This is a genomic window from Cyanobacteria bacterium FACHB-DQ100 (assembly GCA_014695195.1).
Taxonomy (GTDB): Bacteria; Cyanobacteriota; Cyanobacteriia; order Leptolyngbyales; family Leptolyngbyaceae; genus Leptolyngbya.
Window position 1 is genome coordinate 57,672 of sequence record JACJNW010000028.1, and the last position, 115,343, is coordinate 173,014.

100 protein-coding genes (2 of these 100 cut by a window edge) are annotated in these 115,343 nt (G+C 49.0%); 40 read left to right on the forward strand and 60 right to left on the reverse strand.

The features are described 5' to 3' along the window. Positions 1–155, forward strand: partial view of a YajQ family cyclic di-GMP-binding protein gene (locus tag H6F51_11520; GenBank protein MBD1823105.1) — the end only. 337 nt of this gene lie to the left of the window's left edge; 155 of the gene's 492 nt are visible here — the last part of the coding sequence; the start codon falls outside the window, past its left edge; it ends in the stop codon at positions 153–155. A gap of 240 nt (positions 156–395) precedes the next feature. Here H6F51_11520 and H6F51_11525 read toward each other — a convergent pair whose 3' ends face one another. The 3 genes from H6F51_11525 to H6F51_11535 all read right to left on the reverse strand — a co-directional run bounded on the left by H6F51_11525 (position 396) and on the right by H6F51_11535 (position 2,758). Next, positions 396–1,595, reverse strand: coding sequence for a sensor histidine kinase (locus H6F51_11525; GenBank protein ID MBD1823106.1), 1,200 nt, complete (start codon positions 1,593–1,595; stop codon positions 396–398). A gap of 72 nt (positions 1,596–1,667) precedes the next feature. Further along, entirely contained in the window at positions 1,668–2,318 is a 651-nt protein-coding gene (locus tag H6F51_11530) for a hypothetical protein (protein ID MBD1823107.1), read from the reverse strand. Positions 2,319–2,440: 122 nt separating this feature from the next. Further along, the gene (locus H6F51_11535; protein ID MBD1823108.1) at positions 2,441–2,758 is read right to left on the reverse strand and encodes a hypothetical protein; all 318 of its coding nucleotides are present in this window, start codon (positions 2,756–2,758) and stop codon (positions 2,441–2,443) included. Positions 2,759–2,975: 217 nt separating this feature from the next. On the opposite strand from H6F51_11535, the gene H6F51_11540 reads away from it, so the two are divergent. Next, a complete protein-coding gene (locus H6F51_11540; GenBank protein ID MBD1823109.1) occupies positions 2,976–4,274 on the forward strand; it encodes an efflux RND transporter periplasmic adaptor subunit in 1,299 nt (432 codons plus the stop codon). A 4-nt stretch (positions 4,275–4,278) separates the two neighbouring features. After that, on the forward strand, positions 4,279–7,590 hold the full coding sequence (locus tag H6F51_11545) for an efflux RND transporter permease subunit (protein MBD1823110.1): 3,312 nt from the start codon (positions 4,279–4,281) through the stop codon (positions 7,588–7,590). 105 nt (positions 7,591–7,695) lie between these two features. On the opposite strand, the gene H6F51_11550 is transcribed toward H6F51_11545, so the two are convergent. The 5 genes from H6F51_11550 to H6F51_11570 all read right to left on the reverse strand — a co-directional run bounded on the left by H6F51_11550 (position 7,696) and on the right by H6F51_11570 (position 10,392). Continuing rightward, on the reverse strand, positions 7,696–8,442 hold the full coding sequence (locus tag H6F51_11550) for an MBL fold metallo-hydrolase (protein ID MBD1823111.1): 747 nt from the start codon (positions 8,440–8,442) through the stop codon (positions 7,696–7,698). 23 nt (positions 8,443–8,465) lie between these two features. Next, a complete protein-coding gene (locus tag H6F51_11555; protein MBD1823112.1) occupies positions 8,466–9,062 on the reverse strand; it encodes an aminodeoxychorismate/anthranilate synthase component II in 597 nt (198 codons plus the stop codon). A gap of 33 nt (positions 9,063–9,095) precedes the next feature. Next, positions 9,096–9,554, reverse strand: coding sequence for a diacylglycerol kinase family protein (locus tag H6F51_11560; protein MBD1823113.1), 459 nt, complete (start codon positions 9,552–9,554; stop codon positions 9,096–9,098). Positions 9,555–9,721: 167 nt separating this feature from the next. Further along, a complete protein-coding gene (ybeY, locus tag H6F51_11565; GenBank protein ID MBD1823114.1) occupies positions 9,722–10,216 on the reverse strand; it encodes an rRNA maturation RNase YbeY in 495 nt (164 codons plus the stop codon). Continuing rightward, on the reverse strand, positions 10,216–10,392 hold the full coding sequence (locus tag H6F51_11570; GenBank protein MBD1823115.1) for a DUF3285 domain-containing protein: 177 nt from the start codon (positions 10,390–10,392) through the stop codon (positions 10,216–10,218). The genes ybeY and H6F51_11570 overlap by 1 nt, the downstream gene beginning before the upstream one ends. Before the next feature lie 97 nt (positions 10,393–10,489). Between H6F51_11570 and scpB the strand changes: the two genes are divergently transcribed. Together scpB and H6F51_11580 are read left to right on the forward strand one after the other, a co-directional pair. Further along, positions 10,490–11,020, forward strand: a complete 531-nt coding sequence (gene scpB, locus H6F51_11575) for an SMC-Scp complex subunit ScpB (GenBank protein MBD1823116.1) — start codon at positions 10,490–10,492, stop codon at positions 11,018–11,020. A 348-nt stretch (positions 11,021–11,368) separates the two neighbouring features. Beyond that, positions 11,369–11,923, forward strand: coding sequence for a hypothetical protein (locus tag H6F51_11580; GenBank protein MBD1823117.1), 555 nt, complete (start codon positions 11,369–11,371; stop codon positions 11,921–11,923). Positions 11,924–12,212: 289 nt separating this feature from the next. On the opposite strand, the gene H6F51_11585 is transcribed toward H6F51_11580, so the two are convergent. Continuing rightward, entirely contained in the window at positions 12,213–13,823 is a 1,611-nt protein-coding gene (locus tag H6F51_11585; GenBank protein MBD1823118.1) for a 2-isopropylmalate synthase, read from the reverse strand. A gap of 148 nt (positions 13,824–13,971) precedes the next feature. Further along, positions 13,972–14,490 carry an NYN domain-containing protein gene (locus tag H6F51_11590; GenBank protein ID MBD1823119.1) on the reverse strand — a complete coding sequence of 173 codons (519 nt, stop codon included), beginning with the start codon at positions 14,488–14,490 and terminating at the stop codon, positions 13,972–13,974. 560 nt (positions 14,491–15,050) lie between these two features. Between H6F51_11590 and H6F51_11595 the strand changes: the two genes are divergently transcribed. Next, positions 15,051–17,522 (forward strand): CHASE2 domain-containing protein, encoded by a 2,472-nt coding sequence (locus tag H6F51_11595; protein MBD1823120.1) that lies wholly within the window; start codon positions 15,051–15,053, stop codon positions 17,520–17,522. Between the two features lie 20 nt (positions 17,523–17,542). Here the strand turns inward: H6F51_11595 and H6F51_11600 are convergent, their stop codons facing one another. Then, complete coding sequence (locus H6F51_11600; protein ID MBD1823121.1) at positions 17,543–18,034, reverse strand: hypothetical protein; 492 nt, start codon at positions 18,032–18,034, stop codon at positions 17,543–17,545. A gap of 133 nt (positions 18,035–18,167) precedes the next feature. On the opposite strand from H6F51_11600, the gene H6F51_11605 reads away from it, so the two are divergent. Together H6F51_11605 and hpnH are read left to right on the forward strand one after the other, a co-directional pair. Continuing rightward, the gene (locus H6F51_11605; protein ID MBD1823122.1) at positions 18,168–19,160 is read left to right on the forward strand and encodes an NAD-dependent epimerase/dehydratase family protein; all 993 of its coding nucleotides are present in this window, start codon (positions 18,168–18,170) and stop codon (positions 19,158–19,160) included. A 2-nt stretch (positions 19,161–19,162) separates the two neighbouring features. After that, on the forward strand, positions 19,163–20,176 hold the full coding sequence (gene hpnH / locus H6F51_11610; GenBank protein MBD1823123.1) for an adenosyl-hopene transferase HpnH: 1,014 nt from the start codon (positions 19,163–19,165) through the stop codon (positions 20,174–20,176). A gap of 116 nt (positions 20,177–20,292) precedes the next feature. Here hpnH and H6F51_11615 read toward each other — a convergent pair whose 3' ends face one another. The 9 genes from H6F51_11615 to H6F51_11655 form a co-directional block, all read right to left on the reverse strand. After that, entirely contained in the window at positions 20,293–22,188 is a 1,896-nt protein-coding gene (locus tag H6F51_11615; protein ID MBD1823124.1) for a response regulator, read from the reverse strand. Positions 22,189–22,190: 2 nt separating this feature from the next. Continuing rightward, on the reverse strand, positions 22,191–22,634 hold the full coding sequence (locus H6F51_11620) for a response regulator (protein ID MBD1823125.1): 444 nt from the start codon (positions 22,632–22,634) through the stop codon (positions 22,191–22,193). Positions 22,635–22,649: 15 nt separating this feature from the next. Continuing rightward, positions 22,650–24,680, reverse strand: coding sequence for a response regulator (locus H6F51_11625; protein MBD1823126.1), 2,031 nt, complete (start codon positions 24,678–24,680; stop codon positions 22,650–22,652). A gap of 3 nt (positions 24,681–24,683) precedes the next feature. Next, positions 24,684–30,521, reverse strand: a complete 5,838-nt coding sequence (locus H6F51_11630; GenBank protein MBD1823127.1) for an AAA family ATPase — start codon at positions 30,519–30,521, stop codon at positions 24,684–24,686. 104 nt (positions 30,522–30,625) lie between these two features. After that, positions 30,626–31,882, reverse strand: a complete 1,257-nt coding sequence (locus tag H6F51_11635) for a response regulator (protein ID MBD1823128.1) — start codon at positions 31,880–31,882, stop codon at positions 30,626–30,628. Between the two features lie 7 nt (positions 31,883–31,889). Then, a complete protein-coding gene (locus H6F51_11640) occupies positions 31,890–34,613 on the reverse strand; it encodes a response regulator (GenBank protein MBD1823129.1) in 2,724 nt (907 codons plus the stop codon). A 129-nt stretch (positions 34,614–34,742) separates the two neighbouring features. Then, positions 34,743–36,209, reverse strand: coding sequence for a glycerol kinase GlpK (gene glpK, locus H6F51_11645; GenBank protein ID MBD1823130.1), 1,467 nt, complete (start codon positions 36,207–36,209; stop codon positions 34,743–34,745). A 102-nt stretch (positions 36,210–36,311) separates the two neighbouring features. Continuing rightward, positions 36,312–36,761, reverse strand: a complete 450-nt coding sequence (locus H6F51_11650) for a YlqD family protein (protein MBD1823131.1) — start codon at positions 36,759–36,761, stop codon at positions 36,312–36,314. A gap of 99 nt (positions 36,762–36,860) precedes the next feature. After that, a complete protein-coding gene (locus H6F51_11655) occupies positions 36,861–38,762 on the reverse strand; it encodes an AMP-binding protein (protein MBD1823132.1) in 1,902 nt (633 codons plus the stop codon). Positions 38,763–38,958: 196 nt separating this feature from the next. Between H6F51_11655 and H6F51_11660 the strand changes: the two genes are divergently transcribed. Then, complete coding sequence (locus H6F51_11660) at positions 38,959–39,243, forward strand: DUF427 domain-containing protein (GenBank protein ID MBD1823133.1); 285 nt, start codon at positions 38,959–38,961, stop codon at positions 39,241–39,243. On the opposite strand, the gene H6F51_11665 is transcribed toward H6F51_11660, so the two are convergent. From H6F51_11665 to H6F51_11675, 3 genes are all read right to left on the reverse strand, one after another. Continuing rightward, complete coding sequence (locus tag H6F51_11665) at positions 39,244–39,846, reverse strand: Uma2 family endonuclease (protein MBD1823134.1); 603 nt, start codon at positions 39,844–39,846, stop codon at positions 39,244–39,246. It lies immediately after the preceding gene. Positions 39,847–39,877: 31 nt separating this feature from the next. Beyond that, on the reverse strand, positions 39,878–40,489 hold the full coding sequence (locus H6F51_11670; protein ID MBD1823135.1) for a hypothetical protein: 612 nt from the start codon (positions 40,487–40,489) through the stop codon (positions 39,878–39,880). 284 nt (positions 40,490–40,773) lie between these two features. Next, complete coding sequence (locus tag H6F51_11675) at positions 40,774–42,138, reverse strand: glycoside hydrolase 100 family protein (GenBank protein ID MBD1823136.1); 1,365 nt, start codon at positions 42,136–42,138, stop codon at positions 40,774–40,776. Between H6F51_11675 and H6F51_11680 the strand changes: the two genes are divergently transcribed. Further along, on the forward strand, positions 42,131–42,268 hold the full coding sequence (locus H6F51_11680; protein ID MBD1823137.1) for a hypothetical protein: 138 nt from the start codon (positions 42,131–42,133) through the stop codon (positions 42,266–42,268). The genes H6F51_11675 and H6F51_11680 overlap by 8 nt on opposite strands. A gap of 59 nt (positions 42,269–42,327) precedes the next feature. Here H6F51_11680 and H6F51_11685 read toward each other — a convergent pair whose 3' ends face one another. Continuing rightward, positions 42,328–42,777, reverse strand: a complete 450-nt coding sequence (locus tag H6F51_11685) for a DUF393 domain-containing protein (protein MBD1823138.1) — start codon at positions 42,775–42,777, stop codon at positions 42,328–42,330. Between the two features lie 172 nt (positions 42,778–42,949). Here H6F51_11685 and H6F51_11690 point away from each other — a divergent pair, with 172 nt between their 5' ends. Further along, positions 42,950–43,822: a DMT family transporter gene (locus H6F51_11690; protein MBD1823139.1), complete on the forward strand. Its 873-nt coding sequence runs from the start codon at positions 42,950–42,952 to the stop codon at positions 43,820–43,822. On the opposite strand, the gene H6F51_11695 is transcribed toward H6F51_11690, so the two are convergent. Beyond that, the gene (locus H6F51_11695; GenBank protein MBD1823140.1) at positions 43,823–44,359 is read right to left on the reverse strand and encodes a hypothetical protein; all 537 of its coding nucleotides are present in this window, start codon (positions 44,357–44,359) and stop codon (positions 43,823–43,825) included. Further along, positions 44,356–45,189: a 16S rRNA (cytidine(1402)-2'-O)-methyltransferase gene (gene rsmI / locus H6F51_11700; GenBank protein ID MBD1823141.1), complete on the reverse strand. Its 834-nt coding sequence runs from the start codon at positions 45,187–45,189 to the stop codon at positions 44,356–44,358. Before rsmI ends, H6F51_11695 begins: the two co-directional genes overlap by 4 nt. Positions 45,190–45,199: 10 nt before the next feature. On the opposite strand from rsmI, the gene H6F51_11705 reads away from it, so the two are divergent. The 3 genes from H6F51_11705 to H6F51_11715 all read left to right on the forward strand — a co-directional run bounded on the left by H6F51_11705 (position 45,200) and on the right by H6F51_11715 (position 48,071). Beyond that, on the forward strand, positions 45,200–46,060 hold the full coding sequence (locus tag H6F51_11705; protein MBD1823142.1) for a sugar kinase: 861 nt from the start codon (positions 45,200–45,202) through the stop codon (positions 46,058–46,060). Further along, positions 46,047–46,916, forward strand: coding sequence for a 3'(2'),5'-bisphosphate nucleotidase CysQ (locus H6F51_11710; GenBank protein ID MBD1823143.1), 870 nt, complete (start codon positions 46,047–46,049; stop codon positions 46,914–46,916). The genes H6F51_11705 and H6F51_11710 overlap by 14 nt, the downstream gene beginning before the upstream one ends. Before the next feature lie 213 nt (positions 46,917–47,129). Continuing rightward, positions 47,130–48,071: a peptidoglycan DD-metalloendopeptidase family protein gene (locus tag H6F51_11715; GenBank protein ID MBD1823144.1), complete on the forward strand. Its 942-nt coding sequence runs from the start codon at positions 47,130–47,132 to the stop codon at positions 48,069–48,071. A 95-nt stretch (positions 48,072–48,166) separates the two neighbouring features. Here the strand turns inward: H6F51_11715 and H6F51_11720 are convergent, their stop codons facing one another. The 5 genes from H6F51_11720 to H6F51_11740 form a co-directional block, all read right to left on the reverse strand. After that, positions 48,167–49,150: a hypothetical protein gene (locus H6F51_11720; GenBank protein MBD1823145.1), complete on the reverse strand. Its 984-nt coding sequence runs from the start codon at positions 49,148–49,150 to the stop codon at positions 48,167–48,169. Between the two features lie 338 nt (positions 49,151–49,488). Further along, on the reverse strand, positions 49,489–50,136 hold the full coding sequence (locus tag H6F51_11725) for a class I SAM-dependent methyltransferase (protein MBD1823146.1): 648 nt from the start codon (positions 50,134–50,136) through the stop codon (positions 49,489–49,491). A gap of 167 nt (positions 50,137–50,303) precedes the next feature. Continuing rightward, positions 50,304–50,546 carry a hypothetical protein gene (locus H6F51_11730; protein ID MBD1823147.1) on the reverse strand — a complete coding sequence of 81 codons (243 nt, stop codon included), beginning with the start codon at positions 50,544–50,546 and terminating at the stop codon, positions 50,304–50,306. After that, positions 50,530–50,889, reverse strand: a complete 360-nt coding sequence (locus tag H6F51_11735; GenBank protein MBD1823148.1) for a hypothetical protein — start codon at positions 50,887–50,889, stop codon at positions 50,530–50,532. The genes H6F51_11730 and H6F51_11735 overlap by 17 nt, the downstream gene beginning before the upstream one ends. A 4-nt stretch (positions 50,890–50,893) precedes the next feature. Beyond that, positions 50,894–51,931 carry an FAD-dependent oxidoreductase gene (locus tag H6F51_11740; GenBank protein MBD1823149.1) on the reverse strand — a complete coding sequence of 346 codons (1,038 nt, stop codon included), beginning with the start codon at positions 51,929–51,931 and terminating at the stop codon, positions 50,894–50,896. A 195-nt stretch (positions 51,932–52,126) separates the two neighbouring features. Between H6F51_11740 and H6F51_11745 the strand changes: the two genes are divergently transcribed. The 3 genes from H6F51_11745 (at position 52,127) to H6F51_11755 (ending at position 54,555) form a co-directional block, all read left to right on the forward strand. After that, positions 52,127–52,816: a hypothetical protein gene (locus H6F51_11745; GenBank protein MBD1823150.1), complete on the forward strand. Its 690-nt coding sequence runs from the start codon at positions 52,127–52,129 to the stop codon at positions 52,814–52,816. A gap of 168 nt (positions 52,817–52,984) precedes the next feature. Continuing rightward, positions 52,985–54,001 (forward strand): NAD(P)/FAD-dependent oxidoreductase, encoded by a 1,017-nt coding sequence (locus H6F51_11750; GenBank protein ID MBD1823151.1) that lies wholly within the window; start codon positions 52,985–52,987, stop codon positions 53,999–54,001. Further along, the gene (locus tag H6F51_11755) at positions 54,001–54,555 is read left to right on the forward strand and encodes a hypothetical protein (protein MBD1823152.1); all 555 of its coding nucleotides are present in this window, start codon (positions 54,001–54,003) and stop codon (positions 54,553–54,555) included. Before H6F51_11750 ends, H6F51_11755 begins: the two co-directional genes overlap by 1 nt. Positions 54,556–54,638: 83 nt before the next feature. Here the strand turns inward: H6F51_11755 and H6F51_11760 are convergent, their stop codons facing one another. Then, positions 54,639–54,995, reverse strand: a complete 357-nt coding sequence (locus H6F51_11760; GenBank protein MBD1823153.1) for an STAS domain-containing protein — start codon at positions 54,993–54,995, stop codon at positions 54,639–54,641. 391 nt (positions 54,996–55,386) lie between these two features. Here H6F51_11760 and H6F51_11765 point away from each other — a divergent pair, with 391 nt between their 5' ends. Together H6F51_11765 and H6F51_11770 are read left to right on the forward strand one after the other, a co-directional pair. Continuing rightward, complete coding sequence (locus H6F51_11765; protein ID MBD1823154.1) at positions 55,387–56,091, forward strand: DedA family protein; 705 nt, start codon at positions 55,387–55,389, stop codon at positions 56,089–56,091. 296 nt (positions 56,092–56,387) lie between these two features. Continuing rightward, positions 56,388–57,386, forward strand: coding sequence for a DnaJ domain-containing protein (locus tag H6F51_11770; GenBank protein MBD1823155.1), 999 nt, complete (start codon positions 56,388–56,390; stop codon positions 57,384–57,386). Here H6F51_11770 and H6F51_11775 read toward each other — a convergent pair. Genes H6F51_11775 through H6F51_11785 form a run of 3 tightly spaced genes read right to left on the reverse strand, consistent with a single transcriptional unit; the run spans position 57,383 to position 59,616 of the window. After that, positions 57,383–57,925 carry a redoxin domain-containing protein gene (locus tag H6F51_11775; GenBank protein ID MBD1823156.1) on the reverse strand — a complete coding sequence of 181 codons (543 nt, stop codon included), beginning with the start codon at positions 57,923–57,925 and terminating at the stop codon, positions 57,383–57,385. The genes H6F51_11770 and H6F51_11775 overlap by 4 nt on opposite strands. Before the next feature lie 57 nt (positions 57,926–57,982). After that, positions 57,983–58,516 (reverse strand): DOMON-like domain-containing protein, encoded by a 534-nt coding sequence (locus tag H6F51_11780; GenBank protein MBD1823157.1) that lies wholly within the window; start codon positions 58,514–58,516, stop codon positions 57,983–57,985. Then, positions 58,513–59,616, reverse strand: a complete 1,104-nt coding sequence (locus H6F51_11785) for an aminoglycoside phosphotransferase family protein (protein ID MBD1823158.1) — start codon at positions 59,614–59,616, stop codon at positions 58,513–58,515. The genes H6F51_11780 and H6F51_11785 overlap by 4 nt, the downstream gene beginning before the upstream one ends. 195 nt (positions 59,617–59,811) lie before the next feature. Between H6F51_11785 and H6F51_11790 the strand changes: the two genes are divergently transcribed. Together H6F51_11790 and H6F51_11795 are read left to right on the forward strand one after the other, a co-directional pair. Continuing rightward, positions 59,812–69,375: a DUF4347 domain-containing protein gene (locus tag H6F51_11790; GenBank protein MBD1823159.1), complete on the forward strand. Its 9,564-nt coding sequence runs from the start codon at positions 59,812–59,814 to the stop codon at positions 69,373–69,375. 50 nt (positions 69,376–69,425) lie between these two features. Further along, positions 69,426–69,776, forward strand: coding sequence for a resolvase (locus tag H6F51_11795; protein ID MBD1823160.1), 351 nt, complete (start codon positions 69,426–69,428; stop codon positions 69,774–69,776). A gap of 3 nt (positions 69,777–69,779) precedes the next feature. On the opposite strand, the gene H6F51_11800 is transcribed toward H6F51_11795, so the two are convergent. After that, positions 69,780–70,688, reverse strand: a complete 909-nt coding sequence (locus tag H6F51_11800; protein MBD1823161.1) for a YihY/virulence factor BrkB family protein — start codon at positions 70,686–70,688, stop codon at positions 69,780–69,782. A 309-nt stretch (positions 70,689–70,997) separates the two neighbouring features. Between H6F51_11800 and H6F51_11805 the strand changes: the two genes are divergently transcribed. Beyond that, positions 70,998–71,267 carry a GlsB/YeaQ/YmgE family stress response membrane protein gene (locus tag H6F51_11805; protein MBD1823162.1) on the forward strand — a complete coding sequence of 90 codons (270 nt, stop codon included), beginning with the start codon at positions 70,998–71,000 and terminating at the stop codon, positions 71,265–71,267. A 169-nt stretch (positions 71,268–71,436) separates the two neighbouring features. Here H6F51_11805 and H6F51_11810 read toward each other — a convergent pair whose 3' ends face one another. From H6F51_11810 to H6F51_11835, 6 genes are all read right to left on the reverse strand, one after another. Continuing rightward, on the reverse strand, positions 71,437–72,312 hold the full coding sequence (locus H6F51_11810; protein ID MBD1823163.1) for an ABC transporter permease: 876 nt from the start codon (positions 72,310–72,312) through the stop codon (positions 71,437–71,439). Between the two features lie 37 nt (positions 72,313–72,349). Further along, the gene (locus H6F51_11815; protein ID MBD1823164.1) at positions 72,350–73,369 is read right to left on the reverse strand and encodes an ABC transporter ATP-binding protein; all 1,020 of its coding nucleotides are present in this window, start codon (positions 73,367–73,369) and stop codon (positions 72,350–72,352) included. Positions 73,370–73,466: 97 nt separating this feature from the next. After that, positions 73,467–74,201 (reverse strand): hypothetical protein, encoded by a 735-nt coding sequence (locus H6F51_11820; protein MBD1823165.1) that lies wholly within the window; start codon positions 74,199–74,201, stop codon positions 73,467–73,469. 4 nt (positions 74,202–74,205) lie between these two features. Further along, positions 74,206–75,663, reverse strand: coding sequence for a nucleoside:proton symporter (locus tag H6F51_11825; protein ID MBD1823166.1), 1,458 nt, complete (start codon positions 75,661–75,663; stop codon positions 74,206–74,208). Beyond that, complete coding sequence (locus H6F51_11830) at positions 75,663–76,517, reverse strand: glycosyltransferase (protein MBD1823167.1); 855 nt, start codon at positions 76,515–76,517, stop codon at positions 75,663–75,665. Before H6F51_11830 ends, H6F51_11825 begins: the two co-directional genes overlap by 1 nt. Before the next feature lie 90 nt (positions 76,518–76,607). Next, positions 76,608–78,071: a glycosyltransferase gene (locus H6F51_11835; GenBank protein MBD1823168.1), complete on the reverse strand. Its 1,464-nt coding sequence runs from the start codon at positions 78,069–78,071 to the stop codon at positions 76,608–76,610. 293 nt (positions 78,072–78,364) lie between these two features. Between H6F51_11835 and H6F51_11840 the strand changes: the two genes are divergently transcribed. Next, on the forward strand, positions 78,365–80,809 hold the full coding sequence (locus tag H6F51_11840) for a DUF4912 domain-containing protein (protein ID MBD1823169.1): 2,445 nt from the start codon (positions 78,365–78,367) through the stop codon (positions 80,807–80,809). Positions 80,810–80,864: 55 nt separating this feature from the next. Here H6F51_11840 and H6F51_11845 read toward each other — a convergent pair whose 3' ends face one another. From H6F51_11845 to H6F51_11855, 3 genes are all read right to left on the reverse strand, one after another. Continuing rightward, positions 80,865–81,626, reverse strand: a complete 762-nt coding sequence (locus H6F51_11845; GenBank protein ID MBD1823170.1) for an ABC transporter permease — start codon at positions 81,624–81,626, stop codon at positions 80,865–80,867. An 8-nt stretch (positions 81,627–81,634) separates the two neighbouring features. Continuing rightward, positions 81,635–82,465: an ABC transporter ATP-binding protein gene (locus tag H6F51_11850; protein MBD1823171.1), complete on the reverse strand. Its 831-nt coding sequence runs from the start codon at positions 82,463–82,465 to the stop codon at positions 81,635–81,637. A gap of 67 nt (positions 82,466–82,532) precedes the next feature. Beyond that, entirely contained in the window at positions 82,533–83,645 is a 1,113-nt protein-coding gene (locus H6F51_11855; protein MBD1823172.1) for an ABC transporter substrate-binding protein, read from the reverse strand. Positions 83,646–84,374: 729 nt separating this feature from the next. Between H6F51_11855 and H6F51_11860 the strand changes: the two genes are divergently transcribed. From H6F51_11860 to H6F51_11890, 7 genes are all read left to right on the forward strand, one after another. Then, a complete protein-coding gene (locus H6F51_11860; GenBank protein ID MBD1823173.1) occupies positions 84,375–86,045 on the forward strand; it encodes a carbohydrate porin in 1,671 nt (556 codons plus the stop codon). A 436-nt stretch (positions 86,046–86,481) separates the two neighbouring features. Then, positions 86,482–87,708 (forward strand): response regulator, encoded by a 1,227-nt coding sequence (locus tag H6F51_11865; protein ID MBD1823174.1) that lies wholly within the window; start codon positions 86,482–86,484, stop codon positions 87,706–87,708. Positions 87,709–87,724: 16 nt separating this feature from the next. Further along, positions 87,725–88,090 (forward strand): response regulator, encoded by a 366-nt coding sequence (locus H6F51_11870; protein MBD1823175.1) that lies wholly within the window; start codon positions 87,725–87,727, stop codon positions 88,088–88,090. A gap of 14 nt (positions 88,091–88,104) precedes the next feature. Beyond that, positions 88,105–88,674 (forward strand): chemotaxis protein CheW, encoded by a 570-nt coding sequence (locus H6F51_11875; protein ID MBD1823176.1) that lies wholly within the window; start codon positions 88,105–88,107, stop codon positions 88,672–88,674. Positions 88,675–88,750: 76 nt separating this feature from the next. Then, the gene (locus H6F51_11880) at positions 88,751–92,956 is read left to right on the forward strand and encodes a GAF domain-containing protein (GenBank protein ID MBD1823177.1); all 4,206 of its coding nucleotides are present in this window, start codon (positions 88,751–88,753) and stop codon (positions 92,954–92,956) included. A 281-nt stretch (positions 92,957–93,237) separates the two neighbouring features. Continuing rightward, the gene (locus tag H6F51_11885; GenBank protein ID MBD1823178.1) at positions 93,238–96,255 is read left to right on the forward strand and encodes a hybrid sensor histidine kinase/response regulator; all 3,018 of its coding nucleotides are present in this window, start codon (positions 93,238–93,240) and stop codon (positions 96,253–96,255) included. Between the two features lie 4 nt (positions 96,256–96,259). Further along, on the forward strand, positions 96,260–96,730 hold the full coding sequence (locus tag H6F51_11890; protein ID MBD1823179.1) for a chemotaxis protein CheW: 471 nt from the start codon (positions 96,260–96,262) through the stop codon (positions 96,728–96,730). A gap of 2 nt (positions 96,731–96,732) precedes the next feature. On the opposite strand, the gene H6F51_11895 is transcribed toward H6F51_11890, so the two are convergent. Next, a complete protein-coding gene (locus H6F51_11895; GenBank protein MBD1823180.1) occupies positions 96,733–96,975 on the reverse strand; it encodes a hypothetical protein in 243 nt (80 codons plus the stop codon). 34 nt (positions 96,976–97,009) lie between these two features. After that, complete coding sequence (locus H6F51_11900) at positions 97,010–97,363, reverse strand: IS1 family transposase (GenBank protein MBD1823181.1); 354 nt, start codon at positions 97,361–97,363, stop codon at positions 97,010–97,012. Between the two features lie 274 nt (positions 97,364–97,637). Here H6F51_11900 and H6F51_11905 point away from each other — a divergent pair, with 274 nt between their 5' ends. Further along, positions 97,638–98,168, forward strand: a complete 531-nt coding sequence (locus H6F51_11905) for a DNA starvation/stationary phase protection protein (protein ID MBD1823182.1) — start codon at positions 97,638–97,640, stop codon at positions 98,166–98,168. Between the two features lie 287 nt (positions 98,169–98,455). Here the strand turns inward: H6F51_11905 and H6F51_11910 are convergent, their stop codons facing one another. Beyond that, on the reverse strand, positions 98,456–99,406 hold the full coding sequence (locus H6F51_11910; GenBank protein ID MBD1823183.1) for a glycosyltransferase family 2 protein: 951 nt from the start codon (positions 99,404–99,406) through the stop codon (positions 98,456–98,458). A 119-nt stretch (positions 99,407–99,525) separates the two neighbouring features. Beyond that, positions 99,526–99,897, reverse strand: a complete 372-nt coding sequence (locus H6F51_11915) for a hypothetical protein (protein ID MBD1823184.1) — start codon at positions 99,895–99,897, stop codon at positions 99,526–99,528. A gap of 144 nt (positions 99,898–100,041) precedes the next feature. On the opposite strand from H6F51_11915, the gene H6F51_11920 reads away from it, so the two are divergent. Together H6F51_11920 and H6F51_11925 are read left to right on the forward strand one after the other, a co-directional pair. Next, on the forward strand, positions 100,042–100,182 hold the full coding sequence (locus H6F51_11920; GenBank protein MBD1823185.1) for a hypothetical protein: 141 nt from the start codon (positions 100,042–100,044) through the stop codon (positions 100,180–100,182). A gap of 326 nt (positions 100,183–100,508) precedes the next feature. Then, a complete protein-coding gene (locus tag H6F51_11925; protein MBD1823186.1) occupies positions 100,509–100,649 on the forward strand; it encodes a hypothetical protein in 141 nt (46 codons plus the stop codon). 3 nt (positions 100,650–100,652) lie between these two features. Here the strand turns inward: H6F51_11925 and H6F51_11930 are convergent, their stop codons facing one another. Both H6F51_11930 and H6F51_11935 read right to left on the reverse strand, forming a co-directional pair. Beyond that, positions 100,653–101,501: a CPBP family intramembrane metalloprotease gene (locus H6F51_11930; GenBank protein ID MBD1823187.1), complete on the reverse strand. Its 849-nt coding sequence runs from the start codon at positions 101,499–101,501 to the stop codon at positions 100,653–100,655. Positions 101,502–101,539: 38 nt separating this feature from the next. Beyond that, positions 101,540–101,953, reverse strand: coding sequence for an AbrB family transcriptional regulator (locus H6F51_11935; protein MBD1823188.1), 414 nt, complete (start codon positions 101,951–101,953; stop codon positions 101,540–101,542). Positions 101,954–102,370: 417 nt separating this feature from the next. On the opposite strand from H6F51_11935, the gene H6F51_11940 reads away from it, so the two are divergent. Together H6F51_11940 and H6F51_11945 are read left to right on the forward strand one after the other, a co-directional pair. Then, a complete protein-coding gene (locus H6F51_11940) occupies positions 102,371–103,360 on the forward strand; it encodes a succinate dehydrogenase/fumarate reductase iron-sulfur subunit (protein MBD1823189.1) in 990 nt (329 codons plus the stop codon). A 15-nt stretch (positions 103,361–103,375) separates the two neighbouring features. Then, positions 103,376–103,549, forward strand: a complete 174-nt coding sequence (locus tag H6F51_11945; GenBank protein ID MBD1823190.1) for a high light inducible protein — start codon at positions 103,376–103,378, stop codon at positions 103,547–103,549. 63 nt (positions 103,550–103,612) lie between these two features. Here the strand turns inward: H6F51_11945 and H6F51_11950 are convergent, their stop codons facing one another. After that, positions 103,613–104,308, reverse strand: coding sequence for a hypothetical protein (locus tag H6F51_11950; GenBank protein ID MBD1823191.1), 696 nt, complete (start codon positions 104,306–104,308; stop codon positions 103,613–103,615). Positions 104,309–104,479: 171 nt separating this feature from the next. Then, the gene (locus H6F51_11955) at positions 104,480–104,599 is read right to left on the reverse strand and encodes a photosystem II reaction center X protein (protein ID MBD1823192.1); all 120 of its coding nucleotides are present in this window, start codon (positions 104,597–104,599) and stop codon (positions 104,480–104,482) included. 150 nt (positions 104,600–104,749) lie between these two features. Here H6F51_11955 and H6F51_11960 point away from each other — a divergent pair, with 150 nt between their 5' ends. Then, positions 104,750–105,034: a YggT family protein gene (locus H6F51_11960; protein ID MBD1823193.1), complete on the forward strand. Its 285-nt coding sequence runs from the start codon at positions 104,750–104,752 to the stop codon at positions 105,032–105,034. 58 nt (positions 105,035–105,092) lie between these two features. Here H6F51_11960 and accC read toward each other — a convergent pair whose 3' ends face one another. Together accC and H6F51_11970 are read right to left on the reverse strand one after the other, a co-directional pair. After that, positions 105,093–106,448 carry an acetyl-CoA carboxylase biotin carboxylase subunit gene (gene accC / locus H6F51_11965; GenBank protein ID MBD1823194.1) on the reverse strand — a complete coding sequence of 452 codons (1,356 nt, stop codon included), beginning with the start codon at positions 106,446–106,448 and terminating at the stop codon, positions 105,093–105,095. Positions 106,449–106,520: 72 nt separating this feature from the next. Then, complete coding sequence (locus H6F51_11970; GenBank protein ID MBD1823195.1) at positions 106,521–107,210, reverse strand: DUF2459 domain-containing protein; 690 nt, start codon at positions 107,208–107,210, stop codon at positions 106,521–106,523. A 20-nt stretch (positions 107,211–107,230) separates the two neighbouring features. Between H6F51_11970 and H6F51_11975 the strand changes: the two genes are divergently transcribed. Further along, complete coding sequence (locus H6F51_11975) at positions 107,231–107,881, forward strand: Uma2 family endonuclease (protein ID MBD1823196.1); 651 nt, start codon at positions 107,231–107,233, stop codon at positions 107,879–107,881. A 23-nt stretch (positions 107,882–107,904) separates the two neighbouring features. On the opposite strand, the gene mutY is transcribed toward H6F51_11975, so the two are convergent. Both mutY and H6F51_11985 read right to left on the reverse strand, forming a co-directional pair. Beyond that, positions 107,905–109,017, reverse strand: coding sequence for an A/G-specific adenine glycosylase (gene mutY, locus H6F51_11980; protein MBD1823197.1), 1,113 nt, complete (start codon positions 109,015–109,017; stop codon positions 107,905–107,907). Beyond that, positions 109,007–109,336 carry a DUF760 domain-containing protein gene (locus tag H6F51_11985; protein MBD1823198.1) on the reverse strand — a complete coding sequence of 110 codons (330 nt, stop codon included), beginning with the start codon at positions 109,334–109,336 and terminating at the stop codon, positions 109,007–109,009. Before H6F51_11985 ends, mutY begins: the two co-directional genes overlap by 11 nt. Positions 109,337–109,694: 358 nt before the next feature. Between H6F51_11985 and H6F51_11990 the strand changes: the two genes are divergently transcribed. The 3 genes from H6F51_11990 (at position 109,695) to H6F51_12000 (ending at position 111,855) form a co-directional block, all read left to right on the forward strand. Beyond that, positions 109,695–109,874 carry a hypothetical protein gene (locus H6F51_11990; protein MBD1823199.1) on the forward strand — a complete coding sequence of 60 codons (180 nt, stop codon included), beginning with the start codon at positions 109,695–109,697 and terminating at the stop codon, positions 109,872–109,874. 134 nt (positions 109,875–110,008) lie between these two features. Beyond that, positions 110,009–110,653, forward strand: coding sequence for a DUF3318 domain-containing protein (locus tag H6F51_11995; protein ID MBD1823200.1), 645 nt, complete (start codon positions 110,009–110,011; stop codon positions 110,651–110,653). Positions 110,654–110,775: 122 nt separating this feature from the next. After that, positions 110,776–111,855: a peptidoglycan-binding protein gene (locus H6F51_12000; GenBank protein ID MBD1823201.1), complete on the forward strand. Its 1,080-nt coding sequence runs from the start codon at positions 110,776–110,778 to the stop codon at positions 111,853–111,855. A 112-nt stretch (positions 111,856–111,967) separates the two neighbouring features. On the opposite strand, the gene H6F51_12005 is transcribed toward H6F51_12000, so the two are convergent. From H6F51_12005 to H6F51_12015, 3 genes are all read right to left on the reverse strand, one after another. After that, positions 111,968–113,695: a succinate dehydrogenase/fumarate reductase flavoprotein subunit gene (locus H6F51_12005; protein MBD1823202.1), complete on the reverse strand. Its 1,728-nt coding sequence runs from the start codon at positions 113,693–113,695 to the stop codon at positions 111,968–111,970. Between the two features lie 69 nt (positions 113,696–113,764). After that, a complete protein-coding gene (locus H6F51_12010) occupies positions 113,765–114,295 on the reverse strand; it encodes a hypothetical protein (GenBank protein ID MBD1823203.1) in 531 nt (176 codons plus the stop codon). Positions 114,296–114,308: 13 nt separating this feature from the next. Beyond that, on the reverse strand, positions 114,309–115,343 hold the 3' portion of the coding sequence (locus tag H6F51_12015; GenBank protein ID MBD1823204.1) for a sulfite exporter TauE/SafE family protein. 174 nt of this gene lie beyond the right edge of the window; only the last 1,035 of its 1,209 coding nucleotides appear in the window; the start codon falls outside the window, past its right edge — the gene reads right to left on this strand; the stop codon is at positions 114,309–114,311.

Here is a 115,343-nt window from a genome sequence, read left to right on the forward strand (position 1 = left end):
AAATTATTCGCGATGAATACAAGAAGGTTCAAGGCTCGATTCAAGGCGATGCAGTGCGCGTTTCGGCAAAATCAAAAGATGATTTGCAAGTGGTGATGCAACGGATGAAGCAAGAAGATTTTCCGGTGGCGTTGCAGTTTACAAACTACCGATAGGTTGTGGAGTTTCTGCCGTATACATCCATCTTTTTTCCGCTTCGTTGCCATCGGCTTCAGCGCCCTAAATCCCCCAAATTGGGGGGCTTTGAACTTGAAGAAATCATTGCATTAGAACACTCTTTTTTCTTCAAAGTCCCCCAGAATGGGGGATTTAGGGGGCGAAAGATCTCAGCCATCGCAGATCGATCGACCTATTTGTACAAGCTAAAGATCGCCAATTCTGGGGGATGTTGAATATTAGTCATTGGATTCGATTACGTCTTGAATTTCTAGCGGGAAAATCACTGTAAAGGTTGATCCTTCTTGGGGTTGGGAGGAAAGATAAATATTGCCTTTCAAGAGTTCCACGAGACGAGCCACGATCGCCAAGCCCAATCCGGTACTATCAGGCGATCGCATCGTACCAACGCGCTCAAACGGAGCAAACAGTCTGATCTGATCTTCTGGATCAATCCCAATTCCCGTATCCGTCACAGAGATCGCCCAGCGATCGTTGGCTAAAGTGCGACTGGTGATCGTGACGCTGCCAAATTCGGTATAGCGCACCGCATTACTAACTAGATTGACAATGACTTGCTGCAACCGATAAGGGTCAGTGATGACTTCGGCTGGAGCTTGATCCAGTTCAGTGATCAATTGCAAGCCACGATCGTTTGCCAAAGGTTGGATGACTTCTAGAACAGCTTGAATCAAAGCAGGCAGGTCGATCACTTCGGGGATCACCTGCATTTTTCCAGCTTCATAGCGCGAGAGATCGAGCGCATCATTGATCAGACGCAGCAATCGTCGTCCACCCCGTAATACTTTCTCGACATGTTCTAAGCTAGCGATAGAATCTCGTGCTTGTTCTTGTCGAGACTGCCGTAAGAACAAATCTGCATAGCCAATAATCGAAGTGAGCGGTGTTTTCAGTTCGTGAGCGAGAATAGAGAGATTATCTTCACTCGATCGTGCTAATCGCTTCAGCTCGGTAACGGTCATGCTGAGTTGGCTTCGCACTTGTTCCAATTCATCTAACCGTTCAGCAACATAGCTTTTGAAGCATTTTGAAATCGCAAGGTCGATCACCGTATCAATCACCATGACTGCACGAAAAATTTCTTCAGACGTGCCTGTGAGTAGCTCGGTGCGAAGACAGTCGAAAATCGTTTTGCGTAAGAGATGGTACTCTTGGGCGATTTCGCTGGGGTCAAAGCCTTGCGCCGCACGCAGGACACCATGAGAAATACTTGCTTTTGCAACTGTCTCATCATCATCGGCTGCTGTTTGCGACATTGTAATCGCCATTGCTATCAACACATCCTCGATGTGATCCTCGATCGCAGTTCGATTTATAGTCGCTGCACTGCGAATGTGGCGATCGTTTCCTACCGCATCTGCCCAGTTTTGCTTGATGCGATCGATGTTATCTTTCAGCAGTTGGCTAAAATCCTGCATAGCAACGGTTAGAAAGCTTTGAGAATTATCACCAAAAAGGCTATCGAAATTAATCTATCATGCGAGTGAAAGTTACTTCAAAGCAGGAATGTTTGGACGTAGGCACAGATAGGCAAGGGGGCCAAATAGCGGAACAAGCGCAATGACCCAAAAGAACTGAGATTGCTGCATTAATCCCCGTCGCGCCATATCATCACTCAGCAAGGTTGGATAGGGAAACAATAGCGTAAATAGTAAAACTGCCAGCGTCATGCCGTGAATAAATTTATCAGTTAGAAAGGATTGAATAAAAGCGCCCCAGTCGCCAAATAGAATCGCGAACAATAGCAATACCAGAGTACTGATGGTCAGAACGATACCTGTCGATCGCGCATCCAACACCGAGAGTAAGGGATCTTTTTCGCCTGAGAACTGTTCATTCGGTTCGCGCAGTGCAAGATAAGGAATCAACGCAAGCACACCTGATGCGATCGACCCTAGCACAAACGCCCAAGCTGGAATTCGCTGCGTTCTACCATCAGCAAAGATTAGACAGCTATAGATGAGTAGCCAGATTCCAACCATGCTGAATATCGACACGACCACCGGATTGAGTAGCGGAATCTGTCCTGATAACAACGTTTGAATGGGCTGTAGCAAGTTAGAGCGCAGAGGTGGAGCAAACCACAGCACATAGATAATAAATCCAAACCATATCATCCATAAGCCTAGTTTTCGTAGCATTCCCTGCTCCTTATCCATTTGCTTGTGAGCTTCTAAGTTACCTCGAATGACGGTGGGACAGGCATCTTGCTCGTTCTCAAAATTACTCAAGTCCGAGCGAGATGCCTGACCCGCAGGCGCTTTTATGCTAAGGATTCGCCCGCTTGCATCAATAATTCGCCCAACTGCTCGACTTTAACTGCGATGTCTCCAGTCGCATCGGCTGCGGCTTCCGAAGTATCTTCACCCAAATCCATCAGAATCTCTGAAATTGCAGCAACATCGCCATCTGCCAAGGCTGCTTTGAGAGCGCCGAGATCTTCTGATAGATCAGTGCCTTGAAGCTGCTGTTGCCAACTTTCGATCGCTGCAATCGCTTGCTCGATCGGAATCGAGGTCAGTCCGCCCTGAAGTGCCGAAATCGTGGTATCGACATCAATCGTTTTAATCGAGTCTGCCATAATTGATCATCCTAGGTTTTGTAAAAAATTTTCACAATTGCCTCACACCTGTCTCGATTCTTGCAATCTGTCCTTAGAATTCGTCTTCCTTATGAGGGAGATAGGCGATCGCCTGAATTCCTAGCAATTTCATCTAACTCAGTCTTTGGATTGATACATTTCGCACACAAATCTTTATACAGTGAAACGGTTACCTGCCCTGCGTTGATCTGTAATCATGCGACTTCCGACTTCTGCCCGATTGACGCTCAGCCATCTCGGACTCGCTGGTGTGCTGTTTCTAAGTGGCTGTAATCTGATTCCATCTAGCGACGCTCAGCAACAGCCCAATCGCCAGAATCAGCAAGGAGGAGCGGTTGCAGTGGATGCTGCGGTGGCGGAACTGAGTGCTTTAACAGAAGACCGCAGCTATACGGGAACGACTCGCCCCTTTCGTGAGGTTTCGCTACGATCGCAGGCCGAAGGCAGAATTACAGATATTACGGTGAATGTGGGGGATTCGGTGCGGGCAGGTCAGGTTGTGGCTCAGTTAGACGGCACGATCGCCAACTCATCTGTTGCTCAAGCCGAAGCCGAAGTTGCAGCGCGAGAATCGGAGGTTGCGAGCTTACAAGCAGAAGTTGAAGAAGCTCGAACTCAGGTCGAACGAGCACGATTAGAATTGCAGCAAGCGCGATCGGATTATCAGAGACAAGCGCAATTGTTTCGTCAGGGTGCAATTTCAGAGCAACAAACGGAAACGGCTAGAACCCGTGTCGGAACCGCAGAACAAGCATTACGATCGGCAGAAAAACAAGTCGGAAATCGGCAGCAAGCCGTTACCGCTTCAGCTAGGCGAATTACGGTACAGCAAGCGATCGTCAATCAAGAGCGTGAACGTCAGTCTTACAGTGTTCTCACCTCTCCGGTGAATGGCGCAGTGCTAGCGCGTCCAACGGAACCCGGAAACTTAGCTCAACCGGGAACTGAAGTGCTGCGACTGGGTGATTTTAATCAAGTGAAAGTAGAGGTGCAGGTTTCAGAGCGAGAGTTTGCGAATATTCGAGTGGGGCAGAGAGCGCAAGTTCGGTTAGACGCGCTACCGAATCAGACGATCACCGGAGAAGTCACGCGAATTTCACCTGCCGCAGAAACACGAGCGCGATTGATTCCAGTTGAAGTTACCATTCCAAATCCCAATGGCAGAATTGGCAGCGGATTGTTAGCGCGAGTCAGTTTCCAAACCGGAAACGCTCGGCAAGTAGTGGTTCCAGAGACAGCCACGCAAATCGGACAAAGACCGCAGCAATCATCTGATCAAAATCAAGAGCCACCCAAGTCCGCCACGATCTATGTGGTGACTCGATCGGGGGAGCAAGCCACAGTCAGCCCCCGACAAGTGCAGCTTGGCAAACGGGTAAACGGGCAAGTCGAAGTTTTATCAGGCTTGAATGCGGGTGAATCGTTTGTGGTTCGCAGCAGTGGCAAGTTAGAGGCGGGTGCGCCAGTTCGGTTGAGCATTTTATCGCAAGGATAGAAACATGACAGTGCAGAATCCTCCGTCGCGTGGCTTTAGTATTAGCTCAATCGCGATTCGGCGACACATTGCGACCCTGATGCTAACGCTCACTGTGGTCGTGCTTGGCGTTTATTTTCTATCGAGTCTACAAGTTGATTTGCTGCCTTCGATTACCTATCCCCGAATTGGGGTGCGGGTGCGATCGCCCGGAATCTCGCCGGATGTGGCAGTCGATGAGGTGACTCGTCCACTTGAAGAAGCGCTGTCTGCAACAGAAGGTGTCGTTCAGGTTTATTCACAAACTCGCGAAGGACAAGTCAGCGTAGATCTGTTCTTTCAACCGGGAGGAAATATTGACCAGGCGCTGAATGATGCGACGGCAGCGTTTAACCGAGCGCGGGGGAACTTGCCGGATACGATCGAGGAACCCACGCTCTTTAAAGTTGATCCGTCTCAGCTTCCGGTTTACGAGTTTGCGGTGACGGCTCCTTCCTCTAAGCTGGTTGATTTGCGCGTGTTTGCCGATGAAGAATTGGCACGGGAATTAGGAGTCGTTGAAGGAGTTGCCGCAGTTGATGTCTCTGGAGGCGTAGAGGAAGAAGTTCGGGTAATCGTAGATCTCGATCGATTGCAGGCACTTGGCGTAGGTTTGAATAGCGTTTTACAAGAGCTAGAAGAAACGAACCAGGATATTTCCGGGGGTCGAATTTTAGGCAAAAATTCTGAACCGCTGACGCGAACGATCGGACGATTCAAAAACGCGGCAGAGATTCAGAATCTGTCCTTCCAATCTGAAAATCAATCGACCACCACAGAATCGACAACACCAACTACAACATCTTCTGCAACACAACCAACAGCACCACCACCGTCCAATCGCGTCTATCTGCGTGATTTTGCCGAAGTTAACGATGGCACTCAGAAGCAGCGCGTATTCGTAAACTTGAATGGTCAGCCTGCGGTAAAAGTAAGTATTCAGAAACAACCCGATGCGAACACGATTCAAGTCGTTCAAGGTGTGAAGCGACGGATTGAAGAACTACGTCGATCAGGTGTGATTCCGCAAGAGATGCAGCTTCTTTCAACCTTAGACGAATCGACCTTTATTCAAGCATCGCTCAACAGCGTCACCGAAGCAGCGTTATCAGGAGCAGCACTCGCAGCGTTTTCGGTTTTATTATTTTTAGGCTCACTCAGACAGACTTTTATCATTTCACTAACGATTCCACTCTGTACATTAATTGCGATCGCGGTAATGAGACTCAGCGGTTTTTCGCTGAATATCTTTAGCATGGCAGGGTTAGCGATCAGTATCGGTCAAGCTGTGGATACTTCGGTTGTCATTCTGGAAAATATCGATAAAAAGGCTGACGGGCAGGGAGGCACAGCAGGGTTAGCGACGCAAGGAACTGGAGCAGCGATCGATTTAGTTGAAGAGAGTAGTCGTGAGGTCGAGTCCTCGCTCGTTGCGGCAACCGGCGCAAACTTAGTTTCAGTCTTGCCGTTTATCTTAGTTGGCGGCTTTATTTCCCTATTGTTTAACGAGTTGATCTTAACGATTTGCTTTGCGGTTGCGGCTTCGTTGCTGGTCGCAGTGACTGTCGTGCCGATGTTAGCATCGCGATTGTTAGCGATTCGCTGGTCGAGTCGGGTGAATCGCTTTTGGGTGTTTCGTCAGTTTGATCAGCGTTTAACAGGTGGAACCCGACGCTATGCAGGGTTGCTTGCTAAAGCGACCCGCAAACCGCTCCTTGTGATCGTGCTGGCATTTCTGCTTCTCGGCGGTAGCGGTTTGTGGATGGCGGGACGAATTCCACAAGAAATCTTGCCGCGAATTAGTACCGGACAAGCAAATCTATTCGCTCAATTTCCACCGGGAACGCCGATCGCAACCAGCCAAAAAGTTATGCAGGAAGTTGATAAAATTCTGCAAGCTCAACCGGAAACTGAATATGTGTTTACGACGGTGGGTGGCTTTCTGTTTGGCAACAATACGTCTGAGAACCCTCTCCGTGCTTCGAGCAACATCACCCTGAAGTCCGGTACAGATGTCGAGAAGTTTGTTGAAAAGATCAATGATGAATTTCGCAGGCTTAATTTAGTAGACATTCTTCTCCGGGTCAGTCCGGGACAGGTGCGGGGCTTGATTTTGAACAACTCCCCAGTTCGAGGTGCAGAAATTGATGTGATTTTGCAGGGACAGAATCTTGATCAATTAGAAGCAGCAGGGCGGCAAGTTTTAGGGGCATTATCTCAGTCAACACTCGCCCGATATCGCCCAGATGCGGATCAGCGTCAGCCAGAAATTCAGATTGAGCGCGATCGCGAACGTTCCGCAGAACTCGGACTCAACACACTAGCAGTCGGAGAAACCATTCAGACTGCGATCGAAGGTTCCATCCCAACTCAGATCCAGCGCGGGAATCGCCTGGTGGATGTTCGGGTCGAACTGAATGAAGCAGCGATTCAAAATGCGTCACAAGTTGAGCAGATTCCATTGTTTACTGACGACAATCAATTAGTTCGCCTCGGTGATGTGGCAACTATTCGCACCGGACGCGCACCGGGGCAAATCCAGCGCATCAATCAACGGCAAGTGTTCCAAATTGCTGGCACCTTGAATGAGGGTGCAAATTTGGGAGATGCTTTGGCGGAAGTCGATCGCATTCTTCAAAAGGTTCAACTTCCGGACGGAATTTCTCGCTTACCCAGTAGTGCGGCTGCAAGCAATCAACAGCTTCAAAGTGCTTTACCGGTGTTGGGTGGTTTAGCGGCGTTTCTCGTGTTTGTGGTAATGGCAGTGCAATACAACTCACTGATTGATCCACTGGTGATTATGTTCACGATTCCGCTTGCATTATCCGGTGGCATTATTGGGCTATTCGTAACCAATACTGCGATCGGTGCAACGGTGATTGTCGGTGCAGTCCTACTCGTGGGCATTGTGGTGAACAATGCGATCATCATGGTAGAAACTGCGAATGAAATTTACAACGATGAAGGACTCGATCGCCGATCGGCAATTCTTAGAGCCGCACCCGAACGGTTACGCCCAATTCTAATGACGACTGTCACCACTGTTTTAGGGATCTTCCCGTTGGCGCTGGGATTGGGAGAAGGTAGCGAATTTCTTCAGCCTTTGGGTGTTGTGGTGTTCTCTGGACTATCTTTATCGACATTGCTCACACTGTTCATCATTCCGTGCTTCTATGTGCTGCTGCATCGATGGACAGATGGCGGATTCCACTTCAAATCTCGACGGCAGCGATCGTTGCCCAGAGTTGAAGAGCCTATTTCGTCTATTTCCAAAGTCTCTCAGGATGGCGTGTCTTAGCTCACCGTTAAGATGTCCGATCGATGATGTGTCCCTATTCTACGGCTTGTCGTTCAGGACGATCGCCGGAGCTAGGGGCAAAACCAATCGGACAAAAGCGCCCCTCTAGCTGTACGTCATCACCTGAATCGCTGAGCCTTGCTTCGGCAGATTCGCTCTACTCAACGACAGTGAATTTCCACCTCTTCGCACAGGAGTTCCGCTCATTGCGCTCAAGAACGCATCCAGCCCGCCGATATCACACTCACCCTTCGCCGCCGCCGTTCGATAATACATCGGCACAATTATTTTGGGATTGAGCATTTGAATGGCTTGCTTTGCCTCTTGCGGATCGTAAGCCTTCGCACCGCCGCCAACTGGGATAAATAGTACATCTGGCGAACCGATCAAAATCTTCTGCTCTAATGTGATCGGTGCGGCAGTTCCGCCTAAATGCACCAAATTTAAGCCGCTCTGCGACCAGCGCCATGCAATATTGCGTCCGAAGCGTCTGCCGCCGACGCGATCGTGCTCCGTCGCTACCCCCTGAATCTTCAACCCACCGACGTTATACGCGCCTGCTTCAAACAACAGCTTCGGATTACCAGGGACAACATCGATCGCGCCTTCGTCTAAAATCTGGCTGCTAATCATCACCAAATCTGTAGCCACGTTCGGCAGACGATACCCGGCTGTACAGCCCTGAGCGCGAAATGGATTGACTAAAATTCGTTGTCCGCTTCCGGTGAACAGAAAGCACATATGACCGAGATAGCGCACTGACAGTCCGCCAGACTGCGCCCGTAGGGGCGTGGCGGTCAAACTTGCTGCCAATCCCGCGCCCGCAAATTGAATAAACTGCCTGCGTTTCATACTTCCTCACACCAGAATTTGCATTATTGATCGCCAATCGATCGCAAAAAGTTCCGCAGCAGTTGTTTTCCAGAAGTCGTGAGAACGCTTTCGGGGTGGAACTGTACGCCCTGAATGTGCGGATACTCACGATGCCGAACGCCCATGATCGTTTGATCCTCGACCCAGGCGGTAATCTCTAGCACTGCTGGGCAACTTGCTCGATCGATCACCAGACTATGATACCGAGTCGCGGTCATCGGATTGTCGAGTCCCTCAAATACGCCCACATTTGTATGCTTTACGGCTGAGATTTTTCCGTGCATCAATTCTGGAGCCGAAACAATATCACCGCCAAAAACCTGCCCGATGCTTTGATGTCCGAGACATACGCCTAAAATTGGGGTGGTTGTGCCTAACTGCCGAATCAACTCCATCGAAATTCCGGCATCTTCGGGTCGTCCAGGGCCAGGGGAAATAACGATCGCATCCGGTTTTAATTCTCGAACCTGGTCAAGCGTAATTTGATCGTTGCGGTACACCTGAATATCTGAGGCGATCGCGAATTCTGCACCCAATTCGCCCAAATATTGCACCAGATTGTAAGTAAAGCTGTCGTAGTTATCAATCACTAAAATCATGAGAAATGCCTTGAGGTGCGCTTTCTCAGTTTCTCAGAGAATCACTTGTAGCACCAGCCAAAGTTTGGGAAACAAAATGCAGCCCGCGACGAGAACGGCTGCGATCGCTGCCACAAGCACCGCCGCCGCCGCGCAATCCTTCGCGACTTTCGCTAATTCGTGATAGGTCTGCTTCACTGTAAGATCGACCACCGATTCGATCGCCGTATTGAGCAATTCCATCGCCAAGACGAGTCCGATCGTCAAGCCGATCACCGCAAGTTCGACGACCGTTGCTTTGAGTAGAAGTCCTAATCCGATCGCGATCGACCCAAGACAAACGTGAATTCTAAAATTTCGCTGCGTTCTGAGCGCATAGCTAATGCCCATCCAGGCATAGCGAAAACTGGTCAGCAGAGTTGGAGCCACCTGCCAAGCCAGATCCCGTTCTGGCTTGACGAGCGGGACAACTTTTGAACGCTTGGGGGACTGAGTGGGAAATTCTTGGGACATACGCAAACCAGGTGAACCACCAGTAGAGATACGATATCAGTACCCTGATGGCGCGACGATCACATCAGATTACACAACACAGTATTACAACTCTGTTAGCAAACGTAAAGCGTGAATTTGAAAAATAAACGTTCAAACGACAAACGTAAAGAGTTTCTCGATAACAGTCAACGCTTTGCTTCTAATCCCACTGCATTCAGTAGAATCTGTTGCTGATCCAACATTCGCAGCAAACTCGTCTCGTCGGGATGATCCCAGCCCAGCAGGTGAAGCAGTCCATGGGCAGCGAGCCAAGCGAGTTCCGTCTCCAAGGTGTGAGGCGAGGCTTGTCGATCGGCAGTTTCCACCGAAATGACAATATCTCCTAAATAGAGCGGTTCTGTGTCTAACTCATCGAACTGCGGATAGTCTACCTCCAATGACGCGAACGCCAATACATCCGTTGGCTGATCTTTGGATCGGTAATTCTGATTGAGCGACTGAATTTCACGATCGTCGGTCAATCGCAAGCTCAATTCATACTGCTCCTGTGGATGCAAAGGTTGTCCCTCTTGCGTCGGTTTGAGCAATTCCAGCCACTTGCGGAACCAAATTTCCCAGGTTTCTGCCTGAATGGGGAGTTCCTGATTAAAGCAATCCTGAACGCTAACTTCGATTTGCATTACCGCGTTAAGTACGAAAGAACAACTAGCGTACCGAGTAGCCCGATCGTGGTCAGCGCAAAGTGAAAGATCGATTTGCCGCGCTTGCGCACCATGTTTCGCATTGCCAATTTCACGTAGCTTGGCTTTGGTTCTTGGGGCGCTTCTGTGGTGGGAGTTTGGGGGGAATCGCTCATAATTTGAGGAAATTTAGGGTAATTCCACTTTAACAAGTGAAGCGCCTCGACTGAAGTTTGGTACTCTATTAGTCATTCTTGTGCGCTCTTTTTGCCCATGTCTCGTTTGACGACTACTCTAGAAGCAATTCTCTATCTCAAAGCGCAACCGTTGACGATCGCGCAGTTGTGCGAGTTGGCGGGGTGCGATCGTCGAACCACCGAAGAAGCGCTGATGGAACTGATGTCGGAGTATGCCCATCGTGACGGTGCGTTAGAAATTGCCGAAACCGAGTCGGGCTACAGTTTGCAGCTAAGAGAGACTTATCAGAATTTGATTAATGCGCTGATCCCCGCCGATCTGGGAGTGGGAGCGCTGAGAACCTTGGCAGTTGTGGCGCTGAAAGGGCCGCTTAGTCAAACGGAACTGGTGGAGATTCGTGGCTCTGGGGTGTATCAGCACATTCCAGAGTTAGTGGAAATGGGATTTGTGCGGAAGCGGAAGAATTCAGACGGTCGATCGTCGCTGGTACAGGTGACGGATAAGTTTCATCAGTATTTTCAAATCAATCAAAATATTGGGCAGTTGATTCAGAAGAAGCCAAAACCGGAAGAACTGCCAGAAGAGCCTGTTTTAGCGGAGTCTTAGTCGTTAAGCTTCAAAGCGCTTGGCGTGAGCGCGGTCTAGAGTGCGATCGCGGTTTCCTGCTTCAAACCAGATTTTTGAACGTCAACGGCGTTTTCGTATCCAGTTCAATATTTAGATCTGTAAATTTAGACACTTTCTCCTGGAATGCAATACTTCGAGTGTGAAGTATTTTTTGTGAGCAACAAACACAACGCAGAGACAGTGATTGTTCTAGCTTGGTTTCTCGCTCACGTTTCGGAATCGGCGATCGTCCCACTGCAAAGGTTTCAACCATTGATTCTGCTTGACCTTTGAGCGATCGCATTCACTTGCAACATTCATTACACCCTTGATTAGGAGAAAGAAACAATGCCTAGAATTCGCGTGGTCTTACAAGATGTAACCTGCTACGACACCGAAGATGTAACGGGTGCAGACGAGTTTTATCTCACCGGAGCTGTTTCTGATGGAGGTAATTCTGCTGGAGTTCTCACTCGTCCGATTTCGGTCAACGATAAACAAACTAAAGCATTCGGAATCGGCGGTGGAACAATCTTTGATGCGGATGTGCCCGAAAACCGAATTCTGAAAGTTGCCCTAATCGCCTTTGACGAGGATTCTAATAAAGACTGGTCGAAGCATGGTGAAGTCGTCACTAAGATTGGTCAAGCAGTTTCCTCTGGTTTAGCAACAATCCCCAATCCCTACACAGCGGCGGCGGGTACAATCTTGCCCTTTGCTATCAGCGCGATCGGCGGAATCATGTCGCTCGACCAGGATGATGAACTCGGTCAACACTTGCGCGAGTTTCCGGTATGGGCTATCCCGAATGGCGAATCTCTGCAAATTTGGGGCTTCAAAGGTGGCGGCGGTTGGTATTCAAGCTGGAGGTATGCGGTTCGCTATCGCGTAATTCGCGGCTAAGTCATTGCAATACACACCAAATTCAAACGATTAAGAAAACGTGAGGTCGACAAAATTTCTTGCTTCGTTTTAATCGGCTTCTTGCCCCCTAAATCCCCCAGAATGGGGGACTTAGAAAACAGCAATTCTCCAAATTGAAGCGGTTTCTTAACCTTCAAAGTCCCCCACTGGTGGGGGATTTAGGGGGCAACCCAACTCTCCAATCGAAGCGAATACGGTCTGTCGAACTGACGTTAAAAAAGGCGGTGCAGCCTGAGGAGCTGCACCGCCAAACTCTAGCCTAAATGCACTAATTTGCGGTTTGAGATGCGACAGCTTGCTTGTTCTCTGTGATCTGCAACGACGCATACAGGCGATTAAGCGCATTCACGTATGCTTGTGCCGACGCGACGATGATATCGGTGTTGGCAGAGTGCCCGGAGAAAATCCGATCGCCATACTTCAACCGAATCGTGACTTCGCCGATCGCGTCAATTCCGGCTGTCACTGACTGCACCGAGAATTCGATCAGTTGGTTTGGGACGTTGACGACGCGGTTAATCGCTTTGTAAACGGCATCAACTGGGCCTGTTCCGGTTGCGGCATCAGTCAACTCTTGACCGTCAGGATTGATCAAGCGAACGGTTGCAGTCGGGCAAGTGGTGTTCCCACAAGAGACTTGAACCAGTTCCAAGCGGAAGAGGTCGGGGACTTGTTGAACTTCGTCGTTGACGATCGACTCTAGATCGCGATCAGTGACTTCTTTTTTCTTATCGGCAAGTTCTTTGAACCGGACAAAGGCTTTGTTGATTTCCTGGTCGGTTAGCTCAAATCCGAGTTCGTTCAGACGAGAGCGGAAAGCGTTACGACCAGAGTGTTTACCCAAAACTAAAAGCGTATCGGTTAGACCGATCGTTTTCGCGTCCATGATTTCGTAGGTTTGCCGATTCTTTAGCATTCCATCTTGGTGAATGCCAGATTCGTGGGCGAAAGCGTTGGCACCGACGATCGCTTTATTCGGCTGCACCAACATCCCTGTCAGGTTGGACACCATGCGCGAGGTTTTGTAGATCTCTTGGGTGTTGATGTGGGTAAGCGGCGCTTCGGATTCTGCCGGACGACCGAGGTAAGGGTTAAAGTACGATCGCCGCACATGCAGCGCCATCACCAGTTCTTCAAGTGAAGCATTTCCAGCCCGTTCTCCGATGCCGTTGATCGTGCATTCAAGCTGACGCGCTCCGTTTTTCACAGCTTCGAGGAAGCAAGCGACGGCTAATCCTAAATCATTGTGACCGTGAACGGAAATGATAGCCTGATCGACGTTGGGAACGTTTTGTTTAATGCCGCGAATCATGTCACCGAATTCGCTCGGTGTCATGTAGCCGACCGTATCGGGAATGTTGATCGTTTTAGCACCAGCGGCGATCGCGGCTTCTAGCACTTGATACAGATATTCGGGATCAGACCGAGCCGCATCCATCGGCGAAAATTCTACATCATCGACGAAGGATTTCGCATAGGCGACCATTTCTTGCGCGATCGTCAATACTTCCGCGCGGGATTTCTTCAGTTGATACTCCAGGTGAATATCAGAAGTGGAGATAAAGGTGTGAATTCTGGGTTTTGCCGCAGGTTTGAGCGCTTCAGCCGCCGCTTTGATGTCTGCGGGAATTGCACGGGCTAAGCTACAGATCGTAGGCCCGTCTGGAGTGCCAACCGCTTGAGCGATTTTCTGTACCGCTTCAAAATCTCCAGGGCTGGCAAAAGCAAACCCCGCTTCGATAATGTCTACACCGAGTCGAGCAAGCTGACGCGCGATCGTAAGTTTTTCATCCACATGCAGGGTTGCGCCAGGGCACTGTTCGCCATCGCGCAGAGTGGTATCGAAAATCAGAATGCGATCGGAATGAGATGCGTTCATAGCTCGACTAGGTGTAGTGTATGTGTCGTAAAGAAACAATCAATTCAATTGCGCTTTCCAAACCGTTGGAACACAGCGACAAAAGAATTTCTGTCGTGATTGTAACCCTTATTGTAGTACGCTGCCTTGTCGAGTCAGAGAAGCTTGACTAATAATCGGCTTTTTCAATATAGGAGCGAATATCGTTGAGATCGATATAGCGATCGGTGACATTCCGTAATTCCCGCGCAATCATCCCCTCGGTTGAGACGACTGTAATATGCGTGTTTTTCGAGCGCAATTGCTCGATCGCTCGCTCAAAATCACCGTCGCCGCTAAACAGAATCACGCGATCGTACTGCTCCACGGTATTAAACATATCGACCACAATTTCAATATCAAGATTCGCTTTTTGCGAATATCGACCCGAAGAATCGTCGTAATATTCCTTGAGAATTTTAGTCCGCACCGTGTAGCCTAAACTGATCAAAGCATCTCGAAAGCCGCGCTGGTCTTGGGGATCTTTCAATCCGGTATACCAGTAGGCGTTAATCAATTCAACGTTTTTTTCTGCTGTGAAGTGTTCTAATACGCGCTTGGGATCAAAAAACCAGCCATTCTTTTGCTGTGCATAGAACATATTGTTTCCGTCTACAAAAATAGAAAGACGGTTCATCGAGTAATGCATAGAAGCTAAAGACCTAGAATTTGTAGAAGCAAAAATGAGAATAATTAATTTTAACAACGGAAAACTGAGAGCGGACTGAAAAATCGCAGGATCTCTTTCAGCCCTTTCATCACCTGCCATCGATCCGCTAGCAGGAACTAACTCTTTTCCGTTTAGAAATACAAGCTAGCCGTTCTTAGTCCGCTCTGCCATCGTGATGCCCCCACACAAATCCGCTCTGTTTTAAGGTGAGATAGAACCAGAGCGCAGGTGTTGACCGACGCGATCGAGCGCAATTATCGCTAAACTGTAGGGGTTTTCCTAACATTTTGAACCAGCTTTATATCGTAGTAAGAAATAGTGCTTAACATTAGTTAATTAGAGCAGTTAGAACAGTTCCTCAGCTATTAGGCGGATTTTTTAGAGAATTTATAGTTGTACTGACTCTTTTTTATAGCCGACCTGCGTGACTTGTAAGATTGCGGGATTAGAGGATTGCGATAAAACGATCGTAATGACAAAATCGTCCTGAATCGTGCTGAAGGCGCTTGATTAATCAAACACGCCCGGATCTCTCAGTCATGTCAAAAAAAGTAACTCCTTCTCTTCTTCGAGCCTTATCGCTGACACTACGTTCTGGACTATTTCGGCAAACGACTGTTAAACAACCTGAGAATCCGACCACTGAGACGATGCCGATCGAGGCGTATGACGAGTACAAACGCGATCGCGCCATTGCGGTGACGGAAACTGCTGGCAACAAGCGCGACCCTCAATTTGGGCAATGGGGGCAATGGGGGCACGGGCTAATGCTGGGCTGTGCGATCGTCGCGGGATTAATCACCGCAACTCAGCCGAAATTTGCCCAGTCTTGGGAGCGTCAGACCCAAAGCGCGATGTTTAAAGTTCGGGGAGCGGTGGCCACTCCGGATAATATTGTGATTTTGGCGATCGACGATGAGACACTGCTGCAATTGTCGGGATCGAGTCGGTTGTTGCGTCGGAGTGCGTATGCACGGGCGATCGATCGCGTGATGAAGGCAGGAGCGAAAACAGTCGGTGTCAATTTACTGCTGGATTTACCGAGTTTTAGTCAGACTGAAACTTCTACCGATTGCAGCGATCCCAAGCAGCAAATTGCCGAGGACGATCGCGCTTTACAGCAAGTTTTACAGCGCTACGATGGGCGGGTTACGTTATCGGTAAACAGCGATCGGCTTGATAACCGTCAGGGTGAGCAAATGCGGCTGGCGTTGCCGTTCTGCCCGTTCCGAACGCCGAACGCTTCCTACGGATTTATTGAATATCGTACAGAGCCAAACGAGAAGATTCATCGGTTGGGCAGTGAAGCGGTCAAGTATGAGCGATCGTCGCCTGAGATAGCAGCTTTGTTTGATGAGGAAAGGATTATTTCATTTGCAGACGCGACCTTGCGATCGGCAAAGCTTCAACCTGCGCCCCCAAAGGGCAACACGATCTTTTTTTACGGGGGAGATGGAACCTTTAGTAGAACAACAATTCCGTTTTGGACTGTGTTGTCTGAGGAGAATTGGAACAGCGATTTTCTTAGACGAGGCGAGATCTTTAAAGACAAGATTGTTTTAATCGGTTCGACGGCTTCTAATGTTAGTGGTGAGGAAAATACGCCTGTGGGCAGGATGCCCGCCGTTGAAATTCACGCCAACGCGATCGCCACGCTGCTCGAAAATAAATCGATTCGCGATGCGTTGCCGAATTCAGTCATTGCAGGAGCGGCGATCGCCGGATTGGTTCTGATTGCTGGATTGATTCAAACCCAAGCCAAACACCCTACAGCAAGATTGGGGTGGGCAGGTGCGATCGCGTTCTTTTGGGCAGGGGTGGGATATGCGGCGTTTACGCAGGGATTGATGATTCTACCGATCGCGGTTCCAGTCGGAGCTATTCTGTTGACGGGTGTTTCATACTTGGGAACAGGACTCGCGCATGACTATCGCAACAAGCGCCAACTTCGCAAGCGGCTAAAGCAGTTTGCAAGAACACCGATGGTGCAGGAGATTATTCGCGATCATGATGAGTATAAAGGCTTGCTCCAAGAACACGAGCAGGAAATTATCGGTAAAAAACTGAGTGGACGCTACAGAATTACGCGAATCATTGGTTCAGGCGGTTTTGGTCAAACTTATCTAGCCGAGGATACCCAGCGCCCCGGGAATCCGGCTTGTGTTGTGAAACATCTGCGACCGACAAGCAACAATCCGAGGCATTTACCCTTAGCCCGTCGCTTGTTCAAATCCGAAGCTGACAGCCTAGAACGTTTAGGAAAGCATGATCAGATTCCTCAACTGCTGGCAAATTTTGAAGAGGACGGAGAGTTTTATCTGATTCAAGAGTTTATTGAGGGAACGCTCTTGAGCGAGGATCTGACGATCGGACGACATTTACCGGAAGCGCGGCTCGTCGCACTGCTGCGAGATCTGATCGAGATCCTCAAGTTTGTGCATGATCACAAGGTGATTCACCGCGACATCAAGCCAAGCAATCTGATTGTGCGATCGAGCGATCAGCAATTAGTTTTAATTGATTTCGGTGCGGTGAAAGAACTGCATCATCAACTCACCGAAAGCGCGATCGCCACTGCGACGATCGGCATTGGAACGCAGGGTTATATGCCGCCGGAACAATGTGCAGGAAATCCACGCTTTAATAGCGATCTCTATGCAGTGGGAATGATTGGAATTCAAGCGCTGACAGGATTACCGCCGAGCCACCTCAAAGAAGATCCAGAGACCGGTGAGATTATTTGGCGCGATCGGGCGATCGTCAGCGGTTCGCTGGCTGCCATTCTCACTAAGTTAGTCCATCGTGATTTTCGGCACCGCTATCAATCGGCAGAAGCGGTGCTTGAAGATTTGAGTCAGTTAACCAATCTAACAACCTTGTCGCTGCCGCCGGAATTTTTTGCCGCCATAGAGATTGAGGTTGAGGATGATATCACAACAACGCGCCCTTGGCCTCAGACCTTTGGAGAAGAGGAACTACCGCCAACAGAGCCACCCCCAGAGCATAAGTAGAAGGATCGGACTTCAGCCTTCTAGAGCGAGAAGTTAATCACATTTTGAGTCGTCTGCTCCAGAAACCCTTGATCCGTCTGAACCTGATACGTCTGGATCGACGATCGTACCGGAGCAAGAATCTCGCCACCCGCATTCTGAACACCCTGAGGAACGAACACCAACTGAGGTAAGGAATCAGTACCACCGCCCCCGATTCTTCGCGGCAATTGTGCAGTCAAAGCGTAGCCAATTTCCAGCGATCGCGGTAAGCCATGCGCGGCAGTTTGAGCGATCGTCACGCCAGCTCCCTGAGTAAAAGACGAAGTATATTGCGGCGGTCTTTGAATCACAAGCAATTGAGGCGGCGCTTGATAAGGAGCAATCACCTGAGTTGCAGTAGAGTTGCCAACCTGCGAGGATGTGAGAGACGACTGAGGAATTGCAAAACTGGGTAAACTGCTGACGGCAATTAAAGTTGAAGCGAGAACGGTCGATCGAACCCAATCAAAACCAAAGTGTAGAGAGTGCATGATAGAGCTTCCAATGTTGAAAGGACGGTTGCAGAGCAAAACCGAACAATTTTCCTCACTCCACAAGCAAGCTTTAGCCGAATTATAGATTTAGGATTCTGGTATCAAATCAACCAACGGTTTTATTTAACGTATGAAAGCATTCGTCACAGGCAGTACAGGCTTTGTCGGAGCAAACCTCGTTCGGCTGATGCTCGAAGAAGGGTTTGAAGTGCGATCGCTGGTACGCCCTAATAGCCGATTGGACAATCTTAAAGGCTTAGAAGTTGAGATTGTGCAGGGTGATCTCCTGGATGAGAATCTGAGCGAATTGATGCGGGGCTGTCAGGTGCTGTTTCATGTTGCCGCGCACTACTCCTTGTGGCAACGCGATCGAGCGAGCCTTTACCAAAGCAATGTTCTCGGAACGCGGAATGTGTTAGCGGCAGCGAGAACAGCAGGCATTGAGCGATCGGTCTATACCAGTTCAGTGGCAGCGATCGGTGTTGATCCCAGCGGCCAGCCGACAACCGAACAATATCAATCTCCGGTGGAAAAGCTAATTGGTCACTACAAACAATCCAAATACTGGGCAGAACAAGAAGCGATCAAAGCAGTACAGTCCGGTCAAGATGTGGTGATTGTTAATCCCAGTACGCCGATCGGTGCGTATGACATCAAGCCTACGCCAACCGGGGATATTGTGCTGCGGTTTTTACAGCGTCGAATGCCTTCTTATGTTGAAACAGGCTTGAACCTTGTGCATGTGCGCGATGTCGCTTGGGGACATTTGCTCGCACTCCAAAAAGGCAAAACAGGCGATCGTTATATTTTAGGCAATCAGAATCTCAGCCTGAAGCAAATGTTAGAGGAACTCAGTCAAATCACAGGGTTAAGCGCTCCAGCGCGATCAGTGCCCCTATGGTTGCCGCTGACCGTTGCGTGGATTGATGAAGCGGTGTTGACAAAATTTGGCAAAGCGCCATCCATCCCGATCGACGGCGTGAGAATGTCCAAGCAACCGATGTATTACAACCCAGAAAAAGCCATCCGGGAATTGGGACTGCCCCAAACGCCAATTCGCGCCGCTTTAAAAGATGCCGTACACTGGTTTCAATACATCCATCAGGACACAGTGAGGAGATAGCGATGGGAGTTCCCCTACAGCAAGTCGTCGGAGTGGGTTCTTATTTAGTCAAGCAGCGCCTAATGGGTCGCAAGCGCTTTCCATTGGTGTTAATGCTTGAACCGCTTTTTCGCTGCAATCTCGCGTGTACGGGCTGCGGTAAAATCCAGCATCCCGTCGAAGTGCTGAAGCAAAATTTAACTCCTGAACAATGTTTTGCAGCCGCTGAAGAGTGTGGTGCTCCAGTGGTGTCGATTCCAGGCGGTGAACCATTGCTGCACCCGCAGATTGCAGAAATTGTTCAGGGATTGGTCGATCGCAAGAAATTTATCTATCTCTGCACCAATGGACTGTTGCTAGAGAAAAGCCTCGATAAGTTCAAGCCTTCGCCTTATTTCACGTTTATGGTGCATTTAGACGGAATGCGCGAGTTGCATGATCAGTGTGTCGATCGTAAAGGGGTGTTCGATACTGCTGTGAAAGCCATTAAAGCAGCAAAGGCGAGAGGTTTCCAAGTTAACACCAACACGACGATTTTCGACGGTGCTAATCCCAAAGAAATGCACGAATTCTTCGATTTTCTGACTGAGCTTGGTGTGGATGGAATGCAACTTTCTCCGGGATATTCTTACGAATGGGCACCGGATCAGGATCATTTCCTCAAGCGCGAACAAACGAAAGCATTGTTCCGCCAGATTCTGGCACCGCTGAAGTTGGGTAAGAAGTGGAACTTTAGCCATAATCCATTGTTTCTTGATTTTCTCATTGGTGAGAAAGACTATGAGTGTACGCCTTGGGGCAGTCCGAGCTATAGCGTTTTGGGCTGGCAAAAGCCTTGTTATTTGTTGAACGAAGGACATTACAAGACTTTCCAAGAGCTACTGGATCACACCGATTGGAGCCAATACGGGCGTAAGAGTGGAAATCCAAAGTGTGCGGATTGCATGGTGCATTGTGGATATGAGCCGACTGCGGCGATGGATGCGATGCAGCCTCAAAATATTGGACGGGCAGTGACTTCGGTGTTGGGCGGATAGTGAACTTCGTTCTACGATAATCAGCTTTGAAGACGCGATTAGAAGCTTCGCTGCACCTACGGTGTTCGCGTCTTTAAAGCTGATCTGCTCGTGATTGAAACATCAGATAGATTCAGTTAAGCGATCGCCCCACACACTTGGCGCATCGTACTTAGAAGCTCTTCAGCCGTATAAGGCTTTTGCAAGAATCGATCCGCCTCTTTCGTTGCCGCCGTTTGCGATCGCGAAACAATGCCACTGATTGCAATCACTTTAACCTGTGAGTTAATTTCATACAGTCGATCGATTGTGGTTGCACCATCCATCACCGGCATCATCATATCCACCAGCACGACCTGGATATCCTTTTGATGCTGATGATAGAGAGCGATCGCTTCGCTACCGTTAGCTGCGGTTAACACTTGATAATGATACGCCTCTAACAAAGCCTTGCTGCTTTCTCGAATTGCCGCTTCATCATCCACAATCAGCACCAACTCTTCATGTCCGGACAAAATTTCTGCGGCTTGGGGTTCCTGAACATTCATTGCCATTACTGCGGGCAAAAATAGATCGAACTGCGTTCCCTGCCCTACCTTACTGTTGACGCTCACAAACCCACCGTGACCTTGGATAATTCCTAGCACCGTCGAAAGACCAAGACCTGTTCCTTTACCAATCTCTTTTGTCGTAAAAAACGGCTCAAAGATGCGATCGACGACCTCCGGAGGAATGCCTGTTCCGGTGTCGGCAACCGTGAGTTTTACAAACGAACCCACTCGCGCATCCAGATTTGCTTGGGCATACGCTTGATCAACTAATTGATTTTCAGCCGAAATGGTTAGTGTTCCGCCGTCTGGCATCGCATCACGGGCATTCACACAGAGGTTCATAAGCACCTGATGAAGCTGGGTTGCGTTACCCCCGATCGACCATAAGCTCCCGGCGATTTTGGTTTCGATCGTGATCGACTTTGGAAAGGTTTCCTGGGCAATCTGCTGTGTTTCAAGAATCAAAGGTTCTAATTGCAGTACGGCTTGTTCGCCCTCAACTCCGCGGGCAAACAATAGAACCTGCTTCACTAAAGCAGCTCCACGCTTCGCGTTCGTCTCCAACATCTTTAACAATCGCTGATTCCGTTCGTCCAGATGCGGAAACTTAAACTGTAACAATTGTGCGGTTGCTAGAATCGGTGTGAGAATGTTGTTGAGGTCATGCGCTAGACCGCTCGCTAAAGTTCCAATGCTTTCCATGCGCTGAACTCGCAAAAACTGCGCCTCTAGCTTCTTCTTCTCGGTGACATCGGTACTCACGACTAAGATTGATTTTGGCTGATCATCATCGCCGCGCACCAGCGACCAACGGCTCTCGACGGTGACAGTTTTGCCGCTCTTAGTGGTACGTTGCAGCTCGCCTGACCATTCTCCCTGCTCAAAGAGGATGCTCTGAGCCGCTCTAGGGGCAAACTCGGAGTTGGGAGAAAGCGATTCATGAGTTCGACCGACAATTTCCGCCGCACACCAGCCGTAGAGCCGCTCTGCACCCTTATTCCAGAATAAGATCCGTCCGTCTAAATCCTGAACTAAAATCGCATCGGTGGCAATATCCAGCAGTGCTGCTTGCTCTCGAATCTTTTGTTCGGCGCGTTTACGCTCGATCGCATATCGAATCGATCGCACCAGCACATCGCCCGTGACTTGATCTTTTACTAGATAATCCTGTGCGCCACTTTGCACCGCATGGTTCGCCAGAGTCTCATCATTCAACCCCGTGATCACTACAATCGGAGTGTTGCGATCGCGCTGATGCAATTGAATAAACGTCTCTAGTCCTTGGGCATCCGGTAAAGACAGATCGAGCAAAATGACATCAAAGCTCTGTGCCTGAAGCTGTTGTAAGCCCTGGCTTAATCGCTCAACCTGAATCAACTCAAATCGGGCTGAGCGCACCTCAACCAACAGCTCCTGCAATAACCGAGCATCGCCAGGATTGTCTTCGATCAGCAACACTTTAATCAAAGGGATATCTATCATTTTTATTCTGGTGGAAGTTTCACAGTGGTTAGCCAGAATGCCTCTATCGATCGAACCACTTTTATAAATTGTTCGAGGTCGATTGGTTTTGTAATGTAACAATTGGCGTGAAAGTCATAAGCGCGGAGAATATCTTCCTCGGCTTGAGAAGTGGTCAAGACAACAACTGGAATCCGTCTAAAGTCAGAACTGAGCTTTATTTCTTCTAGCACTTCTCGCCCGGATTTGCGCGGCAAATTTAAATCCAGCAAAATCAAATCCGGGCGAGGCACACGGGCGAATCTTCCTTGGTGGTGCAAAAAGTCGATCGCTTGCACCCCATCTTCAACCACGCTTAAACGGCTGAAGATTTTTCCTTCTTTCAAAACTTCTTCGGTGAGCCTGACATCGCCAGGGTTGTCTTCAATGAGCAAAATCTCGACTTGTCGATCAAGAGAGCTGTTCAAGGCGGGTGACTCCGTTCAAGGGTGGGATGCAATAGTAAAACAGAACGTTGAACCTTTTCCAGTCTGAGACTCTACCCATATTGTTCCACCATGCCGCTCAATAATTTTTTTACAAACTGCAAGTCCGATGCCTGTCCCTGGATATTCAGTGCGGTTGTGCAATCGCTGGAAAATCACAAAAATTCGCTCGGCGTACTGCGCTTCAATGCCGATGCCATTGTCCTGAACCCGAAACAGCCATTCTTCCGATCGCGGCTCGGCCGAAATCCGAATCATCGGAGCCTCAGCACAATGAAACTTCAACGCATTGCTGATCAAATTCTGAAAGAGCTGAATCATCTGAGTTCGATCCGCCCTCACTTCAGGCAGAGGATCGCAAGTCAGGGTTGCTCGATTGTCTTCGATCGCAAGTTTTAGATTGGCGATCGCTTGCTCGACACTTTCGTTGCAGTCCACTAGCTCAAACGGCTTACCCCGAGTTTGCACTCGTGAATACGCGAGCAAATCATTAATCAGCGTCTTCATCCGGGCTGCACCATCAACCGCATAGCTAATAAAGTCGTTAGCGCTTTCGTCTAATTGGTCTTTATAGCGCCGCTCCAACAATTGCAGATAGCTGGTGATCATTCTTAGCGGTTCTTGTAAGTCGTGAGAGGCAATGTAAGCGAATTGCTGCAAATCTGCGTTCGATCGCGCTAGTTCCTGCGAGTTGCGGGTTTCTTGCTCTAGAAGCTGTGCTTGATTCAACGCAATTCCGACTTGATCGGCAAGTTGCTGAAGCAATTCAGTTTCAAACTCTGTCCAGGTTCGCGGCGATCGACAGTGATGAGCAATCAGCAATCCCCAGAGTTCTGACTTAATCAAAATGGGCACAACTAACTTGGCTCGAACCTGGAACTGTTGCACAAATTCGATCAGGCATCCTGCCACCTTCTCCTGCTGATTCTTCACGTCCGAGATTTTGGCAATTCTGCCCTGGCGATATCGCTCCCGGTGGGTGAGTGGAAACACTTCTTCAGGAAACTTTCGTCCCAGTACGGGTGTCCAACCGGGTAAAACAGCTTCAGCCACTCCGCTGCCCGTTCCATCTGCCCACAAGCGATAGATTAAAACGCGATCGGTTTGCAAAAGTTCCTGCACCTCAGCGACTGCCGTTTGCATCACCTCATCGACATTGAGCGATTGGCGCACCTTTAGCGTGACATCCGCAAACAGCTGCGATCGTTGATACAGGCGATCGAGTTCTTGTTGTTTGCGATGGCGATCGCTGATGTCTTGAAAATACACTGAAATTCCATCTTTGGCTGGATAAGCATGAACCGCCATCCAGGCGTTCAAAGGAGCATAGAAGGCTTCAAACTTAACCGCAACTTGCTCAGTCCGAACCCGATGGTATTGCTGATAAAACTCGGCCCCCACAGCTTCAGGAAATTCGTCCCAGATGTTCTTGCCGATTAAGTCTTCTCGTTTTCTTTGCAACGTCAATTCTGCTTGACTATTGACATACGTGAAGTGCCAGTTTTGATCCAACGCAAAAAAGCTATCGGTAATGCTTTCGAGAATATTGTTGGCGCGGTTGCGTTGGGCTTCAGCTTCGGCTCTAGCGGCTTGTTCCTGTGCCATTCGCTCCCTGAGTTGCCGTGCCAGTTGCTGAAGCCGGAGGTGTGTTTGCACCCGGGCAAGAACTTCTTCTTGCTGAAAGGGTTTTGTAATGTAATCGACAGCCCCCAAGCTGAAGCCCTTCACTTTATCGATCGTTTCAGTCAGGGCTGACATAAAGATGACTGGAATTTCTGCGGTTGTATGATTTGCTTTTAGCTGGCGGCAGGTTTCAAAGCCATCCATCTCAGGCATGAGAATATCTAGCAAAATCAGATCGGGTCGCGCATAGTTTGCAATAGAGATTGCGCTTTCTCCATCTTCTGCAACTAAAATCCGGAGATTTGCATTGTTCAAAGACTCAAACAAAACTTCCAAATTGGTCAAAGTATCATCGACCACTAAAATTACGCCTGGCTCAGACATACTGCCTCGCTGATCAATCATTTATCAGAATGAGTTGATGAACTCTAAAATTTGTTTTCTCTTAAAGGATTTTGCCAGTTGGCGGAGATGAGTCGTAAACGCTGTAAACTCCGGACTTTGCTGCTCTAATTGCTCAGAGCGCTGTACGATCGCTTTTAAGTCGCCCATCATCGCGAGATTTTGTAGCATTGACAGTTCTGCGGCAGGTGGCGCAACCAATTCGGATTGCAAGCTCGGTTGAGGAGATGCTTCTTGAATCCAGTCTAGCTTGAGATGAGCTGATAGCTGCTCTAATAGCTCTATCTCACGAATCGGTTTCGATAAAAAGCCGTCACAGCCTACCTCTCGGCTTCTTTGTTGATCCATTGCAAACACACTAGCTGAAGTCGCAATAATCACGGTTTCATGCAGATTTTCAGACAGGCGAAGTTGGCGAGTCGTCTCAAACCCATCCATCCTAGGCATGACTAAATCAAGCAAGATCGCATCAGGGTGAAACTGTTGTGCTTTTTCTAGGGCATCTTGTCCGTCGATCGCTTCAATCACTTCAAATCCCAAGGGCTTCAGTAGATTGACTAAAACCTCGCGATTTTCTGCTTTGTCGTCTACCACAAGAATGGTTCGATCGCCCTTAAATCCACGAATCCGAGATTGTTCGATCGTGCCAGGTAAGTAACACACCTCCACTAAATCCAAGTCAAACCAAAAAACGCTGCCTTCTCCGGGTGTGCTGCGGACCTGAATCTCACTGCCCATCAACCGGATTAAATCCCGACTGATTGCAAGTCCAAGCCCCGTCCCTTCGGTTTGATGACGACGTTCACCCACCTGTTTAAACGGTTGAAAAATCTCCTGTAGCTGGGCTGGAGACATTCCGACTCCCGTATCTTCAACTTGAAATCGCACCTTTGTTGCCGCTTCAGCAGTCGGTTCAAATGCAGAAACATAGCCGACCTTAAAGGTGACGTGACCGCGATCGGTAAACTTCACCGCGTTGCCTAATAGGTTGATCAGAACTTGTCTGAGTCGTTTTTCATCAGCTCGAATCAACCTCGGTAACGGAGACTGAGTTTCATCGCGAAACGTAATTCCTTTTTGAGTGGCTCGGATGCCACAGATGGCAACAACTCCCTCTAACAGTTCAGATAAATAGAAATCGTTGCAGTGAAGCTCCATTTTTCGAGCTTCGATCCGCGACAAATCCAACACATCATTGATCAGCGTCAATAGATGTTCACCACAGCGATGAATAATGCGAATTCCATTCTTTTGGGACTCTGTGAAGCTTGTATCTTTGTTGAGAATCTGAGCAAAGCCGAGAATGCCATTTAATGGAGTGCGGAGTTCGTGGCTCATGTTGGCAAGAAATTCGCTCTTTGCCTGGTTTGCTGCTGCTGCCGCTCTTTCTGCTCGTTGGCGCTCACTCATTTCTTGCTGTAGATGAATGTTTTTGAACTGAAGTTCTCTAGTTCGCCGAATGACTTTGCCTTCGAGGGTGCGCTTTGCTTCTTCTAAATCCGCATAGAGTCGAGCATTTTCGATCGCAATCGCTGCTTGCGCCGCCAGCAATTGCAGCACTTCCAGCCGCTCTGGGGTAAATGCCGCGATCGTGAGATTGTTCTCTAGATATAGAACGCCTGTGAGCTTTCCTTGATGCAGAATTGGCGCACATAGAACGGATTTGGGCTGATGCTCCACAATGTAGGCATCTCTTGTAAATGCGCCCTGCACGGCAGCTTGATCGAGGACGATCGATTCACCAGTTCTCGCAACATAATTCACGATTGCGGCTGAATAAAGCTGCATTCCTTGCGATGCTGCGACTTGGAGCGATCCCGTCTTTTCGAGCAAGAGCAATCCAGATTCTGCCCCTGCATTCTCGATTACAAGCTGCATCAACTTCGTGAGCAAGCGATCGAGCACAATTTCACTCGAAAGCACCTGCGCTGCTTTCATCACGGTTGCCAAGTCTAACGTTTGATTCGGTTCAGAAGAGCGGGTGAAAAGCGTCGGGTACTGTTGTTCGAGTTGTCTGACTTTGGCGATCGCCCCCCAGCGCTGATATCCCTCATAAGCATCCCTTAGATAGGCTTGAGCAATTTTGTCTTTGTGAAGTGAGAAGTAGAATTCTGCGGCGCGTTCGTTGGCGATCGCGGCTTCGTGTAGATAGCCGTGTGTAATTGCACCAGAAATCGCTTGATCGTATCGCTCGATCGCTTCACTGCGATTTCCCAGGCATCTCGATCGCTCTGCTTCAACCAAATCGTACTTATGCTGAAAGTTCATCGGTGCGGCAGTTGCCCAAATCTTTAGCTTGGCTTGATTGCGGTTGACTTTCTCTAAATCAGGCTGAGCGATCGTCATCTGCACCAGAGAATCATAGAAATAAAACACAGGCACAACCAAAAATGCTTGCACTCCGTCTAGATAAGCTTCAGCCTGAGTTGCATATTCTAGAGCTTGCTGATGGCAGTTCAACAAGTAACAGAGCAGCAGCTTATTGAAATATAAATAATGCAGTCCGGTGCGATCGTTTGCCGCTTGTAGGAGCGGTAAAAACTCTTCTTCGTTGTACGCTTCACCGAGCAATCGACAAGAATGCGGTGTCGATTGCAGCAGATTCAGTACACTCTGTTCAAAGATACGATTCCAGCTTGAGGCGTTTTCCTGCTTGAGTTGCGTGAGTGCAGCGCTCACGGTTGCCAGTTCGGGGGCGAGCTGAGGCAGTTCTTCTCCGCTCAAATAAGCATATTGTCCTCGTTGCATCGCAGCATAACCACTATATTCTAAGTGTCCTTGTTCGACTCCACTGTGGTAGGTGTAAAGCAATAGCGGCAAGATGTCTCTGACATGGACTTTTCCGTGCATTGTACAGGCTCCAGCCACGAACCGAGTTTGAGCTTGCGGAGCTAAAGTGCCAAAGCGATCGAGCAATCTGAGCGCCAACTGTCCAAACTGGTAAGCCGACTCTGGATCATGAACAATTCCACTCAGAATGACCCCGTAACACACATAGCTATAAGCTGAAGACGAAGAATTTCCATATTGCAGCGATAAATTGACTTGCTCACAAATCACCACTGGAAACAGCATCGGTGCGGATTGATAAGTCGGAGAACCTAAACTGGCGAGCATTTGGATGGTCATTAACTGCTCTGGATCGCTCATTAACGGCAGATCGATGAGAGCTTCGATGTTTTTTCCAGCTAAGTTCGCGGCTGTGTTAGCGATCGTCTGCTGCACCTGTGCCGCAGTCGGTGAAATCGGGAATTCCACGCCTAATTGCGCCAAAGCTTGTAAGCCAATTTCCACGGCTTCAAGCTGCTTCATCTGCGCCATCCGCGCTTGAATTTTGATCTCATAAACTTTCATTTTGTCGGTCGCGCTGTTTGCCTGCTGCAAAACGATCGCCGCCCATTGCTCCATCTGTTCAAAGTCGCCTTGTAGATAAGCAACTTCGATCGAAGTTTCATACAGCTTCAGCGTGAAGTCATAGCGCTGAAGCCAACAATCACTGCTCAGTAAACTAATTCCAATCTTGAGATAACGCAGCGCAGATTCGTAGGCGATCGCAACTTTTGCTTTTTCACCTGCAATTAAATTTAGTTCTGCTAACTCATCCCGTTCTGCTTCTGAAGTCAGCAAGGCTCGACCCACATTGAGATGATTCACCAGTGAGAAAATCATTTCTTGGCGATCATCGGGAGATGTGTTTTGCAGTAGCAATCGACCGATTTTCAGATGCGTTGCTTCGCGTTCTGGTTCTGGAATCAGAGAATAAGCAGCTTGCTGCACCCGATCGTGCAAAAACTTATAGCCAATCTCTTTCTGAGCCGTATCGAGTCGATCGAAGACCAGTGGAGTTTTGTAAGACTCAGACAGGGGCAACACGAATCCCGCTTGCAGGGCTTCCCACAGATCTTGGGCGGTTTCCGGGATCGATCGCTGATAGATAATGGATAAAACATTGAGATTGAAAGTACTTCCAATACAAGCCGCTAACTTCAAAACCGATTGAGTGGTCTGTGAGAGTTTTTGCACTCGGCTGACCATCAACTCCACCACGTTCTCAGTCATATCGATGTCTTGAAGCTGATCGGGGTTCCATTCCCAGCAGCGCTGCTGAAAGTCAAATCTCAGGCGATCGTCTTGATGCAGCGATTTTAGCAATTGCGTCACAAAGAATGGATTCCCCTGCGTTTTACGCCATACCAGATCCGCTAACGGCTCAGCTAGATTTAATCCAGTGTGCAAAGTTTCAGCGATAAGTTGAGTAACCTGTGTTGGATTCAAGGGTTGCAGCACAATCTGATTGATCGTCGCTCCCGCTTGTCGAATCTGCTCTAAGGTCTGAATCAGAGGATGAGACAGACTGACTTCATTGTCTCGATAAGCCCCAATCAGCAGTAGTCCTTGATGCTCTGACGTATTAATGATGCGTTCAATCAGCTTCAGTGAGGATAAATCCGCCCACTGCAAATCATCCAGGAACACCACTAAAGGATGCTGTGGCTGACTAAAGACCTGAATAAACTGCTGAAAAACGCGATGAAATCGATTTTGGGATTGAACGGCATCGAGTGGAGGCGCAGGAGGCTGTTTTCCAATAATTCGCTCTACATCAGGAAACACATCAATGATGACTTGACCATTCACCCCGATCGCACTCAACAATCGCGATCTCCAGTCCGTTATCTCTCGATCGCTCTCAGTCAGAAGCTGCCGAATTAATTCCTGAAACGCCTGAATTAATGCAGCATAAGGAATACTACGCTTGAACTGATCAAACTTACCCGAAATAAAGTATCCCCTGCCGCGCGATGCGATCGACCGATGCACTTCGTTGACTAATGAAGATTTACCAACCCCAGAATAACCACCGACTAACAGCAGTTCGGTGTGACCCTTTGAAGCACCAACGCGATCGAATGCCGCCAACAATGCCTGAACTTCTAATTCCCGTCCATAAAGCTTTTGTGGAATTGAAAATTGACTGAATAAATCCAGTTCTCCAATTTTGAATTCAGCAATTTTGCCGACGGTTGAGAGCGATCGCCAACAGGTTTCTAAATCCGCTTGTAGCCCAAGCGCGCTCTGATATCGCTCTTCTGCGGTTTTCGCTAAAAGCTTCATCACAATGTCTGATACCACTGAAGGAATATCAGCATTGAGGATCGATGGAGAAACCGGATTTTTGGCGATGTGGCAATGAATGAGTTCTAGAGGATCAGTCGTTTCATAGGGCAACTGTCCGGTGAGCATTTGATAAAAGGTGACACCTAAGCTGTAGAAATCCGATCGATAGTCAATCGATCGATTCATTCTTCCGGTTTGCTCTGGTGCAATGTAGCTTAAATTGCCTTCAATGAGGGAAATTGTACGATCGGTTTTCTCCTCTTTTGAAAGACAAGAAGCAACACTAAAGTCAAAAATCTGAACTTCAAGCGAGTCAGGCTTGACCAGAATATTGTGGGGATTGAGATCTTTGTGAATAATTTTGTTCTGATGAAGCTGCACCAAGATAGCTGCAAGTTGAATCGCAAGCCGCAAAAAATGCTCTAAAGCTAAAGGCTGTTGTGCCAGAAAGGTATCAAGGGGCTGTCCTTGAAGGTCGGGTAAAACGATCGCGCATCCGCCGCGGTAATTTTCTAAAGCAAGGGGTTGAATCACTCCGGGAATGTTCAAGCCCTGAAGAATCTTATATTCGTGTTTTAAGCGGGTCAGCTCTTCAACTTTCGGATGGTCTGTCTTTGAAACTTTAAGTGCCACTCGATCAGAGGTTTGCGCGATAGCAGCACGATAGAGAATGGTGTAGGTGCCTTGATGCAGGACTTCTAGTAGCTTACAGTCCTCAATGTCCATAATGTTCTTTCAGTGCTGTTTTAACACTCTAAAACAGATGAAAGATAAATATTCTTAAATTGTACTTAAATTAATTTTGTGACATCTAGAAAATTTGTAATGTGTCAAAGCGGTAATGTCAGCACAAATTCTGTCCCTTTGTTTTTCTCGGTCTTCATCTGAATCGTTCCACGATGGTTGTCTACGATGATTTTTTGCACGATCGCTAAGCCTAATCCTGTGCCTTTACCGACTGCTTTTGTGGTGAATCGCTGGTGAAATATTTTCTCTTTAATCGTCTCTGGAATTCCAACGCCATTATCCGCGATCGAAACTTTTACCTGATCTTGCTCGATTGCCGTGCGAATAATAATCTGATTCGGATTAGCTTGGATCTGACTGTAGCTGCGTTCTCGATTCGATTCTTCGAGTGCGTCGATTGCATTCGCCAGCAGATTCATAAACACCTGATTCAGTTGTCCCGGAAAACATTGAATCATCGGCAGTTGACCGTACTCTGTAACCACCTGAATCTCTGGTCGCTGCGCATTTGCCTTGAGCCGATGCCGCAAAATTAAAAGGGTACTATCAATGCCTTCGTGCAGGTTAAACTGCTGCTTTTGATCGGTATCCGCGCGAGAAAACGTGCGAAGACTTCTACTAATTGCGGTAATGCGATCGCCGCTGTCTTGTAGCGTTCTAATCAGCTTTGGTAAATCCTCGCGCAGATAGTCTAGATCTTCCAGTGCCGCTTCGATTTCTGCTCCAGGCTCAGGAAATGTTTTGCAGTAGAGATCAATAACCTCAAACAATTCTGTGACTGAATTGTGAATCGCATTCACATTGCCAACAATACACGCGATCGGATTATTGATTTCGTGCGCCACTCCTGCAACCAGATTACCCAGGGCTGACATTTTTTCGTTTTGAATCAGTTGTAGCTGTGAGGCTTCGAGTGCTTCGGCTTTTTGGGCGACTTGCTCGGCTAAGTTCTGAGTCAGGCAATGCAACTGTAAATGGGTTCTAACTCGTGCTAAGACTTCTCTTTCGTGAAATGGTTTAGTGATGAAGTCTACGGCTCCAAGATCAAAAGATTTAACTTTGCTATCTGTATCAGCAAGCGCAGTCATGAAAATGATCGGAATGTCGTGAGTCCGAGAATTTGCCTTAATCCGACGGCAGGTTTCAAAGCCATCAATTCCTGGCATCATCACATCGAGCAAGATTAAGTCAGGTAAGCGACGTTCTAGCTGCTGAAGGGCACGATCACCGCTAGTGGCGATCGCAATATCAAATCCGGCATCGCTCAGTGCCTCTGAAATCACTTCTAAATTCGTCGGCGTATCATCAACAATCAAAATTAAACCTGTGAGGTCAGACATAGGATGATTATGGGAGAGATGATGGGAGATATTGCTGTATAAATGCTTCAATTTGCTCGCTCTGGAACTGTTTTGCAAGCTGGATCACCTGTTGCACAAAGGGCTGATAACGATCGTCTTGCTGCTGCAATTGTTCTGCGAGCCGAATGAGTTTTTTCAATCGTCCTTCTTGCGCGAGTTCTAGCCAGACTTGTAAATCAGCCGTAGGTGGGGCAAGTCGTTCGGTTAGTGAGGTTAGCGATTTTGGCTGAGATGCTTCGGATGTCCAGGTGAGATTGAGATGCTTTTTGAGCAAGCTTAATAATTCCTGAACTTGCACAGGCTTTGCGAGAAAGTCATCGCCGCCTGCCTCAAAGCTGCTTTGCTGCTCTGAGGGGGCAACGGAAGCAGAGGAAACAATCACCGTCAGCGATTTGAGTCGATCGTTCTGCCGAATCTGTTGCAACAGCGTAAAGCCATCCATCACGGGCATAGCTAAATCCGTGATGATCAAATCAGGAACGGCTTGAGAAAGTTGCACTAAGCCTGCTTGCCCATGTTCCGCTTCTGTCACCACAAATCCCAGAGGCTCTAATAAATGCAGCAGAACCGCACGATTTTCCCAGCGATCGTCGATCACCAGAATGTGTCGTCTTGCGCCCTCATAGCCAATAATATTGCCTGCTGTAGCGGTTTGCTGTTGGCTCCAGTCCAGAGCGATCGGAACTTTCACCTCGAAATAAAAATCGCTCCCCACGCCTAGCTGACTTTTGACGCGAATCTGTCCCCCCATAAGTTGCACAATCTGCTGACTGAGCGCGAGTCCAAGACCCGTTCCTTCGGTTTTGCGCTGTTGTTCCCCGACTTGCTCAAAGGCTTGAAAGAGCCGATTGATATGCTCTGGTGCAATCCCCACTCCGGTATCTGCAACAACGAATCGGAGTTGAACCGTTTGATCAGGTGCGGCTGCAATCTGACAGACGCTGAGAGTAACGCGACCTCGATCGGTGAACTTGATCGCATTTCCCACAAGATTGAGCAAAACTTGACGCAAGCGCTTTTCATCGACAGCAATTCCTACAGGCAGGTCAGGATCTGGCTCAAAATGAAACTGAATCGCTTTTTGCTCGGCTCGAACGCGACAAATTTCAACAATGCCCTGCAAAAAAGCGGGAAAGTGAATCGCTTGGGGGGACAGCTCTAGTTTGCGGGCTTCAATTTTAGATAGATCGAGGATGTCGTTGATTAACATCAGAAGATGAGAGCCGCACTGGTGAATGACGTTAATTCCATGGCGTTCTTTTTCAGGCAGTGCTCTCGATCGTCCTAAAATTTGCGCGTAACCGAGAATTCCGTTTAACGGCGTTCGCAGTTCGTGGCTCATATTGGCAAGAAATTCGCTTTTGGCTTGGTTTGCCTCGTCTGCCAGTTCTTTCGCCTGCTGAAGTTCGATCGTCCGTTCTGCCACGCGATCTTCGAGTTGGGTAAACGACATTTTAAGTTGTGCCGCCATTTGATTGAACGATCGCCCCAGAGCTTGAAGTTCGCTAATGCTTTTGATTTTGACGGTGCGATCGAGGTTTCCAGCCGCAATGGCTTCACTCGCGGCTTGCAGTTCTAGAATCGGGCGCGTAATCCAACGAGCCGTAAGAATACCGAGAACTGTGGTAATTGCCAAAGCGCCCAAACATAGTAGAACGGTGCTGCGAGTATTGGCGTTGATCTGCCCCATGAAATGGGATTCCGGCAGAGTCACCACGACAATCCAGTCCAAACCCCACTCATCGCGCCAGGGAGACACCTGCACAAACTGCCGTTCTCCTTGAAAGTCAAATTCTAGCTGCTGACTGGTTTGTAAGTTGCGAAGGCGATCGCCTAGATGTTGAGCGGTCGATCGGATTAACAGATCTGAACTTTCTGAGCCGCGTAATCGTCGGGGCTTGCCGTCTGTCACTGAGAAAACAGGCGATTGACCAGAGTTTGCTACCAGTAATCCATTACGCTCTAGGACAAAGATTTGACTGGCCTGACTGACGCGAATCTGATTGAGAAAGTCACCAATTTGCGAGAGGCGCTGTTCTACACCCAGGCTCCCCACAAACTTTCCTTGCTGGTCGTAAATTGGGCGACTTGTGGCGATCGCTAACGGATAGTTATTGGTTTCCCATTGATAGATTTCGCTCCAGCCCAGTTTTCCTGTAGTTGCACTCTTGGCGTACCATCCTTCTTTTTGAAATTGGTAATCCTTGACCGTCTCAAATCGTGCGATCGGCTTGCTTTGAGCGTCAGTTGAATAGTTATGTAAGTCAAGACTCCCGTACTTCTTTGGCAATACAACGCTGATATCTGGATTCCCGTTCTTGGGAATTGTGGCTTCGCGATAGTACCCGGACGCAACAAAATCACCCGAAGGAGCACCGTACAGAATGTAGCCGACGTTGTAGGTTTTGACTTGTTTGGCAAAGAAGCGGGCGAGACGATCGGGATCTTGCAGATTCAGCAGTTCGAGATCAATTTGTTCACCGTTAATTTGGGTGAGATAGCGTGTCTTCGAGGCATAACCATCAAGGTGCTGATTCGTCTGAACGCTCACTTTTTCCAGCATTTGCAGAGCTAATTCATGAACTGCTTTTTGTCCATTCGCTAACGAGACGTGTCCGGTCAGCCCTACTGCCGCAAAAATTTGTAGAACAAATGGCAGGATTAGCACTGTTCGTAGAGGAATGCGATGGTGGTTAGCTCGGAGAGACATGACAAGAAGTGGCTGGCAATGACGAAGATCACTCTTATCATTCCCCACTAGAAGAATTAGACGACAGCAAAGCACGATCGCTGAAGACTCAGAGGATTGTTTCTACGAACTATCTGATAGCTAAAGAAGCTACGACCAATTTTTCGTGCGATCAACTGCTTTTTGCCATTGCCTGAAGTCTACGTGAATGGCGGATGATTGGGGTTCAAACACGCGATCGATCACTCGTTGCTGAACTAATTGATCATAACTTTGCCAAAATCCTGCTGCCAGTCCTGCCGCAAATGCAACACCTAGAACGGTTGTATCTCGGATTGCAGGACGCTCGATCGCAATGCCCAATAAGTCCGCTTGAAGCTGCATCAGAAAGTTATTCTCACAAGCGCCGCCGTCCACCGATAACTTTTGCAGGAGGAGCGGGCTATGGGTTGTAATTTCGTCTACGACTTCTTTGACTTGAAATGCGATCGCTTCGAGTACCGCCCGAACTAAATGTTCTCGCCGCACTCCACCTGTAATCCCCAAAAATGCTCCCCGCGCACTCATATCCCAGTGCGGTGTCCCAAGTCCACTCAAGGCAGGCACAAAGTACACTCCGCCACTATCTGAAACCTGCTCGGCGATCGCTTCTGTTTCCTGAGCGGTCGCAATCAATCCCAAGCCATCTCGCAGCCACTGAATGCAAGCGCCACTGGTGAACATACTACCTTCAAGCGCATAGCCAATTTGATGGTTTTGTGTCCAAGCGATCGTCGAAATCAATTGCTGATCCGATCGCACAATTTCAGATCCCGTATGAGCCACCAGAAAGCTTCCGGTTCCGTAGGTGCATTTCATCAAACCGGGTCGATCGCAGCCTTGCCCAAACAATGCCGCTTGTTGATCTCCCAAAATTGCTGTAATCGGAATCTCAACACCGAGCAGATTTGTAATCCCAAATGTTCCTAAGCTGGGCTGAATTGAGGGAAGAATCTGTGCGGGAATGCCAAACAACTCCAGCAATCGATCATCCCATTCCAGCGTTTTTAAGTTCATTAATAAAGTGCGACTGGCGTTACTGTGATCAGTCGCGTGAACTTTACCGCCTGTGAGCTTCCACAAAATCCAAGTATCGATCGTTCCCGCCAGCACAGTGCTTAAATCAATTCGTTGCACCCGATCGAGTAACCATCTCAGCTTGGTTGCGGAAAAGTAAGCATCAATTACTAAGCCAGTACGATCGTAGATTTCCGCCGCCAATCCTTGATCGCGCAGTTGATTACAAAATTCAGCCGTCCGCCGATCTTGCCAAACGATCGCCCGATGTAGCGGTTTTCCAGTGTTCTTATCCCAAAGTAAACAGGTTTCGCGCTGAACCGTTAGCCCGATCGCGGCAATCTCAGACGGTTCGATTTGTGCCGTTTGAATTGCCGATCGAATAACTGACTGAGTTGCATTCCAAATCTCTTCGGCATCATGTTCTAGCCATCCTGGGTGCGGATAGTATTGCGTCAGTTCTAAATAAGCCTGTCCAGCAATGTTGCCAGAATGGTCAAATAAAAAGGCGCGATTGCCCGTCGTGCCCAGATCAAGTGCCAGAATGTATCGTGTGGTCATACATCGCGGTGAGGTCGTCTAACTCAGACAATAGCGCCCCTTGAAGCGGGTCGATCGTGACATTTTGTAGATATTGACTGAGAGCGATCGACCCACCCAACCCTAAATGATGCCGCGAATTTCCTCAACTATGCCATCGCGCAGCAGCACTTCAACATTCATCTTCTCAATCAAATTATCACCCGGCTCAATCCGAAACACGCTGCCGATTTGTCCCTGCTGCACTTCTTGATCAAGTTCCAACATTTGGATTTGCTGAAGCTGCTGTAGACTTTGATTTTTTTGCTCTAGCAACTCGCTTTTGCGCTGATTAAACTGCATCCGAATGTTTTCGCTCTGCTGCAACGCCTCCGGACTACCGGGCTGGAGCGTCTGCCGTTGAACTTCAGTCAGTACCTGCTGCATCTGCAAATCAAGCTGCTGCAACTGGCTATCAATCTGGTTCAATTGCGCCTGTAGAGTTTGCTGCGCTTCGTCTTTCCAGCGAGGAGTAACCACCGCTTTTATATTGACATTACGCTGCAACAACAGATGAGACTTAGAGATTTCCATACGGTGACTCAGAAATTGATCAAAAATTGAACGATGGGAATCGGGAGCTAGGTTGACTATATTAAACGCTATTAAACGCTTTAGCTCCCGACGATCGCGCTATAGCGAAAACATCTCGTTAATCATACCGTGGTAGCGCTCCATCACAACGTTGCGCCGAATTTTCAGCGTTTGCGTTAGAAAGCCGTTTTCGATCGAAAACGCTTCGCTCAACAAGCGGAAAACGCCAATGCGATCGTCCGGACGATATCCCGGACGCGCTTTTACCAGTCGCACTAATTCTTGCCGGAACAATTCTTGAACGGCTGGATCATTCAAATCCACGCTGCCGCCTTTCCACTGTTCTAGGGCTTCGAGGTTGGGCACAATCAGCGCACCCAGCATTTTCTGATCTTGTCCAACTAGCATGATCTGATCAATGTAAGCGCTCCGGAGGCAGGCATCTTCGATCGGCTGTGGTTCGATGTTCTCACCGTTGGTTAAGACGATCGTATCCTTCGCTCGTCCGGTGATGATCAAATCATTGTGCTGCGTCACCATGCCCAAATCTCCAGTATCAAACCAGCCTTGGGGGTCGATCGCTTTGGCGGTGGCTTCTGGGTTCTTGTAGTAGCCCTGCATAATTTGTGCGCCCCGCAGCAGAATTAAGCCGCGCTGCCCAACGGGTAAATCTTTGTGGGTTTCCGGGTCAACAATCCGGGTTTCGGTGCCGGGAAGCGGTTCGCCATCGGCTCCACGCACATTCCGCCACGGACGACGCGCATGGGTAATCGGAGCCGTTTCTGTCAGCCCGTAACCCCCTAAAATGGTGATGCCCACAATCTCGAAAAAGTCTTCTAAATGCTCTGCGATCGAGCCACCACCACTGACCACAAACTTCAAACAGCCGCCCGTACCTTGTCGAACTTTCTCGTAAACCAAGCGATCGCCTAATTTGTGAAACGGATAGCGGAGTGCGGCTTGCATTTTTGCGCTCAATTGTTCCGCACTCGACGGATTGAGGTTATCTAAGTTCAAATTCTCAACGGTGCGTTTCGCCAAAATATACTTTTGGCTCTGTCCTAAAAAGAACTTCACAAGCTTCTGTTTCTTGGCAGGCTGATCGCGGAACTGCTTCTGAATGCCTTCGTAAATCGATTCCCACAAACGCGGAACCCCAACCATATAGTGCGGCTGGTATTCTTTGATATCTTTCTTCACAAAGCGGATGTTGGTATAAATCTGAGTACAGCCGTTGGAGAACACAAAGTATTCAAAGGTGCGCTCATAACAATGCCAAATCGGAAGAATGCTTAACACACGCTCTCCGGGCTGCAACAGCGCCACATCATACGCACCGTTCACTTCATACAGCAAGTTGCCGTGGCTGAGCATCACGCCTTTTGGCATTCCTGATGTGCCCGACGTGTACATCAAGGTCGCTAAAGTGTTTCGGTCTTGCTGCACAGGCTGAATCGGATGAGTTTTACCAAGCTCAATCACTTCTGAAAACTTCAGCACTTTATAAGTGTCCGAACTTGCCGTTTCATCGGTCAGCAAAATCACAAATTGGATCGGAACTTCTGCCAGAATCGATCGCAGCTTTTTCAATAGTTCCGCATCTTGCAGCACTACTCCCACTGAGCCGCTATGCTCCAGAATGTAGCGTAACTCCAGCGGATCAGCCTGTGAACCCCGCACCACATCCACCGCACCCGATCGCATAATGCCTTGGTCGGCAATCAGCCAGCGCGGACAGTTATCCGAAAACAGCGCAATTCGGGCTGGAAGCTCATCGCTTGCATCGGTGTGAATGTCTAGCGCCTGAATCCCCGCCGCAAAAAGCTGCATCTGCTCATACAGTTGAGCATAGGTCAGCTTAACCTCTGGCTGACTATGCGGATCATGAACTGCCAAAACATCAGCAAATCGTTTGGCAGCGATCGACCAAAGTTCGGGGAGCGACTGCACATTACGATAAGGGGCTTGTTCAAACGGCACAGAGGGGTAGGCGCGGCTCATGAGCAAAACTCCTGTGGGATGAGTGTCTAATACTAACGATATTGCTTAAATCGCAGGTTAAACCATTGAGGGCAGACAGAATTCATTGTGGCTGATGAGCGCCCCTCTTGCTGAAAAAATTTGCCGAGTGCGATCGGGGTCTTCTTCGTTCCGGATCAGTGCTAGGCTGTGAGTCGAAGCGTTTGGAGATTGAACCATGCCAAGAGCAGTTTGGAACGGCGTTGTTTTAGCCGAGAGCGATCGCACCGAAACAGTCGAGGGGAACCAATACTTTCCACCCGACTCAATTCATTCTGAATATTTTCAAGACAGCAGCACCCATACCACTTGCGGTTGGAAGGGCGTTGCCAGCTATTACAGCATCGTCGTCAACGGGCAAACAAACAAAGATGCGGCGTGGTACTATCCCACCCCCAAAGATGCCGCGAAGAACATCGCAGGCTACATTGCTTTCTGGAAAGGAGTCAAAGTCGAAGCCTAGCTACCAAATCTTCGCCATCTGAAGCACAAAGCCCGGTAATTCTGGTTCAGCACTGACCGAATCCGGGCTTTGTACGATCTGATGCATCGTATTCGGACGATAGACATGAACAGTGCGCGGAGTGCGATCGATCAAAAATCCCAATCTCGCACCATTGTCGATGTACTCCTGCATCTTGAGTTGAAGGTCGCTCAAACTATCACTAGCTGAGCGCAACCCAATCACAAAATCCGGGCAAATCGGGGCAAACGAAGCTTTTTGCTGATCGCTCAGCGCATTCCAACGATCGAGCCGAATCCAGGAGGCATCAGGAGAGCGTGTTGCACCGTTGGGCAGAGTAAAGCCTGAACTAGAATCAAACCCGATTCCAGTACCCTCTTGCTCTGCCCAGACTCCCAGCTGTACCGCAAGGTTAAAGTTGCGGTTTCCAGTATCAGAAAAAGTTGGGGGCATAATGATCACTTCTCCGGCTGCAGTCCGTTCAATCCGTAGCTCAGAATTCGCCATGCAGAACTCGTAGAACTGTTCAGTCGTCATCTGAGCTAGGGCGGGAAAGTGAACGGCTAAAGGAGTGTGTTCTGAGTGAACCAGCAGTGTTGTCATTGTGAGCCTTGCAGTAGAACAGGGAATGCAATTAGCCTGCGATTTTGAAGCGGCTGGGGTTTTCTCCAACTTTCTCGTAGGTTCCTTTTCTCATGCCATGCGCCATCATCAATGCAATCCGCTTCCGCGCTTCGGGCATGTTCACGCTGGGCAATGAACCGTAGAGAACTTCGATCATCTCATCAGTCGTGTAGGTATCGCTGGGTGAACCGCTCATCACTTTGTAAACCGCTTCTGCTGGAGTCATTCCTTTGAAGTCGCGCTTCATGGTGGCATCAAACGGAACAGGCGGTTTAACATTGCGCTTCTGCTTGGGTGCATCTTCGCTCTTTTTGCCGCGTGTTTTCTTTTCAGGTGCAACGGTCGTTTCTTCCGTTGCTTTTGCTTTGCCGCGTCCTTTGCGCTTCGGTTTTGCCTCTGCTACTTCTGCGATCGCGGGCACTTCGATTTCGATTTTCTTACCATTGGTCGAAGGGGCAATTTCTCCACCCAACAAACCATTGAGGTACTCCAAGGTTTTATCAATCTCAGAGGTTGCTGATGCAACTGCTTCTTTGATGATCGCTTCGCGGTCATTGGTGAGACGATCGCGTTCTTGTTCTAAGTTCTGTCTGACTGATTGATCTAAAATTGCGTAGGGCATTGTTGTGAACCTCACTGTAAATGTTTCTGATTGTAGTGCTTCTTTGATCAATCAGAACAATAAATTTGCAATTTTCTGTGTTTATTTTGCCTTTTTTTAGTTCAAGCGACGATTGTTGATCAACTATCAGATCCTACAATGCTTACTATCTCAGTCTTTCAGCCATTTTGATAGTTGATCGTAGTATTGAAAAATTTGCCTGTAAGTCCAGCGGCAAGGGTTTCAGGGAAATCGGGTACTGCGGTTTGACTGTCCGAAATTTTACGAGTACCCGGATGAGTTGACTACTTAGATTCCCAATCGAAGTTGATCAGCTTTAGATGTTCCGGATGGGCTAACAGTTCTTTTGCCAGTAGATATCCTGCGATCGTCCAGGTTTGATACCTCCGCGCTTCTTTGCCGATCAATCGAGCATCGGGGCCGTCATAGTATTCGGGGAAGTGATCTTCTAATAAGCGACGTTCTGCAACGGCGATCGCATGATGTGCGAGTTCTCCGCGATCCATCTTTTTCGCGGCTGCGGTTAACATCCAGAGCAATACGGGCCAGCTTCCGCCATTGTGATAAGACCAAGGACGATTCTTCGGGTCGGCTCCGGTAACAATCCGCCATTCCACATCTTCGAGTGCAGGATAACAAAGCTTCATCGGCATCTGTCCGACCAAATCACTCCAGCGAAGTTCGATCAGATTGAGAATTTTGTGGGATTGTCGTTCGGTGGCGAGTGCAGAGACGATCGACATTAAGTTCCCTAGCGCGAAGAAGCGGACATCAAGCTGAGAAGGCCCTAAGTTGCCTGCCATGTATCCGCCTGCTTCAGGGAGCCATTTGGCAAGGCGATAGAACGGAATTGAATCTGAATAGATATTGAACTGATTCAGCGCCTCTTCGCCGTATTCTTCGACCCGATAGCGGTAAATTACGTTTAAGCGGTCTGGATCGAGCCAATAATGCTCTCTGAGTTGTCGTCTGAGGGGAATGAGGCGGCTGTGAATGCCCTGAATCATTTTCTGATTGTCCTCATTTTCAACGAGCAGTTCCAGACTAGAGCGCAGGGCAGCATAAAACAGCGATTGAATGTCGAGCGGATGCCCATACATTCCCATGCGACGATCGATCATGCTGGCCCCATCCGGCACAAGCACCATTGGATACATATCAAACCGAGTCACCAAACAAAGTTCGAGAATAAAGCGGATGCCTTCTTGAACATCGGGTCGATGAGCAAAATCGGTTTCTCCGGTGGCAATCACATAAGCACGCAGCAGAATGATCCACCACAGTCCTGAATCGGCGGGAGCCACGCGACCGATCGCATGATCACCAAAATCAGCTTTGAGATACTCCCCGCCTTCGTAGGGAATGACTTTGAAGCTTGCAGGCATCAAGCCGCGGCTGGGTTTAGAAGAGTCGAATTGCGTGGTTTTGGGTTGGAGCCTTAAGGTTTCTTCAAGAAAGTGTTGAACAATCTCAGTTCTGCCACGCATCAGAAACAGGAGTGCAGAGGAGATAAAGTCTCTGACAAAACATTGATCGTAGTTTAAGGCGATCAGATCTGTGTCACAGGCTGCGATCGTGCCAATCTCTCGACCTTGATAATACAGAACGGATTTTTCTAACAGTTCCCAGGCTTTCTCTTCGATGCTCAACGTTCTGACCTCGAAATCAACAAAGGTCTATCCTAGAGCAATTCTTCTAGCATGGTATGGGAGTTTACGATCGATTTATCTGTGTGAACTGGTGCTATTGGCTCAATGTTTTGATTTTCTCGATCGCTAAGTCAACGTCTGGTAAAGCCTGCCCTCGTCGCTGGACGGTTTCAATTCAATATTGTTGCCCTAGCTCTTTTCGACTCGGCAACGTCCTTCGTTTGCGCAATCTAATCGTTTCTGCCGCTCAGCCACGATCGCCCTTAAGTCCGGTCTTCCCGTCAGCATCAGTCGCCAATCTGCCCAAATCTCATACAGCTTATCCGCAATCCAACCGAAGATTGGGATTCTTGTAATCGCATAGACCCATCCCATGCCGAGAACTTCGTAAACGCGCCGAAACACCTCGACATTTTTGATCGTGCTGCCATCGGGCAATACGGCATGAATCCGACCCATTGCCGTTTCATAATCAATCTCGCCGTTCTCGTCTGGTGAATAGTTCTCGTCGGCAATGTCAACAAACGCGACTAAACCACGATCATTGTCCCGCTTTTTCAAAAAATTCACTTCGCGCATACAAAGCGGACATTCACTATCGTAGAGCAGCTTAATTTTCCAGGCTGGGGTAGCAGACATTGCAGGTTCAATCCAATTTTCTTTAATTTAACAGTTTGTAACGCTTGCGGTGGACTATAGGTGATTCACTTTGGTTTTAAGCTGTTTGAGATTTACTGTTTGAGATTATTTATTGTTTGAGATTATTTATATTGGGGCGCGAACTTGCGATGCGAGTATCAGAGGTAACGACATGACTGAATCTCGTTTTCCAAAAACGGCGGTGCTGGCATTGCTAGCGATCGCAATTCTCTGGGGCTACAGTTGGACGCAGATGAAGCTAGGAGTGCAATATTCCTCGGCGTTTACATTTGCAGCACTGCGAAATGTGGGGGGCGGCTTAGCACTTCTGATTGCCCTGATCGCAACCAAGCAACCGATCCTGCCGAAAGCTGTCCCAATGACTTTCTTGTTAGGGTTGCTACAAACCGCAGGATTTAGTGGCTTTGCAGCTTGGGCATTGGTCAGTGGGGGAGCCGGGAAAACCTCGATTCTGGTTTACACAATGCCGTTTTGGACATTGTTGTTGGCATGGTACTTCTTGGGTGAGCGGATTCGAGGAGTGCAATGGATCGCGATCGCAGTTGCCTTCTCTGGATTGTTGTTGATTCTTGATCCGTTTCGGCTGCAAGGTTCGTTGATCAGTGGATTGTTTGCCGTGTTAGCGGGATTAAGTTGGGCGGGCGGCTCGATCGTGGCAAAGAAAATCGATGCAAAGTCAGTCAATCTATTGTCGCTGACAACTTGGCAAACGCTGTTTGGAACTATACCCCTGATTGCGATCGCGCTCTTTTCGTCGGCTCCGCCAATTCAGTGGAATTCGACCTTTATGAGTGCTTTGGCTTATAGTGTCTTGCCCGGAAACGCGATTCCGATGCTGTTATGGATGTATGTACTGAGACAGCTTCCCGCCGGACTATCGGGGTTAGGAATGCTGATGACTCCGGTGTTAGGAGTGACGTTTGCAGCATTGCAGCTTAGAGAAATTCCGCAATTTCATGAATTGATTGGAATGGGCTGTGTGGTGAGTGCATTGATTCTGACTTCGATCGTAAACCGCAAGTAGCTATCGCCAGTTCGATCGATTCCAGTCGTACACGCCTTGAATTTCATATTCCTGCCCGTTGTCAAAGCGAATTGTGCAGCGCGTTTGTTGTGAGCTGTCTGATTCACTCAGTCCGATGACTATGCAGGTGTACCATTCTTGATCATCGGCTTGCACCCATTCCCATAGAGCATTGGAAACTTCAATGCGATCGCCAATGTTCAGTCGGGTTTCTTGATCGCGGTAGGCTGCTAAATCTTCAGCCGTCACAGAATTGAGCCAGGATAATCCATATTGATCTCGAATAAACTGCATGGCTCCAGAATTACGATTTTGCAGCCAATCGTTTAGAAGCGATGTTTTCCAATCGGACTGTTGGGCAAACTGTAGAACGGCTTGTCGTTGTTCCTCAGTCAGTTGTGTGAGCGGATTCGATCGCGTTTCTTGCTGCAAAGTCGATCGCAAGATTTCTTTTTGGTCTGCATCTAGCGGATGTCCGAGGCGTTCACACTGCTCGAACGCTTTTTGCAGTAAGCTATCGAAGTCGAATTCGCTCATAGTTCAATCTGTAAGGCGAGTTGATACAGTTGACGACGAGGTAAAGCGGTTTGCTGAGACAACTGGCGACTCGCTTGCGATCGAGAAACTCCTTGCTTCAATAATGACAACAACTCTGCTTTTAAGACTTCTTCTGTGAGGGGAACTTCGGTTGGCTCTGCTCCAGAAACAATCAGCGTAAATTCGCCCTTTGGCTCATGCTTGGTGTAATGGTCGATCGCGGCTTTCACTGTCCCGCGCCAGAACTCTTCGTGTAGTTTGGTGAGTTCACGCGCCAAGACAATCAAGCGATCGTCTCCTAAAACTGTTGCAATGTCAGCGAGTGTTTTTTGCACTCGATGAGGCGCTTCGTAGAAAATTAAGGTGCGATCGTCGGTGATTAACCGTTCGAGATGTTCACGCCGCTCTGTTTCTTTAGCAGGGAGAAAGCCCTCAAACACAAACCGATCGCACTTTAACCCTGAAGCACTCAAAGCTGTCATCGCTGCCGTTGCGCCGGGGATTGGAACAACTGAAATTCCTACTTCTGCACATGCTTTCACCAGTTCATACCCTGGGTCAGAAATTCCGGGCATTCCTGCATCTGTCACAAGCGCGATCGATGTCCCTTGCTGAAGACGATCGACCAGTTCGATAGTTCTAGAATGGCGATTGTGATCGTGATAGCTAACTTGCGGGGTTTTGATTTGAAAGTGCTGCAAGAGTTTTCCGGTGTGGCGCGTGTCTTCTGCGGCGATTAGGTCTACCGTTTGCAGAATTCGCACTGCCCGAAACGTCATGTCTTCTAAGTTGCCCAGTGGTGTGCCCACAATATATAGAGTTGCTGTCATGAAGTGAATTATGGCAAAACATGGACTGTTTGTGGGCTTAGTGACGCTGGATTTAATTTATCTTGCAGATGCACCCCCGATCGCAAATCAAAAAATCGTGGCACAAGACACGACGATCGCGGCTGGAGGCCCTGCCACCAATGCTGCGATCGCTTTTCAACAGTTGGGCAATTCCGCCACATTAATGGGTGCGATCGGCTCACATCCCATCTGTCATTTGATTCAATCTGATTTACAATCCTGCGGTGTTCAGATTGTGGATCTCGCTCCAGCTAGAACTGAATCGCCGCCTGTCTCTTCGGTCGTCGTAACAAAGTCCACGGGAGATCGTTCAGTCGTTTCGATCAACGCGGTACGATCACAGATTGATCCAGACCGCATTTCACCAGATATTCTCGACAATATTGATGTTGTATTGATTGATGGACATCAAATGGCGATCGGGGCAAAGCTTGCGAAAATGGCAGACGATCGCAGCATTCCAGTTGTAATTGATGCAGGCAGTTGGAAGCCTGGATTTGAAACCGTTTTACCTTGGGTGGATTATGCAATTTGTTCTGCGAACTTTCACCCCCCGACCGATCAAACAGTATTTGAATATCTGCGATCGTTTGGAATCCCACACATGGCAATCACACACGGAAAGAATGCCATTGAACTACCAAATCATAAAATCAATGTCCCCCAAGTTCCTGTGGTTGACACGCTGGGTGCAGGAGATATCTTTCACGGTGCGTTTTGCCACTATATATTAATGTGTGATTTTCACACTGCACTGTCTAAAGCCGCCCAAATTGCTGCTTATGCCTGTCAATTCTTCGGTACTCGCGAATGGAGAAAATACCAGACCTATAATAATGAAGCCGATTGAGCGGGTAAGAGCGATGAATTTTGAAGAAATTTGTACCATTGCACGAAGAGTTGGCTGGGGAGCCGCGAACATTCTGATAGAACAATCGCGTAGCTTTGAGGTAGAAAAATCTGGCGATAGTCCTGTCACTTCGGCGGACATTGCTGCCAACACCTACATCCTAGAGAAACTACAATCGGTTTTCGACCCACAAACCTTCGCCTACCTCAGCGAAGAAACTTATCAGTCTCAGCCTGCCGAAGTGCGCTTAAATCGTCCTTGGGTATGGATTATTGATCCACTTGATGGCACAAAAGACTTTATCAATCGCACCGGCGAATATGCAATGCACATTGCTCTCGCCTATCAAGGTCGTCCCGTTGTTGCGATCGTTGCTTGTCCTGCATTCGGCAAGCTCTATTCTGCCACCTTAGAGGGCGGAACCTGGGTCGAAACTGCAAACGGCGATCGCACTCGCATCCAAGTTTCAAATAAATCAGACTTTACCGATTTAACCGTCGTTGCCAGTCGCAGCCATCGCGACGTGCGGTTCAATCAATTAATGGAACAATTCCCCGTCAAACAACAGCGTCAAATTGGTAGCGTCGGCTGTAAGATTGCGGCGATCGTCGAACAGCAGGCGGATCTTTATCTTTCCTTGTCGGGTAAGTCTGCCGCGAAGGATTGGGATTTCGCGGCCCCCGAACTCATTCTCACCGAGGCAGGCGGACAATTTACCTATTTTGATCAATCTCCCGTGCAGTACAATCGCGCCGATGTGAATCAATGGGGCGGAATTCTTGCGAGTAACGGAAAAATACACGCTCAGCTTTGTGACACCGCGATCGCACTACTTGGAGAGATTGATAAGCGATAACTATCTATTAAGTTTCATCACTTTTCCTGATTTAAGCTTGAATGCAGAGGTGTGAGTGAAAGTCAGGTTCGATCAGGTTGTATAGTATTAACGTACTAACCACTCAAAAATAATCCGGCTCATAGAGCAAAGAAGGAACTCTCACCCTTCAGTTTGCCTCTACGAAAGGAGCTTGTTTTCGCTTGCATTTCCTCAACCCTACAACGTATCCCGATGAAACTAAATCGTACAGGGCGGCTATCTCGTAGCCTAGTTTTGTTTGTGTTCAGCCTTGGTGTGTTCGTCATGCTAGGGTGGTCTCGTCCCTCGATCGCCGTTCAAACGGGCGAACTATTCGCAAGCAACCCCTCGACCCAGATTAACGTCCGCACCAGTCCGTCTACTACTGCTCCACTAGCAGGCATTGCTTTTCCGGGCGATCAGGTTCAAATTCTCAGCACAACCCAAAGCCGAGACGGGTTTACCTGGTATCAGATGCAGTCTAACCGTTCTGGAATCGTCGGCTGGGTACGGGGCGATTTAGTGAGGCCCTTTGGTGCAGTAGCCCGACGAACGGTAGCCCCCTCGATCGCAGCCGCTCAACCCGTTGTAGCTCCTCAACCTCAAGTCTTCACGCCCGCAAAAACAGCAGCCGTAGAAAAGAATCCGTTCATTCCCGTTCCGCAAGTCTCCAACTGTGCTCCCGTCTATCCAGTCCGGCCTCCTGTCGTGAATCAAGGCTTTGGACGAGTCAGCGATCCCTTCAACGCTAGACAGAGCCATTTTCATACAGGCATAGACTTCGATGGCAAGATTGGCACTCCAATTAACAGTCCAGTCTGTGGAACCGTGTCTTACGTCGGACGGGAACAAGACGGAAATAGTTACGAATGGGGCTATGGTTGGCACGTCAAAATCCGCGACAGCGAAGGGAAGATTCATCTCTTCGCTCACATCAGTAAAGCCTATGTCAAGGTAGGACAGACTGTTACATCGGGTCAGTTAATCGCAGCGATCGGCAACAATGGAAATTCCACAGGGCCGCATCTGCATTACGAAATTCGCCAAGGGGCAGATACTTATCAAAGCGCGATTAACCCCATGCCATTTCTCGCGCTTGTCCGGCAGGCGGACGGTTCACAAGCTGGACTCATCCTGCCGACTGAATACCGGTAGCCGCTTCAGTTCTAGCTCTATTTGCGCGATTTAAAGAGAAAGGTTCAGGCAGCATTCTCTCCTGAACCTTTCTCTTTTAAGCGATCGGATTTGAATTATCGAAGCCAGCTTGAAGACACCCAACCACCGCTCGAAAGTTGAGAATACCCACCACTGACTCGACCCGATAGCCGTACAACCGAACCATTTGGGAGGCTGCCAATTACGCTGCCCGAAGGACTCGATCGAATCAACAAGCTACCGCCATTCGTCGAAACGGTTGCTGAGGAGACACCAGGACCACCCGTGTTCGGACTGGTGGTATAAGCAGAAGAGAACCAGCCACCATCGGGTAACTGATACCAGCCGCCGGACTGCCGGATGACACGCACGGTTTCACCAGGATACAAAGGTCTGCCGTTCAAGCCGTATCCCACTCCAGGGCCGTTACGAACATTCACCGTAGTCGTTGCTCTCACCGTTTGGTTGATTGGAGTTCCAATTGGGCCAGGACCACCCGTGTTCGGACTGGTGGTATAAGCAGAAGAGAACCAGCCACCATCGGGTAACTGATACCAACCGCCAGACTGCCGGATGACGCGCACGGTTTCACCGGGATACAACGGTCTGCCATTCAAGCCGTATCCCACTCCAGGGCCGTTACGAACATTCACCGTAGTCGTTGCTCTCACCGTTTGGTTGGTCGGAGTTCCAATTGGGCCAGGGCCCCCTATGTTGGAGCTGGTGGTGTAAGCGGAAGAGAACCAGCCCCCATCGGGTAGCTGATACCAACCATTCGATGAAGCAACCACGCGCACGGTTTCGCCTGGATACAACGGTCTGCCGTTTAAACCGTATTGCGATCCAGGGCCGTTACGAACGTTGAGTGCAGAAATGCTATTGCTCACTCTGACGTATTGTGCCGCTTGAGCCGATGGGACGTGAGTAACAAGCACCGAAGTTGCTAACATAAACCCAGCAAAGCCGACCCAGGCAGAACTAGGGATGTTTAAGCACCACTTTTTGAGTGATCGTCCTAAGCGCACTAGCTTTGAGGTTTTGCCAGTCGTTATAGTTCCAGCGTAAATAGATTCTTCCATGGTTCTCCTGATGATCTGAAACAAAGTAGTTTTATTTTTGACCCGGAGCCAAGTTTAAGCAGTTATATTGCTGGGTCGTTTAGGTCTTACCCAGTTACAGGCAGACCCACTACCAAACCGAATAATTCGACTCTGTGCCATTGCAATCTTACTAGCGGTTTTTAGTCGAATTGGTGGTTTGTTACATTTTTCTACGTTTGTGAATAAATGTACATCAAGTTCAGAATAAACTTAAATTTTCACCCAGAGAAATCGAACAAATCGCTTGTTTACCAGGGCGAAAAACGGCGATTGCGATCGTCCTGAACTGTTAAGAAAATAGGAGTAATCACCGCGTCCTAATCGATCCGAGCCGCAACCACAGCATAGAATGGATCGCCGCCTGACAGCCCAAACATTTGAAATATTGCCGGGGTTTGTGACTGTTTTATAATCACTTCGGGTTGCGAAAATCCGGGGACAGCTTTGAAGTATTGTTTCACCAAGTTAACGCGATCGCTCTCACTCGCGTCGCGCCAGGCTGCGATCGCTTTTTGGTAGAACATGCGATTCGAGAAGCTAATAATTGCGATTCCGCCCGGTTTTAGAATTCGATGAATCTCGGTGAAGATCGCTTCGGGATACTGGATGTATTGCACCGAAACTGTATTCAAAACTGCATCAAACGACTGATCCGGCAAAGGTAACTTCGGGTCTAAGTTCAAGTTCCGCACAAAGTAATGATTGAGTCGCGGATTGCGGGCGAGTTCTTCTGCATTGAGTCCATGGCCTTCGACATGCTCAAACTGCACATCGTCCGGAAGATGCGACACCCAGCTACTCATCATGTCAAAGATGCGGGCGTTTGGCTTTAAGCGATCGCGATACAGATCCGTCAACTGCTGAATAAACCCTTCATCAACGTGCGTAACGAAGCGAGGAGACTCATAAAACAGAGCATCGTTAGAAGGATCTAATTTTTCGCGCTGATTCGGATTAAGCAACATGATCGCAGCACTATGACATCAATGAAGTTATGTTAACAAATAATTTTGCTTCATTCTCTGCCTTAAGAACTACAGCAGCTCGCACTAAGCAGGAACCTTAATGATACAAGCGATTAATTTTAGAGAAATACTATGCCCGATCGCTCAAAAAGCGCCTCAGAGATTTTTCACATTTCTTCAGGCTGTGTATTTCTTAGCAAAGCCGTAAACGCTCCTGCCCCCAAACGATCTTGGGGAAAGATACGATAACAGAATTGATCAGATAAGTGCGATCGGTACTCCCTTAACTGCGGAACTTCGGTAGATTCAAACTGCGGAAGCTTGTCTAAAAGCCAATCAATCATCTGCTCATTTGCATCCGAGAACAATTGACGACTGAGCTTAATCAGTAAATTAGAAGGCTTTCCCATTGTGCTGTTGAATTCGCTCTGCCCAGACCTGGCTCTGCTCCAGGGTCAACACAATTTTCTTATAAAACTCGTTCTCTAGCTCCAAAACTAAATACTGACCAGAACGAGTCGTATACCAGAACTCCTTACCGCGATCAGTGTAATAAGTTCCTGCTTTGATAATCCCCGGAAAGAACGTACCCGGAAGCCTCACATCTGTCCAACTACTCGGTGGCTCCTCAGTCGTCACTTTTGTAATATGGCTCAATGGAATGTACAAATCGGCATTGTAGTAAAACGCCCAGAATCGCTCTGCCCAATCTAAGTCAATCTTTAACTGATCATTGGAGATAGATAGCTGCATAGTTCTAACCCAGGTTATGAAACTGATTCATGAAAGTTTGATCGATCGCATCTTTCATCCGCCACAACAATCGCGATCGCACTCCAAATTTGCCATACGATGCAATTGCCGATCGATCCCCTGTTCCAATTAGGCTAAGATAATTGCTCTGCGGATGATAGGCTCTCAGAGGTTGATGGTTCAGCGCAGCAGATAGATTCTGAAACAATGGCTTTCCTTGCCTCACTGCAAACACCCCTGCTTTTGGACGCTCATAATGAATCATGGTGGCAATATCACCCGCCGCAAACACTTGAGGATGCGACACCGACTGCAAAGCATCATTCACTAAAATAAATCCTTGTTCATCTACCTTGAGTCCAGATTGCCGAAGCCAATCCGGTGCAGAGGCTTGCGTCACCCAAACGATCGCATCTGCATCAAATCCCTCAACTGCTTCAATCACTGCGCCTAAATGCAACTGACTGCCTCGCTGAATCAGCAACTGTTTTAACTGGCGACGCACCCAAGCGTTATGTTTTGGCATAATCTCACGATCGCGCTGAAATAGATGAATCGTGGTGTTTGGCAAACGATGCTGCATATTTAACGCAAGCTCAACACCGCCTGTTCCGCCCCCGACGATCGCTAACTGTTTAGGATTCTTCTGGGCAAACTCATCCCACCACTTGAGAAACTTCGAGATCGGTTTCGCCCCAATTCCTTGCGCTCCTGAAGGAATGTTTGGGGTACTGCCAATATCAATCGACACCCAATCAAACTCAATCCGATGGTGCTGACACATAACTTGATTGCGCTCTAAACCAACTGCTCGATCGACAATCAATCGAGCACTAGCAAACTCACAGAGCGATCTGAGATTAATATGACATTCTTGATATGAATAAAACCCTGCCACATGACCCGGCAGCATTCCCGAATACGGCGTATCTTCTGCTTCAGAAATTAAGGTAATTTGCACCCCAACGATCGGATTCAGCCCAAACTGACGCAATGCGATCGCGTGACTGTGTCCTCCTCCGACTAAGACTAACTTTTTCATGTTAATTCGTGCACTTTCTTCAGTTTAACAGTGGCTTCGCCTAGCCGCAGGCACCGACAACTGTAAGAACACCGACGTAGAGATACGATCAATGCAAAAAATCCGTCAAAACCCGCAGCTAGAACTGCCCAGAAAAGCGTGCGTTCCGAAAAACTCTGTCTATTCTGAAACCATGTCGCTACCTGGAAAGTCTGTATGAGAAACCGTCACTGGATCACCGCTGGAATTGGACTCTTGCTGTTATCAAGCTGCCAGCCAAACCGCTCTAAACAAGCAACCATACAACCTTCTCCGCAGACATTTGCCGAACCGATCGTGCCGCCGCAGCCCAAAGCTTTACCCACACTCAAAGTCCCCGGCATGATCCCAACTTCAGAAACCAAAACTCCGTTGATGCCAGTCGCAGTTTCTAGCACTCGCGATCCGTTCGCCGCAGCTACTATCCCGACGAATCTCAAAGCCACACTTCAACCCGCCGCTCCCCAATCTGCAACCCCCTCAAATCGCAATCAACCTGTTGCTCCGATCCCGCAACCGTCGATCGCCTATCGTCCGATCCCCCAACCCGCCCCTCTAAGTGCTCAGCCGCTCCCCGCTCTGCCGATCGCGGGGACTTCAAACATCGCGCCACCCGCACCCCCGGTATCGCGAACAAACCTAGCAGACGCGATCTCACTCACAGGTGTCATTCAAACTGGGAGCCAGTTAAGCGCGATCGTGCAAGACACAGACGGCAATTCCCGCTATGTTCAAGTCGGTGAAAGCCTGGCAAATGGGCAAGTCACGGTTAAACGAATCAATCTCAACTCAGCCGGAAATCCATCGATCGTGCTGGTGCAAAACGGCGTAGAACTCACAAAACTGGTCGGTCAAGCTGAAAGCTGATCGAACCAAAAACCTGGTAGTGCGGATGTCTTGCCCGACATCGAACAACCCCTAAACCTCGCAATGGGGGTCTCCGACCCTCGCCTTATTCGCAGAATTGCTACATTGAAAGCATCTAGAGTTAGGTGCTAACTCTACACTGAGAATGCCACATTCAAGAGATCAGATATGAAGCTTTCCAGAAAGACGCTCGAACAAAAGCTCGATCACGTTTACGATGTCATCATTGTCGGTGGAGGTGCAGGTGGACTCTCCGCAGCCATCTATCTCCAACGCTATCGGCTCTCTTGCCTCGTCATCGAAAAAGGTCGCGGTCGATCGTTCTGGATGCAAGAGCTGCAAAACTATCTTGGTCTTCCTGCGGGAACTCCCGGACGAATGCTGCTGCAACAGGGTCAAAATCACTTTCTCTCGCTCGGTGGCGACTACCTCATGGGCTATGTCGAAGCAGTCCAAGACGAGGGAGACACCTTCGCGGTTAAAGCCAAAGTCGGCAAACAAGATAGTAGCTATCCCGTGTTCCGATCGAAATACGTCATCGCTGCCAGCGGCATCATTGATCATCTGCCCAAACTCGAAGATATGCAGAACGTTTTTGACTATGCAGGGCATAATCTGCACGTTTGCATGATCTGCGACGGTTGGGAAATGGCAGATACGAAATGCGGCTTATTTGCAGGGACAGAAGGCGCAATCAATACCGCTTTCGTGCTCAACTGGTTCACGCCCTACATTACCGTATTCACTCAGGGCTTATTTGAGGTCAGCGATGAGATGCGCGAGAAGCTCAGATCGCACGGTTATCCATTAATCGAAACACCCCTGAAGCGATTTATCGGACACGACCACGAAATGACCGGAGTTGAACTGGTAGATGGCAGCACGATCGAGCTTCAGACCGGACTCGTGGCAATGGGTTCGCATTATTACAATGCCTACTTACAGGGCTTGGATCTTAAGTGGAAAGGCGGCAATTTGGTCACAGACGAGATGTGCCGTACCTCACATCCTAGAATTTTTGCGATCGGAGACTTAAAAGAGGGGTTAAATCAAGTATCAATTGCGGTTGCAGATGGTACATTGGCGGCAACTGCAATCTGGCGAGACATTCGCCGCTCGTCTCCTCCGCGATTATGGGAGGAAAACCTCAACTTGATTACCCCAAAGGGAGTACCTGTCTCGTGATTCAAATCGATGCTTCTCACGCCCAACAGATCCACGCAGAAAATCTTCGCCTCCAAGAAGAGCTGCAAATGCGCGATCAGCTCGTGCAGCAGTTGTCTCAAGAACTGTTTCGCTTAGTCAAAGGCAACGCGACCGCACCTGCTCCGGAAGATGACGACAAGAGCGATCGCCATCTTGCAGAAGTCCAATCGCTGCGGGATGAGCTTCAAACCGTAGAACAGCAAGTAACGTTTTACCAAGAGCAGATTACAGAGCGCGATCGCGAGATTTACGAACTGCGGCAGACTACCCAGGAATTAACGGAGCGCTCTAAAATGCTGGAGCAAGTCGTACAAGAGCTACCCAAAGTTTACCGCCAGAAGTTTGCCGAGCGAATGCAGCCTGTGCGGGAAAAAGTGGCAATGATTCAGCGCGAAAATCGCCAACTTCACGCCGAATTGCAGAGCGTCAACTACCGTCTTGCCGTGAAAAATCGCCGCAACGGACACCTAGATTTGCCTTCTTTTCCACGGGAAGAGGGTGAGATTTCGCTGCCCAGTTTTGGGAATGCTTAGAGTAGATTTCTAACGCAATTCATTCATAAAGCCCCCACAGATTCAAGGCTGTGAGGGCTTTTTGCTTTTTTAGCAATCGCGGCTCAAGCAGCTTGCAGCACTGCTTGAGGTTGAACGATCGATCTCAAAATTGCCTCATCATTCTCGTAGATCGCAAACACGCGATCGAGCTGCGTGATCTCAAAAATCAATCGAGTTGCGGGACGTAATCCACAAAACACCAATGTTGCGTCCGATTGTGCGGCTGTTTTCCACCCGGCTACTAAGGTCACTAATCCCGCACTGTCGATAAATTCAATACTCGATAGATCAACGACCCATAGTTTGTAGCGGCGACACACTAGCGTTGTCCATTGTTGCTGCAACGCTTCACCGCCTGCCGTATCTAGCTGACCTTGAGGTCGTAGCACAATCACTTCATGCTGCTCAATTAACGTCATCCCACTCTCCTCACACACTTCGTCCGATCGCATCTCAAATCACCTATCTCAGACTTTGACACTTAAAGCTCAGATAAAGTACCGTTGATTCGACGATGATCGCAATCAGGGTTCCTCATTGGCTCAGTAGTTGTACTTACTCTAAGCAATTCAACTATAGAAATTTTATTTCCGGATACCATCAGCGATTGCGCGACTTTCACTGAAACTTTATGTTGGCAGACACTGACCCTTCAGTTTGGTAAAGATTATCTGATCCGTATGGGAAATTACGGATGCTCCTTCGGTTCAGTCCAAGCATTCTAGTAATCTCATGCGGTTTCTCGTTGACACTTGGAGCGAAACCACGTCAAGATCAAGGCAGGGATTAAGCTTTGTAAAGGTTATTAAAATGTCACTAGAGCTGATTTCGCCGGAAGCGATCGAGCAACTTGCTCAACAGTATGGATATTGGGCGATTTTTCTTGGGATTTTGCTAGAGAATTTGGGGCTGCCCATTCCCGGGGAAACGGTGACGCTTGCAGGCGGTTTTCTGGCAGGTAGCGACCAGTTGAATTACTGGTGGGTGGTTGGCGATGCGGCGCTAGGGGCGACGATCGGTGGCAATCTCGGTTACTGGATTGGTCGGTATGGCGGCTGGGCACTGCTGCTGAATCTTGGCAAGCTGTTTCGGATTAAAGAAGCGCAAATCGAAGAACTGCGGCGGCAGTTTGGCGAGAATGCGGGTAAGGCAGTGTTTTTCGGTCGGTTTATTGCACTGCTGCGAATCTTTGCCAGTCCGTTGGCAGGAATCGCCGGAATGCCGTATTGGAGGTTTACGCTGTATAACACTGTGGGCGCGTTAACTTGGGCAACGGTGATGGTATCGTTGGCATACTTTGCGGGTCAGATTGTGCCATTGGAGAAGTTGTTTACGCTGGCTTCTCAGTTTGGTGTCGTTGCGTTTCTACTGGTGGCAGCTTGGATTGTAGTGCCGTTCTGGTTGGAGTCGCGTAAGTCGAAGCAGTTAGTTGCAGAGAGCGCGAAGGGAAATGCGATCGTGATCAATGAGGCGATGGGTCAGCAGGACAAGGAACCTAATCTGAATAAAGATTAATCAAGAAGTGAACGATCCACTTCGCGCGGTCGTCTGTTTGTGAATCATAAGCCGACGATCGCGCAATTCTATTTGCTCTCTTTTGTACTTGCTTCACTTTCTCCCGGTCTGCCCGTTCTTCTCATTCTCATATCGTTGGGTGAAACATCCCAACAGTAAGAGTTCGGAAATTCGCATCAAATTTTTCTGAGTGGGAGAAGCAAGTTTGTTAGCCTAGAGATACATGAAATCGGGCATTCTGCATTGAGTAGGATGTCCATAAACCTAGACGCTATTTTTTACGAGGGGATGAGCGAGTGGCTGCAACCAACTTCAAAGATTACTACCAAATTTTAGGGGTGAGCAAAACCGCAAGCGCTGATGACATTAAGAAAGCGTTTCGCAAACTCGCACGTCAATATCACCCCGACGTGAATCCGGGCGATAAAGCCGCAGAAGCCAAATTCAAAGAAGTCAACGAGGCGAACGAGGTTCTCTCTGATCTCGACAAGCGTAAGAAATATGACCAGTTCGGACAATACTGGCGACAAGCGGATCAAGCGGGTGCGCCTCGATCGTCCTCCGGTTCTCGATCGCCCTTTAATAATACGGCTGGATTTGATGATGTCGAGTTTGGGCGCTACGACAACTTTGAGGAATTTATCAACGATTTATTGGGTCGATCTCCTTACGGTGGACGCGATCCCTTTCGCAATGCCACTTACCGCGCTCCGGGTGGATTCACGACCGACGATCGCGCCACCGCTGGGGAAAATCTCGACATTGAAGCCGCAATCAAGCTCACTTTTTCAGAGGCGTTCAACGGCACAGAGAAGCGACTGAGCGTGAATAATGAGGAGATCAATGTCCGCATTCCCGCAGGCGCAAAGGCTGGGAGTCGCGTGAGAGTGCGCGGTAAAGGACGCTATAGTCGGTTCTATACAAGCCAGCGCGGGGATTTGTATCTGACGGTTGAGTTGTTGCCGCATTCGTTCTTCCAGTTTGATGGGGATGGCAACTTAATTTGTGAAGTGCCGATCGCGCCAGATGAGGCGGTTTTAGGGACACAAATTGATGTGCCCACGCCGGACGGAATGGTGAAAGTGAATGTGCCAGCCGGAGTGCGATCGGGGCAGTCGCTGCGCTTACGCGGCAAAGGCTGGAAGAATCAGAGGGGCGAACGTAGCGATCAAATGGTGAAGATCACGATCGCACCGCCGAAGGAACTGAGCGCGATCGAGCGGGAGGCATACGAGAAGATCCGCGACAATCGCAGCTATGATCCGCGCAGTGCGATCAAGTCTGTGGCGCTTTAGAGCGAATCGATCGCGTTTAACAGCGTTGTAATGCTGGCGTTGTGATCGAGGAACGAAAAGAGATGCTTGTATCTCAGGATGCCTTGGCGATCGAGCAAAAATTGGGCGGGTAGGGGTGCGCCGAGGGCTTGACCTGTGCGATAGTCGCGAAAGGTTTTACAGCTTGAATCGCTCAGTAACGGGAATTTTAGCCCTAAATCTTCAACGACTTTTTTGCTTTGCTGTTCGTCGGTGCTGGTAATCATTAAGAGTTCAACTTGTCGATCGACAAACTCCTGATACTGCTCGTTCAAAGCCTTGATATGCGGATAGCAAAACGGGCAATACTGCTTTTCGGTAAAAATTCGTGTGAACGCTAAAATCACAGGACGATCGTTGCGGTAATCGGAGAGTTTAACGCGGCGATCGTTTTTGACATCTCGCAAATTAAACTCTGGTGTGGCTTGTCCCAGCGTTAAGGAATTCGTCGCTGGAATCGGCATGAAATTTTGAAAAAATCGCTGATTAATTAAGCCGCTAAAGTCGGTAGAGGTCAACATAAAGTGAATTTAAGTGAATTTCAGCAAAACGCACTTCTTATTATGAAGCGATCTCGCCTAGAGTTTCAGCGCAAAACTGTCTCGAATATGAAAATCGGCTTCGGTACCGCAGTGCTCGATCGCCCAATACGTAACCTTGTGATTCAGTTGCTCGATCACAGCCGTTACGCTGATTTCAAGGGGCTGGGTCAGTTTGATGACCTCTAGATCAAGCTCGATCGTAAGTGTTGTATGGTGCGATCGGGTTTCGACTTCAAAGGGCAGCGATGAAAATGCCGTGTCTTCCTGCATCCCGGAACGATAATCATCAAAGCGGTACACATTCCAATCACCGCTGGGAGAAAGATTGAATTCCCAATAGGTGCGATCGTTTTGCGCTCCGATAAAGAACTCAAAACAAGTCGCTTCCCATAGATTATGTTTGCGATTAGGAAGCGTTTTAGCAGGGATGAGAACCTGAGATTGATAATCGATTAGGTCATATTGAAGAATCAAGCGATTATCACTTCGATCAACGCTACCTGAAAGACTCAGAATCGCTGGATCAAATGCTGCATCAAATGGATAGAGGATGAAGTTTTGAACGCTCATCGGAAGTCTGAGATAATACTGCGGATCAAGGATTCTTGAGATTCAATACTGTGAGTAAGCTGGAATTGCACCAATGCTCGGATCAGATTGTGTTCTGGATAAGTTGTTTTGAAGTAAACATCTCCAGCCAAGTAATCGGTAAAAAATCTCAAACCTAACTCGAACGCAATGAGACGAATTGCATCAAACAAGTAGGAGTAATCGGCATCTGTTAGAAATGCCTTTGCTACCGTGAGATAGCCGCGTAAAATTCCTTGGCATAACTCTGGCTCAAATCGAACTGATTCCCACTGCCGGGTTTCTTCTCCGATCGCGTTACATCCTGATCTCAAACAGTCCCCAATATCGTAATGAATTAATCCGGGTTTCACCGTATCTAGATCGATCACACTCACTGCTTTTCCGGTTGTAGTATCCATCAAAATATTATTGATTTTCGCATCACCATGCATTAACCGGAGTGCTAACTTTCCTGAGTGTTTTGCATTCTCCAAAATGTGCGCCCAATTCTGCCGATCGCGAATAAATTCTAAGCAGTAATTCACTTCTGACGATCGCTGTATTGTTGTTTCCGCAAGAATTCGATCGAACTGCTGCAAATAAAGTGGTGTGATGTGAAAGCCCTCAAGCGTATCGGTTAGATCTGTGGCGGATAAATCACTAATTAAGCTGTGAAACATTCCCAAAGCGTAGCCGACTTCTTCAGCGTGAGCGAGATTTTGAATCGTGTCGTACGATCGAGAGTTTTCAATAAAGCTGATCGCTCTCCAAAATGCTCCACTTTCATCAACATAGTGATCTCGACGATCGCAAGTAAAAATTACCTGTGGCGTTTCCCATCTACGATCGAGTTCTAGTTCTGATAGACGTTTCTGAATATGTTGTGTGCAAAGACACATATTTCGCATTACAGATTCAGGTTGATGAAAAACCTGAGTATTAATTCGCTGTAATACAAACTTTGATTTATCTAGTGTTACTAAAAATGTGTCATTGATATTGCCACTACCGAATGACTGAATATTTTTAATCGTATCTTTTATAAACTGAGCTGCAATTTTGCCTAAGTTATTTTTTGATTCCGCTTGCTGCTGATTCATGGTGCGATCGAATCTGGTGCAAGTTATTATGCAATATTTTGTCGGCTCAGCGTGAATATGACGATTTAGTGAGTTCCTTGCTAATGAGAAATCCGCGATATCACTGATTTGTACTCCCTGATGCGTGTTCTATCAGCCTGCTTGGGAAACCTACGCATTGAGCAAACTAGAACCCCTGTCCTCCTGGAGAACTTTATGGAATTCGCGGGATTACCCAACTGGAATCGCCCACTCTCACTCGAAAACGGTACACCTTCCTCGATCGCGGTTCCGCAGAATTACTTAAATCAATTCTCACAGCTTCACAATCGAGCTTCATCGTTGGTTGTGATTGATCCAACCGTGCCGAATTATCAGCAGTTAGCCGCTGGAATTCAGCCGGGTACCCATGTGCTAATTCTCGATCCCGCACAAGACACGATCGCACAAATTACACAGGCACTTCTGGGACAGACCGGAATTTCTAGTTTGCATCTCGTCTCACACGGAAGATCAGGCGCGATTCAGCTCGGTGAAACCTGGCTTGATCGTACCGCCCTCGATCGCTACCAGTCCGACTTTCAACAATGGGCGAAGTCCCTCACCGAAGACGCAGATATTCTGATTTACGGCTGTGATGTCGCTCAAGGAGACGCAGGACGCGCTTTGATCACACAATTTAGCCGTCTTACGGGTGCAGACATCTCTGCTTCGGACGATCTCACTGGAAACGCAGCCCTCAACGGCGATTGGACGCTCGAAGTGAATACGGGCGACATCGGAGCGCAGCTTGCCTTCACCGCCGAAACACGCTCCAACTATGCAGCAATTCTGCCTGTAGATTTGATTTCTGTTGGCAACCCAACTCTCGCAAAAGGCAGCGTCGGACTCGAAAGCATCGGGCGGAACTCGGTCAGCGGAGACGGGCGATATATCGTCTTCACCAGTCGCGCCACGCTCTCAGCCAATGACGCAAACGGGGTCACAGATGTCTTTTTATACGATCGTCAAGCTGATACCGTTACGCTCGTCAGCCGCAACGCAACGAATACTGGTAGTGCCACCGGAGCCTCGTTGAATCCGGCGATTAGCTACGACGGTAACTATGTAGCGTTTGTCAGTAATGCCAATGATCTGGTTAGCTCGATGACGAGCAACACAACTCAGGCAAGCAACATCTTTGTCTGGGAGCGATCGACGGGCAATATTACCCTCGTGAGTCGTGGTGCCGACGGAAAAAGCGGATTGTTCGACTCCTCCGCCCCCAGCATCAGCGACGATGGCAGCCGAATTGCCTTTCAAACCCAAGCCCAACTGCTCGGCTCAGATCCAAGCTCCGTTCCAGATGTGTATGTCTGGGATCGATCGACCAGCGCTCTGACGCACATCAGCAACAATCGCACGGATTTATTCAGCCCCACTGAGGGTGCTGAATCTCCAGTGATCAGCGGCGATGGAAATTATGTCGCATTTACCAGCCTTTATTCAAACCTGAGCTTTGGGGATTCAAACACCTCTCAAGATGTCTTCTTGTGGCAGCAGTCCGATAACACCCTTTACAACTTGACGATGAATCCCCAGATTGCGGGCAATGCTGACTCCCGTAATCCGGTGATTAGCCGGGATGGCAGGCGCGTTGCGTTTACCAGTGATGCCAACAATTTCGCACCCGACACTAACAACGTTTCAGATGTCTTTGTGTGGACGCGCTCTGGATTTAATGAATTCGGTGCGCCACAAGGCAGCCTCCAATTGGTGAGCATTAACAGTGCAGGGAATAATTCGGGCAACGGCGCTGAGGGCTTTGGTAACAATCCGGGTTCGCAAAATCCCGTTATCAGTCGCAATGGAGACGCGATCGCCTTTACCAGTTCTTCTACCAATCTGGTCGCGGGAGATACCAATGACAAGATTGATGTGTTTGTGCGAAATCTAGTCAGCAATCAAACGGTCTTGGTCAGTCGCGGCGCAAACGGCATTGGAAATGGGGATTCAGGGAATCAGAGTTTGAGCGAAGATGGAACTCGGATTGCATTTACCAGTGATGCCACAAACTTAGTTGCTGGCGATACCAATGCCCAGCAGGATGTGTTTGTGCGCGATATTTCAACCGGAAAACCGGATTCTGAGAAAACCTTTTTGATTAGCCGCACTCCCGCAGGTGCGGTCGGCAATAATGCGTCGGGTACGACTTCGAGTGAGGCTTTCTCGTCGATTTCGGTTCCGGTGATTAGTGGGGATGGCAATATTGTTGCTTTTGTCAGTCTTGCCAACAATCTCAATACGGAAGATAACAACGCTTTGTCCGATGGCTTTGTGATTCCGGTGACGAGTGGCAATGCAACCTTGATCAGTCGGCGCGATGATAATCCTGATCTCGCCTCTCGCACCGGCAGCGGCAGTTCGACGATCGCGCCCCATTCCCTCAGTGCAGATGGGCGCTACATTGTCTTCACCAGCGCGGCTCCAGAGATTGTCGATGGAGATACGAATGGAGTTTCAGACGTGTTCCTGCGCGATCGACAAACGGGAACAACGACCTTGATTAGCAAAGCGGCAACGATCGCCAACGGAGCTTCTGGCAATGCCATGATCAGTTCTGATGGGCGATATGTGGTGTTCACCAGTGCAGCCAGTAACTTGGTGGGTAGCGATAATAATAATGCGGTTGATATTTTCTGGGTCGATCGGCAAACGTCGCAGCTCCGTCTGGTCAGCCGTGCAGCCGGTGGAGCAAACAGCGCCAATGCAGAGTCAGTGAATCCGGTCTTGAGTGCCAATGGCTTGTTTGTCGCCTTTACCAGCACCGCATCCAACTTGGTGAGCAGCGATACGAACAATCAGCAGGATGTGTTCTTGTGGAATAGCCAGGATGATTCGATCGCGATCGTCAGCCGCGGTAGCGCTCAGAGCGATGGTGCTTCCGAACAGCCTGTAATTAGCGCGGATGGTCGATATGTGGCGTTTGTCAGTGCAGCAACGAATCTAGTAAGCGGTGACACAAATGCTCAGCGCGATGTATTCGTGTGGGATCGGCAAACAAACGAGGTGACGTTAGTGAGTCGAGCGAGCGGTGTAAACGGTGCGGTTTCGGATGGAGATTCGTACCAAGTCAGCATCAGTCAGGATGGACGCACGATCGCGTTTACCAGTACCGCGAGAAATCTCACAGGGACACCCGATGCTGATGGGGACGAAGATGTATTTGTTCGCAATCTAGACACCAATGCAACGGTTCATGCTAGCGCGAATCGATCGGGAGGATATAGCGTCAGTCTTGAGTTCTCGCTGCTCAAAGCCTCAAACCCGATGATTAGCGGCGATGGCCAGTTTGTGGTGTTTGCCAGTGACTTTGAGGATCTCGTGGTCAGCGATGCGAATGGCGTTAGCGATGTTTTCCGGCGCAATCTGGCAACAGGCGTAACAGAACTGGTCAGCGTCAACAAAGAGGGAACGAGCAGCGGCAATAATGCTGCGGGTGCAGATGGGGGAAGGGGCAGCGGTTCTGGTCGAGGTTCGCTTGATCCGATGATCAGCACCGATGGTCGGCTTGTGATTTTCAATAGTTTCTCTAGTGACCTTGCAGACGGAGATGCGAACAATGCGTTAGATGCGTTTGTGCGAGATATGAATGCTGGGTTTACAACCTTGGTGAGCCAGATTCCATCTGAAACCAATAGCGGACGCGGTGCTTCATTTAATCCTGTTCTCAGCGGCAACGGGAATTACATCGCGTTTAACAGCCTTGCAACCGATTTAACGCCCCGTGATCTCAATAGCAGCGTTGATGTTTTTGGATTGAATCTAGAAACGACGGTTAGTTTAACGCTAGACAAACCGACGATCGCAGAAAACACTCCCGCAAACACCGTGCAGTACAAGATTCGTCGGAACCGCACCAATGGCGATTTGACCGTGAAGCTGGCGATCGATCCCTCTAGCACGGCGGCAGGCGGAGATTATACGCTCACGGCTGATCCAAGTCTGAACCTAACGCGCAATGAATCAGAGATCACGATCAAACTCGCGAACGGAGTTGCTGAGGGAGTCATTACCTTAAACGCGATCGATGACATTGAGATTGAGCCTGAAGAAACATTAAATCTCAGTCTGATTGCCGCACCGGAGTATGCGATCTCAGATAGCTTCGGAACCACTTCGCTGAAAATTACGGATAACGATATTCCAATCCTGGTTTCGATTTCAAACACCACAACCGATAGTACCGAAGGAAATACAGGCGAGAAAGAATTTACCTTCCAAGTGAAACTCTCGGCTCCGGCAACCACCGCTCCGGTAACAGTACGGTATGCGACTCAAACAGGCACTGCGGATGCAACCGACTTTACCACCGTATCCGACACCCTTACGTTTAATGTCGGCGATCCAGATACAAGGACGGTAACGGTGCGGGTCAAAGGCGATACGCAGTTTGAACCGGATGAAACATTTAGCCTTGTGTTAAGCGATCCGAGTGCGAATGCAAGACTGGCGACGAATTCTTCAGCAACCGCCACGATCGCAAACGACGATACGATCCCGACGATTACGATCGCAGGTGCAGATTCAATTACAGAAGGGGATACCGGAACGCAGGCTTACACCTTTACCGTATCGCTGAGTGAGGCAAGCAGTACCGAAGTCAAAGTAGATTATGCGCTTCGCGATCTAACGACAGTGAGCGGGACTGATTATGTGGCTGTTCCGGCTGGCACATTGACTTTTGCGCCGGGTGTGAGAACTCAAACCATTACGGTTTTGATCAATGGCGATCGCCTGTACGAAGACAATGAGCAGTTCCAAATCGAGCTTTCTAATCCCGTTGGGGCAAGTCTTCCAGACGAGCAGAAGCTAAAAACTGGAGCAATTACCGATAACGATACTGCGCCTAGCATCACGATCGAAACCGCTTCACAACAGTCAGAAGCGACAAGTCCCTACAATTTCGTGGTCAAGCTCTCAGAGGCATCAGGTCGCCCTGTCACCGTGAAATATGACACGATCGATGGCACTGCAACCGCAGGAGAAGACTTTACTGCTGCGTCTAACACGCTGACCTTTGCCGCAGGTGAAACGGAAAAAACAATTGAAATCCCCGTCACCAACGATACCAAGCGTGAACAAAATGAGACCTTCTCAGTTAAATTAACCGATGCAGCTAACGCAACAATTACGACCGATACTGCAACGGCAACGCTCGCAGATGATGATCCAGTTCCCACCGTTGCGATTACTAATGTGTCGCAAGTAGAAGGCAACAGCGGTGATACTCCGCTGCAATTTACGGTCACGCTCTCGAATGCAAGTGATCAAGAAATTGTATTGAATTACGAAACGAAAGATGGCACGGCGATCGCTTCAGACAGCGATTATCAATCCAGTTCTGGAACAATTAAGTTTGCACCTGGAACAACAAGTCAAACGATTACGGTGAATGCAAAAGGAGATACAAAACGCGAAAGAGATGAGACTTTTGCGCTAGAGTTAACCACCGCAACACCGAATTTAGTCACGATTCCCACAACAGCGATCGGGGTCGGTACGATTCAGAACGATGACACCACGCTCCCGACGATCAGCGTTTCACCTGCCACCGTTTCAGAAGGAGGTGTCCTAACGTTCACCGTCTCGCTTTCGGATATCAGCAGCGATGAAATTCGCGTCAACGTTGCAACCAGTGATGGAACCGCAACTCTAAGCGATTCGGATTACACAGAACGAACAAGCGAAACGCTGGTTTTTGCACCGAACGAACAAACAAAAACCATCACTGTACAAACAACTAGCGACAATAAACTAGAAGAAGATGAAACGATCGCGCTGACATTAACGAGTCCGGTCAATGCAACACTTGCAGGATCAGGAAGCGCGATCGGAACGATCAGAAACGACGACCAGCGCCCGGCGATCGGCATTGCCAGCACTCCCTTGAGCGAAGATGATCCGCAAGCTGCCGCTTATCCGTTCACCATTCGGTTGTCCAATCCCACTACTCAAACCGTAACGGTAAAATATCGCACGATCGACGATACCGCAACCGTTGTCGATGGCGATTACGTCACAGTTCAAGGAACTGTAACCTTTAACCCTGGCGAAGTCGAAAAAACGATCACCGTCAAAGCGAATTCCGATCGCAAGTTTGAACCCACAGAACGCTTTATCGTGCGGCTCGAAGATCCCGTCAACGCCGATCTTGCAACTTCTGCAACCGATGGATTCGGCGTTCTAAACAACGACGATGCGGCACCTCAATTGTCGATCGTGTCGCGCACTGGAACGCAAGCCGAAGGCAACAGCGGCAGGACTTCATTTGAATTCGTCGTGTCGCTCAACAATCCCAGCAGCGAAGAGATTCGCGTCAACTATGCGACGATCGATGGCACGGCTTCAGGTTCAGACTACGAAGCAGCAAATGGGACGCTGATTTTCGCACCTGGAGAAGAACAAGAAACGATCACGGTGAATGTGTTGGGAGACACAGTGCTGGAGCCAGAAGAAAGCTTCCTCCTGCGCTTAAGCAATCCAACCAATGCCACCATTTCCGGCAGTAACGAAGCGCGAGGCACAATTCTCAACGACGATCAAGCGATTCGTCCAACCATTCAGATTGAGGATGTAATTGCCAGCGAAGGCAGCGTAGATACGACCTACACCTTCAAAGTCAAGCTCTCACAGGCAACCACCAATCCAGTCAGCGTTCAATACCGCACCCTCGATGACACAGCCGCGATCGCGGATAACGATTACATTGGCATAGCCACACCGGAAACTCTCACTTTTGCGCCCGGTGAAGTTGAGAAACAATTCTCAGTTGTCGTTCGCGGCGACACGAAATTCGAGCCGAATGAAACCTTCTTTGCCGAGTTAATCAACCCTACAAATGCAGACTTGTCCTCAGTCAATCGAGCGCGAGGCGTGATTAACAACGATGATGCTCGACCGACGATCAGTATCGGTAACGTTGTGGTTTCAGAAGGCAATGTCGAGGGTACTTTCACAAACGCAACGTTTACCGTCTCGCTATCAAACTCCAGCAGTGAAGCGATCAGCGTCAATTACACAACCGTTGACGAAACTGCACAAGCAGCAGACAACGATTATGAAACCGCAGCAGGAAGGCTGACGTTTGCACCCGGAGTCACCAGTCAGCAAATTACGGTTCGAGTTCGAGGCGATCGTAAATTTGAACCTGATGAATCCTTCTCAATCCAACTTTCATCGCCGACAAACGCTGATTTGTTCACTGCTATCAATCAAGGGATCGGAACCATTCTTGGCGATGACTTCCGACCAACCATGTCGATCGACGATGCCACCCCAGTTTTAGAAGGCAACGTGGGCGCAACTCCCGTCCGTTTCACCGTCCGCCTATCCAACGCCAGCAGCGAAGTTGTCACCACAAAATACGCCACTAAAAATGGAACTGCAAACAGTACCGATTACGCTGGCGTTACCACACCGACCACACTCACGTTTGCACCGGGACAAACAGAACAGACGATTACTGTGCAAGCGATCAGCGATGTATTTTATGAACTCGATGAAGCCTTCACCGTTGAACTCAGCGATTCATCAAACGCTCAAATCACAGACGGTAGTGCCACTGCAACCATTCAGAACGATGATCCACTGCCGAAACTGTCGATCGCGGCCGTAGCAACCAGCAACCCCGAAGGTAACAGCGGGATTACTCCGTTTACGTTTGAAGTGAGTCTGAGCGAAGCAAGCCCCACTCCGATTACCGTAAATTACACCACGGTAGACGGAAGCGCGACCCTCGCAAACAACGATTACGTAAAAGCTGCAGACACACTTACCTTTGCACCCGGCGAAACGAAAAAAACCGTTATCGTCAATATCTTAGGAGATGCACTATTTGAAGGAAATGAAACGTTCCAGGTTTCACTCAGTAATCCAACAAATGCCACACTTCAAACCAATGTCGCCACCGCCACGATCGTAGAGGACGACACACCGCCGACCATGAATAACAATAGCCCTTACGACATCTTCTGGCGGAATCAATTCACAGGGCAGAATCTGCTGTGGCAACCTGCGGGATCGCTGCTCGATCGAGAACTTTCCCTGGCAACGATTCCTGATCCCCGCTGGAAAGTGGTCGGAACAGCAGACTTTAATGGCGATGGGGCAGGTGATTTGCTCTGGCGGAACAGCACCACCGGAGATAATGCCATCTGGTGTATGAATGCCGATCTGGTCATTCAGGGTAGCTTCTTGCCAACGATCGCCGGAGCTTGGCAAATCACAGGCATCGGAGACTTTAACCGCGATCGTAAAGCCGATATCCTTTGGCGCAATCCTCAAACGGGTGAGAACGCGATCTGGTTTATGCGCGATACCGTTGTCAACACCGGAACGTTCATCTTCAAAGTCAGTGACCCAAGCTGGAAAGTTTCGCAGGTGGCTGATTTTAATAACGATGGCAGTTCCGATATTGTCTGGACAAACTCCAGCACAGGAGAAGTTGCACTCTGGCTGATGGATGGCGCGACGATTAAGGAGGATCGTTTAGAGAAGGTTAGCAACTTGGCGTGGCGGATTGTGGCAGCAGGTGATATTAACCGTGATGGTTTTGTCGATCTGCTCTGGCGCAACGATCGCACTGGTGAAAATGCAATGTGGCTCATGCGAAATGGTCAGGTTGAGCGCGGAGCATTCCTCCCATCCGTTCCTCCAACCAATTGGCAGATTGAAAGCCTGTTCGATTTCAACGGCGATCAAAGCCTCGACATTCTCTGGCGCAATGGCACGACGCAAGAAACGGTCATCTGGTTCCTGAATCAAGATCAAGTTGGCACCACCGCTTATCTACCAAACTTGCCCGATCGCAATTGGTCAATTCAAGCAGTGAGTCGATTCAGCAATCAAAGCAAGGGCGAAATCATGATGCGGAACTCTCAAACCGGAGAAAACCGCATCTGGCGCATCAGTCTCGACTGGTTCGATCGCTCCACTGTCCTCGATCCGCAGATCGATCGCGATTGGCAAGTTCAAGGAACGGCGGACTTCGATCGCAATGGGAGCGCTGATATTCTCTGGCGCAATCTCAGGACTCGCGAACTCTCAGTCTGGCTGACTCAAAACGGTCAGGTGCGCGATAAAGTCACGATTCCTGCCGGATTTGACATTCCGATCGACTGGGTGATTCAGGGCATCGGCGACTTTAGCGGCGATGGCAGTCCGGATCTGATTTGGCGCAATCGACGCACCGGGGAGACGGCAATGTGGCTACTCAACGGCACTCAGGTTACCTCTGGACTCTTCTTGCCGAAAGTAGATACCAGCTGGCAAATTCAAGATGTGGCGGATATGAATGCTGATCGCAATCTCGATTTAATCTGGCGCAATCCGGCCACTGGACAGACTGCAATCTGGCTGTTCGATCGCACTGATGTTACTCGCGGCATTTTTCTGCCTGCGATTAGTCCCAACTGGCAGATCAAAGGATTTGCAGACTTTAATCGCGACGGTCAAACCGATCTGGTCTGGCGCGATGATAGTACCGGGGAAATAGCGCTGTGGTTTATGAACGCAGGACAGGTTAGTCGTGGTGTGTTCCTGCCGTCCGCCCCAACAAACTGGGATCTGATCGGGGTGGGTGACTTTAACCGCGATAATCAGTTCGACTTACTGTGGCGCGATCGAGGATCAGGCTCGAATGCGGTGTGGTACCTGGTGAATAATTCCGTTACCTTCGCCACTTACGTTCCATCCTTGACGGATCTGGGTTGGCAACTAGAAGGCATCGACGACTTCTAGTTCACGCTTCTTATGGTAAGATTTTCGCGTCTAATTGCGAGAATCAGATCATGCGGGCAGATACGGAATTCGGTGGTACGACGGGATTAATGGATGTAGAAGCGGTACAAAAGACGCTCAATCGATCGCGAGCGTCGGTGTACCGCTATGCCAACACTGATCTAGAGTTGCTTAATCCGCCGTTTGACCCAAAGCGCCTGAATCCAGAGTTGCGCCAATCACCCAACGATCCGCTGATGTTTCACTCAAATGAAGTTGCGCGGTTTGCCAAAGAGGTGCTGAAAATTAAGCAGGTGACGATCGAAGTTCAAGAACCCCAACCGAATCGGACTCAGGAAGTGCTAGAGGCGATTTTGGTGGAACTGCAAAGTATTCATGCGTTATTAAAAACGCGATCGTAGCAGCTAGCCTTTTCTAGTTTGGTCGAGGGTTTCTTCTTTGACTAAAACGGCGTGACTCGAAGGCTCGATCGGTCTTCCCCGGTATTTGGAATAAACTTGCGTGAATTCTGCACCTAGCAGCAGAATTTGCGCGGAGTAAAATACCCAAAGCAACACAACGACCAACGATCCCGCCGCACCGTAGGTTGAACCAACGCTACTGTTACCGAGATAAAGACCGATCAAGAATTTACCAATGTTAAACAGTAAAGCGGTAACAGCAGACCCAACCCAAAGATTCTTCCACGGAACCTTTACATCTGGTAAAAACTTATAGATTGCTGCAAACAATAGAGTCGTTAACGCAAATGTGATCACAAAATTAAGCACTTGTCCAACGTGAAGCGCCTCAGGAAGAAGACCACCAAAATAAGCGCTTACGCCTGAGAATACTGCCGACAATATTAACGAAACCAGCAGTAGAAATCCAATTACTAATACCATCGCGAAAGACAGAAATCGAGCTTGAACAAAGCTCTTTACGGCTCGTCCTGGTTTCGGTTTGACTTCCCAAATGGTGTTGAGTGCCGTTTGCAACTGTCCGAATACACCTGACGCGCCGAAAATCAGAACTCCGATCCCGATCAGCGTCGCAATGCCTCCTCCTGATCCGGGTCTACTCGCGTTCTGAATCATCGATTGAATGAATTCTGCACCTTGCCTACCGACCAGTCCCTGAATTTGCCGCACGATCTCCCCCTGCGCGGCTTCTTCACCATAAACCGCACCGACGATCGCGATCGCAATAATCAACAACGGTGCTAGCGAAAACATGGTGTAATAGGCCAATGCCGCTGCGAGTAATGGCACATTATCTTCGTTCCATTCGGTGATCGTATCGCGCACCAAACGCACAATCGTTTTAAATCTCATCGCCGTAGAGTATAGAGTTTTAGAATAGCCTTAACAGCAAGACCCTACTGCAAAATTTGATCGCACGGCATCGCTCACAAGTGAGAAGAAGCTTCTGTCTTTTGAGGGAGGAGCGATCGCAAAGATTGTCTAGCTTGTGTGCACTGCGAATCTAACTTCAGAGCGGTACCCGCACGATCACTTCCCTGTTAGTTTAAGCACATGAAATACAGCTCTGAGAAATCAGATTTGAAACATCGAACTGATTGTTTCTAGAAATCTTAGGGTGAAGCTACTATTTTCAATTAACTAATCGGTAAGGAGATTACTATGAACATTCTAGCGTGGGTTGTTTTAGGATTATTGGCAGGCGCGATCGCAAAAGCAATCTATCCCGGACATCAAGGCGGCGGACTGCTCGGCACTATGATTTTGGGAATTGTCGGTGCATTCATCGGCGGAACGGTAGCGACGCTGCTTGAAACGGGAACGCTGGCGATCGGTGCAGCCTCCTTGAGCATTCCAGGCGTGTTTGTTGCCGTGTTGGGCGCAATTTTGGCAATCTTCATCTACAACAAACTGTCCCGTCGGGCTTACTAACAATTCGGGCGATTTGCGTTTTGGGTTCAGATTGTGGTTCTGTCAGTCGAGCGGTGATTTGAAGCGATTCAAGTCACCGTTTTTTTCAAGGAATCTACCAGAGTCAAACAGAATCGGGCGATCGTAGCCCTGAGTCTACAACCGCCCGATCGCATTCTGATTAAAAGTTCTACGCTAATCGACGCTTCATCAACGGTTGAACTGCAACCAGCGCGATTGCACATAGTCCAACTAGAATCAGCAATGCTCCACCAAGGGTTACATTTCCAAAGGGTGCTTGCATGATCACACTACCAAAGCTCCAGTCCGGGTGAAGATAGAGGTAACGAATTGGCTCGATCGCATAGCTCAAGGGATTCAGCGTGGCGACGACTTGCAACCACTTCGGCATAAACGACAACGGAACGAGAGCCGTACTTGCAAATAGCAGCGGTAGATTCGTGACAAAGATCACCGCAAGCAGTTCAATATGTCCCGGTAGCGCAAACGCCAATCCTAAACTTAAGGCTGTGACCGCAACCACTAACAGCAACACGATCAGCGCAACCAACGCAAGCCCGATCGCATTCGGCAATCCTGCCCCTAAGAATGCACTCGTTGCGACGATCGCTGCCGTTTGAATCAAGCTCAGTGTTGTAATAAAGATCGCCGATGCCATGACGATCGAAAACCTCGAAACCAAGGGAGCCACAAGCAAGCGATTGAGGAATCCGAACTCTCGATCGAACATCACCGGAAGCCCAGCATTGAGCGCTCCACCAAATGCGGTAAAGACAATCACGCCAGCCCCTAAGAACTGACCATAATTCACCTGATCGCCAAACAATCCTTTGGGTGCATTTTGAAATAGCGCACCAAACAGAACCAGCCACATCAACGGTTGGATAATTCCTGCCAGCAGTGTAGAGGGGCGGCGCTGGAGTTGAATAAACAACCGTCTAGTCATTGCCGCAGTTTCTTGCACAAACTCGCCAAACGGATTCGAGGGCGCGATCGTTCGGCGAGGTTCCAGTGCAGTTTTCGGAGGGGTAATGGTCGTACTCATAGTTAAAGTGTGAATGACATTCAGAATGGGTTGGCGGCTATCTCATACTTTGCTTGCGTTCTGCTTTCGGGTCGCGACTTCCAGCGGCAGCAAGTTCGGCATCTATGAGTGTGCGTCCGGTTGCTGCAAGATACACATCGTCTAGACTTGGGCGAGATTGAGCGATGCCAAAGGTGGGAAGTCCGGCTTGAGTTAGAGCTTGCTGAACGCTGGTTAAAGCCTCGCTATTTGGCGTTACGACTAAGTTTAGCGAATTGCCCTGCGCTCCGTTAATAATGACTTCTTGAACCATTGGCAGTGATTCGAGTAGTGATCGCGCTTTTTCCGCTTCGCCGATCGGCGAAAATTCTCGAATTCGTAAGGTGATCCGCTCTCCCCCGACTTGATCTTTGAGCTCAGAAGGCGTCCCTGCTGAGATCACCACGCCGCGATCGATAATGGCAACGCGATCGGCAAGGGCATCAATTTCTTCTAGATAATGGCTGGTGATTAAAACGGTTGTGCCTTGTTCGCGCAGTTGCCGCAGGAAATTCCACACTACAACTCGGCTTTCGATATCAAGTCCAACCGTCGGCTCATCGAGAACGAGAACATCAGGTTGATGCAGGAGACCTGCAGCCAGATCGAGCCGCTTTTTTAAGCCGCCGGAATATGTACCGCTCTTTTTATCCGCCCATTCATCGAGTCCCAGCACGTCCAGAACTTCAGCAATTCGAGACTTAATCGCGGCTTTGGGCAAGTGATAGAGCGCGGCTTGAAGTTCAAGCAGCTCACGACCTGTGAGAACTTTATCGATCGCGACTTCTTGCGCCACATAGCCCAATCGCTGACGGGCGGCGCGGGGATTGTCGATCGCGCTAATGCCCGAAACTTCGATTTTGCCTGCATCGGGTTCTGTCAGCGTACATAAACAGCGCAAGGTTGTGGTTTTGCCTGCCCCATTGGGTCCCAAAAGCCCGAAAATCTCGCCAGGTCGAACCTCCAGCGAAACATCTTTAACGGCTTCGAGCGATCCATAGCGCTTTTGTAACTTTTCAATTAGCACCGCAGGAGTCATCCGCTCCTCCTTTTTTGATACAAATCTTTAAGATGTCTCTTCTCTATTCTAGGAACTGTGAGGCTAGATTTCTCATGATTTGGAGATATTTAATGATTCAACTGACGCGCAAACTATTTGCCAGTGTGGATGCCGCCCCTAAAACTCGATCGCCCCCCGCATTCGTCGCCGCAATCAACACGAGTAAAATACTGTCATTCGCTTGCCGCGCTAAAATCACACCGCCGACGGGTTGCGTGTTTCCGGCGATCGTTAAGTTCCCCGTCCAATCGATCTGCACTCCACCAGAAATCGATCGCACCTGTCCGGTTTGAAAATTTTCGCCTTGTCGAAACGCATTCTGAGCGGCGGTGACAAGCGCCTCATTCGGCACAACCCCGCCCACAATGCCAAGCTGTGATTGCGGTTGAGCCAGCACCGTGTAGGCTAAATGGCCGTCTGGCGCTTCAATCAGTACCGTTCCCGCTAGGGGACTCACTTTGTAATCTTTGAGAATGGCAACGACAAACCGATTGTTCGGGTCTTTGTAATCACCGCTTACCGGAAGAGTGGGAGCGCTCGGAGCCGCAGGTAAAGACGGCGGAGCAGTCGGCACGATCGGGACAACAGGTGGCGTTGCGATCGGAGAGGCGATTGGCGAGGGCGAGGGAGACGGAGAAGCGGTCGGAATCGGTGGACGATTTGCAGGCAAAGAGGGATCGACCGGAATCGGGGCAACCGGAACTCCGACCGCTCCAGTCGGACTGGGTGCGGGAGTCTGAGCCATGCTCGAAATCGCGCTAAATCCAAAAACTGCGATCGCGAAACAGCCAATTAGCCAGCGTCGTTTCATTGTTCTACCCCCTTAAAACCGACGGATTACCAAAGTAAAAGACTCCTGCCACACATCCGATCATTAAAGTGGCTAGGGTTGCCGCCCAGAGTGCCTTCCAGCCCAAACTTGCCAGATCCTTACGGCGCGATGGAATCAAGCTGGAAAAGCCACCGACAAAGATTCCGACCGAGGGCAAGTGAGCGAATCCTGCTAGACAGTAGCTAATGATCAGTAGCGCCCGATCGCTCAGCGCTCCCTGACTGGCTAATACGCCTAATTGCTGATAAGACGGGATTTCCGTTTCCAATAATCGCCGTCCAATTAAAACCGATGCCTGCCAAATCTCGTTCCAGTTTGTAGAAACGCCCGTGAGAAACGTGAGCGGTACAAACAGCGCACCGACAATATTTTGCAGCGTCACGATTTGGAAAATCAAACCAATGCGTCTGACTGCCGGATTATTACTCACTGCAAGCCCAGCCAAATTCGAGAAAAACAGATTCACGAGCGCAACCAATCCGAGAATCGCGATCAACAAAGCCGCGATCGAAATTGCCAATTTCACACCATCCATTGCGCCCACGATAATGCTTTCCATCGCCCCGGCTGGACGCTCTTGAGCGAAGCGAGCAGGCTCGCCTGTGCCAGAGGCAGCGTTCTCCGCATCTTCTTCTGGCAAAGCGCCTAAAGTCTTCGGAACTTCTGTTTCAGGAACCAGTAATTTAGAAATCACGAAACAGGCAGGAATTGCCATTAGTGATGCTGAGACTAAGTGTCCTGTGATGTTTGGGAATACTGGACGTAATAACCCTGCATATAGAGCGAGAACGGTAGAGGCAATGCTACCGTAACAGGCTGTAAGAATCGCACAAAGCTCGCTACGAGTCATGCTAGCGAGATAAGGTCGAATCACTAATGCAGATTCGATTCCCACAAAAATATTCGTCGCACCGCTTAATGCTTCTGCACCACTGAGATTCATCGATCGCCGAAAGACCTTGGCAAAGAATTTAACAATTGGTTGAATCACGCCCAAGTAATACAGCAGTGACATCAGTGCAGAAAAGAAAATTACCGAAGGCAATGCCCGAAAGGCAAACGTATAGCCTAAATTCAGGCTTTCAGGACTGAGACGATCGCCCGCAACCGGAACATAAGCCGGAGTCACTGCCCGCGCAATCCAGCGTCCCGCTAAAATTGGTCCTGGCGTTGCGTTTGGATCTGGAACCAGCAGCGATCCAAACAAAAATTTTGCGCCCGCTTCGGTGGCATCTAAAACCGCATTAATACTGTTACTAATCACGCTAATTACAAAGCGCGTTATCGGAAATGTAAACACCAGCAACCCAATTAGCAGTTGCAGCGCAATTCCCCAGAGAATCACCTTCCACTGAATCACACGACGATTTTCAGAACCGAGCCATGCAATGCCGCACAGCACAAAGATTCCAGCAAAAGATAAGAAATTTAACCAAGACATTATTGATATCGACCTAGCTGATCATTGAATCGAATTTTAAGTAAATCCAGAAGCATTTTAATCGAGTCCTGGATCAAATTAACTTTTGACAGTTTTTTCTGATGCTTGTCGGAGACTTTTGCCGGAATTTCTCCGATCGAATATCCCCAATTTTCGGCTAAATAAATTAGCTCCACATCAAACGAAAATCCGGTTAATGTTTGAAAAAAAAATAGTTTCTTGGCAACCGATTTCCGAAAGCCTTTTAGTCCCGCCTGCATATCACTGTATTGCAGATCGAGAATCCTACGCGACAGGAAGTTAAAGATCTTGCCCGCAATTTTGCGGTTGAGTTTCACATCTTTCTCATTGCCCCGGGCGAGGCTGCGATTGCCGATCGCAACATCATAAGTTTGTAGTTTCTCAACTAAGCGATCTAAATGTGCTAAAGAATACGCCAGATCACTGTCTAGAAAACAAATCAAATCGCCATCGGCATACTCGACACCGCGCCGAATGGCGTAACCTTTTCCCGCATTCGGGTAGTAAGAAAGCAACTGAATCTGCCGCGTTTTTGCGAGATGAATTCCCGCCGTAATAATTTCCTTGGTGCGATCGCTTGACCCGTCATTCACGAAAATAAATGTAAAGTTCGGATGGGTTTCTAGGTAGCGCAGAATTGCTTCAAAGGTGTGACGGATACAGGCTTGCTCGTTATAAACCGGGAGAATAATCGAAACTTGCCCGATCGCATTCAAGCGGGTGGAAGTCGGTTTTTGCCAGGTTTGAGCTTGGCTGGCTGTCGCTTGGGAACGGGACTGGCGTTGGCTCTTGAGTTGCACCCAACTCTCGATCGAGTTCCAAGGTTTCTTCATTCGATTTTCCCTAATCGTCACGCCATACACCGAGAAAGCAAACTTCAATTACCATACAGGATTCAGAGCAGGCGGACGAGTGCCAAACTCCTAAAAAAACTTAATCTTTCGAGAAGCGTAAAGACACATTCGGAATAGAATCAGCCCTTCGCGAACGTGAGCAATATTTGATTCTCCGTAGCTTCGAGGTTGATAGCGCACAGGCACATCGACAAGATGTAGCCCTAATTTTGTAGCACCAAATAAAAGATCGAAGTCACCAAACGGATCAAAATCGCCAAAATAGCTTCTGCCTGCGGCAATCTTCTCGTAATCACTGCGCCGCAATACTTTTGTTCCGCACAGCGTATCTTTGATCGATTGCCCCAACAGAAACGAAAACATCAAGCTGAAAAACTTATTTGCCCAGTTATTCAACCAGGGCATCGCTTTGCCCGATCGCGGATACACTAGGCGCGATCCATTGACAAACTCCCCGCGATCGCTAGCAATCACTTCGTAAAAATGCGGCAGATCTTCAGGTTGCACCGTCAAATCCGCATCCAGAATCATTAAAATATCGCCCGTCGCCTTGGCAAATCCCAACCGCACCGCATCCGCCTTCCCCTTCCCGGTCTGCTGAAACGCCTTGATCGTAAAGCGGGGATGCCCTTCCTGCACCACGCGCTGAATCTCATCCCAGGTGCCATCCCGCGAATGCCCCTCGACAAAAATCACCTCGGTCTGACTGCCCAACTGCGGCAACCGCTCGATCGCGCCTTGAATATTTCCCGCTTCATTGCGAGCAGGCACAATCACTGAACAAGAATACGCTTCTGAATCCGGCGCAAACTGCGGTTTTGCCACAATGTAATGGGTCAAACAAAAGTGATTCAAAATCGGCAAATGTGCCAGCACCCGATTACAAAACGGTGCGATCAGGGGAATCGGTTTCGGACACAAGAAACGACGACTCGATCGCAGCGGCAAATACCCTGTAATTTGAAGCAAATTTGATACATCGGTCATCGAGAGCCAGCTTTGTGGCGGCTGCGGGCGGCGCTGACCGATTTTTTCGGCAAAGTGCAATAGAGGCTGCCACAAAAAATTATGAAACGTCAGAATCAAGCGAGTGCGACGGTGGCAAAATGGCTGCAAATTTGCCAAGACTTGCTGCACATCACTCAAATGTCCTAATACGCCTGAAAGCACGATGAAATCAAACTGCATTTCCGGCAACTCTTCGGGCATTAGCGTCTCAGCGTCTAAACAGTAAAACTGCAACTGTGGATGCTTTTGTGAATACTTTGCCTGAGCAATTTCTACCATCGATCGAGAAAAATCAATTCCGATTCCCACGGCTGGATCGAGCGCAGCAAGCAAGCTTCCTGTTCCACAGCCAATTTCTAAAACACGGCTACCCCGTGGAATCAGAAACTGGTGTAAACGATCGAGATCTTGATAGTAATAGCGGTTGCGTTGATTCCAGGAATCGAGATCAGCAGCAATGCGATCGAAATACGATCGTACCTGCGTTTTGAACGCATTTTTCGCGCTCGATTCTGACGATTTCATAACAGAATAAGTCATCCGCATTCCTTCATTGATCACAGCTTCGAGGGTGCATATTGATAATTTCAGTCGATCTATTCTCTCATATTGATTAATAAAGTCTTAACGGATGCTCCAATCCGTACAATTCGCCGTATTGTAATCATTAGTTGTTTTCGTTCTCCGGGATAAGTGCGATCGTTGCACTAGCTTTGTCGCTGCCGTTCCCATCCGTATCCGTTATCCGAATTCCGTTGCATCGGTCTTTTTGGACTGCAACGGTGTAAAGAAGTTTTTGCTACCAGAGTCACAGAAATATGGTGCATAAAAATTACTCCTCCACAGTTGGTCTGACGCTGCTGTTAACTACAGCGACGGTTGTAGATGTCCAGTGGGTTCGAGCGCAGTCGCCTGCATTTCAACTTCCGGCTTCTGTTGCCCAAGGAACCAACGTTCGCGTCGATGGCTCTAGCAGCATGGCAGCCGTCAACACGGTTCTGAAGCAGCGCTTTGAACAGCAATTCCCTGGAACAAAAGTCAGTCTTGCTGCCAACGGCGCATCCACTGGCATTCAATCGGTGCTCAACGGCAAAACCGATATCGCCGCGATCGCCCGTCCCCTCACCGAAGCCGAAAAAGCTCAGGGCTTAAAATCCGTCCTGATGGGACGCGACAAAATTGCAATCCTTGTCGGCGCAAATAACCCGTTCGCAAAAAGCTTAACGATTAACCAGTTTGCGAGAATCTTCCGTGGCGAAGTCAAGAACTGGTCACAAGTTGGCGGACAGAACACCCCAATTAAGTTCGTTGATCGTCCTGATGGCAGCGACACGCGCCAAGCATTCAAAGAGTATCCCGCCTTTAAGCAAGGGAAATTTACAACTGGCACAACCGCGCTCAAACTCAAACAAGACACGATTCAAGCCGTCGCTGCCAACTTGGGTAATAACGGCATCAGCTACGCGACCGCGAACCAGCTCAAAAACCGACCTGGCGTGAGAGCGATCGCAATGGACGGCGTAAAACCAACCGATGCGCGCTACCCCTTTTCTCAATCGCTCTACTATGTCTACAAAGATGGCGCGAATCCAGCCGTTCAAGCGTTTCTAGGATTGGCGACCAGTGCTCCTGGACAAACGGCGATCGCGAAAGCTGGAGTTGCAGAGAAGAACCCTGGCGAAAAGTCTGCCACGACCGGAGCGGCTTCTTCAGGCAGTCGTGAAGGCGACGGCAATCCTCTCGCTTTCCTCTTTCCTCGCGAAAATACCGCCGGAACCACTCCTGAGACTGGACTACCGCACTGGCTCTGGTGGCTGCTCCCGATCAGCTCAGGAGCCGCCTTGCTCTGGATGTTGGCGAGAGGTCGTCGCCCTCGCCCTGCCGCAACCCGCGATCGCTTGAGTCCGCCCGATCAAGCGCGTAACGAAACTGGCTCCTTTACTCCGCCTCCTTATTCAAGCGACCCGGACGCACCCTCTGTGAACGGCGCACCCTATGTTGAAGGCGGCTTTGATCCGCTGCACAACGCCAACGGCATGTCAGCGCCTTCGTTGGGAGAAGCACCCTCCAGGCAGCCGAGCAATTTTGATTTCGCTCCAAAGGATACAACCGATCGTGCCTTTGGCAACTTGAGCGCAGATTCACTGGCGCTGGGTGCAGGAGCAGCCACCTGGGCGGCGTTCAGCAACCGCCCCAACCAGAGCCGCGTGGTACTCAAGTCCCGTAGTTCTCAAGAAGTCGAAGCCTTTTGGGACATCCCCAACGATGAACGACAAGCGGCGCGGCAGCAGGGCGGCGAAAAATTAGCCCTGCGGCTCTACGATGTCACGAATATCGATTTGTCTCATCAATCCGCGCACAGCGTTCAGCAGATTGACTGTGACGAACTTACCCAGCGTCAACGCTTGCCGATCGGGCTGAGCGATCGCGATTATCTCGTCGAAATTGGCTATCTCACGGGCTACAATCAGTGGCTTAGCCTCGCGAGATCGACTCACGTACGCGTTCCCGCTGCTAATCCTGGCTCGGTCAGAAGCACCACTGTAACTAGCAGTGATGCCATTGCTCCAGATGCCGTAGACTCAGCGAAAGCCGTGTTGTCAGACGATCGCGATATTGAAAATACAGCGGTCGAGCCTGCAACGACTGAATTCCCAACTGAAGCACCGCAACCCTCCACCGAGTCCCCAAGCTGGTTGCAACAGATGACCGATCGAATCGCGGACACCGCTAGCAACGTGACTCAAGCAGGCGGAGCCGCCGCCACTGGAGCAGGAACTGCCGCTTGGTCTTTCATTTCTGGTCGGCATCAGGCAGACGCGCCACGGACAGCAGCGCCTCCCCCAGAAACCGCATCATTCACAACCGACACTACCCCTGAGAGCAACCTCAGCGATTCGTTTATCACAGGTGAGACGATCGCACCTGCGGTGCAGCCAGAAAAGAATGAAGGTCGGCTGATTCTCACGCCGCGCAATTCTCGCTGGGCTTATGCAACTTGGGATTTACCCCGATCGCTGCGCTCCCGCATTAATCTCACGGGCAGTGAGAACCTGGTGTTACGGCTTTATGATGTTACCGAGAGCGGCGCGAGTCTGCCTGAGCGCTACGAGCAGCTTGACATCGACGACATGGCGCTGAGTTGCGATGTGCCGATTCCGATGAGCGATCGCACCTACGTTGCCGAAGTCGGCTATGTCGATGTGAATCAGCAATGGACTCGACTGGCACGATCGACTCCAGCCCACGTCTCAGCTAACTAGAGTCATAAAAAAAGCGGTGAGGGTTATGCCCCACCGCTTTTTTAGTATCGCAATCCTATCGCGCCCAGTAAATCACTTTCTTCTCCAGCAAAACAAAGAAGCAGTAAAGCAATACCCCCATTAACGCCAAAATTAGTAGCGCTGCAAATGCAAGTGGGACATTGAAATCTGCGGTGGCTTGAACAATCAAAAATCCTAAGCCCGCATTAGAAGCCACAGATTCAGAAATCACCGTACCGATAAACGCGAACGATGCCGCAATTTTCAGCGATGCAAAGATGTACGGCAAAGTGTGGGGCCATCCCACCTTCTGGAAGGTTTCGACCTGAGTTGCGCCCAATGCCCGTAAAACATCTTTCATCTCCGGTTCAACCGTATCTAGGCCTAAAGCGACGTTGACCGCGATCGGGAAAAACGCCAGCAAAAACGCCGTTAACGTTGCTGGTATTTCATTCGCCCCAAACCAAATCGCTAATAAAGGAACTAACGCTGCTTTCGGAATCGTGTTGAATGCAACCAGAAGCGGGTATAGAGTGAGATAAGCTACTTTTGAGTAGCCGATGATAAATCCTAAAACGACTCCCACTCCGACCGCAATCACAAATCCCAGCATGGTCGTCCAAAGTGTCCGCGTTGCGTTTGCAAGCAACTGAGGCGCAAAGTTGATCAGCGCATTCAAAATATTGGTGGGTGCAGGTAGGTTAAACGGCGGGATTTTAAAGATAATCACCGCCAACTCCCAAACCACAAACAGTAGAATGGTTGCAACAAAAGGAAGTACAAAGCCAGCGGACTTTGACTTAAAGAATTTTTCCATAATGAATCCTAGCTGTGGTGAATGTGCTTACGAATGTTGGCGAAGTAGTGATTAAACTCGTCGCTCAGTTCCATCTCCAGCGTTCTCGGACGCGGAAGATTAATCTTGACTTGGTAAATAATTGAACTGGGACGCGGCCCCATGACGTAAACCGTATCCGACAGAAAAATGGCTTCACGTAGATCGTGCGTGATCAAAATGCCGACGCACTTCACTCGCATCCAAAGGCTTTGCAGCATTCCCCACATTTCCTCACGGGTAAACGCATCCAGCGCTCCAAACGGTTCATCCAGCAGCAGAATCTCTGGACTGTGAATCAACGATCGACACAGCGATGCCCGCTGTCGCATTCCTCCAGACAACTGCCACGGATACTGCTTCTGAAAATCTTGCAGCCGCACGGTTGAGAGGAGATCCTGCGCCATGCGAATATATTCTGCTTTGCGCTGGCGAAAGTTCTTTTTATACGGCTCAGCAATCTCTAAGGGCAGCATCACATTGTCGATCGTATTGCGCCACGGCAGCATCACTGGATTCTGAAACGCAATCCCAGTATTCCGCAGTGGTTTTTTGATCGGCGTTCCCCGATAGCGAATTTCGCCGATCGGAGCCGGACTCAGCCCCGACACCATCCGCAAAATCGAGGTCTTACCGCAACCGCTCGGCCCCACAAACGACACAAACTCGCCTGGGTGAATCGATAGGTTCACTTCCTGAATAATCCGGCGCATTGAGCCTTCAAACGGATACTCTAACCCTACGTTGTCAAACTCTAACAGCGGCTGTCCATCGGCTGAATCAGAGCTGATCGATCGAGAATCGGTGCGGGGCTGAACCATAGCTGTAAGAAAGTGTAAGGTGGATAAAAGCAAAAGGCTAAGCACAAGGCTCAGCCTACCGGTCGGTTTAGGTTAGTGGTTTGCGATCGGTCGGGACGGTTCGCTGTTCCTTCGGCGGTAAGAACTTATCGGTAAAGATATCGGCAACCGCAGGCGTTGTCTTCAGCCCGAATCCTTCAGCCGTCTGTTTCAGCGTTTTTTCAAGTCGTGCGGGGTCGGCGGCTCCTAAGCCGTTCTGCTCCACTTCAGGGCTTAACAACATGCGATCGAGCGCAACCTGCAAGCGCACTCTCTCAGCTTCGCGATCCATCAGCTTCGAGTCATCGGATGCCATCACTGCGTCAAGTGCTGCGCTCGGATCTCTTAACGTATCTTGAAGCCCACGCATATAGGCTCTGACAAATGCCTTGATCGTGTCAGGATTTTGCTCGACAAAGCTTGCTTTTGCCAGAATGGTGTTGCCGTAGAATTCAAGCCCGTTGTCGTTGTAGTAGAACACATTAATATCGTCTAGCTTCTTACCCCCTTTGAGCAATCCAGGCAGAGCCGAGGTTGCAAATCCGCTAATCGCATCGACTTGCCCTTGCAGCAAAAAGCTTTCTCGCAGTCTTGGCTCCATTGTTGTCCACTCTACCGAGTTCGGATCAATTCCGACTTGCTTGGCAAACACTGGGAACAACTTGCGGGGGCCATCGCCTGCGGGCGCACCAAGTTTCTTGGCTGTGAGGTCTTTGGGAGAAGCAATGCCTTTATCTTTGAGTGCCAAGATTGCAAATGGTGCTCGATTCTGCGTCACTGCAACTGCCATTATCTTGTCATTTGGGTTCTTCTCATTAAACTCCAGCGCGTTATACATATCGCTGAAGGACAAATCAAATTTTCCAGTGCCCAGTTTGCTAATGGTGTCGGCGTTGCCGAATCCGCGCTCATAGGTAACATTCAAGCCCTCTTTAGCAAAGTATCCATTTTTCATCGCCAAAATCAGCGGCGCATCTAAGCTTTGTTTCAAGAATGAAAGTTGCACTCGGACGTTTTTTAGGTCTTGAGTATTTGCCACAGGACTCGATGCCGAGCCGCCAGCGGCAGTTGTGGTTGGTGTTTGTTGAGAACATCCGCCAAACAAAACCACTGCGGCGGCAATGAGTGACAAACTGGATAGTTGCTTTGATACTTTCTTCACAGTGTTTCTCCAAGAGCAGCGATCGTCGATAGGTTCGCGATCAACAAAAGAGGGGCATTGAGTTTGAAAAGCAACGCTTCAGCCGACCGCTCCAAGTCAATATCAAAACGGTGGATGCAGCGCCAAAGTACAATATGGGGCAGTAGCTCAACCCCTTGATGTAACGCTGTATACAGAATACATCACTTCTTTGCAGGGTGTTATCTCGATACGATGTACCATGCTTCTTGTCTTTCAAGACACCTGCTTAAACTTTTCTTAAGAGCAGGAAAACTCCGGTTTCAAAACTCTTATGCAAAGACTATTTGCTGCATCAAGCTGCATCGATACTTTGATTCAAGCCTTTCAGCGACTTCCTACACGGAGGTTTATAGAGTTTACTCTCAACGCTGTAGAGGTATAGCAGATGACAGAAGGTTAGATCAACCTCGCAGTATCTGTAGATGTGTTTGTATACGGCATACTGCCCAGTGTGAAGAGGAGTGAGTGAACCCTATGCGTAAGCGGCTTTTGTTAGCTTCTGCTGCTGCATTGGCGGCAAATTTCGGGCTGGTGTCTATTGCGGTGGCTGAACCTGCGATCAAGGAGAAAGCAGAGCAAGATGAACTCAGCAGCTTGAAGGTCAAAGAAAATTTAAAATCTGCTGAGCCCTCTGCAAATGTGGAAAGCCCCAGCATCGAGTCAATTTCTACTCAGTTAAACTTATCCCCCAGTCAGCCCGCCAGTGGAATGCAGCGCGTAGGAACCGTCGCGGAACTGAGCGCACCGGAGCCGAAGCGCGTTACTCCTAATATGAGTCAAGTGACTTCCGTTTCGCAGCTATCGGATGTGCGACCAACCGACTGGGCATTTCAAGCATTGCAATCTCTAGTTGAGCGCTATGGGTGTATCGCTGGGTATCCAGACCGAACCTTTCGCGGCAATCGAGCCACCACTCGCTACGAATTTGCCGCCGGATTGAATGCGTGTCTCAATCGAATCAACGAGCTGATCGCCGCTTCGACCGCTGACCTGGTAAAGAAAGAAGACCTCAACACACTGCAAAAGCTGCAAGAACAATTTGCCACAGAGTTAGCAGCCCTGCGCGGACGAGTGGATGCCCTAGAAGCCAGAGCCACAACCCTCGAACGGCAGCAATTCTCAACCACCACAAAGCTAACCGGAAACGTCTTTTTTAACTTAACTGGGGCTTTTCCTACAGGCGATATCACCGCAGAGCGTAACCCCGCGACTCCTGGAAATGCGATCGCGCCCCCGGTTCGCCAAGGTGGAGCGCGAATTCCCTCAAGAGTGCTGCGTGGGCAGCCGAATATTACCTTCAGCTACTATGCGTTTTTGAACCTCAACACCTCGTTCACAGGACGAGATCAGTTAGTCACACAGCTCGTCTCTGGAAACGGCAACTCTCCAGCAAACCAGCTTGTCTCTGCCGGATTTTTTAACTCCTGGGGAACTCCCTTTCTCGATCAGACCGGAGTGCTGACCACCGGATCGGTTTCAGTGCGTGAACTCTTCTACTCGTTTCCAGTCAATAACAGCGTTCGCATTGCTTTCGGGCCACGCTTGAATTTTTATCGCTACTTTGATCAAAACCGCTTTACCTTTTTTCTCACTGGTGCAGGCAGCTTTAACTCAAATGGCAGTACCCTCTCGAACGCAGTCGATCGAGGTTCCGGTGCCGTTGTAATTTGGAATATTACGCCCCAACTCCGCTTCACGACCGCATATCTTGGAGAAAACACCGAGTTTCTCAACCCCGCCGCCGGATTCAACACCTCAAGCGATCCAGCGCGAGGACTGTTCCGCGCCACAAACACGATTAGTGCAGAACTCGCCTACTCACCCACACCGAGCTTCAACTTCCGATTCTTATATACTCGATCGAACCTCAATCCCACCGCTGCTGGATTTATCGGGGGTTCGCCCGGCGAACCTGTGCCTTACGGCTATGTGGATGATGGATTTGGTGGAGCCTTGCAAGAGTCGGCATCGGATGCGTTTATTGCCAATTTTGACTGGTTGATCACACCCAGATTTGGCGTGTTTGGGCGCTACTCCTACGGGCGTACCGATGTGAATCCGGTCAACCCAGTCAGAGCAGGTGGAGATGTGCGAGTGCAATCCTTCCAGGTGGGTTTAGGATTTCCCGACTTGGGTAAAAAAGGTGCCTTGGGTGTCATTTCCTTCGTAATGCCATACGACTATATCGGCGGGCGTGAGTTTCTGCTCTCTGGTGGCGGCGATGGGGGAACGCAGTATGACTTAGAACTGTCTTATTTCTATCCCCTCAGTCCGAACGTCGCGATCGTGCCTTCGTTCTACACCATTTTCAACGCCAATAACTTTAACAGCAATTCCACTGTGTTTATTGGCAATATTCGGACGCAGTTTACCTTCTAGTGCTGCTGTCATTTCGGCAGTTTCCCCTTCTGATTTCCTAGAGCACCAGGAGGGGTTTTCCTGCGAGTTCTTTCTCTGGGCAGTATGCGAGCGAAGCAGTGCTTCTCGCAATTTTATTCTTCAAGAAGACCAGAACAGCGGGTATCTCTGCCGGACATTAATGTAATTTTGCTCAAATGTATTTTTCACTAGAATTGAATTTTTTAAAGAAGCCGAAATATCAGCCGCATTCACAAATCACTGTGTAACATTCACAAATCAAATTCAAGATTAATCACATAATTCTTATCTCTGCCTTTAGGTAGATGCAAATTGAATCCTCCTCTGTCTTTCGGATGTTTCGTTTAACGGGAGTAAGTTTATTGCGGCGCTTGGGAAACCTATATAGAGAAAGCTTTGGGTATATGGTAAGACCCTGAATATGGGGAAGTCAGGTATGTTAGTTGATGATTCTTCAACCGATTCTCCTAGCGGTTTGCTTGGCATTCGCAGCCGAATGCACTTTAGTGGACGGTTAGATGTTTTTGGTAGTGGGCAACAGTGGAGTCTATACCTCTATATGGGGCGATTAATCTGGGCAACGGGTGGGCCACATCCTCACCGTCGCTGGCATCGCTATCTCACCCAGCATTGTCCCCACCTCAGTCCTAGCGCGATCGCGCTTCCCTCCACCACAGATACGCTCTGTCAGGACTATCAAGCTTTGAATATCCTGGCAAAATGCCAGCAAATCAATCCAGAACAAGCGGTTGCGCTGATCCGCAGCACCGTCAAAGAAATCCTATTCGACATCATTCAGCAGGAAGAAACCCGACCCGTCACCTTCAAAACCGATGCTCAAGACATGCCAGAAGCATCGTTGGCACTGCTCAACGCTGAACATCTTCTCAATGAAGTGCAGCAACAATGGAATACTTGGCGATCGCTGGGATTTGCAGATCATTCTCCCAACCTTGCACCTGTTCTGCGCCATCCGGAGCAACTGCAAGAACACACCCCAGAAAAACTCTATAAAATGCTCATTTCGCTCATCGATGGTCGGCGGACTCTGCGGGATCTGGCAATGTTGACCAAGCAAGACTTGCTGCAATTCATGCGCGTGCTTGTGCCCCTGTACCGCAAAGGACTGGTTGCCCTGATCCAAATTCCCGATCTGGCGCTTCCGGGAACAGCCCAACCGAGTACACCAACTTCTGGCTCTATCCAATCCAACCCCTCTAGCAACAGCGCACCCCAAAAAAGCCAACCCCAGCGGATTATCTCCTCACCGCCGATCGCAGGCTCAAACCGCGCCCCGCTAATCGCCTGCATCGACGACAGCAAGAGAGAATGCCAGCTCATGGAGCGCATTCTTACAGAGGCAGGCTATCAGTTTGTCGGCATCCAAGACTCGATTCAAGCATTGCCCGTCCTGCTGGAGAAAAAACCTGGCTTAATTTTTCTGGATTTGGTCATGCCGATTGCCAACGGATACGAGATTTGTGCTCAAGTTCGTCGGGTTTCTGCCTTTAAAGATATCCCGATTGTTATTTTGACGGGCAGTGACGGAATCATAGATCGAGTCCGGGCAAAGTTTGTCGGGGCATCAGGATTTTTAGCCAAGCCAGTTGATGCCGATCGGGTGTTAACCGTGGCGCGAAAAGCCCTGCCGATTGATAGTTAACGATGCGGAGAAGCGAATGAAAACGGTACTGCTAGTTGAAGATAGTGTGACTGAGATGCAGCTTTTGACGGTTTACCTGCAAAGGGCGGGACTGACCGTAGTGAGCGCTCAAAGCGGTGAAGAAGCCCAAACCAAACTGACGGCTCAAACTCCTGATTTAATTGTGCTAGATGTGATCTTGCCTGGACAAAGCGGGTTTGAACTCTGCCGCGAACTCAAGTCCGACCCTAAAACGAAGCAAATTCCTGTCGTGATTTGTTCAACCAAAGATACTGAAGTCGATATGATCTGGGGCAACCTGCTCGGCGCAAATGCCTATCTTCCCAAACCCGTTAATCCCGCTACACTGCTCAGCACGATTCGCGATCTCAAGGTAATTTAACGGAGGCGCACAGTATGGTTGGTATGGCTGCTCCTTTGGAATGGGCACCATTGCGTGTCCCACAGCCTGCTTCGATCGCCAGCCTGGAATCGTTGCTGAATCCACCTGTCGAGATCAAACCGCTTGAGAAATTTTTGCGGTTTCACCTGAACCAATCTCACTCGATGCTGCTACCGCTAGAAGACATCATTGCCGTACAGGCCATTTCAATTCTGGATGTCTTGCCTGTACCGCAAATGAGCGCTTGTGTGTTGGGATTGTCAAACTGGCGCGGCGAAGCGCTTTGGCTTGTCGATCTGCTTTACCAGCTTGGATTCGACGAGATCTTACAGCCCGCACAATCCCTGACTATCTTGAACGCGATCGTCGTGCAGTTCCAAGGCAAATGGCTCGGTTTAACGGTTCAAGCGATCGGTGAAATTGAAGAACATGATCCAGAGAAACTGGTGCATCCCTCTCCGGATCTGTTTGCTCAGCCCCTCGCTGCTTTTATCAAGGGATATTTTGGGCATGACCATAGCATTGTCTTAAGCACTGCTGCCATTTTGCAAGATCCAGCTTTACATTCACAGGCTTCAATCTAACTTTTCTACCCCTAGCCTCCGGAGTCTTTCTATGTCTGCATCGCATCGTTCTGAACCTACCCTGGATTTGTCTTCCATGTTTTCCGCAGAACCCACGCTCGAAGAATTTACAGCTTTCCTCTCAGAGACTCCCGTTGAGGTGAATGGGATGAGCGGTAGAAATGCTGCGATCGAGCCTGCGCCAACCCCCGAATCCGTCGCTACCTACACAAACGGCAATGGCGCAAGTCAAACCAACTCAGAGGAGACAGGACGCGATCTCCAACAAGTTGTAACGGCGCTGACGGGATTGAAATCGGAACTCAAGCGGGCAGGACTCCTTGAGAAACCTAACATTCAAAATTTATTTCGCCAGGTTGCAGAATTTGCGGCGGTTCAGCCCAAGCAGCAGGGCGGGGTAAGAGAACTGCGCGATCACCGCAAGCAGCTTACGACGATCGCGGCTCAGATGCGCCTGATCACTGACATAGACGCTTTAATGAAGGTCTTTGTCAAAGTTGCCCGCGAAACCCTGCAAGCCGATCGCGCCCTAATCTATCGGTTTAACGCTCAAGACACAGGATCGATCATTGCCGAATCGGTAGTGCGAGGATGGACACCCGCGCTAGGAGCAACCCCTTCACTGACTTGTTTTTGTTTTGATCAGCCCGAAGACTATGTGACGCATCAAGTGGTCGTTGTTGAAGATGTCAATCGTGTCGATTTGATGCCGTACCAACATCAACTGCTCGAACAACTGCAAGTCAAAGCAAGTCTAAGCTTACCGATTCGGGTGTCGGGTCAAGCTTGGGGTTTACTGATTCTGCAACAATGTTCCCGCTCCAGGGTGTGGCAAGAAGTTGAGATTAACCTCCTGCACCAGCTTTGTTTGGAACTCACGATCAATCTACAGCAGTCAGAGTTTTCCTCAAAGCTGACGCAGCAAAATGAAGCGGAAAAAGCGATCTTCAAAGTAATCGATCGCATTCGTCGATCGCTTGATCTCGACACTGTATTTCGGACGACCACCCAAGAAATCCGTCAGCTTCTCAAAGTCGATCGCGTCAGCCTTTATCGCTTTGAACCGGACTGGAGCGGTGAATTTGTGGCAGAATCGACTGCTCCGGGTTGGACTTCGCTGCTTCAAGAACAAATCGATAGTCCCATCCTCAAACAGAACATCAGTGAATGTAGCGCTAAGCAGCTAGGCAATAGTTCAGCCCGCACTACCGATACCTATCTCCAGCAAACGCAGGGCGGCAAGTTGTCGAATCCCACTGCTTTTCGAGCCGTAAGCGATATCTATGAGGCGGGCTTCTCACCTTGCTACATTGAGATGCTAGAACGCTATCAAGCAAGAGCTTATGTGATTGTCCCCATCTTGCAGAATCAGAAGCTTTGGGGCTTGTTGGCGGCGTATCAGAATTCGGCTTCTCGCGATTGGCAAGATGCAGAAATTTCGCTGATGTCCCGGTTGGGATTACAGTTAGGCGTGGCGATTCAACAAGCACAAAATCTTCAACAGCTACGATCGCAGACCGAGCAACTTGCAAAAGTATCTGAGCGTGAACGCGCTGCGGCACGAGTGATTGATAAGATTCGTACATCGCTCGATCTCAATACAATCTTTAAAACTGCAACTCAAGAAGTTCGACAGTTTCTCAACACCGATCGCGTCTGTGTGTATCGGTTCAGCCCGGATTGGAGTGGTGAATTTGTTGCAGAATCGGTTGTACCAGGCTGGATTTCACTGATGGAAGAGCAGCTTGAGAACGCCGTCTTCAAAGAAAACGCCAGCGACTGTGATATCAAAACAATAGGTAGAGCCAAATCGATCGACACCTATTTACAACAAACTCAAGGGGGTGCATACGCAAAAGGCACAAACTTTAGAGCCGTTTCGGATATCTACAAAGCTGGATTTTCGCCGTGTTATCTCGGTGTGCTAGAACGCTACCAAGCAAAAGCCTACATCATTGTTCCGATCATGCAAGGAGAAAAGCTGTGGGGCTTGCTAGCAGCCTATCAAAATTCAGGAGTCCGGCACTGGGATGATTCTGAAGTTAGCTTGATGATTCAGATTGGAACTCAGCTAGGGGTGGCGATTCAGCAAGCAGAATATTTAAAGCAGGTTGAAGCTCAAACGGAACAACTGAAAAAAGCAGCAGCACGGGAACGCAACTTCATTCGTGTGATCGACCAAGTGAATAAGTCGGTGCTGGAGCGGATTCGCCAATCGAGCGACATTGAGACAATCTTTGGACAGACCACTCAGCAGATTCGACAATTTTTGCAAACCGATCGCATCGCAATTTATCGCTTTAATGAGGACTGGGGCGGTGTATTTGTCTCAGAATCGATTACACCAGGCTGGTCGCGGTTAGTTGGGGCTGATTTTCAAACAACTTGGGATGACACGCATTTGCAGGAGACTCAGGGCGGACGATACCGCAACAATGAAAGCATTGCAGTCGATGATATCTATAAAGCGGGGCACTTGCCGTGTCACACCGAGAAGCTGGAACAATTTCAAGTTAAGGCGTACATGATTGTGCCCATTTTTGCAGGGCAGAAGCTTTGGGGACTAATGGGGGCGTATCAGAATAACGCTCCACGTCATTGGGAAGAGTCAGAGATTAATTTGCTGGCTCAACTTGGGGCACAGCTAGGGGTCGCAATTCAGCAGTCTGAGTATCTCTCGCAGATTCAACGGCAAGCTGAACGGGAAAAAATTCTGTCAAAGATCAGCGATCGCATTCGCCAGCCGATCGATTTGGAGCATCAGTCCTCGGATGTCAATTCGATTTTTCAGGCGATCACTCAGGATATTCGGCAATTTCTTAAAGTCGATCGAGCTGCTCTCTATCGCTTTAATCCAGACTGGAGCGGTGATTTTGTCTATGAATCGGTATCCGCAGGATGGAGCAAGCTGGTTGGCAGCGAGATTGGAACAAACGTGCAAGATACTCATCTGCGCGACACCAAAGGCGGGCGATACCGCAACCGGGAGAGCTTAGCGATCGATGATATTTACAATGCAGGTCACGATCCTTGCCACGTTGAGCTTTTAGAGAAGTTTGAGGCGCGGGCATATGTCCTGGTTCCCGTTTTTAGCAAACAAGAACTCTGGGGAATTCTAGCGGTTTACCAGAATAACGGCCCTCGTCAATGGGAAGACGCAGATGTCGCCTTACTCAATCAGATTGCTGGGCAGCTTGGCGTGGTACTAGAGCAAGTTAACTCCCTCGAAAGGCTGAGAATCCAGTCTGAACAACTTGCCGAAGCAGCACAGCGCGAGAAAATGGCAAAAGAACAACTGCAAACCCAAGTCATTCAACTTCTGACCGCAGTGAGACCTGTGTTCTCTGGGGATTTAACGGTTCGGGTTCCAGTCGTTGAGAACGAAGTGGGAACGATCGCCGACGCTTACAACAACACCATTCAAAGCTTACGCAAAATCGTGACTCAGGTGCAGACTTCTGCAACTCAGGTGACGAACACCTCTCATAGCAGCAGCACTGCGATTGCAAAGCTGACTGAACAAGCCGAGGAACAGCTACAGGAAGTGACACGCGCGCTCGATCAGCTTCAAGCGATGGTGAGTTCAACGCAAGCAGTCGCGGCAAATGCTCGACAGGTTGAAACGGCACTCCAGCAAGCCAACCAAACTGTGCGATCGGGCGATGCAGCGATGAACCGCACGGTTGATAGCATTCTGGCGATTCGAGAGACGGTAGCGGAAACGAGCAAGAAAATTAAGCGCCTGAGTGAATCCTCGCAGAAGATCTCGAAAGTGGTGAGTTTGATTAGCAATTTCACGACGCAAACGCAGTTACTCGCATTAAACGCTTCGATCGAGGCAACCCGCGCTGGTGAGTACGGGCGAGGCTTTACGGTGGTGGCAGATGAAGTGCGATCGCTGGCGCGACAATCGGCTGAGGCAACCCGCGAAATCGAAAAACTATCGCAGGAGATTCAGTCTGAAACAAGCGCGGTCGCAACTGCAATGGACACAGGAATTCAGCAAGTCGTCAACGGAACTGGACTCGTTAACGAGACTCGCCAACAGTTAAACGAGATCATCAACGCGACTGCGCAGATTAGTCAATTGGTCTACGCAATCACCGAGGCAACGCAAGCGCAAACTCAACAATCGAAATTAGTGACGCAGGCGATGACAGATGTGGCAGATTTAGCAAATAAGAATTCTGAACAGTCGAATCAAATCTCGACCTCGTTCCAGGAGTTGCTAAACACAGCTCAGCAGCTCCAAGTCAGCGTGACACAGTTCAAGGTGAGTTAGGGAGTGGGGGATAGAGTGCAGATGCCGCACGCTATCCCTTTAACGCTAGTTCGACGGATTTTTTCGTTTCGTTGATGCTCAGTCGTGCCCCCTAAATTCCCCATTTTGGGGAACTCTGAAGGTCGGAGAACTCCCCCAGATTTGGGAATGGCTTTGCTCTAAGTTCCCCATGAATGGGGGATTTAGGGGGCGACCCGCAGATTCAAACGCAGCCAAAAACTTTTGTCGAACTCACTTCCCTTTAGCATTCTGTTGCCCAACTTTAGTGCTTTGAGTTCCCTATGATGTCTGATGCTAAACTCCGTGAACAAACTTACTCGTACTTTCTGACAGAAGCGCAGGATTTACTGCAGTCGATCGAGCAACATTTATTCTCGCTGCGTCAAGATCGCTCTGCCGCTAAAGTGCATGAACTGATGAGAGCGGCTCACACGCTCAAAGGAGCCGCCGCCAGCGTTGAATTTGAGAGTGTCAAAACGATCGCGCACTCGTTTGAAGATGTTTTTAAGGCGTTGTTTAAGCCGGAGGTCACGATCGATGCAGGGCTAGAAGCTTTGCTATATGAAGGGTACGACTGTCTACGAATGCCCATAACGGCAGCGATCGCGGGAGTGAGTTGTCAAGAAGCAGAGGTACTAAATCGAGCAGAGGCAATTTTTTCTCAGATTCGCAAAAAGCTGGGTCGGCATTTTGATGCAGATGCTGCGATACCAACCTCGGCAGAGTTGGGGTTTGATCTCGTTCAGTCGATGTTTGAAACTGGAGTACAGGAACGGCTTGAGCAATTAGAAAGTGTACTCGCAGCAGGAAACTCAACCGCGATCGCCGAAACCCTACAAACGCAGGCAGAAGTATTTTTAGGATTAGCAGAATCGCTCAGTTTAAAGGGATTTGGCGCGATCGCTCAAACAGCTTTAACCGCACTCAAACGCCAACCCGATCGAGTGCAGGACATTGCTAAAGCGGCACTGAGCGATTTTCGCCAAGGACAGAGTGCGGTTCTCAGCGGCGATCGAGTTTCAGGCGGTGAAGTGTCAACTGCACTCAAGCAGTTTGCAGGACTGAGCCAGAAGCCGAATGACTCTGTCCCCAGCGCTTGGACAAGATTAAAGCGGTTTCTCCGACGATCGCTGCTCAATCCTCCCACAGTCAAACCCGAACCTTCTCAAAATATTCCTGAGTCAAATGACCTCTTTACCGTTGATCCTGCCTTTGAACAACTTGCCACCGAGTTTGCGGCACAGGCCGAACTTCAGGATTTAGGCTTTCAGGATTTGAACTTCCAGGATTCAAACCTCCAGGATTCAAGTTCAAACATGGAATTCTGGGACGCAGAACCCGCTCTAAACGATGCGTCAAACCATGCTGCCCTAACCGTTTCTCCGCCTGTGGTAGCGGCTCCCCCGCAGTCCGTTGCTCAAAAAGCCACGCTCTCAGATACCATTCGGGTTGACCTAGCCAATTTAGAGTCGCTGAACTTGATTACCAGTGAACTCCTGATCTATCAGAATCAGCAATTGCTTCAAGATGAACAGTTGCAAGTGATGCTGGTCGATTTGGTCGATCGGCTGAATCGGCATCAGCAGATGCTATCGCAGTTGAAAGACTGGGCATCTATTGCTCCGGAGCGCTTCGCTAGAGGAGGTCATTCTCTCGCAACAAACAGCGATTTGAAGCAGAAATTCGATCCGCTTGAACTCGATCGATACAATGAGTTTTATGTGCGCCTACAGAGAGCTGTGACAGAAGCAGAGCAGCTTGAAACCGTAGCAGAAGCGATCGGATTCCTAGCGCGAGAGTCTCGATTGACGCGGGGTAAGCAAGGGCGGCTGTTATCCAATCTACGGGATGATTTGATCACGGTTCGGATGATGCCGATCGGTACCATTTTCAATCGCTTGCCTGCTGTAGTGCAACAACTAAGCGAAACTTATGGCAAAACCGTGAACTTGCGGTTAGCTGGAACCGAAGTAATGGTCGATAAAGCCCTTGCAGAAAAGCTTTATGATCCATTGCTGCACTTAGTTCGCAATGCGTTTGATCATGGAGTCGAGCCTGATTCACTGCGATCGCAGCAAGGAAAATCGATCGGTGAAATCGAAGTTCGTGCTTATCAGCAAGGCAATCGGACGGTGATCGAAGTCAAGGATAATGGGCGCGGCTTAGATTTACAAAAAATTTGTCAGCGTGGATTTGAACAAGGACGACTGCCTTCTTGCTACGTCGATCGCTGCTCCGAATCTGAACTTCTAAACCTGCTGTTTGAGCCTGGTTTTTCGACGGCTGAGCAAGTCACAGACTTGTCCGGGCGGGGCGTTGGACTGGATGTGGTGCGATCGCAAATTCAAGCGATGCGCGGCACTGTGACGATTACCTCAGAACCCAACCAAGGGACAACTTTTTCATTGCAATTGCCGCTCACCCTGATCAGCGCGAGACTGCTGGTATGCCAAGCAGGACACGCAATCTACGGCATGATCTCTGAGGACGTAATCCGAATCGTGTCGCCCAGTAGCGCAGAGGTCGAACAACTGGGACAGCAGCGCGTTTTACATTGGCGCTATGAAGACGAGAAACAAACTGTTCCAATTCATTCACTCTCTGATGCTGTAACTTACACGAACCGATTAATCAGCCTCCAAGCGGCGCTACATTCAACTGAGGAGCTTAGAACTGTTCCGGCGCTGACCTCATCGATTCTGATTTGCAGGCATCAGAATACTTGGGTTGGGATCGAGGTCGATCGCGTACTTGGAGAACAAGAACTGGTACTACGACCTGTGGGAAATACGCTCACACCACCCAGCTACATCTATGGCTGTAGTGTTCTAGGCGATGGTCGATCGCTCTTGGCGATCGATGCGGTCGCATTAGTCGAGCGAAATCAAGCGAGGTCTAACGCTGTCCCAACTCAATCTACACTCATTGCAAAAACCGTATTAGTCGTTGATGATTCGCTCACGGTGCGGCAAACCGTTGCAGCAACACTCAACCGCGCAGGATATCAAGTGATTCAAGCACAAGATGGATTAGAGGCGATCGCGCAGCTACAGCAGCATCCTGAGATTCAACTGATTACCTGTGACATTGAAATGCCGCGTCTCAATGGCTTTGAATTTCTCAAGCGGTACAAGCAAGCGTCCCAGGCTCCAGTCGTCATGCTCACCTCTCGCACCAGCGAAAAACATCAGCAGTTGGCAAAGCAGCTCGGCGCGGCAGCCTATCTCACTAAGCCGTATGACCAGGGTGAATTACTTCAGCTAGTCGAACAGTTGATCAACGCAAAGGTGGTGCAGTAAGTCTATGAACACTTCTCAAACTCTGAACCAGAAACAAACGGTTCGATTGATAATTTTTGCGATCGCAGGCTATCGATTCGGTTTACCGCTCCATCGCATTTTACGGGTTGTCAACTGTCCAGATGACTTGCGATCGCGCCCCGTAGAACCGCTTGAACTTTTTCCAGTGGGACAGCAGACGCTTTCGGTGCTGAATCTGCGATCGCAATTAGGTCTAGCTTCAACAGATCAGGCAGGTGACTTCTTGGTCATTGCGAAAATCAAAGCAGAACTCTGTGCAATTCGAGTGGATGCACCGCCGGATTTGATCGAAGTGGATGCTACCGCGATTCGACAGTTACCCGCGCCTTATCGCCAAGGTCATCCTCTCAGTATCGCCAGTCAAGTCGTCGTATTGCCCCAAGGAAAAGCAACACTCGCAGTCTTTCTGCTGGAAATTGAGCGGTTGTTTGCCTGCTTAGGCGCAAGTCGTTGAACTCAGAAGCGGCACTTCCAGCAGTCCTCTAACCAATCGACTAACACCTGACGTGGAATGATGGCTTGTCTCATCACGCTCCACAGTTGGACGAGCGCGATCGTGCTTTCGATATGAACGATTAGGGGTTGATGGGCAGCACAAGAACAGGAAATTTCGAGTTCGCAGAGGCGACGATACACTTGCCAGCGATCGCAGCCTTTGATCGTAAACAGGAACCCAGAGGATGCAGGATCTAAATTCATTCGCGGTTTTTCAATCAGGAATCTTTTTCAATAGTTACGAGATACAGGGTCTCAAAAATGCTGCAAGCTGCACACTTTTGTAAGGATATTGCCCAATGGCTGGAGTCTGTTTATCTATCTCAGGAGAATCGGGTGGGTCATCTGACTCTGTTTGCTTTACCCAATTGATGATGGCGTTATGACTGATCCCGGTGACGTGACCGATCGCCCTGAACCCGATGCCATCGCGATACATTTTCAAGCAAATCTGTTTGGCATCTTCTGAATAGCCTCGTGCTGAGCGCGATTCAACGAACTGACGACCACAATTTTTACATCGATAGTTTTGTTTACCGCGACAGTGCCCGTTTTTATTGATATGAGTAGAACCACATTGAGGGCAATTCATTACTTCAGTGTGCAACGTTATCTTTTACAGGGCTAATGTGCAGGGAAACAGTAATTTTGATGATTTGAATAAAACAAGATAATTTCTCATTTAGTATAAGGAATCGTTTAAAGCGATACCGTTTCGAACTTGCGTTTCATTGGAAAGTATGAGTCAATCGTGGGTAAGTAAGCCGCTCCTGTCTTTGCTGGTAATGTCCAGAAGAGGCAGACTGCATTCCTTTTGAGGCGTTGTGGTTGGTGTACCGAATTTTCTCATTGATCAGGAGAATAGAATGTCTGAAACTCAAGTTCTAATGCGTCCTTTTGGTCAGATTGTTGATAATCCAATTTCTCTAGAGCGCACGGTGACTGAACCTGTTTGTGAAGGGTTGAATGCGCTGTTGGCTAGTTTTCAAGCATTGTATTTGCAGTATCAAAAGCATCATTTTGTGGTCGAAGGGGCTGAATTTTACTCTTTACATCAATTTTTTCAGGAAAGTTACGAAGCGGTTCAGACACACGCCCACGAAATCGGTGAGCGGCTAGAAGGGTTGGGCGGCGTTCCGGTTGCGAGTTTCTCGAAGCTCGCTGAGCTGTGCTGCTTTGCGCCTGAGCCAGATGGAGCTTATAGCTGTCGATCAATGCTGGAGCATGATTTAGTGGGTGAGCAAGCGGTAATCGATCTGCTGCGTCGGCAAGCGGCTCAAGCGGAAAGCGTGGGCGATCGTGCAACGCGCTACCTGCTCGAAAAAATCTTGCTGACAACTGAAGACCGAGCCTTTCACATCTCTCACTTCCTCGCACCTGATAGCTTAAAGCGTTAGAGTGCTTGTTACGTTGGCTGTGTGTATTCCTCCTTGAATATCCATAATTTCGCGCAATTAACAAGTTGCGGTTCTACCGTCCAACGTGCCGCCTCTTCTCTATCGTTCGAGTAGGGATTGCAATTCCGTTACTCAAATGACAGGGAAGAGATTTTTTTGCGCTGTTGCAAATTCCTCTCAAGAAGAGAGAATAGGCTAATTGAGAACAAACGTCAAGACTTGTTTGAATAAAATTTGATCGCAAGCTAGAAGCCGTGACGAACTAGCTAAAGCCGCGATCGCGGGACTTACTTTCCCTGCGTCAGAAGTCGTGTCCAGATGTGGAACGGGCTAAGAAATCTACCGATTAGAAATTGCAACTCGCAAGCAGCAACCAGATCTTTAGAGCCGCGATGCTTCAGTTTGTGAGACACGATTTTTCGGAGATCGTTAAGCAGCAACAGTGGGAAGACCAAAGGACGCTGCCAAACCGGATAACCGAGCATTCGGAAGCGATGCTGGCTTAGTCCCGTTGATTTGAGAAACTTTAGTAAATATGCGGCTTCTAATCGCCACTTTGGAATGTAGTGATAGATGTGCATCTCTGGGTTGTACCATACTTCCCAACCTACATTCCTCATGTGGTGAAGCGCTTCAATATCCTCCCCTTTGGTCGCTAATGATCCCTTGACCGGCCCCTGAAAAATCAAATTTTCTGGGACATGATCAAGCCATGCTTGCTTACGAATGGTTAATCCAGCGCCGGGGGGTAAGCCTTTTTTGTAGGTGTCGAAGTGAAGCAGGTTTTTGCGTTCGATGATTGGAAAGTACAACGCAATTCGACGGATATTTTGTGGAGGTTCAACTTCAAAGATGCCGTGAATCTGGCTTCCATAAGCTCCTACTTTTGGGTTAGCCCGTCCAAAAGCGGATGCAGTGGCGACCCAATCCTCCGCAGGAAGATTATCATCATCGAGAAAGCCGATGAAAGCGCCTTTTGCTTCTTGAATTGCACGCCGGCGAGCGATCGCGGCTCCCTGTTTTCGCTCAAGCACGTACCGCAGATCACAGGTTTTCCACTTTGACTGGTAGGCTTGCACAACTTCAGCGGTGTTGTCAGTGCTATTGTTATCGACAATCAGAACTTCCCAGCGGATTGATTCTGTATTTTGTTGCGATTGAAGCTTGTCGAGTAAGGCAGGGAGGCGATCGGCGGCATTAAACGCCCGAATTGCAACAGTAAAATCCAGTGGTAGCATACGGAGAGGCAAAATACAGGGACAAAGTGGATGTCTCCATAATGTGCCCAGAAGCAGTATAAAAAATAGGACTCGATCGAACTTCGCGATGGAGTCCTATGCTTCTTTAATTAAGAGATTTAGCCAGCAAAAATTGCAGTTTTCGCTTGCTTGTTCAGCAGGACTTGTCCTTTACCGTCCATACTAAAATCTTGTCCAGGCTGATAGCCCTGCGTAATCAAACGGCGATAAATCGTAACAGATGTAATTCGGCGAATTTCTCGCATTACATAGCCGGGAATTACATTCTCAACCGCCCAGCAGAATGCTAATTGGTCTGTCCACACTAAGCGCTCCAAGCTGACGATCACCATTCCTGCAACCTCTCGAAGAGTGAGGCGGCTTCTAAGGTTTGCGATCACGGCTTTGCCAATCTCAGTGTTACGAGTTGCAAATGCACAGGTAAGTCTGCTCAATTCTTGTTCGAGGTCTAAGCTGGTAGTGTCGTACACGGATTATTTCTTCTCCCAAAGATTCAGCAATGTGTCGTTACAACAAAGGTAAGTTTGTAAGAGTATATCCTGGGATAGATTTACGATGCTAGATAAATAACTAGCGTAACAAAACTTAACATTATTTGCTACCTTCAGGGCCTCATGCAGTACGGCAAAGCATTAGGTTTCTATGGACAGAAAGGCGTAAAACACTACGCGCTAAAAGCGGGTAAGTTTGGGGGATATTGCGTTCAATCCAGTCAGCACCGCACCGAAAATGGTTTCACCCCTATCGAAGTTTGACGGCTAGAGCGCTCGCCAGAACACTTCAATTCCCAACCCTGTCACCAATAGAAACGACAATCCCAACACTCCAGCCAGGGGTTTGCGATCACGGCTTTGCCAATCTCAGTGTTACGAGTTGCAAATGCACAGGTAAGTCTGCTCAATTCTTGTTCGAGGTCTAAGCTGGTAGTGTCGTACACGGATTATTTCTTCTCCCAAAGATTCAGCAATGTGTCGTTACAACAAAGGTAAGTTTGTAAGAGTATATCCTGGGATAGATTTACGATGCTAGATAAATAACTAGCGTAACAAAACTTAACATTATTTGCTACCTTCAGGGCCTCATGCAGTACGGCAAAGCATTAGGTTTCTATGGACAGAAAGGCGTAAAACACTACGCGCTAAAAGCGGGTAAGTTTGGGGGATATTGCGTTCAATCCAGTCAGCACCGCACCGAAAATGGTTTCACCCCTATCGAAGTTTGACGGCTAGAGCGCTCGCCAGAACACTTCAATTCCCAACCCTGTCACCAATAGAAACGACAATCCCAACACTCCAGCCAGGGGTTTGCGATCGATCCCCGTTAACCACTCTGGGGCAGTTTCGTCATAGCTCAAAATCTCTGCTGCATCTAAACTCGCAATCATCCACACCCAGCCTGCATGAAGTCCCCAGGGTAGACCAATGCTGTTCTGGTTTTGAACGAACGCTAAGCACAGCACAACGCCCATTAGCGTTAGTCCCGGCAGTTGTGGGATATTTTCTTTGCCTTCCCAAATCAGGTGTAGGACTGCAAAAATCAGGCTGGAGACGATCGCGCCCCACCAGAAATCAGAGGCGATTTGACCAAAGAAGAATCCTCGAAACACCAATTCTTCGGTAAATCCAATCCAGAGTGCAAGTAACAGCGTCGGTAAACTTGCCGTGAGCCATTTTCGCCAGCTCTCAGGGTTCCAATGAATCCAACCGATCGCAGTTTGTACACCGAATAAAACCAGAATTCCGATCGCTCCGATGCCCAATCCGAGTGCAGTCGAAGTCAAAAGATCAGTATTCAAACTGATACCAAATGTAGAAAAGGGAACTCGCTTTAGCGCGGCAATTTTCCACAAAATTGGTGGCGCAAGCAGGTAAAGTGAAGCAACCAACGGCAATTTTTGTTGCAGTTCTAGCGGCGCGAAAGGTCTCCACTTCACAAAGAACGCAATAGGGATCGCGATCGGCAACCACACCAATCCCCAAATCAGAAAAAAGAATCCTATCTGAATAAATGCAGGCGCTTGTGAAAGACTCTTAACAAACGCAGTTGCATCGATCAAGATAGGAAACAAGTTCATAATCAAACCCAATTGAAATGAAGTTGGAGGAAGAGCAATTAATTTGCCTCTCCTTCATCAACTGCACCATTTTTACTTGCTTTATCGCCATCAAGCTGAATCAAGTGAATGTGCTTATAGCCGAGTTTAATTTCAAACTCATCGCCAGGCTTTAGACCCATTGCTTTTGTATAAGCGGCTCCAATGACAATTTGCCCATTTTGATGAACACTGACGCGATACGTGGGTTCGCGTCCTCGACCATCTTTGGTGCCTTCTGGATCGAGAGGAAGCCCTTTCGCGACCAGCAAAGCATCGTAGAAATCGGTCAAATTGACTCGCGTTTGATTGTTCTTCGTAACGGTGTAGTAGCCACATCGCTTTGCCGTTTCTCGACGGGGCAGATGTGACAATTCTTTTACTTTTTGAAGTAGCGCCTTCCCAGTTAATGGGGCGGTTGCAGGTTCACTCATCTGCTACAGAATATCCCTTCGATTTCTGAAATGGGTATTAGCGTCAATCTTAAATGTTTGACTTAGTAAAATATATCCTCAAATGTTTGTTTTTGAACAGCGACCTGAAATAATTCGTTCTGGTATTAATCTTTTTGATTCATTCTTACAGTTGATCTGTGCCGTGCTTCTCGATCGTAATGAATTAAAGCATTCAGAAGACTAAACAATTCATTCTTCCCAATGTCAGAAAACAACTAGAGTTATCCCGCAGAAACTGTTCAGGTGTATCGAAGTTTTAAACAGAAATCTGAAACGGAAAACAAGTTTAATGCGATCACACCTGCCTTTAACGGCGGTGTTAAACTAGGTTTGGATCAGCCGTCTGTAAGCGTTCTGATTTGTGTCGCTCTTGGTTGTTTTTGCGAGGTTGGCAGAATGCAAGTCGTCTTTAAGATTGTCCGGCAGCATCAGAATGCCGCTCCACGGGTGGAATCATACTCGCTAGAAGTTGAGCCTGGAAATACAATTCTCGACTGCCTTAACCGAATTAAATGGGAGCAAGATGGAACGCTTGCTTATCGAAAAAACTGCCGCAATACGATTTGTGGAAGCTGTTCGATGCGAATTAATGGACGATCGGCGCTCGCTTGCAAAGAGAATGTCGGCAGTGAAGTGGCTCGATTTTCCCCGGATGCAGAAGTTCCAGAAATCACGATCGCGCCGATGGGAAATATGCCCGTGATCAAAGATTTGGTTGTGGATATGTCGAGCTTCTGGGCAAACTTGAAAGCGGTTGATCCGTATGTGAGTACGGCAGCCCGTCAAGTGCCAGAGCGCGAGTTTCTCCAGTCTCCAGAAGAGCGCGACAAGCTGAATCAGACCGGCAATTGTATCCTGTGTGGGGCATGCTATTCGGAATGTAATGCGCGAGAAGTGAACCCGAATTTTGTCGGGCCTCATGCCCTAGCCAAAGCGTATCGAATGGTGGCAGATTCTCGCGACGATCGCACCGTTGATCGCCTAGAGCGATACAACGAAGGAACAAGCGGTGTTTGGGGCTGTACGCGCTGTTATTTCTGCAATGCAGTTTGTCCGATGGAAGTTGCGCCAATGGATCAAATCGGCAAGATTAAAAACGCAATTTTAGACAGCGAAACAGTTCAAGAAAGTCGATCGATTCGTCATCGCAGAACGCTAATTAATCTGGTCAAACAAGGCGGTTGGGTTGATGAACGGCTGTTTGGCTTAAAAGTAGTTGCCAATAACTTCAGGGACTTACCCGGATTATTGAGTCTTGCACCGCTCGGATTGCGAATGCTCCAGCGACGGAAGTTTCCGCTTGGATTTGAAAAGTCGGAAGGAACGAAAACGATACGATCGCTGATTGAATCTGTCCAAGCATTTGAAGCACAATCAAGAAGCTGAGTTACAAACTAAACCATGACTGCTGAAACTCCCAAACCTGAAGTCCAAACCCCTGAAGAACAGCCAGCTTTCGGTTGGACACGCTATGCCGAATTGATTAATGGACGCTTTGCCATGATCGGGTTTGTTGCCCTGCTGATTTTGCAGTTTGTGACTCGTCAGGACTTCTTTACCTGGCTTGGCTTTTAAAGGTCAAGGCATTAAAAAAGGAGCGTTACATCAACGCTCCTCACTCTTTCTAATTCAGTTCAGCTACTCGCCCCATCCATCCTTGCGATTTGAATCGATCGGGCGGTATTCCACATACCCAGCATCATCGGGCTGGTTAATATCTTCGATCGCATTATTGCGACGCGGACGAGCCGTATTTCTCGGAGAATTGCGACGAGTCGGACGGCTACCCAAATCCTCACGATCGCTAGAAGCTTCATTCCGGCTGCGCGTATTGCGGCGCTCCGCAGGGCCTAAGCGTGGCTCATCAGCGCGAGTAGGACGGGAACGAGCAGGACGATCGTCAAACTCATCGTCACGCTGCGGTCTTCTGCGACCTTCTCGAAGGGGTGTCCGGGTTTCGCGATTTGCGAAGCTCACCGTGTATTCATCTTCCTCAAATGCAGCACGATACTCTGGTGCGACCGGACGCTCAGTATCCACGATCGGAGTCGTGCGTTTTGCTTGCTCGGTCGAAATCTGCCGCAGCCTTAAATTCTCAAACACAAAATAAACAGCCGCCCCAGTCAGAAGCACCTGCCCAAACTGCATAATCGGGTCAAATCGCCAGCCGTAAAAAATCAAAATCAAACCGCAGAGCAAACCGACTGCCGAGAAGAAAATATCGGTATCACGGGCAATCTGCGGACGAAACGATCGGACTGCATAGAGCGCAGTTCCGCCCACCGCCAGGATGATCCCAGAGATACTTGCTAAATTGAACTGAAAATTAACCATGTCCGGTCTCCAAGGATAAGTCCTATGTTAGCGGCTTCCTTCCAATTTCTCCACGAAAATCCCGCTTTGGATCAGCAAAAACCTCAGTCTGATCCGCAAGCGTCCAGTCTCTGAGGTTTGACTCTAATATAACGGGTCGAATCAAATTGATCAGCAAGTGCGATCGCACCCTTAGGAACGTTGAATTTTATCTTTTTGGCTGACAAAAATGAGAAAGGCGGTAGCAGGAACTACCACAATCACAACGCCTGCAAGCAGGCTGAGTAGAAAATTCATCAAAGAAGGAGTCATATCGCTTTGTCCTTATCAACAACACGCAAGTCTTCATAATTTTAATAGTTCGTCATCTATTTGTATAGCGGGGAGATCAAGAGTTGCGATCGCCGCATCCGAAGGGCGCTTCTCGATAAAATAAAGTTACAAAGCTTAAGGATTAGGTTTATGGATGTGACCACGATCGCGCTTGCCGCTCTTAGTATTTTGCTTGGTGCGATGACGTTTCTGTTTATTTTCAGAATCGTCCTGACTTGGTATCCCCAAGTAGAGCTACAAAAGTTTCCGTTTAATTTGGTGATGATTCCAACCGAGCCATTTTTAGCGCCGACCCGGAAGATGATTCAGCCGTTGGGTGGCGTGGATATTACTCCTATCTTGTGGGTGGGAATTTTTAGCTTGCTGCGTGAATTGTTGCTAGGTCAGCAAGGCATTTTGACCATGATGTTTTAGTCATACGGCTGAGCCGCCCTGAACCGGAGTTCGGGCGGATAGCGTATTCAATGCTCTATCAATCTTTGGGTGGCATCATGACTTTATCTACGAAGTTGGTATAAATGTCGCCTCTCTGAAATTCTGGGGTTTCCAGAATTCGCTGATGAAAGTTAATCGTCGTGGGTAAGCCTGTGACGGCGCATTCTCTAAGAGCGCGTTTCATGCGCAAAATCGCAGAGGGTCGATCGCTGCCCCACACGATCAATTTGCCGATGAGCGAATCGTAATAAGGCGGAATTTCGTAATCGGTATACACATGCGAGTCCATCCGAACGCCTGGCCCGCTTGGAGGGAGGTACCCGCTAATGCGTCCGGGACTAGGGCGGAAATTGTGATCGGGATCTTCAGCGTTGATCCGGCATTCGATCGCGTGTCCCCGCAGTTCAATTTCTTCTTGAGTAAAGCGCAGGGGTTCACCTTGAGCAATGCGAATCTGTTCCGCAATCAAATCAATTCCTGTGATCATTTCTGTGACCGGATGTTCCACCTGAATCCGGGTGTTCATTTCCATAAAATAGAAGTCACCGGAACGATCAAGCAAAAATTCCACGGTGCCTGCGCCGACATAGTTGATTGACTTAGCAGCCGCGATCGCCGCCGCTCCCATACGAACGCGCAACTCTGGTGTAATCGCCGAGCTTGGGGCTTCTTCTAATAATTTCTGGTGTCGCCGTTGGATCGAACATTCGCGCTCTCCCAGATGCACCACGTTGCCGTAAGTGTCGGCAAGAATCTGAAACTCGATGTGGCGCGGATTTTGCACAAATTTTTCAACATACACCCCTGCATTACCGAACGCCGCTTCGGCTTCTCCTTGCGCTGCGTGAAATAGCTTGTTAAGTTCATCGTCGCTAGGAACCAGCCGCATTCCTCGTCCGCCACCGCCAGCCGTTGCCTTGATAATCACAGGATAGCCGATCGCTCTTGCAATCTCGCGCGCTTCGTCTTCGCTCTGAACTAGACCCTTGCTTCCCGGAACTGTAGGAACTCCTACACGCTGCATGGTTTTCTTTGCAGTAGATTTGTCTCCCATCGCTCGAATTGAGTCTGGAGAAGGCCCAATAAACGAAATCTGATGGTCGGCACAAATCTCAGCAAATCGAGCGTTTTCTGCCAAAAAACCGTAGCCCGGATGAATCGCAGTAGCGTTACGAGTTAGAGCAGCCGCAATAATATTGGGAATGTTGAGATAACTTTTACTGCTAGCAGGTTCGCCAATGCAAACAGCTTCGTCGGCTAACTGAACGTGAAGCGAGTTGCGATCGATCGTCGAATGCACGGCAACAGTCGCAATTCCCAATTCTTCACAGGTGCGAATAATTCTTAGGGCAATTTCCCCCCGATTTGCAATCAAAATTTTTGAAAAGCGCATATCAATTAGCCTAGATCCCGTAAATTGTAGGATAAAGCCAATGGGGGTGCGTTGCGTAGATTTTTGCAAGGTTCAAGGACAATCGCAGGCTGGAATCTGCTGCATCACCGCAGGGGCAAGCGCTGACCACAAGGGTGTATTAATGCTTGCAGCGTCGAGCGCTTCGGCTGACCAAGTGTTACAAGTGCGTAATGCAGAGTAGTCTCCGAGCGCGGCATAAAATCCATCGGTGGTCGCGGCTCCGGGCTTGATGTAGATTAGTTTGTTCTGAGCGTCTCGCGCAAAGGAGTTCTCAATAAATCGGACAAAGCTGAGGTATTGTTCGCGATCGAGTCCCACGCATCTTGTGCCTTCCGGTCGAGTCGCGTAGCCTTGAACATACATCACCGAAGCGTTTCCGGGTTTAAACAAAACCCTACCAATGTCTAATACATTCATCTGTGACCAGTCAGGGACTTCGGTGTACCAGATGCGATCGCCCCAGCCCATTTTGAGATAGCGATAGTTTTCGTTGGTATCGCTGCCAATTTGCTTCAGATTAAGAAATTGCCGCCAGTCGTAAACGCCATTATCAACCTGCATAAGCAAGTTAACGTGCATCGCATCGCCTTCTACAAAAATGCGATAAGGCTGATCTTCGCAGTTGGCAGACGGAGTCCAGCGGCGGGGGGTAAAGTAGCCGATCGTTAACCCTGCTGCCAGTAACAAAACTCCACACAATATGCCCTTACTGAAGCGAACAAACGCAGTACGATACTTCATGAGACTTGAGGATAAACACTATGGGCAGAAAACCAACTCCCACTGAAAAAAGAGTGACGCTATCGGGGGTGAGTTGGCAATCGTTTGAGGCACTGCTAGTCGAATTGGGGCAGAGCCGCACGGCACGTTTAACCTACGACCGTGGCAAGCTGGAGATGATGACTCCACTTGAAGAACACGATCGCTGTCTGCGGCTGATCGAGTCGTTGATTTTGGTTCTATCAGACGAACTGTATCTCAAAGTTTATGCGATCGGTTCTGTCCTGCTGACACTTCCTGATCTGGGTCGCGCTATTCAACCGGATGCAACTTATTCGCTCCAAGAAGTGCGGCTTCAGAAACGGGCAGAACTGGATCTGACTCAAGCCAATCCGCCAGATTTAGCGATCGAAGTGTCAATCGGCAGAGGATCACTCGATCGTGAGTCGATTTATGCTTCGATAGGCGTACCAGAGATTTGGCGTTACACTACGACCGTCGGCGATGATGTGCTGAAGGGAGAGTTGCAAATTTATCAGCTTCAGGGCGATCAGTACACCGCGACTACGCACAGTAAGTTATTTCCTGCCTTACCTGGAAGTCGAGTGCAGGAGTTTTTAGAGCAAAGTGATACGATCGGCTTAGCTCAAGCGCTAATCGTGCTGCGAGAATGGAGCAAAGAGCAACTTTAGCCGCAATCAAGCCGCAAATAGATTCAAGACTTTAAGGCTTCAATAATCTTGATGTTGGCTTTGGGAAATGGAAATTCAGGAAGTTCATCGACGGTCACCCAGCGAATTTCTTCGCACTCGATCGGCTGAGGTTCTCCAGAGACATAGCGGCAATGATGCACATTTAGGGTCACTCGAAAATGAGTGTAAGTGTGATCGACGGTGATTAAATGCTCGCCCACTTCGATCTCGATGCTTAGTTCTTCTTGGATTTCGCGTTTGATACACTGTTCGATCGTTTCTCCGGGTTCAACTTTGCCGCCCGGAAATTCCCAAAGTCCACCAAGTAAGCCTTCTGCTTTGCGACGATCGATCAAAATTCGCTGCTCATTCCAAATCACCGCAACTCCGATCATCTTATGCGGAAGCGGCGCACGAGTTTCTGACATAGGAAGCTCCGTCTGAACTCCTCGATTGTACGCCTCACAGCGCGATCGCCACGGGCAAATTAGGCAAGCCGGATTTTTCGGGGTGCAAACCGTTGCGCCTAAGTCCATCAACGCCTGATTAAAGTCGCGCCCGTTTTCAGGATCGATCAGCGCTTCGGACATCTCCCAAAGTTGCGACATTGCCCGACTTGGTGGAACTTCCAGCGCAATCAGTCGGGCTAAAACTCGTTTAACATTGCCATCCAGGATTGGCAAAGGCCGGTTGAAGGCTGCGCTGAGAATTCCGCCTGCGGTGGTGCGTCCAATTCCCGGCAGTTTTAGCACCGTTTCCAAATCGGTTGGAAACTGTCCTTGCTGTTCGCGTAAAACTTGTTGGGCTGCGCGATGAAAGTTGCGGGCGCGAGCATAATATCCCAAACCTTCCCACGCTTTCAGAACGGTTTGCAGATCTGCATTGGCGAAAGATTCGATCGTCGGAAACTGTTTCATCCAGCGATCGAAATACGGAATCACCGTTTTTACCTGAGTTTGCTGAAGCATGATCTCAGAAACCCAGATTGCATAGGGATCACGAATCTCGCGCCAAGGCAACGATCGCCCCGATTCGGCATACCAACTCAGCAGCGACGATCGCAGTTCAGAAATAGCAAAACTCGGCAGAGGAATAATCCCTGCCGAGAAAACACGGTGCGATCGCTTATTCAGCATCAAGTGACGCAAGCGACTTCTCAAACGCTAAGCGCTGTTCTGCGCTCTTAAGGAAATAGCCGCTCATCATCGCCGAAGCCAACAGGCGGCCCAAAGCTTCGCGACTTGTAGTAATCGTCACTTCAAAATTCTCAGGCGGAAGACCACCCAACAATCCGATAATATTGCGCTCCATCACTTGCAGAACTTCCGGCGATGAAGGCTTTGAAAGTTGAGCGATCGTTTCAGGGTCAAGCGACTGCACATACTGTAAGAACTTACCGTTCGCTTCGCCGACTCCACCGATAAACTCAGGAAGTTGATTGGATGTCTCGTTCACGATCTTCTACCTCACAACTGAGGATTGATTCAATAAACATACTGTAACAAACGTTAAAGACCCGCACAGTCGTTAGAACCGTACCGCCCAAGTTCGGAAATAATCCCTAGAAGACTGGTGAAGCTTTCATGAAGATCACATCCATCCTCTGGTAGAGAAGGTAGAATTGCAGAGTATGAAGTCGCGCAACTGTATCAAAAAACACCTAGACAGTATTAATATTGTTTATGGATAACAGTTCATTCAGAAAAATCCGCTAAACTTTATTTATACGGTGAAGTCAATTCACTGTTCCCTGGGTTAACTAGGAAAGAATCAGGGCTTCCTGCTAATCCGTGTCGAATTGGTTAAATTCTATATGCACATCGGGAGTGAGACGACCGTTCCGGAACGATCGACCCCAGTTTCTACAAGTGTTATTGCAAACCTTGTTGGGGCAGCGATCGCGCTGATTACGCTTGTTCTACCACTGTTTGTAATCGCCCATTACGCGCCGGAAAGTCCACCAACACCGAGTCCCACCCGAATGAGCAATTAAACTCAGAGAAGATCGGTTCATACGACTTGCTTGAGAAAGCTTTCATCAGGCAGAATGAATTAACCTACCTTTAATCCGTGGAATCGCTAAGATCGTCCCCATATAAGATAGGAGTTCATTCTGAGGCTGATCACATGACATCTTATGCAACCTCGTCCGCTAGAGCCGACATGAGCGAGTTACGCCGCTTGAAAACCCTCCTGCCTCCAGAACTACAAAGCTGGGTGACGATCGAGACGACAACTGCTGTCAATCCCCCCTTGATTACCAGCGAAGAAATTGGTCGCGACGAGGTGGAGATTCAAATCGATATGCCGAAATGGGATCAGCTGGCGATCGACCAGCGAAATCTTCTGTTCTGGCATGAAGTTGCTCGGATTCAAGCAGACACAATTCCCAAGGACGGTTGGGAAATGGCAGCCCTGGCGATCGGGTTGGGTGGCGCAGTCGGTGAACTCTGGGTTCAAGACGGTCTGCTGTTGCTGCTAGCGATGGGGTTATCTGGGTTTGCAGGCTGGAGACTGTACCAGAAGAATAATAGCGAGAAGACGGTCAAGGAAGCGATCGAAGCGGATGAACGAGCGATTCAGCTAGCGACTCGGTTTGGTTATACCCTGCCAAATGCTTATAAGAGCTTGGGTAGTGCGCTGAAGACTTTGATTGACCAAACTCCGAAGAAGAAATTACGATCGCGCTATCAAGCCCGACTTGATGCTCTGAAGAAGAGCGCAGCAAAAGCCAAAGCAAAAATGCGATCGGCGGCTCCCTCGGATTTCTAATTCAACCGCTTTAAGTATCAACGGATGTAACAGGTGTTGACCAAGCGTTACATCCGTTTTTTGCTGCGATCGGTATGATGGATCGCGAGGCGTTCTGAAGTACGTCAGCTTGAGGAGATAGCATGGCTTTTAATATCAATGCGCTTAATTTACCTGTCATTCAGCGTGGCTCAACCGGATCAATCGTGGGTGCATGGCAGCGATTTTTACAAGATCAAAATTACCCGATCGGGGCGGTTGACAATGGCTTCGGCAGTGTCACCGATAGAGTGACAAAAGATTATCAGCAAAAAAATGGACTGGTTGCAGATGGAGTTGTCGGTCGGGGAACTTACACCAAAGCCTTATCTCAAGGATTTATTTTTCGCGTTGCTAACCTGACAGCAGCAATGTTGCTGAGCTACTTAAACTATGGTGGGGCAGAAGTTCGAGATTTACAGGTTGCGCTGAACGTGATTGGGCGATTGAATCCGCCGTTAACGATCGATGGCAATTTTGGTCTTGGCAGTACCAAAGGCATGGCGGAAGCATACAAGATTCTCGATGTGAATTTTCGCCCGCGCTTGGATGCCCAGCTTTCAAACGCAACCAAGCAAAAACTTGGAGCCGATTATGCACCCGGATTGGCACTTCTCACCGAGTATGCGCGACGACAAAGAGTGCGATTGAGCGGGGCACAGTGGGTGAGATTTTTTCCGGCGAGTCGATCGATCGATGATTTGGCTTCTCCATTCCGCCAGAGAGTCCGAGCGTTTGAGAAAGCTTTGCGGGATGCAGGTGCTTCGATCGAGGTGACAAATACCTATCGCCCACCTCAGCGCGCTTACATGATGCACTATGCGGTGCAGTTAAACAATCGCAACATTGCTCCGTGGGATGTTCCGCCCATGATTGGAATGGATATTGATTGGGTGCATTACACGGATGCAGCCTCTTATCAAGCGGCGCGAGATATGGTGAATGCGTTTGATATTGGAGGCAATCCGGCGGCGCTAGTGTCTCGACATACACAAGCCTTGGCGATCGATTGGATTATCACTTGGAAGCCGCCGATGCAAATTCGGGATGGAAATGGTCGAACGGTGACGATCGGGACTCCGGCTGAAGGCAATGATAATGCTAATTTGTGGGATGTGGGTGCAAGTTATGGCGTGTACAAGCTAGAGTACGATCCGCCTCATTGGTCGGTGGATGGATATTGAGAATTGGGGTAAGCGATTTCCTGTTTCCAGGATGCCGTAACGCTCGATCGAGCAGCATCGGAAATTCGGGCGAACTTGACCTGCTATTTATCCAGATGTTTTGTCCAGATGTTTAATACTTCCGCTCTTGAGGTTCAAACTGATTGAGGACAACAGGCATATAGTTAATATCAATGCCAGCCGTAGAATAGTACGCCAATGTATGTTTCAAGAAGTTAGGGTCATCACGCTGAGCATAGTCCTCACGGCAATGTGACCCTCGACTTTCTTTGCGGTTGATTGCAGAAAATAGAATCATTTCACCCACTACGAACAACGATCGCAGTTCCAACGCTTCAATCAATTCTGTGTTCCAAACGGTTCCACGATCGTCGAGCCGAATTTGACTGTATTTCTGCTGCAATTCCCGCAGTTTGATTAGTCCTGACTGCATCACGTCTTCGGTACGGAACACACCGCAATGCTCGGTCATACAGTCTTGATACGCTTGACGAATTTCTTGAATGCGGTATTGTCCTGACTGCTCAAACAAAGCTTGAATCTGTTGTTTCGCATCTTGAGTATAGCGATCGACGTTCAAATCCGGTAGCTTGCGATTTTGGACAAATTGAGCGATCGTGGCCCCAGTTCTACGCCCATAGACTACACATTCTAGTAGCGAATTACTACCCAACCGGTTCGCACCATGCACCGATACACAGGACGTTTCCCCTGCTGCGAAGAATCCATCGACAAACTCATCGGCTCCTGCCCGAACCTGTCCATCTGTGTTCACGGGAATGCCACCCATACAGTAATGCACCGTTGGACGCACAGGCATCGGTTGAGTCACCGCATCGACTCCAACTAAGCGATGCGCTTCTTCCCAACAGAACGGAACGCGGCTCATAATTTTCTCTTTGCCCATGTGCCGCAAATCGAGATAGACATAAGCGCCGCCCGCACTGCCATCCGGGTTAATGCCGCGTCCCGCTCGAATTTCAGAGACGATCGCTCGTGAGGTAATATCACGCGGCGCAAGCTCCATTCGGCTCGGAGCATACCGCGACATAAACCGCTCTCCCTCACTGTTAATCAGATACGCGCCCTCACCCCGCACCGCTTCCGAAATCAACACACCGACCGGATACAATCCTGTCGGATGAAACTGCACGAATTCCATATCTTCGAGCGGTAGACCTGCCATTGCAGTCATCGCTAATCCGTCACCCGTCGAAGCGTAATCGTTGGAAGTGGTGTTATAAACGCGCCCATATCCACCTGTCGCGAACATGACCGCTTTTGCTCGAACTATCTCGATCTGTCCATCGAGCAAGTGATACATGACTACACCTTTTGCCTGTCCATCTTCAAGGATCAGACGCATTACGTACCATTCTTCGTAGATCTTGACTCCGTACTTCATCAAGTTGCAGATCAACTCATGCAGAATCGCGTGCCCAGTTTTATCTGCGGCGTAACAGGTGCGATTGTGAGAATGTCCACCAAAAGCCCGTTGGGCAATGCGACCATCGGGAAGGCGAGAGAATAACACTCCCATGTGTTCGAGATCAATCACCACATCGGGAGCTTCTTGCGTCAGAATGGCGACCGCATCTTGATCGGCGAGATAATCTGAGCCTTTGACCGTATCGAAGGCGTGAGCTTCCCAAGAATCGGTTTCATCGACGTTTTTGAGTGAAGCCGCCATGCCGCCTTGAGCCGCGACGGAGTGCGATCGAATCGGGTGAGTTTTAGCAACTACAGCAACGCTCAAACCCGGATTCGTGCGGACAATCTCTAAGGCGGCACGACATCCCGCCAGCCCACCGCCAACAATAATGACATCGTGATCAATCATGGTCGCTCATCGGGGAATGTTTCGCATTTCCCATTGTGACGCGAATTGTGGGGCGAATGTGTGATTCTGTTAGTTTTTAACAGTTCTCTTTACAAACCAAGCTGCCACAGAGAGGGCGATCGCACCGATCGCGACAGGAAGTATCCAATTAGTTTGGGATTGAGGTGCGGGTGAGGCTTGTGGAGCTTGAGCGACGGGACTCGATTGTGGAGCGGCTCCAGCTTGAACGGTGACATCGTAGGCGAATTTGAAGGCGTTGAATTCGTTGTTCGCTTTCGGTGCGCCACTGATTTCTAGGGTGTAAATTCCCGCTTTGGGAAAAGTAATTTCTGCGCCTGGGATTCCTTTGTATTGTTCGGCGGAGATCGCTTTTAACGCAGGTTGAGCAATTGTTTGATTGTTCGATCGCACCGTTAGCTGACAGTTACAACGATCGAGCGGAATCACTTCACCGCCAGCTTTTGTTAATGCAAACCAAGCTTGTGAAACTTCTCCGGCTCTCGGATTGTGGTTCGGTTCAATGTGAAAATTGGAGGCGACATTGCCCTCGGTTTTGACATTGTGAGCGAGAGCAGGTGAAGCAAATAGTAAAAAAGGAATGAGATAAACCGATTTATTTTTTAGGTGCAACATACCATTTTTCCAACGAGAGCAGCGACCAGAAGAAGTGCGATCGCATCAACAATACGCTAATCACTGAAAAGAGAAGAACACCAACTCTAAAACGATTACCAAAGTCAACGCTAATTTCGCCTAAGTAATTTGAGCCAGATAAACTCGTATGAATCGCAGCTAGAACCAAAGCTGGAACACTCAACAAATGGATTTTTCGCCAAATTGCACCGAGTTTAGAAACCGCTTGATTAAAGCTTGTGAATGCTGCAGGCAACATTAACCCAAATGCTGAAATTCCCGACCACATTCCTGCTTGTTGAGTTGGTAGCAGAAACGCGATCGCGTTTAAGTTCCAGTTAAACGTATGGTCGAGATAATGTCCGATATGGGCACAAGACAACACAAACGCCCCTACTCCTAACGCTCGTCGATACTGCAACGGAGCCGCCCAAATTCGGCTAATCGGTCGCGCAATCAGCGCTAACATTAGGCAAATCAGAGCTGCATGTCCGGTGTAATCGACCATATCGCTGCTTCTGAGTAATGTCAAAAGACCGATCGTCAAAGTCACCCAACCGCCCAATTTGAACAACTGGCTTCTACGATCGCGACTCAATGCCGACGCGAATAATCCGGTACTAACCATCATGGGCGCAGTTCCCAACCCGAACGCCAACATCGTCAAAGCACCTTCAGCCACAGTTCCGGTTTCAGCCGCTTTAATTTGGGCAGCGTAGAGAAAGCCACAAGGAATCAAGCCCCAGATCATTCCCAGCAGTGCAGGAGTCCATCCATTGTTCGATCGCGCCAATTCCGACATCAGCGAATTAAAGCGATCGTGTAATTTCCCCTGAATCGGATGCAAAATCGGCACACGCGGTAGCCAACTCGCATTAATATTCGACAACCCAAACCAAATTAAAAGCAATCCGGTAACGATCGCCAATCCTCGTCTCAGTCCACTATCGATCCCCGCAAGTTGTCCACCTGCAATTAGCACCGATCCCAGCGCTCCGATCGTTGCTCCCACGAT

Coding starts and splice junctions, on each gene's coding strand:
- H6F51_11865 (MBD1823174.1), top strand. CDS start 86,482: ATGTTAGTTGATGATTCTTCAACCGATTCTCCTAGCGGTTTGCTTGGC.
- rsmI (MBD1823141.1), bottom strand. CDS start 45,189: ATGACAGCAACTCTATATATTGTGGGCACACCACTGGGCAACTTAGAA.
- H6F51_11990 (MBD1823199.1), top strand. CDS start 109,695: ATGCACATCGGGAGTGAGACGACCGTTCCGGAACGATCGACCCCAGTT.
- H6F51_11900 (MBD1823181.1), bottom strand. CDS start 97,363: ATGAATTGCCCTCAATGTGGTTCTACTCATATCAATAAAAACGGGCAC.
- H6F51_11605 (MBD1823122.1), top strand. CDS start 18,168: ATGAAAGCATTCGTCACAGGCAGTACAGGCTTTGTCGGAGCAAACCTC.
- H6F51_11780 (MBD1823157.1), bottom strand. CDS start 58,516: ATGAGCGTTCAAAACTTCATCCTCTATCCATTTGATGCAGCATTTGAT.
- H6F51_11720 (MBD1823145.1), bottom strand. CDS start 49,150: ATGGAAGAATCTATTTACGCTGGAACTATAACGACTGGCAAAACCTCA.
- glpK (MBD1823130.1), bottom strand. CDS start 36,209: ATGACCACACGATACATTCTGGCACTTGATCTGGGCACGACGGGCAAT.
- H6F51_11555 (MBD1823112.1), bottom strand. CDS start 9,062: ATGATTTTAGTGATTGATAACTACGACAGCTTTACTTACAATCTGGTG.
- H6F51_11950 (MBD1823191.1), bottom strand. CDS start 104,308: ATGGTTAATTTTCAGTTCAATTTAGCAAGTATCTCTGGGATCATCCTG.
- H6F51_11590 (MBD1823119.1), bottom strand. CDS start 14,490: ATGCATTACTCGATGAACCGTCTTTCTATTTTTGTAGACGGAAACAAT.
- H6F51_11820 (MBD1823165.1), bottom strand. CDS start 74,201: ATGAAACGACGCTGGCTAATTGGCTGTTTCGCGATCGCAGTTTTTGGA.
- H6F51_11995 (MBD1823200.1), top strand. CDS start 110,009: ATGACATCTTATGCAACCTCGTCCGCTAGAGCCGACATGAGCGAGTTA.
- H6F51_11670 (MBD1823135.1), bottom strand. CDS start 40,489: ATGCCCTACGCAATTTTAGATCAATCAGTCAGACAGAACTTAGAACAA.
- H6F51_11830 (MBD1823167.1), bottom strand. CDS start 76,517: ATGAAGAAACCTTGGAACTCGATCGAGAGTTGGGTGCAACTCAAGAGC.
- H6F51_11970 (MBD1823195.1), bottom strand. CDS start 107,210: ATGAAGTATCGTACTGCGTTTGTTCGCTTCAGTAAGGGCATATTGTGT.
- H6F51_11925 (MBD1823186.1), top strand. CDS start 100,509: ATGCAGTACGGCAAAGCATTAGGTTTCTATGGACAGAAAGGCGTAAAA.
- hpnH (MBD1823123.1), top strand. CDS start 19,163: ATGGGAGTTCCCCTACAGCAAGTCGTCGGAGTGGGTTCTTATTTAGTC.
- H6F51_11680 (MBD1823137.1), top strand. CDS start 42,131: ATGCTCAACGTTCTGACCTCGAAATCAACAAAGGTCTATCCTAGAGCA.
- H6F51_12000 (MBD1823201.1), top strand. CDS start 110,776: ATGGCTTTTAATATCAATGCGCTTAATTTACCTGTCATTCAGCGTGGC.
- H6F51_11650 (MBD1823131.1), bottom strand. CDS start 36,761: ATGGAAATCTCTAAGTCTCATCTGTTGTTGCAGCGTAATGTCAATATA.
- H6F51_11710 (MBD1823143.1), top strand. CDS start 46,047: ATGAAGCCGATTGAGCGGGTAAGAGCGATGAATTTTGAAGAAATTTGT.
- H6F51_11960 (MBD1823193.1), top strand. CDS start 104,750: ATGGATGTGACCACGATCGCGCTTGCCGCTCTTAGTATTTTGCTTGGT.
- H6F51_11695 (MBD1823140.1), bottom strand. CDS start 44,359: ATGAGCGAATTCGACTTCGATAGCTTACTGCAAAAAGCGTTCGAGCAG.
- H6F51_11570 (MBD1823115.1), bottom strand. CDS start 10,392: ATGAGCGATTCCCCCCAAACTCCCACCACAGAAGCGCCCCAAGAACCA.
- H6F51_11905 (MBD1823182.1), top strand. CDS start 97,638: ATGTCTGAAACTCAAGTTCTAATGCGTCCTTTTGGTCAGATTGTTGAT.
- H6F51_11945 (MBD1823190.1), top strand. CDS start 103,376: ATGACTGCTGAAACTCCCAAACCTGAAGTCCAAACCCCTGAAGAACAG.
- H6F51_11975 (MBD1823196.1), top strand. CDS start 107,231: ATGGGCAGAAAACCAACTCCCACTGAAAAAAGAGTGACGCTATCGGGG.
- H6F51_11550 (MBD1823111.1), bottom strand. CDS start 8,442: ATGAAACGCAGGCAGTTTATTCAATTTGCGGGCGCGGGATTGGCAGCA.
- H6F51_11760 (MBD1823153.1), bottom strand. CDS start 54,995: ATGACGTTAATTGAGCAGCATGAAGTGATTGTGCTACGACCTCAAGGT.
- mutY (MBD1823197.1), bottom strand. CDS start 109,017: ATGCTGAATAAGCGATCGCACCGTGTTTTCTCGGCAGGGATTATTCCT.
- H6F51_11840 (MBD1823169.1), top strand. CDS start 78,365: ATGGTGCATAAAAATTACTCCTCCACAGTTGGTCTGACGCTGCTGTTA.
- H6F51_11725 (MBD1823146.1), bottom strand. CDS start 50,136: ATGTTGCTTAATCCGAATCAGCGCGAAAAATTAGATCCTTCTAACGAT.
- H6F51_11595 (MBD1823120.1), top strand. CDS start 15,051: ATGTCAAAAAAAGTAACTCCTTCTCTTCTTCGAGCCTTATCGCTGACA.
- H6F51_11545 (MBD1823110.1), top strand. CDS start 4,279: ATGACAGTGCAGAATCCTCCGTCGCGTGGCTTTAGTATTAGCTCAATC.
- H6F51_11585 (MBD1823118.1), bottom strand. CDS start 13,823: ATGAACGCATCTCATTCCGATCGCATTCTGATTTTCGATACCACTCTG.
- H6F51_12005 (MBD1823202.1), bottom strand. CDS start 113,695: ATGATTGATCACGATGTCATTATTGTTGGCGGTGGGCTGGCGGGATGT.
- H6F51_11540 (MBD1823109.1), top strand. CDS start 2,976: ATGCGACTTCCGACTTCTGCCCGATTGACGCTCAGCCATCTCGGACTC.
- H6F51_11750 (MBD1823151.1), top strand. CDS start 52,985: ATGAAGCTTTCCAGAAAGACGCTCGAACAAAAGCTCGATCACGTTTAC.
- H6F51_11860 (MBD1823173.1), top strand. CDS start 84,375: ATGCAGCGCGTAGGAACCGTCGCGGAACTGAGCGCACCGGAGCCGAAG.
- H6F51_11795 (MBD1823160.1), top strand. CDS start 69,426: ATGCGGGCAGATACGGAATTCGGTGGTACGACGGGATTAATGGATGTA.
- H6F51_11785 (MBD1823158.1), bottom strand. CDS start 59,616: ATGAATCAGCAGCAAGCGGAATCAAAAAATAACTTAGGCAAAATTGCA.
- H6F51_11740 (MBD1823149.1), bottom strand. CDS start 51,931: ATGAAAAAGTTAGTCTTAGTCGGAGGAGGACACAGTCACGCGATCGCA.
- H6F51_11655 (MBD1823132.1), bottom strand. CDS start 38,762: ATGAGCCGCGCCTACCCCTCTGTGCCGTTTGAACAAGCCCCTTATCGT.
- H6F51_11935 (MBD1823188.1), bottom strand. CDS start 101,953: ATGAGTGAACCTGCAACCGCCCCATTAACTGGGAAGGCGCTACTTCAA.
- ybeY (MBD1823114.1), bottom strand. CDS start 10,216: ATGCAAATCGAAGTTAGCGTTCAGGATTGCTTTAATCAGGAACTCCCC.
- H6F51_11635 (MBD1823128.1), bottom strand. CDS start 31,882: ATGTCTGACCTCACAGGTTTAATTTTGATTGTTGATGATACGCCGACG.
- H6F51_11600 (MBD1823121.1), bottom strand. CDS start 18,034: ATGCACTCTCTACACTTTGGTTTTGATTGGGTTCGATCGACCGTTCTC.
- scpB (MBD1823116.1), top strand. CDS start 10,490: ATGTCTCGTTTGACGACTACTCTAGAAGCAATTCTCTATCTCAAAGCG.
- H6F51_11715 (MBD1823144.1), top strand. CDS start 47,130: ATGAAACTAAATCGTACAGGGCGGCTATCTCGTAGCCTAGTTTTGTTT.
- H6F51_11895 (MBD1823180.1), bottom strand. CDS start 96,975: ATGAATTTAGATCCTGCATCCTCTGGGTTCCTGTTTACGATCAAAGGC.
- H6F51_11765 (MBD1823154.1), top strand. CDS start 55,387: ATGTCACTAGAGCTGATTTCGCCGGAAGCGATCGAGCAACTTGCTCAA.
- H6F51_11730 (MBD1823147.1), bottom strand. CDS start 50,546: ATGGGAAAGCCTTCTAATTTACTGATTAAGCTCAGTCGTCAATTGTTC.
- H6F51_11930 (MBD1823187.1), bottom strand. CDS start 101,501: ATGAACTTGTTTCCTATCTTGATCGATGCAACTGCGTTTGTTAAGAGT.
- H6F51_11775 (MBD1823156.1), bottom strand. CDS start 57,925: ATGTTGACCTCTACCGACTTTAGCGGCTTAATTAATCAGCGATTTTTT.
- H6F51_11810 (MBD1823163.1), bottom strand. CDS start 72,312: ATGAGTACGACCATTACCCCTCCGAAAACTGCACTGGAACCTCGCCGA.
- H6F51_11920 (MBD1823185.1), top strand. CDS start 100,042: ATGCAGTACGGCAAAGCATTAGGTTTCTATGGACAGAAAGGCGTAAAA.
- H6F51_11625 (MBD1823126.1), bottom strand. CDS start 24,680: ATGATTGATCAGCGAGGCAGTATGTCTGAGCCAGGCGTAATTTTAGTG.
- H6F51_11640 (MBD1823129.1), bottom strand. CDS start 34,613: ATGTCTCTCCGAGCTAACCACCATCGCATTCCTCTACGAACAGTGCTA.
- H6F51_11665 (MBD1823134.1), bottom strand. CDS start 39,846: ATGACAACACTGCTGGTTCACTCAGAACACACTCCTTTAGCCGTTCAC.
- H6F51_11525 (MBD1823106.1), bottom strand. CDS start 1,595: ATGCAGGATTTTAGCCAACTGCTGAAAGATAACATCGATCGCATCAAG.
- H6F51_11835 (MBD1823168.1), bottom strand. CDS start 78,071: ATGAAATCGTCAGAATCGAGCGCGAAAAATGCGTTCAAAACGCAGGTA.
- H6F51_11580 (MBD1823117.1), top strand. CDS start 11,369: ATGCCTAGAATTCGCGTGGTCTTACAAGATGTAACCTGCTACGACACC.
- H6F51_11530 (MBD1823107.1), bottom strand. CDS start 2,318: ATGCTACGAAAACTAGGCTTATGGATGATATGGTTTGGATTTATTATC.
- H6F51_11535 (MBD1823108.1), bottom strand. CDS start 2,758: ATGGCAGACTCGATTAAAACGATTGATGTCGATACCACGATTTCGGCA.
- H6F51_11745 (MBD1823150.1), top strand. CDS start 52,127: ATGAGAAACCGTCACTGGATCACCGCTGGAATTGGACTCTTGCTGTTA.
- H6F51_11630 (MBD1823127.1), bottom strand. CDS start 30,521: ATGGACATTGAGGACTGTAAGCTACTAGAAGTCCTGCATCAAGGCACC.
- H6F51_11940 (MBD1823189.1), top strand. CDS start 102,371: ATGCAAGTCGTCTTTAAGATTGTCCGGCAGCATCAGAATGCCGCTCCA.
- H6F51_11800 (MBD1823161.1), bottom strand. CDS start 70,688: ATGAGATTTAAAACGATTGTGCGTTTGGTGCGCGATACGATCACCGAA.
- H6F51_11845 (MBD1823170.1), bottom strand. CDS start 81,626: ATGGAAAAATTCTTTAAGTCAAAGTCCGCTGGCTTTGTACTTCCTTTT.
- H6F51_11825 (MBD1823166.1), bottom strand. CDS start 75,663: ATGTCTTGGTTAAATTTCTTATCTTTTGCTGGAATCTTTGTGCTGTGC.
- H6F51_11910 (MBD1823183.1), bottom strand. CDS start 99,406: ATGCTACCACTGGATTTTACTGTTGCAATTCGGGCGTTTAATGCCGCC.
- H6F51_11850 (MBD1823171.1), bottom strand. CDS start 82,465: ATGGTTCAGCCCCGCACCGATTCTCGATCGATCAGCTCTGATTCAGCC.
- H6F51_11805 (MBD1823162.1), top strand. CDS start 70,998: ATGAACATTCTAGCGTGGGTTGTTTTAGGATTATTGGCAGGCGCGATC.
- H6F51_11685 (MBD1823138.1), bottom strand. CDS start 42,777: ATGTCTGCTACCCCAGCCTGGAAAATTAAGCTGCTCTACGATAGTGAA.
- H6F51_11885 (MBD1823178.1), top strand. CDS start 93,238: ATGATGTCTGATGCTAAACTCCGTGAACAAACTTACTCGTACTTTCTG.
- H6F51_11870 (MBD1823175.1), top strand. CDS start 87,725: ATGAAAACGGTACTGCTAGTTGAAGATAGTGTGACTGAGATGCAGCTT.
- H6F51_11890 (MBD1823179.1), top strand. CDS start 96,260: ATGAACACTTCTCAAACTCTGAACCAGAAACAAACGGTTCGATTGATA.
- H6F51_11735 (MBD1823148.1), bottom strand. CDS start 50,889: ATGCAGCTATCTATCTCCAATGATCAGTTAAAGATTGACTTAGATTGG.
- H6F51_11880 (MBD1823177.1), top strand. CDS start 88,751: ATGTTTTCCGCAGAACCCACGCTCGAAGAATTTACAGCTTTCCTCTCA.
- H6F51_11660 (MBD1823133.1), top strand. CDS start 38,959: ATGCCAAGAGCAGTTTGGAACGGCGTTGTTTTAGCCGAGAGCGATCGC.
- H6F51_11875 (MBD1823176.1), top strand. CDS start 88,105: ATGGTTGGTATGGCTGCTCCTTTGGAATGGGCACCATTGCGTGTCCCA.
- H6F51_11815 (MBD1823164.1), bottom strand. CDS start 73,369: ATGACTCCTGCGGTGCTAATTGAAAAGTTACAAAAGCGCTATGGATCG.
- H6F51_11615 (MBD1823124.1), bottom strand. CDS start 22,188: ATGATAGATATCCCTTTGATTAAAGTGTTGCTGATCGAAGACAATCCT.
- accC (MBD1823194.1), bottom strand. CDS start 106,448: ATGCGCTTTTCAAAAATTTTGATTGCAAATCGGGGGGAAATTGCCCTA.
- H6F51_11690 (MBD1823139.1), top strand. CDS start 42,950: ATGACTGAATCTCGTTTTCCAAAAACGGCGGTGCTGGCATTGCTAGCG.
- H6F51_11790 (MBD1823159.1), top strand. CDS start 59,812: ATGGAATTCGCGGGATTACCCAACTGGAATCGCCCACTCTCACTCGAA.
- H6F51_11955 (MBD1823192.1), bottom strand. CDS start 104,599: ATGACTCCTTCTTTGATGAATTTTCTACTCAGCCTGCTTGCAGGCGTT.
- H6F51_11560 (MBD1823113.1), bottom strand. CDS start 9,554: ATGTCCCAAGAATTTCCCACTCAGTCCCCCAAGCGTTCAAAAGTTGTC.
- H6F51_11705 (MBD1823142.1), top strand. CDS start 45,200: ATGGCAAAACATGGACTGTTTGTGGGCTTAGTGACGCTGGATTTAATT.